General features: G+C 43.7%; 98 protein-coding genes, 6 tRNA genes, 3 rRNA genes and 1 pseudogene (1 of these 108 running past the window's edge). 60 read left to right on the forward strand and 48 right to left on the reverse strand.

From position 1 onward, the window contains the following. Window positions 1-626, reverse strand: partial view of an exodeoxyribonuclease VII large subunit gene (xseA, locus tag ACRRS0_RS07180; protein ID WP_432453879.1) — the 5' end (the start) only. 754 nt of this gene lie to the left of the window's left edge; only the first 626 of its 1,380 coding nucleotides appear in the window; its start codon is at window positions 624-626; its stop codon lies beyond the left edge, outside the window. A gap of 85 nt (window positions 627-711) precedes the next feature. Here xseA and guaB point away from each other — a divergent pair, with 85 nt between their 5' ends. Next, window positions 712-2,172, forward strand: coding sequence for an IMP dehydrogenase (gene guaB, locus ACRRS0_RS07185; protein WP_432453878.1), 1,461 nt, complete (start codon window positions 712-714; stop codon window positions 2,170-2,172). Window positions 2,173-2,244: 72 nt separating this feature from the next. Beyond that, complete coding sequence (gene guaA / locus ACRRS0_RS07190; protein ID WP_432453877.1) at window positions 2,245-3,825, forward strand: glutamine-hydrolyzing GMP synthase; 1,581 nt, start codon at window positions 2,245-2,247, stop codon at window positions 3,823-3,825. 156 nt (window positions 3,826-3,981) lie between these two features. On the opposite strand, the gene ACRRS0_RS07195 is transcribed toward guaA, so the two are convergent. Continuing rightward, entirely contained in the window at window positions 3,982-4,344 is a 363-nt protein-coding gene (locus ACRRS0_RS07195) for an MmyB family transcriptional regulator (RefSeq protein ID WP_432453876.1), read from the reverse strand. Between the two features lie 552 nt (window positions 4,345-4,896). On the opposite strand from ACRRS0_RS07195, the gene ACRRS0_RS07200 reads away from it, so the two are divergent. Genes ACRRS0_RS07200 through rlmM form a run of 3 tightly spaced genes read left to right on the forward strand, consistent with a single transcriptional unit; the run spans window position 4,897 to window position 7,252 of the window. Next, window positions 4,897-5,820 carry a transcriptional regulator GcvA gene (locus ACRRS0_RS07200; protein WP_432453875.1) on the forward strand — a complete coding sequence of 308 codons (924 nt, stop codon included), beginning with the start codon at window positions 4,897-4,899 and terminating at the stop codon, window positions 5,818-5,820. A gap of 12 nt (window positions 5,821-5,832) precedes the next feature. Then, window positions 5,833-6,198, forward strand: a complete 366-nt coding sequence (locus ACRRS0_RS07205) for a DUF423 domain-containing protein (RefSeq protein WP_432453874.1) — start codon at window positions 5,833-5,835, stop codon at window positions 6,196-6,198. Beyond that, window positions 6,188-7,252 (forward strand): 23S rRNA (cytidine(2498)-2'-O)-methyltransferase RlmM, encoded by a 1,065-nt coding sequence (gene rlmM, locus ACRRS0_RS07210; RefSeq protein WP_432453873.1) that lies wholly within the window; start codon window positions 6,188-6,190, stop codon window positions 7,250-7,252. The genes ACRRS0_RS07205 and rlmM overlap by 11 nt, the downstream gene beginning before the upstream one ends. A 93-nt stretch (window positions 7,253-7,345) precedes the next feature. On the opposite strand, the gene ACRRS0_RS07215 is transcribed toward rlmM, so the two are convergent. The 6 genes from ACRRS0_RS07215 to queF all read right to left on the reverse strand — a co-directional run bounded on the left by ACRRS0_RS07215 (window position 7,346) and on the right by queF (window position 15,676). After that, window positions 7,346-8,353, reverse strand: a complete 1,008-nt coding sequence (locus tag ACRRS0_RS07215; protein WP_432453872.1) for an isocitrate dehydrogenase — start codon at window positions 8,351-8,353, stop codon at window positions 7,346-7,348. A 299-nt stretch (window positions 8,354-8,652) separates the two neighbouring features. Further along, window positions 8,653-9,435, reverse strand: coding sequence for a flap endonuclease Xni (gene xni, locus ACRRS0_RS07220; RefSeq protein ID WP_432453871.1), 783 nt, complete (start codon window positions 9,433-9,435; stop codon window positions 8,653-8,655). Next, window positions 9,432-10,820, reverse strand: coding sequence for a nucleotide 5'-monophosphate nucleosidase PpnN (gene ppnN / locus ACRRS0_RS07225; protein ID WP_432453870.1), 1,389 nt, complete (start codon window positions 10,818-10,820; stop codon window positions 9,432-9,434). Before ppnN ends, xni begins: the two co-directional genes overlap by 4 nt. Before the next feature lie 95 nt (window positions 10,821-10,915). Continuing rightward, window positions 10,916-12,508: a GGDEF domain-containing protein gene (locus ACRRS0_RS07230; protein WP_432453869.1), complete on the reverse strand. Its 1,593-nt coding sequence runs from the start codon at window positions 12,506-12,508 to the stop codon at window positions 10,916-10,918. 113 nt (window positions 12,509-12,621) lie between these two features. Continuing rightward, on the reverse strand, window positions 12,622-14,805 hold the full coding sequence (locus tag ACRRS0_RS07235) for a tetratricopeptide repeat protein (protein WP_432453868.1): 2,184 nt from the start codon (window positions 14,803-14,805) through the stop codon (window positions 12,622-12,624). A gap of 4 nt (window positions 14,806-14,809) precedes the next feature. After that, complete coding sequence (gene queF / locus ACRRS0_RS07240) at window positions 14,810-15,676, reverse strand: NADPH-dependent 7-cyano-7-deazaguanine reductase QueF (RefSeq protein ID WP_432453867.1); 867 nt, start codon at window positions 15,674-15,676, stop codon at window positions 14,810-14,812. Between the two features lie 60 nt (window positions 15,677-15,736). Here queF and syd point away from each other — a divergent pair, with 60 nt between their 5' ends. Continuing rightward, the gene (gene syd, locus ACRRS0_RS07245) at window positions 15,737-16,279 is read left to right on the forward strand and encodes a SecY-interacting protein (RefSeq protein ID WP_432453866.1); all 543 of its coding nucleotides are present in this window, start codon (window positions 15,737-15,739) and stop codon (window positions 16,277-16,279) included. Here syd and ACRRS0_RS07250 read toward each other — a convergent pair. The 3 genes from ACRRS0_RS07250 to ACRRS0_RS07260 are packed head-to-tail and all read right to left on the reverse strand — an operon-like array spanning window position 16,276 to window position 18,396. After that, window positions 16,276-17,049, reverse strand: coding sequence for a Zn-ribbon-containing protein (locus ACRRS0_RS07250; protein WP_432453865.1), 774 nt, complete (start codon window positions 17,047-17,049; stop codon window positions 16,276-16,278). The genes syd and ACRRS0_RS07250 overlap by 4 nt on opposite strands. Before the next feature lies 1 nt (window position 17,050). Then, window positions 17,051-17,341 (reverse strand): hypothetical protein, encoded by a 291-nt coding sequence (locus tag ACRRS0_RS07255; protein WP_432453864.1) that lies wholly within the window; start codon window positions 17,339-17,341, stop codon window positions 17,051-17,053. Between the two features lie 11 nt (window positions 17,342-17,352). Beyond that, window positions 17,353-18,396 carry a DUF3549 family protein gene (locus ACRRS0_RS07260; protein WP_432453863.1) on the reverse strand — a complete coding sequence of 348 codons (1,044 nt, stop codon included), beginning with the start codon at window positions 18,394-18,396 and terminating at the stop codon, window positions 17,353-17,355. Between the two features lie 160 nt (window positions 18,397-18,556). On the opposite strand from ACRRS0_RS07260, the gene ACRRS0_RS07265 reads away from it, so the two are divergent. From ACRRS0_RS07265 to ACRRS0_RS07280, 4 genes are all read left to right on the forward strand, one after another. Beyond that, entirely contained in the window at window positions 18,557-18,874 is a 318-nt protein-coding gene (locus tag ACRRS0_RS07265; RefSeq protein WP_432453862.1) for a YqcC family protein, read from the forward strand. Beyond that, window positions 18,867-19,628, forward strand: a complete 762-nt coding sequence (gene truC / locus ACRRS0_RS07270; RefSeq protein WP_432453861.1) for a tRNA pseudouridine(65) synthase TruC — start codon at window positions 18,867-18,869, stop codon at window positions 19,626-19,628. The genes ACRRS0_RS07265 and truC overlap by 8 nt, the downstream gene beginning before the upstream one ends. Before the next feature lie 406 nt (window positions 19,629-20,034). Beyond that, window positions 20,035-21,312 (forward strand): maltoporin, encoded by a 1,278-nt coding sequence (locus tag ACRRS0_RS07275; protein WP_432453860.1) that lies wholly within the window; start codon window positions 20,035-20,037, stop codon window positions 21,310-21,312. Window positions 21,313-21,418: 106 nt separating this feature from the next. After that, window positions 21,419-22,399, forward strand: a complete 981-nt coding sequence (locus ACRRS0_RS07280; protein WP_432453859.1) for a MalM family protein — start codon at window positions 21,419-21,421, stop codon at window positions 22,397-22,399. Window positions 22,400-22,533: 134 nt separating this feature from the next. Here the strand turns inward: ACRRS0_RS07280 and lamB are convergent, their stop codons facing one another. Next, a complete protein-coding gene (gene lamB, locus ACRRS0_RS07285; RefSeq protein WP_432453858.1) occupies window positions 22,534-23,814 on the reverse strand; it encodes a maltoporin LamB in 1,281 nt (426 codons plus the stop codon). Window positions 23,815-24,351: 537 nt separating this feature from the next. Here lamB and ptsG point away from each other — a divergent pair. Next, on the forward strand, window positions 24,352-25,782 hold the full coding sequence (ptsG, locus tag ACRRS0_RS07290) for a PTS glucose transporter subunit IIBC (RefSeq protein WP_432453857.1): 1,431 nt from the start codon (window positions 24,352-24,354) through the stop codon (window positions 25,780-25,782). A 498-nt stretch (window positions 25,783-26,280) separates the two neighbouring features. On the opposite strand, the gene ACRRS0_RS07295 is transcribed toward ptsG, so the two are convergent. The 4 genes from ACRRS0_RS07295 to map form a co-directional block, all read right to left on the reverse strand. Next, entirely contained in the window at window positions 26,281-26,658 is a 378-nt protein-coding gene (locus tag ACRRS0_RS07295) for a DUF3461 family protein (RefSeq protein ID WP_432453856.1), read from the reverse strand. A 192-nt stretch (window positions 26,659-26,850) separates the two neighbouring features. Further along, complete coding sequence (gene dapD, locus ACRRS0_RS07300) at window positions 26,851-27,888, reverse strand: 2,3,4,5-tetrahydropyridine-2,6-dicarboxylate N-succinyltransferase (protein ID WP_432453855.1); 1,038 nt, start codon at window positions 27,886-27,888, stop codon at window positions 26,851-26,853. Window positions 27,889-27,924: 36 nt separating this feature from the next. Further along, the gene (gene glnD, locus ACRRS0_RS07305) at window positions 27,925-30,534 is read right to left on the reverse strand and encodes a bifunctional uridylyltransferase/uridylyl-removing protein GlnD (RefSeq protein ID WP_432453854.1); all 2,610 of its coding nucleotides are present in this window, start codon (window positions 30,532-30,534) and stop codon (window positions 27,925-27,927) included. 32 nt (window positions 30,535-30,566) lie between these two features. Continuing rightward, window positions 30,567-31,361 (reverse strand): type I methionyl aminopeptidase, encoded by a 795-nt coding sequence (gene map, locus ACRRS0_RS07310; protein WP_432453853.1) that lies wholly within the window; start codon window positions 31,359-31,361, stop codon window positions 30,567-30,569. 305 nt (window positions 31,362-31,666) lie between these two features. Between map and rpsB the strand changes: the two genes are divergently transcribed. From rpsB to tilS, 18 genes are all read left to right on the forward strand, one after another. After that, the gene (rpsB, locus tag ACRRS0_RS07315) at window positions 31,667-32,401 is read left to right on the forward strand and encodes a 30S ribosomal protein S2 (protein ID WP_432453852.1); all 735 of its coding nucleotides are present in this window, start codon (window positions 31,667-31,669) and stop codon (window positions 32,399-32,401) included. A gap of 97 nt (window positions 32,402-32,498) precedes the next feature. After that, window positions 32,499-33,347: a translation elongation factor Ts gene (gene tsf, locus ACRRS0_RS07320; protein ID WP_432453851.1), complete on the forward strand. Its 849-nt coding sequence runs from the start codon at window positions 32,499-32,501 to the stop codon at window positions 33,345-33,347. 76 nt (window positions 33,348-33,423) lie between these two features. Next, window positions 33,424-34,173, forward strand: coding sequence for a UMP kinase (pyrH, locus tag ACRRS0_RS07325; RefSeq protein ID WP_432453850.1), 750 nt, complete (start codon window positions 33,424-33,426; stop codon window positions 34,171-34,173). Between the two features lie 11 nt (window positions 34,174-34,184). After that, on the forward strand, window positions 34,185-34,742 hold the full coding sequence (frr, locus tag ACRRS0_RS07330; protein ID WP_432453849.1) for a ribosome recycling factor: 558 nt from the start codon (window positions 34,185-34,187) through the stop codon (window positions 34,740-34,742). 68 nt (window positions 34,743-34,810) lie between these two features. Continuing rightward, window positions 34,811-35,602, forward strand: a complete 792-nt coding sequence (gene uppS, locus ACRRS0_RS07335; protein WP_432453848.1) for a polyprenyl diphosphate synthase — start codon at window positions 34,811-34,813, stop codon at window positions 35,600-35,602. After that, window positions 35,595-36,437 (forward strand): phosphatidate cytidylyltransferase, encoded by an 843-nt coding sequence (locus ACRRS0_RS07340; RefSeq protein ID WP_432453847.1) that lies wholly within the window; start codon window positions 35,595-35,597, stop codon window positions 36,435-36,437. The genes uppS and ACRRS0_RS07340 overlap by 8 nt, the downstream gene beginning before the upstream one ends. Window positions 36,438-36,443: 6 nt before the next feature. Continuing rightward, complete coding sequence (ispC, locus tag ACRRS0_RS07345; RefSeq protein WP_432453846.1) at window positions 36,444-37,646, forward strand: 1-deoxy-D-xylulose-5-phosphate reductoisomerase; 1,203 nt, start codon at window positions 36,444-36,446, stop codon at window positions 37,644-37,646. Next, complete coding sequence (rseP, locus tag ACRRS0_RS07350) at window positions 37,643-38,995, forward strand: sigma E protease regulator RseP (protein WP_432453845.1); 1,353 nt, start codon at window positions 37,643-37,645, stop codon at window positions 38,993-38,995. Before ispC ends, rseP begins: the two co-directional genes overlap by 4 nt. 28 nt (window positions 38,996-39,023) lie before the next feature. Next, a complete protein-coding gene (gene bamA, locus ACRRS0_RS07355) occupies window positions 39,024-41,453 on the forward strand; it encodes an outer membrane protein assembly factor BamA (protein ID WP_432453844.1) in 2,430 nt (809 codons plus the stop codon). Window positions 41,454-41,474: 21 nt separating this feature from the next. Further along, complete coding sequence (locus ACRRS0_RS07360) at window positions 41,475-41,984, forward strand: OmpH family outer membrane protein (protein WP_432453843.1); 510 nt, start codon at window positions 41,475-41,477, stop codon at window positions 41,982-41,984. Between the two features lie 2 nt (window positions 41,985-41,986). Continuing rightward, window positions 41,987-43,012, forward strand: a complete 1,026-nt coding sequence (gene lpxD / locus ACRRS0_RS07365; RefSeq protein WP_432453842.1) for a UDP-3-O-(3-hydroxymyristoyl)glucosamine N-acyltransferase — start codon at window positions 41,987-41,989, stop codon at window positions 43,010-43,012. A 17-nt stretch (window positions 43,013-43,029) separates the two neighbouring features. Further along, entirely contained in the window at window positions 43,030-43,485 is a 456-nt protein-coding gene (fabZ, locus tag ACRRS0_RS07370) for a 3-hydroxyacyl-ACP dehydratase FabZ (RefSeq protein ID WP_432453841.1), read from the forward strand. A gap of 12 nt (window positions 43,486-43,497) precedes the next feature. After that, window positions 43,498-44,286: an acyl-ACP--UDP-N-acetylglucosamine O-acyltransferase gene (gene lpxA, locus ACRRS0_RS07375; protein WP_432453840.1), complete on the forward strand. Its 789-nt coding sequence runs from the start codon at window positions 43,498-43,500 to the stop codon at window positions 44,284-44,286. Between the two features lie 474 nt (window positions 44,287-44,760). After that, window positions 44,761-45,906 (forward strand): lipid-A-disaccharide synthase, encoded by a 1,146-nt coding sequence (lpxB, locus tag ACRRS0_RS07380; RefSeq protein WP_432453839.1) that lies wholly within the window; start codon window positions 44,761-44,763, stop codon window positions 45,904-45,906. Window positions 45,907-45,936: 30 nt separating this feature from the next. Further along, window positions 45,937-46,533 carry a ribonuclease HII gene (gene rnhB / locus ACRRS0_RS07385; protein WP_432453838.1) on the forward strand — a complete coding sequence of 199 codons (597 nt, stop codon included), beginning with the start codon at window positions 45,937-45,939 and terminating at the stop codon, window positions 46,531-46,533. 60 nt (window positions 46,534-46,593) lie between these two features. Next, the gene (gene dnaE / locus ACRRS0_RS07390; RefSeq protein ID WP_432456193.1) at window positions 46,594-50,019 is read left to right on the forward strand and encodes a DNA polymerase III subunit alpha; all 3,426 of its coding nucleotides are present in this window, start codon (window positions 46,594-46,596) and stop codon (window positions 50,017-50,019) included. Window positions 50,020-50,031: 12 nt separating this feature from the next. Next, a complete protein-coding gene (accA, locus tag ACRRS0_RS07395) occupies window positions 50,032-50,985 on the forward strand; it encodes an acetyl-CoA carboxylase carboxyl transferase subunit alpha (RefSeq protein ID WP_432453837.1) in 954 nt (317 codons plus the stop codon). Window positions 50,986-51,041: 56 nt separating this feature from the next. Then, on the forward strand, window positions 51,042-52,364 hold the full coding sequence (gene tilS, locus ACRRS0_RS07400) for a tRNA lysidine(34) synthetase TilS (protein WP_432453836.1): 1,323 nt from the start codon (window positions 51,042-51,044) through the stop codon (window positions 52,362-52,364). Window positions 52,365-52,553: 189 nt separating this feature from the next. Here tilS and ACRRS0_RS07405 read toward each other — a convergent pair whose 3' ends face one another. The 6 genes from ACRRS0_RS07405 to rcsF form a co-directional block, all read right to left on the reverse strand. Next, window positions 52,554-53,459 carry a GGDEF domain-containing protein gene (locus ACRRS0_RS07405; protein ID WP_432453835.1) on the reverse strand — a complete coding sequence of 302 codons (906 nt, stop codon included), beginning with the start codon at window positions 53,457-53,459 and terminating at the stop codon, window positions 52,554-52,556. A 65-nt stretch (window positions 53,460-53,524) separates the two neighbouring features. Further along, window positions 53,525-54,670, reverse strand: a complete 1,146-nt coding sequence (locus tag ACRRS0_RS07410; RefSeq protein WP_432453834.1) for a patatin-like phospholipase family protein — start codon at window positions 54,668-54,670, stop codon at window positions 53,525-53,527. A 106-nt stretch (window positions 54,671-54,776) separates the two neighbouring features. Next, window positions 54,777-56,477 carry a proline--tRNA ligase gene (locus ACRRS0_RS07415; protein ID WP_432453833.1) on the reverse strand — a complete coding sequence of 567 codons (1,701 nt, stop codon included), beginning with the start codon at window positions 56,475-56,477 and terminating at the stop codon, window positions 54,777-54,779. A 62-nt stretch (window positions 56,478-56,539) separates the two neighbouring features. Next, on the reverse strand, window positions 56,540-57,160 hold the full coding sequence (locus ACRRS0_RS07420) for an acyltransferase (RefSeq protein WP_432453832.1): 621 nt from the start codon (window positions 57,158-57,160) through the stop codon (window positions 56,540-56,542). After that, the gene (tsaA, locus tag ACRRS0_RS07425) at window positions 57,150-57,920 is read right to left on the reverse strand and encodes a tRNA (N6-threonylcarbamoyladenosine(37)-N6)-methyltransferase TrmO (RefSeq protein WP_432453831.1); all 771 of its coding nucleotides are present in this window, start codon (window positions 57,918-57,920) and stop codon (window positions 57,150-57,152) included. Before tsaA ends, ACRRS0_RS07420 begins: the two co-directional genes overlap by 11 nt. Beyond that, window positions 57,875-58,240, reverse strand: a complete 366-nt coding sequence (rcsF, locus tag ACRRS0_RS07430) for an Rcs stress response system protein RcsF (protein ID WP_432453830.1) — start codon at window positions 58,238-58,240, stop codon at window positions 57,875-57,877. The genes tsaA and rcsF overlap by 46 nt, the downstream gene beginning before the upstream one ends. A gap of 166 nt (window positions 58,241-58,406) precedes the next feature. Here rcsF and ACRRS0_RS07435 point away from each other — a divergent pair, with 166 nt between their 5' ends. From ACRRS0_RS07435 to rrf, 6 genes are all read left to right on the forward strand, one after another. Next, window positions 58,407-61,700 carry an ATP-binding protein gene (locus ACRRS0_RS07435; protein ID WP_432453829.1) on the forward strand — a complete coding sequence of 1,098 codons (3,294 nt, stop codon included), beginning with the start codon at window positions 58,407-58,409 and terminating at the stop codon, window positions 61,698-61,700. Window positions 61,701-61,840: 140 nt separating this feature from the next. Beyond that, complete coding sequence (gmhB, locus tag ACRRS0_RS07440; protein WP_432453828.1) at window positions 61,841-62,401, forward strand: D-glycero-beta-D-manno-heptose 1,7-bisphosphate 7-phosphatase; 561 nt, start codon at window positions 61,841-61,843, stop codon at window positions 62,399-62,401. 501 nt (window positions 62,402-62,902) lie between these two features. Beyond that, window positions 62,903-64,445 (forward strand): 16S ribosomal RNA (locus ACRRS0_RS07445). A gap of 105 nt (window positions 64,446-64,550) precedes the next feature. Further along, window positions 64,551-64,626 (forward strand) — tRNA-Glu (locus tag ACRRS0_RS07450). Window positions 64,627-64,868: 242 nt separating this feature from the next. After that, window positions 64,869-67,756: ribosomal RNA gene (locus tag ACRRS0_RS07455) — 23S ribosomal RNA — on the forward strand. Between the two features lie 110 nt (window positions 67,757-67,866). After that, window positions 67,867-67,982, forward strand: a 5S ribosomal RNA gene (rrf, locus tag ACRRS0_RS07460). The 16S, 23S and 5S rRNA genes sit together here with 1 tRNA gene alongside, the layout of an rRNA operon. 626 nt (window positions 67,983-68,608) lie before the next feature. Here rrf and ACRRS0_RS07465 read toward each other — a convergent pair. The 12 genes and pseudogenes from ACRRS0_RS07465 to ACRRS0_RS07520 all read right to left on the reverse strand — a co-directional run bounded on the left by ACRRS0_RS07465 (window position 68,609) and on the right by ACRRS0_RS07520 (window position 79,254). Continuing rightward, window positions 68,609-69,625, reverse strand: a pseudogene (locus ACRRS0_RS07465) (IS630 family transposase). A 223-nt stretch (window positions 69,626-69,848) separates the two neighbouring features. Continuing rightward, window positions 69,849-70,091, reverse strand: a complete 243-nt coding sequence (locus tag ACRRS0_RS07470; protein WP_432453827.1) for a hypothetical protein — start codon at window positions 70,089-70,091, stop codon at window positions 69,849-69,851. A gap of 115 nt (window positions 70,092-70,206) precedes the next feature. Next, the gene (galU, locus tag ACRRS0_RS07475) at window positions 70,207-71,103 is read right to left on the reverse strand and encodes a UTP--glucose-1-phosphate uridylyltransferase GalU (RefSeq protein ID WP_432453826.1); all 897 of its coding nucleotides are present in this window, start codon (window positions 71,101-71,103) and stop codon (window positions 70,207-70,209) included. A gap of 211 nt (window positions 71,104-71,314) precedes the next feature. Continuing rightward, window positions 71,315-71,584, reverse strand: a complete 270-nt coding sequence (locus ACRRS0_RS07480; RefSeq protein WP_432453825.1) for a ComEA family DNA-binding protein — start codon at window positions 71,582-71,584, stop codon at window positions 71,315-71,317. Between the two features lie 131 nt (window positions 71,585-71,715). Continuing rightward, entirely contained in the window at window positions 71,716-72,015 is a 300-nt protein-coding gene (locus tag ACRRS0_RS07485; protein WP_432453824.1) for a YciI family protein, read from the reverse strand. Between the two features lie 2 nt (window positions 72,016-72,017). Further along, window positions 72,018-72,581 (reverse strand): septation protein A, encoded by a 564-nt coding sequence (locus ACRRS0_RS07490; protein WP_432453823.1) that lies wholly within the window; start codon window positions 72,579-72,581, stop codon window positions 72,018-72,020. 71 nt (window positions 72,582-72,652) lie between these two features. Then, a complete protein-coding gene (gene trpA / locus ACRRS0_RS07495) occupies window positions 72,653-73,459 on the reverse strand; it encodes a tryptophan synthase subunit alpha (protein ID WP_432453822.1) in 807 nt (268 codons plus the stop codon). After that, the gene (gene trpB, locus ACRRS0_RS07500) at window positions 73,459-74,649 is read right to left on the reverse strand and encodes a tryptophan synthase subunit beta (protein WP_432453821.1); all 1,191 of its coding nucleotides are present in this window, start codon (window positions 74,647-74,649) and stop codon (window positions 73,459-73,461) included. The genes trpA and trpB overlap by 1 nt, the downstream gene beginning before the upstream one ends. 52 nt (window positions 74,650-74,701) lie before the next feature. After that, window positions 74,702-76,081, reverse strand: coding sequence for a bifunctional indole-3-glycerol-phosphate synthase TrpC/phosphoribosylanthranilate isomerase TrpF (trpCF, locus tag ACRRS0_RS07505; protein WP_432453820.1), 1,380 nt, complete (start codon window positions 76,079-76,081; stop codon window positions 74,702-74,704). Next, window positions 76,078-77,082 carry an anthranilate phosphoribosyltransferase gene (gene trpD, locus ACRRS0_RS07510; protein ID WP_432453819.1) on the reverse strand — a complete coding sequence of 335 codons (1,005 nt, stop codon included), beginning with the start codon at window positions 77,080-77,082 and terminating at the stop codon, window positions 76,078-76,080. The genes trpCF and trpD overlap by 4 nt, the downstream gene beginning before the upstream one ends. Then, on the reverse strand, window positions 77,082-77,681 hold the full coding sequence (locus ACRRS0_RS07515; RefSeq protein ID WP_432453818.1) for an aminodeoxychorismate/anthranilate synthase component II: 600 nt from the start codon (window positions 77,679-77,681) through the stop codon (window positions 77,082-77,084). Before ACRRS0_RS07515 ends, trpD begins: the two co-directional genes overlap by 1 nt. Then, window positions 77,671-79,254, reverse strand: a complete 1,584-nt coding sequence (locus ACRRS0_RS07520) for an anthranilate synthase component 1 (RefSeq protein ID WP_432453817.1) — start codon at window positions 79,252-79,254, stop codon at window positions 77,671-77,673. Before ACRRS0_RS07520 ends, ACRRS0_RS07515 begins: the two co-directional genes overlap by 11 nt. A 239-nt stretch (window positions 79,255-79,493) precedes the next feature. Between ACRRS0_RS07520 and rnm the strand changes: the two genes are divergently transcribed. From rnm to rluB, 5 genes are all read left to right on the forward strand, one after another. Then, complete coding sequence (rnm, locus tag ACRRS0_RS07525) at window positions 79,494-80,318, forward strand: RNase RNM (protein WP_432453816.1); 825 nt, start codon at window positions 79,494-79,496, stop codon at window positions 80,316-80,318. 187 nt (window positions 80,319-80,505) lie between these two features. Then, window positions 80,506-81,126, forward strand: coding sequence for an L-threonylcarbamoyladenylate synthase (locus tag ACRRS0_RS07530; protein WP_432453815.1), 621 nt, complete (start codon window positions 80,506-80,508; stop codon window positions 81,124-81,126). Then, entirely contained in the window at window positions 81,126-81,935 is an 810-nt protein-coding gene (locus ACRRS0_RS07535; RefSeq protein WP_432453814.1) for a segregation and condensation protein A, read from the forward strand. The genes ACRRS0_RS07530 and ACRRS0_RS07535 overlap by 1 nt, the downstream gene beginning before the upstream one ends. A gap of 2 nt (window positions 81,936-81,937) precedes the next feature. Then, window positions 81,938-82,492, forward strand: coding sequence for an SMC-Scp complex subunit ScpB (gene scpB / locus ACRRS0_RS07540; protein ID WP_432453813.1), 555 nt, complete (start codon window positions 81,938-81,940; stop codon window positions 82,490-82,492). Between the two features lie 26 nt (window positions 82,493-82,518). Next, complete coding sequence (rluB, locus tag ACRRS0_RS07545; RefSeq protein WP_432453812.1) at window positions 82,519-83,379, forward strand: 23S rRNA pseudouridine(2605) synthase RluB; 861 nt, start codon at window positions 82,519-82,521, stop codon at window positions 83,377-83,379. 60 nt (window positions 83,380-83,439) lie between these two features. Here the strand turns inward: rluB and ACRRS0_RS07550 are convergent, their stop codons facing one another. The 3 genes from ACRRS0_RS07550 to ACRRS0_RS07560 all read right to left on the reverse strand — a co-directional run bounded on the left by ACRRS0_RS07550 (window position 83,440) and on the right by ACRRS0_RS07560 (window position 85,702). After that, a complete protein-coding gene (locus tag ACRRS0_RS07550; protein WP_432453811.1) occupies window positions 83,440-84,036 on the reverse strand; it encodes a Yip1 family protein in 597 nt (198 codons plus the stop codon). 414 nt (window positions 84,037-84,450) lie between these two features. Then, window positions 84,451-85,197, reverse strand: coding sequence for a UDP-2,3-diacylglucosamine diphosphatase (gene lpxH / locus ACRRS0_RS07555; protein ID WP_432453810.1), 747 nt, complete (start codon window positions 85,195-85,197; stop codon window positions 84,451-84,453). A gap of 7 nt (window positions 85,198-85,204) precedes the next feature. Next, the gene (locus ACRRS0_RS07560) at window positions 85,205-85,702 is read right to left on the reverse strand and encodes a peptidylprolyl isomerase (RefSeq protein ID WP_432453809.1); all 498 of its coding nucleotides are present in this window, start codon (window positions 85,700-85,702) and stop codon (window positions 85,205-85,207) included. A 152-nt stretch (window positions 85,703-85,854) separates the two neighbouring features. Between ACRRS0_RS07560 and cysS the strand changes: the two genes are divergently transcribed. After that, entirely contained in the window at window positions 85,855-87,234 is a 1,380-nt protein-coding gene (gene cysS / locus ACRRS0_RS07565) for a cysteine--tRNA ligase (RefSeq protein ID WP_432453808.1), read from the forward strand. Window positions 87,235-87,285: 51 nt separating this feature from the next. On the opposite strand, the gene ACRRS0_RS07570 is transcribed toward cysS, so the two are convergent. The 3 genes from ACRRS0_RS07570 to ACRRS0_RS07580 form a co-directional block, all read right to left on the reverse strand. After that, a complete protein-coding gene (locus ACRRS0_RS07570; protein ID WP_432453807.1) occupies window positions 87,286-88,014 on the reverse strand; it encodes a substrate-binding periplasmic protein in 729 nt (242 codons plus the stop codon). 98 nt (window positions 88,015-88,112) lie between these two features. After that, on the reverse strand, window positions 88,113-88,970 hold the full coding sequence (gene folD / locus ACRRS0_RS07575) for a bifunctional methylenetetrahydrofolate dehydrogenase/methenyltetrahydrofolate cyclohydrolase FolD (protein ID WP_432453806.1): 858 nt from the start codon (window positions 88,968-88,970) through the stop codon (window positions 88,113-88,115). Between the two features lie 260 nt (window positions 88,971-89,230). Then, a complete protein-coding gene (locus tag ACRRS0_RS07580; protein WP_432453805.1) occupies window positions 89,231-90,895 on the reverse strand; it encodes a putative transporter in 1,665 nt (554 codons plus the stop codon). Window positions 90,896-91,325: 430 nt separating this feature from the next. Here ACRRS0_RS07580 and ACRRS0_RS07585 point away from each other — a divergent pair. From ACRRS0_RS07585 to clpX, 9 genes are all read left to right on the forward strand, one after another. Continuing rightward, window positions 91,326-91,402, forward strand: a tRNA-Pro gene (locus ACRRS0_RS07585). A gap of 46 nt (window positions 91,403-91,448) precedes the next feature. Next, window positions 91,449-91,525 (forward strand) — tRNA-Arg (locus ACRRS0_RS07590). A gap of 33 nt (window positions 91,526-91,558) precedes the next feature. Beyond that, window positions 91,559-91,634 (forward strand) — tRNA-His (locus ACRRS0_RS07595). Between the two features lie 43 nt (window positions 91,635-91,677). Continuing rightward, window positions 91,678-91,762, forward strand: a tRNA-Leu gene (locus ACRRS0_RS07600). Window positions 91,763-91,806: 44 nt separating this feature from the next. Next, a tRNA-Pro gene (locus tag ACRRS0_RS07605) sits at window positions 91,807-91,883 on the forward strand. A gap of 407 nt (window positions 91,884-92,290) precedes the next feature. Further along, complete coding sequence (locus ACRRS0_RS07610; RefSeq protein ID WP_432461103.1) at window positions 92,291-92,932, forward strand: thiopurine S-methyltransferase; 642 nt, start codon at window positions 92,291-92,293, stop codon at window positions 92,930-92,932. Between the two features lie 386 nt (window positions 92,933-93,318). Continuing rightward, window positions 93,319-94,620, forward strand: a complete 1,302-nt coding sequence (tig, locus tag ACRRS0_RS07615) for a trigger factor (protein WP_432453803.1) — start codon at window positions 93,319-93,321, stop codon at window positions 94,618-94,620. An 89-nt stretch (window positions 94,621-94,709) separates the two neighbouring features. Further along, on the forward strand, window positions 94,710-95,333 hold the full coding sequence (clpP, locus tag ACRRS0_RS07620) for an ATP-dependent Clp endopeptidase proteolytic subunit ClpP (protein ID WP_432453802.1): 624 nt from the start codon (window positions 94,710-94,712) through the stop codon (window positions 95,331-95,333). A gap of 114 nt (window positions 95,334-95,447) precedes the next feature. Next, window positions 95,448-96,725, forward strand: coding sequence for an ATP-dependent protease ATP-binding subunit ClpX (gene clpX / locus ACRRS0_RS07625; protein WP_432453801.1), 1,278 nt, complete (start codon window positions 95,448-95,450; stop codon window positions 96,723-96,725). A gap of 56 nt (window positions 96,726-96,781) precedes the next feature. Here the strand turns inward: clpX and ACRRS0_RS07630 are convergent, their stop codons facing one another. From ACRRS0_RS07630 to ACRRS0_RS07660, 7 genes are read right to left on the reverse strand one after another with little or no spacing between them, the layout of a single operon-like run. Then, window positions 96,782-97,405 (reverse strand): DUF938 domain-containing protein, encoded by a 624-nt coding sequence (locus ACRRS0_RS07630; protein ID WP_432453800.1) that lies wholly within the window; start codon window positions 97,403-97,405, stop codon window positions 96,782-96,784. Beyond that, window positions 97,395-97,760 (reverse strand): Na+/H+ antiporter subunit G, encoded by a 366-nt coding sequence (locus ACRRS0_RS07635; protein WP_432453799.1) that lies wholly within the window; start codon window positions 97,758-97,760, stop codon window positions 97,395-97,397. The genes ACRRS0_RS07630 and ACRRS0_RS07635 overlap by 11 nt, the downstream gene beginning before the upstream one ends. 9 nt (window positions 97,761-97,769) lie before the next feature. Continuing rightward, window positions 97,770-98,039: a K+/H+ antiporter subunit F gene (locus ACRRS0_RS07640; protein ID WP_432453798.1), complete on the reverse strand. Its 270-nt coding sequence runs from the start codon at window positions 98,037-98,039 to the stop codon at window positions 97,770-97,772. Continuing rightward, window positions 98,033-98,533, reverse strand: a complete 501-nt coding sequence (locus tag ACRRS0_RS07645) for a Na+/H+ antiporter subunit E (RefSeq protein WP_432453797.1) — start codon at window positions 98,531-98,533, stop codon at window positions 98,033-98,035. Before ACRRS0_RS07645 ends, ACRRS0_RS07640 begins: the two co-directional genes overlap by 7 nt. Continuing rightward, window positions 98,533-100,044 (reverse strand): monovalent cation/H+ antiporter subunit D, encoded by a 1,512-nt coding sequence (locus ACRRS0_RS07650; protein ID WP_432453796.1) that lies wholly within the window; start codon window positions 100,042-100,044, stop codon window positions 98,533-98,535. The genes ACRRS0_RS07645 and ACRRS0_RS07650 overlap by 1 nt, the downstream gene beginning before the upstream one ends. Then, window positions 100,044-100,397, reverse strand: coding sequence for a Na+/H+ antiporter subunit C (locus ACRRS0_RS07655; RefSeq protein WP_432453795.1), 354 nt, complete (start codon window positions 100,395-100,397; stop codon window positions 100,044-100,046). Before ACRRS0_RS07655 ends, ACRRS0_RS07650 begins: the two co-directional genes overlap by 1 nt. Next, window positions 100,397-103,192 carry a monovalent cation/H+ antiporter subunit A gene (locus ACRRS0_RS07660; protein ID WP_432453794.1) on the reverse strand — a complete coding sequence of 932 codons (2,796 nt, stop codon included), beginning with the start codon at window positions 103,190-103,192 and terminating at the stop codon, window positions 100,397-100,399. The genes ACRRS0_RS07655 and ACRRS0_RS07660 overlap by 1 nt, the downstream gene beginning before the upstream one ends. Before the next feature lie 200 nt (window positions 103,193-103,392). On the opposite strand from ACRRS0_RS07660, the gene ACRRS0_RS07665 reads away from it, so the two are divergent. Then, window positions 103,393-103,806 carry a DUF5329 family protein gene (locus ACRRS0_RS07665; protein ID WP_432453792.1) on the forward strand — a complete coding sequence of 138 codons (414 nt, stop codon included), beginning with the start codon at window positions 103,393-103,395 and terminating at the stop codon, window positions 103,804-103,806. 503 nt (window positions 103,807-104,309) lie between these two features. Beyond that, the gene (locus ACRRS0_RS07670) at window positions 104,310-105,140 is read left to right on the forward strand and encodes a substrate-binding periplasmic protein (protein WP_432453791.1); all 831 of its coding nucleotides are present in this window, start codon (window positions 104,310-104,312) and stop codon (window positions 105,138-105,140) included. Window positions 105,141-105,201: 61 nt separating this feature from the next. Here ACRRS0_RS07670 and ACRRS0_RS07675 read toward each other — a convergent pair whose 3' ends face one another. Beyond that, complete coding sequence (locus ACRRS0_RS07675; RefSeq protein WP_432453790.1) at window positions 105,202-105,552, reverse strand: HopJ type III effector protein; 351 nt, start codon at window positions 105,550-105,552, stop codon at window positions 105,202-105,204. Between the two features lie 719 nt (window positions 105,553-106,271). On the opposite strand from ACRRS0_RS07675, the gene ACRRS0_RS07680 reads away from it, so the two are divergent. The 8 genes from ACRRS0_RS07680 (at window position 106,272) to ACRRS0_RS07715 (ending at window position 115,136) form a co-directional block, all read left to right on the forward strand. Further along, entirely contained in the window at window positions 106,272-107,348 is a 1,077-nt protein-coding gene (locus ACRRS0_RS07680) for a zinc-binding dehydrogenase (RefSeq protein ID WP_432453789.1), read from the forward strand. Window positions 107,349-107,387: 39 nt separating this feature from the next. Continuing rightward, the gene (locus tag ACRRS0_RS07685) at window positions 107,388-108,773 is read left to right on the forward strand and encodes an MFS transporter (RefSeq protein WP_432453788.1); all 1,386 of its coding nucleotides are present in this window, start codon (window positions 107,388-107,390) and stop codon (window positions 108,771-108,773) included. 18 nt (window positions 108,774-108,791) lie between these two features. Next, window positions 108,792-109,835, forward strand: a complete 1,044-nt coding sequence (locus tag ACRRS0_RS07690; RefSeq protein WP_432453787.1) for an NAD(P)-dependent alcohol dehydrogenase — start codon at window positions 108,792-108,794, stop codon at window positions 109,833-109,835. 54 nt (window positions 109,836-109,889) lie between these two features. Further along, a complete protein-coding gene (locus ACRRS0_RS07695; RefSeq protein WP_432453786.1) occupies window positions 109,890-110,735 on the forward strand; it encodes a ketose-bisphosphate aldolase in 846 nt (281 codons plus the stop codon). Continuing rightward, window positions 110,732-111,685, forward strand: coding sequence for a carbohydrate kinase family protein (locus ACRRS0_RS07700; RefSeq protein ID WP_432453784.1), 954 nt, complete (start codon window positions 110,732-110,734; stop codon window positions 111,683-111,685). The genes ACRRS0_RS07695 and ACRRS0_RS07700 overlap by 4 nt, the downstream gene beginning before the upstream one ends. Beyond that, the gene (gene ydjG / locus ACRRS0_RS07705) at window positions 111,685-112,674 is read left to right on the forward strand and encodes an NADH-dependent methylglyoxal reductase (protein ID WP_432453783.1); all 990 of its coding nucleotides are present in this window, start codon (window positions 111,685-111,687) and stop codon (window positions 112,672-112,674) included. The genes ACRRS0_RS07700 and ydjG overlap by 1 nt, the downstream gene beginning before the upstream one ends. A gap of 138 nt (window positions 112,675-112,812) precedes the next feature. Then, a complete protein-coding gene (locus tag ACRRS0_RS07710; RefSeq protein WP_432453782.1) occupies window positions 112,813-113,571 on the forward strand; it encodes a DeoR/GlpR family DNA-binding transcription regulator in 759 nt (252 codons plus the stop codon). Window positions 113,572-113,780: 209 nt separating this feature from the next. Then, window positions 113,781-115,136 (forward strand): MFS transporter, encoded by a 1,356-nt coding sequence (locus ACRRS0_RS07715; protein ID WP_432453781.1) that lies wholly within the window; start codon window positions 113,781-113,783, stop codon window positions 115,134-115,136. The last annotated feature ends 207 nt before the right edge of the window (window positions 115,137-115,343 follow it).

Below are 115,343 nucleotides of genomic sequence, written 5' to 3' on the forward strand. Positions count from 1 at the left end.
TTCGCTCGTTCGATCATGGCGCAAATTTGAATGGCTGCTTGTTCGCCTTGCACTGCTGCTGGGTAGACGATGACTTTGATGGCTGGTGCTCGTCGAGCCAGTACCGACAAAATGTCCTGTAAGGCGGCCCCTGATGCGGAACTTACCACTCCAACCGTTGACGGATACTCCGGTAGTGCTTGTTTAGCTGCTTCGGCAAATAAGCCTTGGGCGGCGAGCTTATACTTTAATTGCTCAAATGCTTGCTGGATGGCGCCATCCCCGGCGGGATGAATGGCTTCAATGATTAACTGGTAATCCCCTCGAGGCTCATACATGGTGATGTTGGCTTTCACTAGCACCTGCATTCCAGACTCGGGCTTAAAAAGTACTTTGCGATTGGTATTTTTAAACATGGCACAACGGACCTGCGACCGTGAGTCCTTCAGGTTGAAGTACCAATGCCCTGAAAATGGCGCTGAAAAGTTAGATATTTCACCTTCCAACCAAACTGTCCCCAAACAACGCTCTAGTAAACGTCTAACTTCCTGGTTTAATTGACTTACGCTGAAGACATTTTGGGTGATTTGATTCGCTTGCATCAGCGCTCTCGTGGGTAAATTGAAAATAATGTAAGAAAATAACATTTTTCAATTTACCTTGACTAGCTTTATACCTATAATCCGTCCGCAATATTTTCCCGTTTATTAACTGATTTAGGCGAATGTTGCTATGCTGAGAATTTCCAAAGAAGCCTTAACCTTCGATGATGTACTACTACTTCCTGCACACTCTGAAGTACTCCCTAACACTGCCAGTTTGGCCACTCGTCTAACTAAAGATATCAATTTAAATATTCCGATGGTTTCTGCGGCCATGGATACTGTTACTGAGGCGAGTTTTGCGATCGCTTTAGCTCAGGAAGGTGGCATTGGCTTCATTCATAAAAATATGAGTATCGAACAACAAGCCAATGAAGTGCGTCGCGTGAAAAAATTCGAAGCTGGGATTGTGCTTGAGCCGATTACGGTGACGCCAGACTTAACTTTGGGGCAGATTGCGAAGTTACGCCAAACTCACGGTTTTGCTGGCTTCCCCGTGGTGACAGAAGCTAATGACTTAGTTGGTATTGTCACAGGACGTGATTTACGTTTCGAAACCGATTTTTCTAAAACAGTTTCGCAGGTGATGACCCCGAAAGAACGTTTGGTAACCACTACCGATACTTCCCGTGAAGTGGTTGAAAAGCTAATGCACGAACACCGTATTGAGAAAATGTTGGTGGTTGACGATGCCTTTAAACTCACAGGTTTAATCACCGTAAAAGATTTTAAAAAAGCAGAGCGTAAGCCGAACGCTTGTAAAGACAGCTTTGGCCGCTTGCGTGTTGGTGCTGCTGTTGGCGCTGGTGCTGGCAACGAAGAGCGGGTTGATGCGCTGGTAGAAGCAGGGGTCGATGTCTTATTGATCGATTCATCTCACGGGCATTCGCAAGGAGTGCTTGATCGCATTAAGGCCACTCATGATAAATACCCTGACTTACAGATTGTTGGTGGTAACGTTGCCACTGCCGCTGGTGCGATAGCCCTCGCGGATGCTGGTGTTAGTGCAGTAAAGGTGGGGATTGGCCCAGGTTCAATTTGTACAACACGTATTGTTACTGGTGTGGGTGTCCCACAAATTACCGCGGTAGCTGATGCGGTGGAAGCGCTTAAAGGTCGTGATATTCCGGTGATCGCCGATGGTGGTATTCGTTTCTCTGGTGATATTGCGAAAGCCCTGGTCGCCGGTGCATCTTGTGTGATGGTGGGTAGTATGTTTGCTGGCACCGAAGAAGCGCCTGGAGAAATTGAACTTTATCAGGGGCGTTCGTTTAAATCTTACCGCGGTATGGGCTCTTTAGGTGCAATGTCTCAGGGTTCATCAGACCGTTATTTCCAAACCGATAATGCGGCAGATAAATTGGTGCCCGAAGGGATTGAAGGTCGGGTGGCTTACAAAGGTCCAGTGAAAGCGATTATTCACCAGCAAATGGGTGGTTTGCGCTCTTGTATGGGGCTGACTGGCTGCGCCACTATCACCGAACTGAATACCAAAGCCGAATTTGTTCGGGTGACCAGTGCCGGAATGGGCGAAAGTCATGTCCATGATGTGACCATTACTAAAGAAGCACCAAACTACCGTATGGGGTAGATTTTTATAGCATAACTACTCTCTAAGCACCTGTAGGTGCTTAGTTTTATCAGCCTAATGAAGTAAGTGATTATGAGCAGAGATATCCACGAACATCGTATTCTAATTTTAGATTTTGGATCGCAATATACCCAATTGATCGCCCGCCGTATTCGTGAAATAGGGGTTTACTGTGAACTTTGGGGCTGGGATGTAGAAGAAGCCGACATTAGAGAATTTGCACCTAACGGTATCATCTTAGCGGGTGGGCCAGAGAGTGTCACAGAACATGATTCGCCTCGAGCCCCCGAGTATGTGTTTAGCGCTGGCGTTCCTGTATTAGGGATTTGTTATGGCATGCAAACAATGTCTGAGCAGCTTGGCGGGAAGGTGATTCAAGGTGAAGGTGAGCGGGAGTTTGGTTATGCTCAGGTTGAGGTTATTAGCCCATCACCTTTATTTAAAGCGATTGAAGACACGGTTGCCGATAATGGTAATGCCTTGTTAGATGTTTGGATGAGCCATGGCGATAAAGTTTCGGCTATTCCTGCAGGATTCACCACGATTGCGAAAACACCGAGCTGTGAATTTGCCGCGATGATGAATCAAGACAAGCAATTTTATGGCGTTCAGTTTCACCCTGAGGTGACTCACACTCGCCAAGGTTTACGGATGTTAGAACATTTTGTGAAAGATATCTGTGGCTGTGATGCTTTGTGGACTTCTGAATCGATCATTGAAAATGCGGTCGCAAAAATTAAGCAGCAAGTGGGTGATGATGAAGTTATTCTTGCGCTAAGTGGTGGCGTTGATTCCTCGGTTGTTGCCATGCTTATTCAGCGAGCCATTGGCGATAAACTTACTTGTGTGTTCGTGGATAACGGTTTATTGCGTTTGCACGAAGGCCAACAAGTAATGGACATGTTTGGCAATCACTTTGGTTTGAACATTATTCATGTGCAGGCACAAGATCGTTTCTTAGATGCGATGGCGGGTGAAAGTGACCCAGAGAAGAAGCGCAAAATTATCGGCCATGTTTTTATTGATGTTTTTGATGAAGAGTCGAAGAAACTAAAAAATGCCAAGTGGCTTGCCCAAGGTACGATTTACCCGGATGTGATCGAGTCTGCGGGTGCTAAAACCGGTAAGGCACATGTGATTAAATCTCACCATAACGTCGGTGGCTTACCCGATGATATGGAAATGGGCTTGGTTGAACCTTTGAAAGAGCTATTTAAAGACGAAGTGCGCAAAATTGGTCTGGAGCTAGGCTTACCCTACGACATGTTATACCGCCACCCATTTCCTGGGCCTGGTTTAGGGGTACGGGTACTCGGTGAGGTGAAGAAAGAGTACTGTGATCTATTGCGCCGTGCCGATGCTATTTTCATCGAAGAATTGCATAAACATGATTTATACAATAAGGTAAGCCAGGCTTTCACGGTATTCTTACCTGTGCGTTCAGTCGGTGTGATGGGCGATGGACGTAAGTACGATTGGGTTGTATCGCTGCGTGCTGTTGAGACTATCGATTTTATGACAGCACATTGGGCTCATTTACCCTATGACTTCCTTGGTCATGTGAGCAACCGAATTATCAATGAAGTCGATGGTATTTCTCGTGTGGTCTATGACATTTCGGGTAAACCGCCTGCGACGATTGAGTGGGAGTAGACTAAGTTATAAACAGTTAACCAGGTCTTTATAAATCAATGAAATGCCAGTCAGTAATACTGACTGGCATTTTTTATGGTGATTCTTACTCTTCAATCGTCGGCTTGGTAGCCTCTGCGAATTGCCTAGCGATAATTAGTGGAACTCTGTTTCAGCTTATTCACTTTTCGCATCAACCACCAAGCGAAAATGGCGGTTTATCAGAGAAGTGTGTTCAAACGTGGCTGTCTCGCCGTTTATCTTGAGCTTTCGAGTACCATCACATAGTGCATGAACATCATGTTGTTTCCAACACTGATTAAAGTCGGCTGACACGTTTTTCAATTCATCCTCTAAGGCTTTGATATCGCTATCGTGACTTGTATTAGCATGGTCACGACGACACTGGATAATATGTGGGGGTGCTTCCTCTTCCCTATGGAGAAAAATTTCCCGCAGAGCAGGGTTAGTAAAAAGCATTGGTAATAGATTACGTCTCTCGGAAGGGCGACTCGAAACTAAACAGATGGTTGGCTGCATCGTTATAAGCAAACACAACACACCGTTTTGCGTTTGATTTGAATATAATCATGTTGATTGGCTGGGGCATGTCTTGATGGTATGTTGCAGTGACAAGCTGAGCATGTGTACTTATCATTATCAACATAATGGGTTATTTTAATTGGCTTGTTTAAGTCCTTCTTATTTTCCGTGACCCAGCTCTAAGATTATTTTTTTTAATGCTTATTTCGTTTGTTTGTTGTTCGCGCTTTACTTTGTTGAGTCATATTTAGGGCATAAAAAAAGCCACTGCAATAGCAGTGGCTAAAAATTCTTTTTGACAGACAGGGTCAAAATTAGAAACAGGGAGTCAGCAAAAGGCTGACAAATGCAAACACAACATAGCAATCAAAGTAACTACAAATCCGGTATTTACTTAAAGGGGCCTGACGTAACACCCTGTATTATGGCGCTATGTCAGGCCCCTTCACTTGATTGCGTGTGCATAGTAGTCTGCAACTAGCCGTACAACAACAGATAATTTATAATGCAGAAAGATTAGAAAAACTTATCCGTTAATGGGGTGTAAATATGGCGCGTCGTTTGCCGCCTTTAAATGCTTTAAAAGCATTTGAGGCCGCCGCAAGGCACCTAAGCTTTACTCGTGCAGCTGAAGAACTATTTGTGACTCAAGCCGCTGTGAGTCACCAAATTAAAGCTTTGGAAGAATTTCTCGGCCTCAAATTGTTTCGTCGTAAAAATAGAGCCTTATTATTAACAGAAGAAGGACAAGGTTACTTCTTAGATATTAAAGATATTTTTATTTCGCTTACTGAAGCGACAGATCGCTTGTTGGCGCGAGGTGCCAAAGGGACGATCACAGTCAGCCTCCAGCCGAGTTTCGCGATCCAGTGGTTGGTACCGCGTCTATCTCAATTTAGTGAGATGCATCCAGACATTGATGTACGGATCAAGGCTGTTGATCTTTATGAGGGGTCCTTGAGTGAAGACGTTGATGTGGCGATTTATTATGGTCGAGGCAATTGGGCAGGCTTGCGAGCCGATAAGTTGCATACTGAGTATTTAGTGCCAGTGTGTTCACCAAGTTTATTAGTGGGAGATAAGGCGCTCACTAAACCAGAGGACTTACAATTTCATACCTTGTTACATGATACCGCTCGTCACGATTGGAAAGCCTGGTTTAAGTTAGTCGGCCTAAGACAAATGAATGTGAATCATGGGCCGATATTTTCTCACTCAACTATGGTGTTGCAAGCTGCGGTATACGGTCAAGGCGTGGCCTTGGGGCATAGTGTGTTGGCAAAGCCTGAAATAGAAGCTGGGCGTTTAGTATGTCCTTTTGAACAAGTTTTGTTGAGTAAGAATGCCTACTATATGGTGTGTAAGCCTAGTCAGGCAGAACAAGGGAAATTAGTTGCTTTTCGTGAGTGGATGATTTCGTTAGTGGAACATGAGCAGCAAGAATTCGTTAATGAAGGCTTGGTGGAAATTTAAGAAAGGTTAGTCATGAAGCAATTCACTTGGCCATTTAGGGCCTTGGTCGCTGTGTCTGGTGCTTTTTGCGTGATTATGGGTGCAGGAGCCGCCCATGGTTTTAGTCGTTTTTTGGGCGCAGAGCAGCTGCAATGGATAAATACTGGCGTGTTTTATCAATTAGTTCACCTCGCGGCTGCATTGGCTGTGGTTCAGCGCCATCGATTAACGGCTCTGTTGTGGGTTGTCGGTGGTTGGTTGTTCGCGGGTAGCTTATACTGTTTAGCTTTTTTCGGTTCTAAGGTATTTGGGCCAATTACGCCTCTAGGTGGACTGATATTGATTATTGGTTGGTTATCTTTGGTTTGGTCTAGTAAGAATATGAGTTATGACAAATAGTATCATTTTATATTGTCGCACTGGTTTCGAGAGTGATTGTGCAGCAGAAATCCAGTTTCATGCGGAACAATTGGAATATTTTGGTTATGCCAAGGCTGCTGCAGAGTCTGGTTTTGTTGAGTTTAGCTGTTATCAAAATGAGCACACCATAAGCCTCTACCAAGCGATTGATTTTCGAAATTTGATTTTTGCACGTCACTGGTTTTTGGCTTTACTGGAACTGGAATTAGATGAGCGTAATCGGGTTGCATCGATATTGGCGATTGATCAGAAGTTACCACTTTGTGGCAGCTTGCGTTTGGAATATCCTGATACCAATGAAGGAAAATCTTTATCCGCATTTTGTAAGAAATTTACACGTCCCTTAGAGCATGCGCTGATAAAACACCAGTGGTTAAGTAAAACGCAGAACTTAAAGTTGCCTGCGATGCAATTGTTCTTTACGAGTGGAACCCATTGTTGGTTGGGTTATTCAGATACCCGTAACGGTAATCCGCAAGCGAATGGTATCTTACGACTCAAGTTTCCCAACCAAGCACCCAGTCGTTCGACCTTGAAGTTAGATGAAGCGTTTATGGTTTTGCTGAATGATCAAGAACGAGAACAATATTTAGAAAATGGTCAGCATGCGGTTGATTTAGGCGCCTGCCCCGGTGGATGGACCTATCAATTGGTGAGACGAAATATGTTCGTCGCAGCCGTTGATAATGGGCCAATGGCGCAGTCTTTGATGGAGACGGGTCAGGTACAGCACTTTCGTGAAGATGGTTTTAAGTTTCAGCCGGAACGCAACAATACTAGTTGGTTAGTCTGCGATATGGTTGAGAGACCAGCCAAGGTGGCTAGGTTGATGTTGAAATGGCTCGCTAATGGTTGGTGCCGTTATGCAATGTTTAATTTAAAATTGCCAATGAAGCAACGTTTTGCTGAAGTAAATCAAGATCTGAATATGTTACGTGAAGGTTTAGCCGAATTAGGATTTGAGTCTGAGGTGAGGGCTAAGCAGTTATATCATGATAGAGAAGAGATCACGGTATTTGCTCGAATTATTTGAGCTGAATTGGGACTCGTCAGAAATGTAAATATAAGCTATCTAATTGCGGTATAAAGGCAGTCTATGCTGCCTTTCATCGGTGCTCTGTGTCGCTTATAGGCGCTCTAAGATAGCTTGAGTGAATTCCTTCGTGCCTGCAATACCACCCAAGTCTCGAGTGGTTCTATCGCCGCTGGCAATCACATCTTTTACTGCGCTTAAAATGGCCGTGGCCTGCGTTTCCATACCCAAGTATTCGAGCATCTGAATACTCGCTAAAATAACCGAGGTGGGGTTGGCAATGTCTTGGTCAGCAATATCTGGGGCGCTACCGTGAACGGCTTCAAAAATTGCGGCTTGTTCACCGATATTTGCGCCTGGAGCCATGCCCAGGCCGCCAACCAAACCTGCACAAAGGTCTGAAAGGATATCGCCAAATAGATTGGTTGTGACCATCACGTCGAAGCGCTCTGGGTACATCACTAAGTTCATACAAGCGGCATCAACAATCATCTCTTCCGATTCGATATCCGGATACTGCCGAGAAATTTCTCGAGCAACCTCTAGAAATAAGCCTGAGGTGGATTTCATGATGTTGGCTTTATGGATGGTGGTTACTTTCTTACGGCCTTCTCGGCGAGCTAGTTCATAAGCAAATTTTACGATGCGCTCGGCACCTTCGCGAGTCACTATACTCATGGCTTCGGCGCTGTTGCCATCTTCGCTACGTTTTTGACCCAGGCCTGAGTACATCCCTTCGGTATTTTCACGTACGGTAATAATATCTATGTTTTCGTAACGTGCTTTAGTCCCAACAAATGAACGTACTGGGCGAATATTCGCATATAGGTCGAAGTGCTTACGCATAGAGACATTAATTGAAGTGAAGCCGGTTCCGACTGGCGTGGTTAATGGGCCTTTTAGGGCAATACCATTTTGTTCAATCAGTTGTAATGATTTTTCGGGTAATAGGCTGCCATCACTTTCTAATGCGGCGAGGCCCGCATTGGCATAATCATACTCGAAACCACAACCTGCTTTGTCCATTATTGCGATGGCGCTTTCGATAATACTTGGTCCAATACCATCTCCAGGTATGACGGTGATTCGTCTTGTTGACATATATCTTCCTAATTCGTAGGTATTTTTATTATCTAAATAAGGGGAGGAGGTAACACTCCGTGTTATTACCCGAGCGAATGGGTTCGGGCAACAATGAGTTTACAATTTTTTAACTGAATACTCAAAAATATTTAGTTTCCAACACTGATTATAGGTCAGATTTCGCCCCAAATAACAACATTTTGAATGCTGAAGAGATCTTATCTCGGTAGGTTTTGATTGGTTTTAATACAGTTTAGCGCAGACTATTCTCTACAATTTACGCTGGTCTTGATTAGCAGGAAAATAATTATCGACGATCAACAGGCCTTGGGGTTATAACGTAATAGTTTCAATGAAAAACCAAGTTTTAAATCGGTTCTTAAGCTGAGCAATTTATGCGCGAGTTGTAGCTCATTAGCGTGCGCTTGAACTTTTGAGGCAAGCTTGTTATTGGTGCTGTTATCATCGAGAATCGCTTGGGTATCAGGATAATTTTTAAGTAGCGTTTGCGCACTTTTCTTACCAATACCGGGTACGCCTGCCACATTCACTCCATTGATGCCAACCAAGGCCCAATAATCGTTTAGTTGTTTGATCGCGATCCCAAACTTCTCTTCGACTTGCTCGATTGAAATATACTCCCGTCGAAAATAGTCATATAAACCGACACCAGCTGAGAGTAATGAGTAGTAGCCTTGATCAGTGGAAATAATGGTTACCGGGTAGTTAGCTGCAATTGCTTTACTGGCGAGCGTGGCACAAATGTCATCGGCCTCTTCGTTAGCCGCAAAGATTGAATCGATCCCCATATCTAATAGTTGGTCTTTTAATGTCTCCAATTGTTCAGCTAATAGCTCGGGCATTGGAGAGCGGTTTTGTTTGTATTGTGGATAAAGCTGCTCTCGCCAAGCCGAACGTTCGCCATCGAATACAGCGACAATATGGGAAGGCTGAAGGCTTGACACTATTCGTTTACAGGCGCTCGAGAGCGCCTGCTGAGTTGATTGACTTAACGAGTCGCGAGGGCTACGTTGCTGCTGAACCGCATAAATTCTACGGATTAAATTTAAAGCATCTATCACGACGAAGTGTTGACTCATTGAGGCAGTTCTCTGTCTTGTTTAATTTGATTTTTAGCGATTTTATAGCATGGCTCATAGTTGCTACCAGGTAATTTCATCCGCTGCTGTTTTACAAAATCTTGCAGTAGCTTATCTAGCATGTTCATTATTTCAGGATCACCATCGATAATGAATGGCCCATGCTCTTCGATTTGTTTTATACCTTCATCTTTTACATTACCACTCACGATGGCGGAGAACGCTCGTCGTAAATTTGCAGCTAATTCTTGGGGGGCTTGATCGTAGTGCAAATTTAACTTTTCTACGTTTTGATGAATAGGAAGAAAAGGATGTTGAAAGCTACTTTCTATTTTTAGGCTCCAGTTGAAGGAATAGGCATCACCAATAGCACGTCGATAGTCTTGGATCTTGGACATCGATGATTTGACGACTTGCGCGGCACTTGCAGGGTCGTCGATAATAATTTGATAGTGTTTCTGTGCTTCGATACCGAGAGTTTTGCCGATGAATTTGTCAATGCTTCTAAAATAAGCTTCACTAGATCTAGGTCCGGTGAGGACGATTGGTAAGGGCTGACGAGCATTTTCCGGATGCATCATAATGCCAAGTATATACAGTAATTCTTCAGCGGTTCCCGCACCACCGGGGAAGATAACGATGGCGTGGCCCATTCGAACAAATGCTTCTAAGCGTTTCTCTATATCGGGTAGAATGACAAGCTCATTAACAATGGGGTTTGGTGGTTCGGCTGCGATGATGCTGGGCTCCGTTAAACCAATGTAACGACCGTTGTTTACTCGTTGTTTGGCATGTCCGACAGTGGCACCTTTCATTGGACCTTCCATTGCTCCAGGGCCACAGCCAGTGCAGATGTTTAATTCTCGCAATCCCAATTGGCTTCCCATCTCTCGAGTATATTGATACTCGTTTTCGTTGATCGAATGTCCGCCCCAGCAAACGACTAAGTTTGGTTCAATTCCAGGGTGAATCACTCGAGCATTACGTAGCATGGAAAAAACTAAATGGGTGATATGTGGTGATTGATTAAAATCTAAATAAGAGAGTTTTTGGATTTCATTAGAAACATACAAAATATCACGTAAAACGCTAAATAGGTGTTCTTGAATACCGCGGATAATTTCGCCATCCACAAATGCTTCTTCTGGTGCATTGATTAACTCGAGTTTTACGCCACGTTCCCTACTAAGGACTTTAATGTCAAAGTTTCGATAGCGTTCTAAAATCTCACGGCTGCTGTCGGTTTTACTTCCCGAATTGAGTACTGCAAGGCTGCAGTTTCGGTATAGGAGATAAATATCTTTAGAGGCACTTAAAGCAAGTTGGTCGACTTCTAGTTGTGATAACAAGTTCATGCTACCAACAGGATTTATATGGGTAATCATCAACACCTCACGTCTATTTCAGGTTACTTTACCATAACAGTATAACGTGAGGAGTTGTGTTAGCTGATACTTATTTCGTATTACTTCATAAATAACTAGTTGATTAAGTTGACTTTGTCACGACCACTGCTTTTTGACTCGTATAAAGCTTGGTCTGCACGCTCGAATGCATCAAGCGGTTTATCGCTATCTTTAAAAAGGGTTGCACCAATAGAAACTGTAATTGAAACCTGTTTTTCTTTAAATCGAAAGGGCAGGGTCTTAATCTGTTCGCGAATATTGTCAAGTGGCACCATCACTGCGTCAGGTGAGATATTCGGCATCAATAAAACGAATTCTTCACCGCCAAAACGAGCTAAAAAGTCGGTATCTCGAAGGCTATTCTGCAACGCTCTGGCGATCACTTTGAGTGCTTTATCACCAGCCATATGGCCAAACTGATCATTAATTGATTTAAAGTGGTCAATATCAATAATAGCCATGCCCAAATTATAACCATAACGCTTCCAGCGTTTGTACTCGAGCTCTAAACGTTCGTCTAAGGCTGCTCGGTTGTATACTTGAGTGAGACTATCGATGAACAATTTATGTTTGTGAGCATTGAGTCGCTTTTTATACTCTTGAGTTTCTTCTCGAACCAAACGAAGCTTTAATTCAACTTCACCAAGTTCGTTCAATAACTCAGTCGTTCGTTGCTCTAGTTGTTCTTTTTCTTTGAATACGTCGGTAATCTGAATTAAGCGATTTTGGATTGAATGCTTTAAACTATCTAAGTTACTGCTAGAGCGTACTTCCGCACCGAGCTCTAGTATACGGTCTTTTAATACGCTGTTATTTTGCTGCTGATTTTGATGGATTGACTTAGATTGACTTAGCGAGTCGACAAACTGATCGTGGGCACCGCCTAAACTTTCGTTTAAAGAGTATAAAAACTCTTGAGCGGCTTTACGTTCTTCACGACTGCCTTCGATGATGAGTTGAATCACATTGATACACAAGCTAGGCAAGTCGCTAGGTTCTATACCTACTAATAAGTCAGAACGTATCTGTGCCAGTTTGTTACCAACTTCACCGCTATAATCTAGTTCGGTGATCAAACGTTGTAAATCATCACAAATGCGAGTGTGTAAACGACTATCTAAAATACTTTCTTTCGGCTTTACAGCGGTAACATTTTCATTACTGGTGTGAGCTCCGCCTATTGAAGGTTTATTGAGTAGCGCTTGATAATAATAATTGAGTAACTGTTCGATACGAGCCTGATTATCGCTGTGAGAATAAGCTGGGCTCTGCTCTAAAAAATCAGTAAGTTTGCGGCGTAATTGAGGAGGTAAACCATTAATTCGTTTAAGTGATTCCCCCGACGTTTTGATAATTCGTTGGTTGTGAGCGAGGACCGTTTTTAAGGTCTTACTATGTTGTTTAAATAGGCCATCTAATTCGTTTTGATATTGCGAAATAGCTGACAAGTCGTCATTACTCTCAACATCCTTGATTAGTTGCTGTAGTTTATTATCAAGTTGTTCATCTAAGCCATAACAAATTTTAGAAAGGCTTGAAATTAGTTGGCTTATTGATTTCTTTTCCATTCTAACCTTTGCCTCTTGGCCTAAAACATTCTGGGTGGAGTTTTCTATATTGTTTCTCACCAACGCGAGGCGTTTCTTAATCGTGATGATATCGCTCATCGTTTAAACCAACACATCCTAGTATGCCTAATAACTGCGATTAGCATAACACGAGATCTACGACAACTATAGTTGTTGGGTCTGCAAATGTTAAGGCAAATAGTCATCTATACCTACCAATTGATTATGCTCTTATCAGTGGATGAATTCACTTTTACTAAGCCCTTGCTTATTGCCTGTTTTACATCTTGTCTTATATCACTACAGAAAAATGCAGCATGTGAACCTTTCATTGCTGTTAACTCTACCCATTGGTTCTGTTGCGTGTGAGCAGATAGTTGTTGAGCCCCTTCTAAAGCGAGCCATAAAACTTCGGTCATTCCGCTATCGTCAATTGCATCTTCGGCTTTAGTTAAAAATGGGGCAATACAAGTGCCAATCGAAATTATCAACTTAAGCTTTTGCTTTATAGCATATCTTTCTGCTTCATCAACCACCATTCTGCAAATTTGTTCTGCGGATAGTTGCTTCAAAGAGAGGCAAATAAGTAGCTGATGATCGTTGATATGTCCTAACTGATAATCTTTATCAAACTGAGTTATCAGCGCTTCAATCACATTTTTGTTGAATTCCCTACGAAGTTTAAACCCTAAGCTGTGTTGGCCAACGGTGCTGAGATGCTCAATAGATATTAGCAACAGAACTTGCGGTGATTGCGTTGATGAGAGATGTTGCTTGCGTAAATATTGTAAGGGGCTATCGCTGTTGGCTAGTTGTTGCCAACCCGTAATGGGATGCTGGTTCAGCTGTTGGTTTAGATGCCTCACTAAGGCTTTTCTTGATAACAGTTTCTGCCTAGTGATTAAGAATAAAAATAATATCATCACTGCAAAAACGCAGACTAAGACTAAGACCAGTTGCTGAAAGCTACTTTGTTGCTGTATTAAGGCTTTTTCTTTGGTCAGGTCGGATAACTGTTGGGCTTGTTCAATATACTGATAGTGTTGCTTAAATTGTTCACGTTTTAGCTCGTTACTTATCTGTTGATATTGTTGGTTTAAGCTGTGGTAAATTTTAAATTCTTCTAAGGCGAGGGCGTAATTGCCATTTTGCTCGTAGGCTTCGGTGAGTAACTTGTATACTTTGCTATGGCTATTCGATAAGCCAATGGTGTTGGCTAAAGCTTCGGCTTTTTCTAGTTGTAAAATAGCTAAGCCACTCTCATGGTTGTTGATATGTAATTCGCCTAACAGTAGTAAGCTATGTAACAATTTACTGGGTTGATTTAATCGAGTAAATAATTGTCTAGCGATTTGTAGATGAACTAAAGCTGGCGTGTAGTCTGTGAATTCCATATAGGTGCTGCCTAGGCGCAGTTCAATGTCGGCCAATAGCGGTAAGTTATGATTGGCCTTTGCTATTTCTTTTGCATTTAGATAGTGCACCAGAGCTGCGTCATTGTCCTTGGCGAGCTTGGTCATATCCGCTAGTTTAGTTATTTCTTCAGCCTGTAGATCGAGATTATTGAGACTTGCTGCATCATCGATGGCATCCTGTTGAAACTGCTGAGCGATAACCAGCTCACCTTGCTCCAAATAGACCTGTGCCATATTGGCTTTGAGTTTGCTGTTGAGTAGCAAGGCTTCATTATTGTGGATGTCTTGATCATCTAACTCCGCCTCTGTTAGGTGATTGAGCGCTAATTCAGGCTGTTTATTTAACAAGTAATAATCTGCCAGTAAGGCTTCAGACCACGCCCTGAGTATCGGTGATTTACTGGTATAAGCCTCTTCCTTCGCTTTTAATAGATGGTTTTTGGCTTCGTTATTTTTACCTTGGTTTTGGTAGTAAAGCGCTTGCACTTTTTGTAGTTGAAAGCGCATGTTAGATAAGGGGAAGATCTTTAGTTTTTCGATACCAGCTTGTGCTAAAGCGATATAATCTTGTGCCTGTATTGCCCATTTGGGGTCACTACTCATGGCCAGTGCTGCAATAATATAGGCTTGAGTTAAATGGGTTGGCTGTTGTTTTGCTAAGCGAATGGCGTGATGAATATAGACCTGAGCTTGTTGTGGATTATTGGTGCGGTAGGCACATAAAGCGGCAATTTGATAGCGGAGTATGTCGATTGTACCTGTTGTTACCGTTTGCTCAGTGGTCGTCTCCTGTTGGTTCAGTGTTTTCGCTAAATGTTCTAGGCAATTCCTAGGGTTGGCTATCAGCTGTTGGCGTAACGGTTCTAATGTTTTAGGAACATTGATAAAGCCATTTTCATAGGCCCAGCTATTGGCAGAAAACGGCCCGCAGAGTAATACAAGGGCAAACCATAAATACGATTTTAGCGAGAAATTGGGCATTATATTATTGGCGAATTAAGCGCCAATTTCCTAGTTTTGTGCTTGCTAGGGGATCATCGCTGCGCATTGGATTAATATCTAAGCCGCCACGCCGCGTATATCTGGCATAGACTGTGAGCGTCTTGGGCTGGCAATAATGTTTTAGGTCGGTGAAAATTCTTTCAACACATTGCTCATGAAATTCATTATGTTGGCGGAATGAGACTAGATATTTTAATAAGGCTTGCTGATTGATTTTAGGCCCTTGGTAATCGATATATAAACTTGCCCAATCTGGTTGATTGGTTACCAAACAGTTAGACTTGAGCAAGTGGCTGTTAAGTGATTCATGTACGATAAGATTAGGATCTGCGGCACCTTCAAGTAAAGAAGGATCGAGTTGATAACTTAAAATTTTAATATCATCTTGCAGGTCGATATTTAGGCCCGGTATCGGGCGAGTGTCGAAGGTGCTATCAATGTTGCTCAGTGTTACTTCTACCTCACCTTCGGCGCATTGCGCTAGATCGCGTCTTAGTACTTTTTCAACGGCAGAAAAGTTGGCAAAGTGGCTCTGGTTAAAGCTATTGAGATATAACTTGAATGATTTTGATTCGATCAAACATCGAGAGCTAGCCATTATTTTCACTTCAGCGACGGCTACGGTTGGAAGTCCGTTCTCATTTAGCCACGAGAGTTCGTAGAGGTTCCATAAGTCATATCCCGAAAAGGGCAGTGTTTGCGCTTCTACAATATTTAATTGTTGACGATTTAATTGGCGTGGTACGCCTTGTAACAGTTGCGGTGAATAATGACTAATGTAGTCGGTCGGTTTACCGAGACTTAATCGCTCTTTTAGCTGTTCAGTGGTGTTTACAGGCTGTTTTGTCATGGTTTTATTCGATCGAATTGGTTAGGCTTAGTTTATCTTAAATCGAAACGAAACACATCAATGAGCAGTACGATATCCTCACCACTGGCCTCTATTTATGCGAAGTTTGAACAGCAATGGCAAAATTCGAGCTACCCTAAACTCGATTATGATGAACAATGGCTTTCACCATGTATTCTAAGCTCTCCTCAACAACAGCAAGTCGATTGGCACCCGGTTGTTCGGAAAATAGTTGCAGATTTTAGTGGTATCGAAACGGCTTTAGAATTGACACTACATCCAAGTATTAAATCTTTTTATGGCGATTATTATGCCTCAAGCCTGGTAGTTAATTTTCAAAATAATCGCATTGAATTAGTTCAACCGTGGAATGAGCAAGATTTCGAGCTATTGTTGGAAAATATGATAGGTCATTTACTCATGCAGCGTCGTTTAAAGCAGCCTCCAACGGTATTTATTGCGACAACTGATGACGAAATGCAAATCGTGAGTATTGATAATAATAGCGGTGAAGTGTTACTTGAGCAGTTAGGTAAGGGGGTTGAGCGCGTGCTGGCGAGCACGCTTGATGAGTTTTTAGAGCAATTGAGCTTAGCGGACTAAGATTTAAAATCCCAAGAGATATTCGATACCAAGCGGCAGCGTTCGCATTTAAAGTCTAAAATATCGTGTAGGTTTTCTGTTAATCGCCATGGCTGGTTGCAGCTGGGACAGTGACGTTGGCTTTCGGCTAATAAGCTGTCGCCGCCGACGCGATATAAATATAAGTAGGTCGGGGTCTTCGTTAAGTATTCTAGGCGCTTGCATAAATCTGAGCCGCGTTGAAATAAGCGGCTATGGGTACTACTTATTTCTTGTATAGCACTGAACTCCAATATACTGCCATTCATTTGCAATTGGTCGCAAGCAGACCAGTCTTCTTGCCATTTTATCAACTGTCGATGGTCACCATTTGCAACGGCAGGAAAGTGATAAAGGGGCATCGGTGTAAAGTGTTCTCCACAACGCAGCGGAGAACAGGTTTGTAAATAATTGGTATAGAGAATTTGCCACGAGGGGCTAAGGCAATTATCACTGTCATCGGCATTAATGTCGCGGCCTAATATTTTTACTTTGGGGCTGAGTAAACTTGCTTCGCTTAGGGCCTGTTTGGCGTGTTTGACCTGCTGACTCTGATAGTTTTCTTGTAGACTATCGACTTCTGGACAAAGCACTCGGACACTAAATACGGCATCTTTTAAGACTATTGGAAATTCTCGACCAATGATCTGACCGTTATAGCGCCAGCAATCAAGTAGTTGGTTAATTGCTTTTTCTGCTTGGCTAATGGTGGTATCAGCAAAGCATTCTAGCTCTATGATTGCGAGATACATCTTAGGATTTTGACTCAAGTTGATTAATACGAGTGACTAACAGCGCAAGCTGCGATTCTAAATGCGTGATACGCTGCTCCAATGATTGTCGCTCGCTTTTGTTAGTCGTTACGGGCTGCTCTATGGTGAGTTGCTTGATGATAGTCGGATCTCGTTTATAGGCATTCAATGCGGCGATAACGACTGGCATGGGTTGGCGAACACTGAGCCGAGCTTTAATCAGCGCTAAGCTGGGTTGCTTATTCTCGTCAATCAGGGATTTGATAGCTAATAGAACGATATTTTGTGACATCTTGATGGACCTTAGTGGCTGGTAGTAGGTTGGTAACTTCGCACTAACTGTTGAATCGCTGCTTGTAAATTGGTGCTGTTGTTGGGATCCCTCAATTGGGCGAGAACGAAGCTGCGTAACGAAGGAATAAACACCAGATCAGCAAAGATTTGCTGAAATAATTGGTCATCTTGTTGTGTTGCGAGAGCCTCAAGAAATATTCTGAGCTGGTGTGGTTGTTCTAAAACACGCCATAAGCGACCAGCAATGGCAATAAAGCTATGGATTGAATGGGCAGCTCCGAGCTGAGCGTTGAGGGCTTTGTTCACTATGCTGGGAACGGTACAACCCGCTAAGGCTCGAAGGTAAAGGCTCGCTAAATTCTCATCTCTTGTCAAAATTAGAGTGTGCTGTTGTGCAATCACGTGACTGAGTTGTTGATCGATACTGGCGTGTTCCAGTAACTCTAGAGTTTTGTTTGCGACTTCCATTGGTAAGTGAGGGAAAGCCTTTGCCAGCAGTTTACTATTATCATCTCTATCGAGCCGAGCAACAATATCGGCGAGTCCCTGTAGAGCTAGCTGCGGCCATTTATCCCAAGCGGAGCCTTGTAAGTAGTCTCGTACTGACGGGTAATGTTTGGAAGGTGGCAGTGCGCAATGCTTTTTATAGAGCGCATTAAAATAAGCCAATTTTTCTTCAGTCGGCTTAAAAATGTACTGGTTATTTGCTAAAGCTTGTTGTTGCTGTTGATTGGGTTGTTGGTCAAGCTGTTGCCCCAAGGCTTCAATCACCAATTGAATAAACTGGTCACGTGCCCCGAGTTGTATGAAACCTTGTTCATCAACCGGGAATTGTAAAAACCAAATATAGGGGGTATTGGCTTGCTGCTTTTGCCAAAAACATAAAGCAAATCGAGCTTGTTGTTGAATTGGCGCGGGGTAGGGTAAGTCATTAGTTTCAACTTTTTGGAAATCTTGATTATCAATCTGCTGAATTTGTCTGCCCATTTCATAGACGCGTAGCTCACTGCCGGAAAGCAACAGGATGTCACTTAGTGTGTTTGTATTATTCATAACTTAAGATTAGTTTTTGTTTTGAGTTGACGCTGTTGGCCTCAGTATCCACATTTATCTTCTTGAGAGCAATTATTGGGGAAGCTTTAGCTTATGCAGCGTTAAGCTGCCGTTCACCAGTAAGCAATGTTATAATCGCGGCTTTTAAGATTAACATTGTATGCGTTTTAGGATCAGAGAGCAGTTATTCGCCATTGAGCGCTGCTTAAAGAAAAATCAATGTTGGCAAGATTTACCGCCTCATCCCGATTTATTACAAAGCACCCAACCATTTTGTGTAGATACACTGAACTTAGAGCAGTGGCTACAGTTTATTTTGCTGCCTCGGCTGCATACTTTATTGGATGAAGGTCGCCCGCTGCCTCGCCGCATCGCTATCACGCCCTATGCCGAAGAGGTATTGAAACACTCTCCAAAGGACAATCGTGATTTGTTGTTGCTTTTGAGCCTATTTGATCAGAGTTTTAACGATGACTGAAAACCTAGATTTAAACGCAGAGCTGGTTGAAGCGATCCCTTGTGAATTGACCGTGTTATATCAAGATGAGCACTATGTTGCGATATATAAACCAGCAGGCTTATTGGTTCATCGTAGTTGGATAGCTAAAGAAGCCACTCAATTTGCGCTGCAAATTTTACGCGATCAATTGGGTCATTATGTTTACCCGGTACACCGACTCGACCGTCCTACCTGTGGAGTTTTGGTGATGGCAACCTCTTCGGAGGCTGCAAAAAAATTGGCAGAGCAGTTCGCCAGTCACCGAGTATATAAAGAGTACTTAGCGGTGGTTAGAGGTTATGTGGAAGGCGAGCATCAGTTGGATTACCCATTAAAAGAAAAGCACGACAAGATGGTCGATGGAAGGGCCCAACAGGATAAACCAGCTCAGTCGGCCTTTACCTGTTATCGTGGTTTAGCTCAGGTCGAGTTACCTTACCCGAGTGGAAAATTTGCAACATCACGATATAGTTTGTTGAGTTTGAAACCTAGAACAGGAAGAAAGCACCAACTGCGTCGGCATATGCATCACCTGAGTCACCATATTATTGGTGACACCACCTATGGTGATGGGCGACATAATCGACTGTTTAAAAGCTTAGGGCACCCAGGGCTTTGGTTGATTTCTAAGCAAATTGGTTTTGTGCATCCTTATTCTGCTAAAGATATTCTGATAGAGAGTCCCCTTCCTGAGCGCTGGATTAAGCTATTTAAGCTGATGTCTTGGAATTAGTTCCATTATTATGTGTGATGCATATCACAAAACGGAAAGCTTTTTTGAACCATGAAAGGGTTTTCATTGTCGCGTAATAAAATTACCACCTTTAGGGTTTTACTTTAACTTTTAGTTATAAATTTGGTTATTTGACTACTGAAAGGGTTTTCAATGTGCTTGAAAACATTTTCAAGTGTTTTGTCGCTGACAGTCTTCAACGTGATCTAACGCAAGATTTATCGCTAAATACCTTGTTTTCAAGCCATTTTCATAAAAATTAAACTGTGATCCAGTTCAAGGTTGCGAGGGATCCTGCTCCCTATAATCCTCCTCAGTTAGCGGTTATAAGCACACTTACAAATGCGCCGTTAGCGCTTACCGTTCAAGGTAAGGGATGAGTATACAAAAGGAAAAGGATTAGATTATGAAACTGAAAACACTTGCTGTAGCAGTCGCTGCCGCAACAATTTCTTCAAGCGCCTTCGCAGTTGATTTTCACGGTTATATGCGCTCAGGTATTGGCCTTGGTGCCGATGGAGGCCAAAGCTGTTCTGTTAGCAAAACTTACGTTGGTCGTTTAGGTAATGAATGTGACACCTACGCAGAATTAATTCTAGGCCAAGAGCTATATAGTAAAGGCGGAGTTAAATTTGATTTTGGTAGCAATCTTGCTTATACATCTAACCAAAATAATGACTGGGAAGGGACGAAGACAGGTACTGGTAATAATGAGGATGGTGATACAGATATCGCCATTCGTGAAATGAACGTTGTTGCAAAAGGCGTTCTACCTTTCGCTCCTGACGCTTCTGTCTGGGCGGGTAAACGTTTCTATAAACGTAACGATATTCATATTCTTGACTTTTATTACTGGGATGTTTCAGGTCCAGGTGCAGGGATTGAAGATATCCCAGTGGGCCCTGGTAATCTGAGTTTTGCCTGGACTCGCAGTGATCGTCAAGAAGGCTTTGTAACTAAGGCAAGTCATGATAGCAACGGTGATTATGTAGAAGGTACAGGTTCTGCTCGTAACCAAAACTTGTTTGATGTTCGCTATACAGGCTTGTCGATCGGTGGTTCGAATACCCTTGACTTTGGTGTAACTTACGCTTATGTCAATACGACTGAAGCGCAAGACGCAGAAAATAAGGGTGAAAAATCAGGTGTAATGTTAACCTCGCAGTTGACCACTGGTATTGCTGGCGGCTTTAACAAATTTGTGGTTCAGTATGGTACAGAAGGTTACGCACATGCCCTTCGTTACACTGGTGGTGGTAACTGGTATGGTTCTGAGAACAGTGGTCATGGTGGTAAGGCATATCGTGTAATTGATCATGGTGTGGTTACCTTTGGTAAGTCTGTAGATTTGGCTTACGCGGCTGTTTATGCTTCTTATGATCGCGATGATTTTGCCAGCAGCCATAATTACTGGAATGCAGTTGTGCGCCCAAGTTATAAATGGAGCGATTATCACAAAACTATTCTAGAGTATGGTTACTATGATGCCGATGATGATTCATGGGGTAAATCTAAAAACAGTAAGTTGACTTTAGCGCAAGCGATCTCCGCGGGTCCTGGTTTCTGGGCTCGTCCTGAAATCCGCTTATTTGGTTCTTATGTGAAAGACCATGAAAATGATAGCTTAGCTAAAGGTAAAAACAACGAGTTTGAATACGGTGTACAAGTGGAAGCTTGGTGGTAAGGCTTAGCCGATACACTATAGTTCAAACAAACTGATATTTTATCTAGCCAGACCCTCAAAAACATATTATTTTGAGGGTCTTTTTGTTTATTTACGGGAGTCTCTTGTGCGACATAATTGGTTTTGGATAGTAGTGGCCGCATTGGTCTTGAGTGCATGTTCCTCTAATAATGGACTTAAAGGATTGAATGTAAGTGGTGGTAGTGGTGACTATTACTATAGTCCTCAAGTTTCAAATCAACTTTTGGATTCTGCTGCTTTATGTTGCAATTCCTTAGCGGATATTGATTATAAAACTGTAGACTTTAATTATTTAGCTGATGAAGTGCTTGGGAAAGGGAGTCCTGCGTTTAATTTCGATAGTGGGAAAAGTTTTTTTCTAGCTTATAAAATTCCAAACAGTAGCACAGACTTTCCAATTACGGTGTCGAGTTATATTCGTGAATCGTTATTTGCCCCAAAAGTCGTACTATTAAATAGTAATTTTGAAGTCACACGCGTGGTTCCTGGAAAGAATTTTATTTATAAACCAGCAAGAGGCTTTAGCCGCGACCGCTTGACCTCTAGTTTTTCGATCCGCCGAGCGGCTCTCCCGCAAGAAAAGGAAGAATACTTACTTATTTATACGACGGATGCCTTAAAAACGGGCAAAACTCAGATCACGCATCCAGCCAAGGTGGAGGCAGAAGCAAGAGGCAATGATATCCCTCAGATCCCTGATCCGATGCTTCCCAATGTAGCAACAGGTGTGGTTGAGGTTCAGTTTAATGTCGCAGAAAATTCGCTTAACTGGTTATCTGGACCTTTATTTAGTAGTTCCAGCTCAAATGCAACTCCCGCAGTGGCTGTTCAAGCGAATCAGGAAGCGGTTGTTAGTCAGTCTGCAGTTGGTGAGCCAGTTATTCGTGACCATCGCAGTAAGCGCCATTCTGGAATGTTGGCCGAAACCGAACTATTTTATAATCAGTTGATCCAAAAAATGGTGACTGACGGTCATATTGAAAAGGCCTTACAATTGGTTGAAGAAGCCGAATATGCTGGCTCTCAGACGGCTCGTGATACTTTTATTAAAGCAGTTAAAAATTAATAATATTCATTTATGTGGATATCGTGAGTGAGCCTAGCTCGGTTTATCGCAAAGAAACTTTTAATCTCGCTTATTGCTAAAGGCCACCGATATATGGTGGCCTTTATTTTGAGTGAGTAAAATTCCTGTTTAGCTTACCACCAGGCTTCCGCTTGTAGACCAAAAGTTAATTCATCTTTAGAGCTTGTGTCACGGGAGATCCGTTGATCAGACTTAGCGTAAGTGGCAAATGCACGTAACGCTGGGCGGGCAAATACACTTGGGCCTGCTTGCCATTGCTGCGCGAGTGTTACCTTCGCGAGTTTATTGTCTTGTTCACCGTTGGCTTTTGCCACATCTTGGAATTCAACGACGTCGTAACCCACGTCGAGGATAGTCGATAAGTGATTATTCCAGTTGTATTGTGGGCGAACACCAACCGTGAATAATGAAGATCCCTGTTGGTCGTCCTTATCGTAGTTCTCGTAGTTAACCACGTAAGTAAGGGCCAGATTCTGCTCAGAAAAGCTGAGCATACCGTGGTTCAGTATCCGGTAATAGCTGGCTTGGTTTGAGCTGGTTTCTTTATAGTTGAATCCGCTAAGTTGACCAAAAGCTCCAATTTTCGCCATTGCGTCCGTCGCATAGGTGATAGAGAGTTGATTAAAGCCACCAAAGAAGTTTTCTTGAGTATGTTCTGCAAGAATGAAGAGTCCACTGTTTTCAAAATTATGGTTGGGCTGTTGACCTGCGAAGTCTTGACCTTGTTGGTCGCTGTATGCACCGTAAATTGTAGCAATACCTAAGTAACCATCTCGATTGGTTTGAATACCATCTAAACGTAAATCAATATTGTTACCTGAGTAATTTTCTAATCCTTCATCATTTACAATGGGTTGTTGTTTGTTGGTGAAATAAGCTTCTTCTGTATTGCGGATCCATGCGGCAGAAAGTTTTGCAAAACCAAGGTCTATATTTTCTATCCCTCCACCAGCTCCGGCATTTGCTAAGTAGTAGTAATCGATTTGATGCACGTCTCGACGTTGGTAATAACGTTTTCCGGCCCAGATGTTTGCACCAGCCAATGATTCGATCATATTTTCACCGGCAACATACATTTCGCGAGTCGCGGGGGCTTCAGCTTCCCAATCTTTTTCTTGGGCAACTGAATAAGCGAAGAGAGTATTCACCGACATCTTTTGGTTACCTTCTTCCCAAGCATTGGCTTTTAAACCTATTTCTGCATAGGTTTCGCATTCGTTGCCTAAGCGGTGTTTGTAGGGCGAGCCATCGGCTTGAAAGCACATTTGATCGCCTCCGGAACCAGTTGCACCAATGCCTGATCGCATATAACCGTGAAACTCCGGATTAATCGCAAAGGTTTGAGAGGATATTGTTGCAGCTGCCAAAGCAAGAGATAGTGTTTTTAACTTCATTGAGTGGACCTTGTATTTTAAATAGTTAATGACGACATTCCAGCATCCTGTGCTGAATTTTTGATCCATTGTAAAATAATATGTCGAAATACATTGTCTCAGCAGTTTGTAAATTTGTCTTGAGATCTTGCTCGCACAAATAATATGAAAATCCTTTCAGTGCTGATAAATTCAAATTTTTTTGGTCATTTAATTTTTATTTTTGATTTAAAATAGATTTTTATATTAAATTTTGAGGTTTTTACTGGCGAGCTGTAGTGCCTTAGAACTCATTGATAATCGTACTTTGTTACCAAAAAAAGCTAATTTATCAACAAGGTATAAAGTCGTTACAAACTGTTACAAAATGAGGGCTTTAACTTGTTCTAAATCGCATTTTTTTGAAACGTATGCCCCTACACTTACGCCCAGAAATCGCGATAAACAATTTAGCGGTGACTTTGAAGTAAATATTTAATCTGGTAATAAGTTGGTCGTATCGTCAATTTATTACCAAGGCTATATTTTGTACAACAAACAGCCCTTTAGGAGCTTACTATGTTTAAAAATTTGTTTGCGCAAGCGCAAAAGGTAGGTAAAGCATTGATGCTACCCGTATCAGTGTTACCGGTTGCGGGTATTTTGCTAGGGGTTGGCGCAGCTGACTTTAGCTGGATGCCTCACATCATATCGCAACTCATGATGAATGCAGGTGATGCTGTATTCGGTAATATGGCGTTGCTATTCGCTGTGGGTGTTGCTCTTGGTTTTACCAATAACGATGGTGTTGCTGCGTTAGCATCTATTGTTGGCTTTTACATTATGTCCAAAACACTAACTGTTATGGCAGTGGTTATGGGCGTTGATTCTATTAATACAGGTGTGCTCGGCGGTATCCTATCAGGTGGCGTCGCAGCTTGGGCCTTTAACCGTTTCTTCCGACTCCAGCTTCCAGCGTATTTAGGCTTCTTTGCTGGTAAACGTAGTGTGCCGATTATCACTGGTTTCCTAACCATATTTTTAGGTGTTGCGCTTGCGTTTATTTGGCCTCCTATTGGAAATGGCATTGCGGTATTCTCTCATTGGGCGGCAGAACAAAATCCAACATTAGCCTTTGGCATTTACGGCATCGTTGAGCGTTCACTCATTCCATTCGGTCTTCACCATGTTTGGAACGTTCCATTTTTCTTCGAAGCGGGAACTTGTACGACAGCTTCCGGTGAGATTGCTCACGGTGTATTGACTTGTTACCTACAGGCCGATGAAGCGTCACGTGTCGCTGGTAACGGTTTTGGTCAGTTAGCGGGTGGCTACTTGTTCAAAATGTACGGTTTACCTGCAGCGGCTATTGCGATTTGGCATGCTGCTAAACCAGAAAACCGCGCTAAAGTTGGTGGTATTATGGTGTCTGCGGCATTGACATCATTTCTAACTGGTATCACCGAACCAATTGAGTTTGCATTCCTATTTGTTGCGCCATTGTTATATGCGATTCACGCGCTGTTAGCTGGTTTTGCTTTTGTTATTACTAATAGCTTAGGCATGGTTCATGGTACTTCTTTCTCACATGGTTTAATTGATTTCATCGTGTTATCAAGTAACGCTCAGAAACTTTGGTTATTCCCTGTTGTGGGTATCTGCTATGCAGCTCTTTACTATGTTGTATTCCGTGTTGTGATCGCTAAATTTGACCTGAAAACTCCGGGTCGTGAAGACGAAGACAGCGCTGAGATTGGCGTTATATCTGAAGATAAAATGTCTCAAAGTTTAGTGGATGCTTTTGGCGGTAAAGACAACATCGTTAGCTTAGATGCATGTATTACTCGCTTACGTATTCAAGTAAAATCGGTTGAGTCGGTTAATCAGCCGGCACTGAAATCCTTAGGTGCTGCTGGTGTGGTGATCGCGGGCCAAGGTGTTCAAGCCATTTTTGGTACTAAATCTGATAACCTAAAAACTGACATGGAAAGTTATTTAAAAACGGTATAAGTTTTTAAATATCTAGAAAAGGAGGCTTAGGCCTCCTTTTTATTTGATAATAAAAAGTACGTTTTGTTGGTGGTACGACCCTAACTTAAAAGACTAGGCTTCATTCTGTGTTCGTCGGCTATGAATACCAGCGATCGCTATTAGATATCATCGGTTTATTCTTTAGTACTAGAGAAGTGAATTTAAGCTTGGTTGTAGACATGACGAATGGTGCAGCTCTGCTAATACCAATCTGATTCATGATATGAGCAACTAATTGTGCTGATAACGAGGCATGAAGTGCAGCCATGAGTAGCGCTAATTGTAAGATGCATAACCTAGTTTGCGGTGATTTGGGCAGTAACAACGAACAGATAATGAGTTAGATTGGTATTAGTCGATAAACTCGTTAATATTTTTATTTCAGCCTAATATGCAAAACGCCCGATGGAAGTGCATCGAGCGTTTATATTGAAATAAGTGCCAAGCGATAATATTAGGGGAGTTAATATTTATTGCTTAAAGTCTTTCTAACTTAGCTTCAATTTCAGCAATTTTGCTACTCACTACTTTTTCCAGATGTCGCAGCTCTGCCAGCACTTGCTGTTTGGTATCTTTTTCCTGTTGATCTCGGCGTGTGATTTTGTCTAATTCTTCAACAATAAAGCGCAGGTTGGTGTTGATTTCAGAGACATCTTTATAGGTACCACGTCCACCATCCACTAATACGGTTTTCTTTTGGCGAGGGTATTTAAACTTAACACTGCGTGTTAAAAAATCACCTTTTTCTTTATGGAAGTATATTTTTAGTGTGTCAGACATCGCTTCTTGGCGAAGGCTGTAACGCTCTATATCTGCTGGGTTGGTGATGCCAATACTTTTTAGATTGTCGTACATAGATTTTCCTTCATAACAAATCGCTAAACTGAAGACTGGAACAGCTGCCACCGCAACATACTGCAGAGCCTGTTATTAGCAGCATAGCGCATTAGAGATCAGAAGGAATCTGAAATAAGTGGTTTTTTGAATTTGATGATGAAATATTTAGATGCAACCAAATGGCTGAGCGCCACTTGGTTGCATGATGGCTTAGTTATGGGCGTGCAGCGCTTCATTTAGAGCAATTGCTGTTTTATTGGTTAGGCACTCGATGGCACCACTGATACTATTACGGCGGAATAATAGGTCTGATTTACCTGCTAATTCACGGGCCTTAACGGTTCCAAGTGATTGTTTGTTTTCATCGATTAAGATGACTTTGGTTCCTGCTGTAATATATAGGCCTGATTCGATGGTACAGCGGTCACCCAAGGGGATACCTGTTCCGGCATTCGCACCAATTAGTGATTCTTCTCCTACCGCAATCACCATGTTACCGCCGCCAGAGAGGGTACCCATAGTTGAGCAACCACCACCAAGGTCGGAGCCTTTGCCAACAAATACACCCGCAGATATCCGCCCTTCAATCATGCTGGTGCCGGCGGTTCCCGCATTAAAGTTGCAGAAACCCTCATGCATGACGGTTGTGCCTTCACCAAGATAGGCACCCAAGCGTACCCGAGAGGTCGCTGCGATACGTACCCCATTCGGCACAACGTAATCGGCCATTTTAGGGAACTTATCCACTGAACTAACTTGCAGTAATTCGCCTTTGGCTCGTGCTTCCAATTGGCGAGCCGGTAGCTCGCTTAAGTCGATAGCGCCTTGATTAGTCCATGCAACATTTGGCAATACAGCAAAGATACCACTTAAGTCAGTCCCATGTGGTTTGACTAAACGATGCGACAGCAAATGCAGTTTTAGATAGGCTTCTGGAGTGGACTCGGCTGCACTATCTTCCTCGAGTAAACACAATACACGAGATTGCTGGCTACTGGCTAAAGCTTCTAAGGCACTCACTTGTGCGTTTAGGCCCAAGGATTTAGCATTGTTCAGTAGGCTAGTCATTGCTGCGTCATCAAGCTCTATTACTTGTTTTCCCGAGGTATAATTGAGCCCCTTGGTCAATTCACATACTTCTGCTTTGCTTGGGTGTAATACAGGGCTTGGGTAAAAAACTTCTAGCCATTGGCCATTTGCGTTTTTACTGCCAACGCCAATGGCGTAACTAAAAAAGTCTTTAGACATGATTGTCTCCATTTATTGTTTGAGTCTGCATAAATATTATTGTTTGAGTGCTTGTTCCAGAATAGATTTAAGCTGTTGCTTTTGTTCTGGACTAAGTTTTTCCCGTTCAGCATTACTAATACTAAAGAAATCTTCGGCTTTTTCACCAATAGTGGTGATTTTAGCTGCATGAATGGTGTAATTAAACGATTGAAAGACTGCACTGATCCGAGCCACTAGGCCAGGCTTATCCAAAGCAATGATTTCAATTAAAGTCCGGTTCCCTTTTGTGGGTAAAAATTCAACTCGAGGCGCAATAGAAAACTGTTGCACTTGTCTGGGGACACGACGTTGCTTTAGATCGATGGGCACCGCAACGTGTAATTTGGTTGCGAGTGTTTGTTGTAACAATATACCACGTTCAACTGATAACGGTTGGCCTTCTCGGTCCAGCACCATAAAGGTATCTAATACAAATCCGTCGCGACTCGACATGATTTGAGCGTCGTGAATATTGAGGTTTTTTTGATCGAGTTCAGCAGCTACCGATGCAAATAAGTGAGGGATGTCGGGGCAGTGGATAAAAATCTCAGTACCGCCACGGGTCGCTCTGCGGCTCACTAAAACCAATGGTTGCTCGTCACTGTGGCCCCACAAATGGTCACTATGCCAAGTAATTTGCTGCGGTGTATGCCGTAAAAAGTAGTCGGCCCTAAAACGCTGCCATAGAATACGAGTTTGTTCTTCGGAATAGCCTTTTAAGGCAAGCAGTTCGATCGCTTTCTGTTGCTTATCACGGATTACGCCACGAATATCGACAGGATTTTCTAAACCACGACGCAAGGCTTTTTGAGTGGCACTGTAAAGTTCATGTAATAGCGTTCGTTTCCAACTATTCCAAGTATCATCGTTAGTGGCACAAATATCTGCAACTGTTAAGCACAATAACATATCTAAATGACGTTGATCGCGAACGGTTTTGGCAAATGTAGCGATCACTTCGGGATCATAAATATCACGTCGTTGTGCGGTCACAGACATCAGTAGATGGTGTTTGACTAACCAAGCAACGGTTCTTGCTGAGGGCTTACTAAAACCATGCGCTAAACAAAATTCTTCTGCATCAACGGCACCTAAGATGGAATGATCACCTTTACGGCCTTTCGCAATGTCATGGAATATTGCAGCCAGAACCAATAAGTCGGGGCGCTCTAGTCGAGGGTAAATTTCGCAACACAGCGGATGGACCGTTTTAGTCTCTGTGTCATTGAAGGAATGGATCTTGGTAATCAGGCGATGGGTATGCTCGTCGACGGTAAAAGCATGAAATAAATCGAATTGCATCTGTCCAACAATTCGACTCCAGGCCGGGAAATAGGTCGAAAGCACACCGTAGCGATGCATCAAACTTAACGGTAAACCAGTGACGTTGGGATGTTTGATTAGTTGTTTAAAATAATATCGACACTCAGCATCATCTTGAAGCCAATGGGTTAAACGGCGTCTGGCCTCGCGGAGCTGGCGAAGGGTCGCTGAGTAAATCCCCGTGATCTTGGGGTTTTCAGCGATGTGCAAGAACATCATGATGATTTGTTCGGGTTGTTGAAGAAACAACTGGGCATCGTTACTGTCGATGAGATTGCCACGTAGCATAAAGTGTTGGTCGACGACCCGCACATCCATGGCGGTATTACCCAAGATTGCTTCATCAAATAGTTGAAGTAGCATTTCATTGAGCTCAGATATTCGTCGTATTGTTTGGAAAAAATGCTTCATGAGCCGCTCTACAGGAGCGTTGTGTTGGCCGCTATAACCCAGTGACTTTGCGACAGCTAGTTGCCGATCAAACAGTAGTCGGTCATCACTCTTGGGTAAGTGAATATGTAAAGCAAAACGGACTCGCCACAGAAAATCACGACAGTCCTGTAACTCTCTACATTCTGCTTGAGTTAAGAAGTTTTGTTTGGTGAGCTCTTCTAAATCGCTACTGCCAAAGTGCCGGCCGGCAACCCAACAAATGGTTTGAATGTCACGTAAACCGCCAGGATTGGCTTTAATATCGGGTTCTAAAGAATAAGCATTGCCTTTGTATTGGCGATGTCGAGTCAGCTGTTCTTGTTTCTTCGCTTGGAAAAAAGAATCACTTGGCCAGAAACTATCGGCGCATACAGCTAAACAAAGTTTTTGATAAAGTGCTCTGTCACCAAACAACAATCTGGATTCTTGTAAGTTGGTGGCGATGGTGATGTCTTTTAAGCCTAGCTCTAGGCATTCATCTAGCGTACGGACACTTTGTCCAACATCGAGCCGAATATCCCAAAGAAAGGTAATAAAGGCGCTAATTTTGTCTGCAATCTGACTTGCCGCAGCTTGTTGGCTAAGGATTAATATATCAATATCAGAACGCGGGTGAAGTTCTCCGCGGCCATATCCGCCTACGGCAAGCAAAGAGATTGCCGACTCATCGGCCAAGCCGAAGTGCTGCCACAATTGGGTGAGTAATGAGTCCATCTTTCGCGAACGTAACAGAACCAATTCGACAACATGTACGCCTTGGTCAAATTGGTCTGTTAGGTATTCTTGTAATTGGTCAAGATACGACTTACAGCTGTTTAACGATATCTCATCTGGCTTGGGTAAGGGCGGGGATACTAACGTCGTTTCCATGACTTAACCTGTGTGACTAAAATGAATTAACACTAATACTTAATGATGCGAGGAAAGTCTTCTTCGTCTCTTAAAGTCAGCACTTCGACGCCATCATTAGTCACCAGCAGGGTATGCTCCCATTGGGCTGAATTTTTGCCGTCGCTGGTTCTTGCTGTCCAGCCATCTTCTTCATCAACCCAGTTGCCTTTCTTACCTTGGTTGATCATCGGTTCAATCGTGAAACACATCCCCGGTTTTAGCACGGTACGGTCATTATTGCGGTAGTGCATAATCTGTGGCTCTTCATGAAAGCCCTCACCGATGCCGTGGCCACAAAAATTATCCACGATGCCATAACGATAATTGCCTTTTTTCAAATATTTCTGAATTGCGTTACCGATGTCGCAAACTTTATTACCTGGCTTCACCACTCTTATCGCTTGATAAAGGGCTTGTTGGGTGACGCGGCAGAGTAATTTATCGGCTGGGCTGGTTTCTCCCACCAAAAACATTTGAGAGGTATCTCCGTGATAGCCGTCTTTGATCACGGTGATGTCCAGATTCACCACATCGCCATCTTGCAAAATATGCGACGCAGAAGGGATCCCGTGGCAAACCACTTCGTTGACCGAGCTACAAATTGACTTTGGAAAGCCGTGGTAGTTTAAGGGGGCGGGTATGGCGCCCTGTTCATTGACGATATAATCGTGACAACGCTGGTCCAGTTCTTCAGTGCTGACGCCAACCCTGACGTAGGGCGCTATCATGGTGAGTACATCGGCCGCTAAACGACCAGCGACGCGCATTTTTTCAATTTGTTCTGGGGTTTTTATTACTATGCTCATGAGTTTAATAGTTGAGTATTTACCTAGGTTATGGCGTTAGTTTACCGTAAGGGCACGAGGAGTTGTAGTAGCTGAGGAAAATAGCGAAAACTTCGCCTTTTTCTTTATCCATAAGGCGAATTATGGTATAAAGCGCGCCGTAAGTAATTACTCAGATTTACGAATTTGAGCGGATGCTAACATTAATTGAATATTTATATTTTAAACACACACACACATCGACACGTTTTCCGGGGTGCTGAACAGTAATGTTTGGTCGGTAAAATGGGATGTGTGGAGGCCTAACCCCATTTGAGGAAATTATAATGGCAAACGTTTCAATGCGCGATATGCTTCAAGCAGGCGTACACTTCGGTCACCAAACTCGTTACTGGAATCCAAAAATGAAGCCTTTCATTTTTGGTGCGCGTAACAAAGTTCATATCATTAACTTAGAAAAAACTGTACCTATGTTTAATGATGCAATGTCTGTTCTTAAGAAAGTTGCATCTAAGAAAGGTAAAGTTCTTTTTGTTGGTACCAAGCGTGCTGCAGGCGAAGTGATCAAAACTGAAGCGCTTCGTTCAGATCAATTCTACGTTAACCACCGTTGGTTAGGTGGTATGTTGACTAACTGGAAAACAGTACGTCAATCAATCAAACGTCTTAAAGATCTTGAAGCTCAAAGCCAAGACGGCACTTTCGAGAAGCTCACCAAGAAAGAGGCGCTTATGCGTACTCGCGAAATGGAAAAGCTTGAGAAAAGTCTTGGTGGTATCAAAAACATGGGCGGATTACCTGACGTATTGTTTGTGATTGATGCTGAACACGAGCATATTGCGATTCGTGAAGCAAACAACCTAGGTATTCCAGTAATCTCTGTGGTTGATACTAACTCTGCTCCAGACGGTGTTGATTACATCATTCCTGGTAATGACGATGCTATCCGTGCAATTAAATTGTACCTAGGCGCAGCTGCGGATACGGTTCTTCAAGGTCGTCAAGAAGATATCGTAGTACAAGCTGAAGAAGATGGTTTCGTTGAGGAAGCTGCTGAGTAATTAATGCTGAAGCATTAATACTGAGTGAGCTTGAAGATTAGCAGGGGGCAAACTTGCCCCCTGAGTTTTATCCGATAAATAATCGAGGATCAAACAAATGGCAATTACTGCTGCCCAAGTAAAAGAACTGCGCGACCGTACTGGCGCAGGCATGATGGATTGTAAAAAAGCGTTGACTGAAACTGATGGCGACATCGAGTTAGCGATTGATAATATGCGTAAAAGCGGTGCCGCTAAAGCTGCTAAAAAAGCGGGTAACATTGCTGCTGATGGCGCAATCATTATTAAACAAGGTGCCGGTTTTGCGGCCTTGTTAGAAGTTAACTGTCAAACTGACTTCGTAGCCAAAGATGCTAACTTTACAGCGTTTGCTGAGAAGGTAGCTGAAGCTGCAGCTGCAGAAAAAACTGACATCGAGACTTTGAAAGCTAGTTTTGAAGAAGAACGCGTTCAGTTAGTGGCTAAAATCGGTGAAAATATTTCAATTCGCCGTGTTGAATACTTAGATGGTGCTCCAATTGCTTCATATCGTCACGGTGAGCGTATTGGTGTTGCTGTTACTGGTGAAGCGGATGCCGAAACGCTTAAGCACGTAGCGATGCACGTAGCTGCTTCTAAACCTGAGTATCTTTCTGCTGATGACGTCCCAGCTGACGTTGTTGAAAAAGAGAAAAAACTGCAAATCGAAATTGCCATGAACGAAGGCAAGCCTGCAGATATCGCTGAGAAAATGGTAACCGGCCGTATGAAGAAATTCACCGGCGAAATCTCTCTAACCGGTCAAGCATTTATTATGGAACCAAAGAAAACTGTTGGTGCCATTTTGAAAGAAAAAGGCGCGACTGTTGCTGGTTTCATTCGTCTAGAAGTTGGCGAAGGCATCGAGAAAAAAGAAGAAGATTTTGCGGCTGAAGTTGCGGCACAAATCGCAGCAGCTAAAAAGTAATTTTAGTTGTCGCTCAGGTTGCGGTATCATGCCGCAACCTTCTTGTATTCTTTATCAATGAGAGAACATCATCACTATGAGTACCAATCCTAAACCTGCATATCGTCGTATTCTTTTAAAACTTTCAGGTGAAGCCTTAATGGGTGAAGAGGGTTTTGGCATTGATCCTAAAGTATTAGACCGGATGGCTCTTGAAATTAAAGAGCTGGTGGAACTAGGGGTTCAAGTCGGGCTGGTTATTGGTGGTGGCAACTTGTTTAGAGGTGAAGGCCTCGCCAAAGCAGGAATGAATCGGGTTGTTGGCGATCACATGGGGATGTTAGCCACCGTGATGAACGGGCTAGCGATGCGTGACGCTCTTCATCGAAATTTTGTGAATGCTCGCCTTATGTCAGCAATTGAGTTGAATGGCGTGTGTGATTCATATAATTGGGCCGATGCTATTGGTAACCTTAAAGCGGGGAAGGTGGTTATTTTTTCTGCGGGTACTGGTAATCCTTTCTTCACCACCGATTCTGCGGCTTGTTTACGTGGCATTGAAATTGAAGCTGAAGCCGTGCTAAAGGGAACCAAGGTGGATGGGGTATTTACTGCCGATCCAGTTAAAGATCCGAGTGCAAGCTTGTACCGAGAATTAGACTACAACGAAGTCTTAGAAAAAGAATTAAAAGTGATGGACTTGGCCGCCTTCACGTTGGCTCGTGACCACAATCTACCGATTCGTGTTTTTAATATGAATACTCCAGGTAGTTTGAAAAACGTTGTTATGGGCGCTGATGAAGGGACCACCATTCATCGTATATCAAAGAACGCTGAAACAGAGTAGGGATAGTTATCGTGATTAACGCAATTAAAGAAGATGCTCAAGTTCGTATGAGCAAAAGTATTGAATCGCTTAAAACTCAGATGTCGAAAGTTAGAACTGGACGGGCTCATACTAGTCTTTTAGATGGCATTATGGTTCCTTATTACGGTGTTGATACGCCTCTAAAACAAGTGGGTAATGTGTCAACCGAAGATTCGCGAACCTTAACCGTAACGGTATTCGATGCGAGTTTGATTAGTGCGGTAGAAAAAGCGATTATGAGTTCAGATCTCGGCTTAAATCCGTCTTCCGCGGGTACCTTGATTCGCATTCCGTTGCCAATGTTGACCGAAGAACGTCGTCGTGATTTGATTAAAATTGTTCGCGCGGAAGCAGAGCAGGCTCGGGTAGCAGTGCGTAATATTCGTCGTGACGCAAATGGTGACATTAAAGACTTGCTGAAAGAGAAAGAAATCGGCGAAGATGATGATCGTAGAGCGCAGGACGACATTCAAAAAATTACTGATGCAGCGGTAAAATTAGTCGACGAGGCTTTAGCTGCAAAAGAAGCTGAATTGCTGGAAGTTTAAGCATTTTGGGATTGGAAATTAGCCGTGTCTTGGAACACGGTTTTTTTTTGTAAGTACGAGTAGTGATAATGACGGTATCCGAAGAACAGCAATTACCAATTAAAGACGCCATGCCGAAACATGTGGCCATCATTATGGATGGCAATGGGCGCTGGGCGAAACAACGCGGTAAAATGCGAATGTTTGGCCATCAGGCTGGGGTTAAGTCGGTAAGGCGTGCTGTTAGTTTAGCTTCACAATTAAAAATTCAAACGTTGACCTTGTTCGCTTTTAGTAGCGAAAACTGGCGCCGTCCCGAAGAAGAAGTGTCAAGTTTGATGAATTTGTTTTTAACTGTTTTGCAACGTGAAGTTAAAAAACTTAAAAACAATAATGTACAACTACGAATAATTGGCGATACTTCTCGCTTTAGTCAGAAACTACAACAGCGTATTGCTCAAGCGCAGAGTGATACTGCGGATAACGATGGTCTAGTGCTGAATATTGCTGCCAACTACGGTGGGCGATGGGATATATTACATGCCAGTCAGTTGTTGGCCAGGCAAGTACAAGAAGGTTCGTTGGATATCGAGGATATGACCGAGCAACGCTTTTCTGAAGTGATGGGGCTAGAAACCGCAGGCGATGTCGACTTGTTGATTAGAACTGGTGGGGATCACCGTATCAGCAACTTTTTGTTGTGGCAGGTAGCCTACGCTGAATTGTATTTTTGTGATGTTTTATGGCCAGACTTTGATGAGCGAGCATTTAGCGATGCTGTTGCCGCCTTCGTGAGTCGCGAGCGTCGATTTGGTTGCACTGGTGAACAGTTACAGGCGCAGCTTAAGAATAATCAGTTTAATGAGGGTCATTTTGCTTAAGCAACGAATCATCACCGCATTGGTATTGGCACCGCTAGTGCTTGCCGCTATTTTTAAATTGCCGCTTTTCGGTTTAGGCTTAGTATTTGCCTTGGTCATCTTACTTGCCGCGCGTGAATGGTCGCGGGTTGTTTCCGATAAAAACAATCAACGCCTTAGCTTCTTTTTGATTTTTTGCTTGGTATTTGGACTTAGTCTCTGGCAGATACCGTTAAGCTTGGTCGCTCACTCCATATGGTTTAGTGGATTGCTGGCGGTCGCCGTTATCGCTTGGTCCGCTAGCGTTTATTTATTGGCTTCATTTCCATATCGAGCAAAATTTTGGCATAACAATCATTTCTTTAAAGTCATGGTTGGCTTGATTGTACTCGTTCCGTTCTTCTGGTCTTTACTGTTTTTACGCTCTATCGACGAGGATAATCCACTGGTGGGTGGTGCTTGGGTCGTGTATGTGTTTTCGTTGGTATGGGCGGCTGATAGCGGCGCCTATTTTGTAGGTAAGCGTTTTGGTAAACGAAAACTGGCTAAAAATGTGAGCCCTAAGAAGACCATCGAGGGTTTGCTTGGCGGTTTACTGTTTGCAAGTGTTGTCACTATTGCAGCTTTGGTCTTTTTAGATATTCCCGAAGGTAAAACATTGGTGTTAGTTATCGCCAGTGCATGTACGGTGTTAGCTTCTGTTGTTGGGGATTTGGTTGAGAGTATGTTTAAACGTCAAGCAGGGATTAAGGATAGTGGCACCTTGTTACCTGGGCATGGTGGTTTGCTCGACCGGATCGATAGTTTAACGGCTGCAATGCCGGTATTTGCATTTTTCTTCCTACATTGGATGTAAGCGCTAATGACTAAAACCTTGGTTATTTTGGGTGTGACTGGTTCTATTGGTGCGAGTACCTTGAAAGTTGTGCGAGAAAATCCTAACGCTTACCAGCTGTTTGGAGTAAGTGGGGGCTGGAATGTTGCTGCAATGCTGGCTATTTGTGTTGAGTTTCAGCCTAAATTTGCAGTTATGGCTGACGCCGAAAGTAACCAGCAGCTCCGTATCGCTTTAAGAGATCTAGCGCTTGATACCGAAGTGCTTAGTGATGCTGACTCAATCGTTCAGTTAGCGGCAGAACCTGAAGTTGATATGGTGATGGCGGCCATCGTTGGTGCTGCTGGTTTGTTACCGACTCTGGCAGCAGTTCAGGCAGGTAAAACAGTCTTATTGGCGAACAAAGAAGCCTTGGTGATGAGTGGTGCCATTTTTATGGATGCTGCGCGTACTAGTGGTGCGAAAGTATTACCCGTTGATAGTGAACATAATGCCATCTATCAATGTATGCCTGAAGCGGTTCAGCAATCTCTGGGATACTGTGATTTAAAACAACAGGGTATCAATAAAATTTTGTTGACTGGTTCTGGTGGTCCATTTCTACGTTCTGATGTTGCTATGCTTTCTAGCGTTACACCAAGGCAAGCCTGCGCACATCCCAATTGGAGTATGGGCCAAAAAATTTCGGTTGATTCTGCAACGATGATGAATAAAGGTTTGGAGTATATTGAAGCGAAACGATTATTTAATACCCAACCAAAACAAATTGATGTGATTATTCATCCCCAATCGATTATTCACTCGATGGTGCAGTACTGCGATGGTTCGGTATTGGCGCAAATGGGCCAGCCGGATATGGCGACTCCAATTGCGCATGTGATGGCTTACCCACAGCGCCAAGTTTCGGGCGTAGCGCCTTTAGATTTTTTTAGCCTTGGAGAGTTAACCTTTACCCCTCCCGACTTTTCCCGTTATCCTTGTTTGAAGTTGGCGATCGATGCTTGTTATGACAGTCAAACAGCAACCACTTGTTTGAATGCCGCCAACGAGCAAGCCGTGAGTGCCTTTTTAGCGAAACGAATAAAATTCACACAGATCGCTGACGTTGTAAGCGTTTGTTTAGATGATTTATCGTATATGGGTCAAGACTCGGAACTTTCGGTGTTACTTGAGGTCGACCAATGGGCACGAATGCACGCTGGTAAAGTGATAAAAAGGATCTGTGGATGAACGATGTGATTTGGAATGCCTCCTTTTTTGTTATTACTTTGGGCATTTTGGTTACCGTACATGAATTTGGTCACTTTTGGGTGGCTAGACGTTGTGGGGTAAAAGTTGAACGATTTTCGATCGGTTTTGGAAAGGCTCTTTGGCGGAAAACGGGTACGGATGGCACCGAGTATGTGGTTGCGCTCATTCCTTTAGGTGGCTATGTTAAAATGCTTGATGAACGTGTCGCGCCAGTCGCAGCAGAGTTTCGTTCGCAAGCTTTCAATAATAAGAGTTTAACTCAGCGTAGTGCAATCGTTGCTGCTGGACCTGTTGCTAACTTCGCTCTGGCAATTTTGGCTTTTTGGTTGATGTTTGTGATTGGTGTTCCTGCGGTTAAACCAATTTTGGGCGATATCGAAGCCAATAGTGTGGCGAGTCAAGCGGGTTTACGTGCGGGTCAGGAGATCATTGCTATTGCTGATCAGCGCACCCTAGATTGGGAGAGTGTCAACCTTGCTTTAGTGAGCCACCTCGGTAGTGACTCATTAGCCTTTAAAGTGAGACAAGCAGACTCCAGCCGAGAATCTACGATAATTTTGGATACTCAGGATTGGCACTTAGATAGTCAGCAACAGAGCCCCATCCTGAGTTTAGGCCTACGGCCATATAGTCCTGAAGTTTCTTTACTGGTGGCTCAGGTGGTGAATGGTAAGCCTGCAGACCTAGCGGGGATTCAAGTGGGTGACCGCTTAGTGGCTGTTGATGGCCAAAGATTAAGCCAGTGGCAAGAGTTTGTTAAATATGTTCAGGCTAGGCCTTCACAAACAATACAATTAGAGTTGGCTAGGAATGGACAAAAGCAACTGATTAGTATTTCTCCGGAGGGTCGAGAGTATCAAGGTGTTGTCACCGGATATGTCGGTTTAGCACCAGAAGTGGCGAACTACCCAGAAGAATATCGTATTGATTTACATTATGGTTTTTTTGAATCAATTGGTAAATCCTTGGAACGAACTTGGCATTTAAGTAAATTGACTATCGTAATGATTGGTAAATTAGTGACAGGGGTTGTTTCATTAGATAACCTTAGCGGCCCAATCTCTATTGCTAAGGGTGCGGGAGCAACGGCTGATTATGGTTTAGTTTATTTTTTAGGGTTTATAGCCTTGGTCAGTATCAATTTGGGCATTATTAATCTATTTCCATTGCCGGTACTTGATGGTGGTCATTTGGTATTTTTTGCGATTGAAGCGGTGACAGGTAAACCGGTTTCAGAGCGTGTACAAGAGATAGGTTTTAGGATCGGTGCAGCATTAGTCATGGCGCTTATGGGGCTGGCTATTTTTAACGATGTTATGCGCTTATAACAAATTTAATAGGACGTTTTCTTTTCTTATGTTCAAAAAGCAGTTAGTTGTTGGACTCATTCTGGCTTGTATTACTGGTTCATCTTTTGCTGAAAGTGAATCTGCGTTTACGGTTGCAGACATTCGTATTGAAGGATTACAACGGGTTTCGTTGGGGGCCGCGTTATTACAGATTCCGCTACGCATTGGTGATGACGTTGATAGTGGGCAAATCAGCGATAGCATTAAGCGTTTATATGGCAGTGGTAATTTCGAAGATGTTAAAGTCTTTCGCGATGACCAGACCCTGATTTTTAAAGTCTTAGAAAGACCGACTGTGAGTAATATTGAATACTCAGGTAACAAAGATATTAAAACTGAGCAGTTGGAAGAGTCGTTGCGCTCTTCTGGGATCAAAGTGGGTGAACCATTAGATAAGACCAATTTACGCAATATTGAAAAGAGCCTCGAAGACTTTTATTACAGTGTTGGTAAATACAGCGCTCGGGTAACGGCCATTGTCACGCCGCTTCCACGCAACAGGGTTGATTTGAAATTTAACTTTCAGGAAGGCCTTTCAGCTGAAATTCAACAAATCAATATTATTGGCAATAAGAAATTTTCTTCAGGAGAGTTACTGAAGCGCATTAGTCTGACCGACCGAGCCCCTTGGTGGAATATTCTAGCCGATAAAAAATACCAAAAACAGAAATTGGCTGGTGATTTAGAAACGATCAATAGCTTCTATTATGACCGGGGTTATATCAGGTTTAAGGTGGACTCGACCCAAGTTGCGTTAACGCCAGATAAAAAAGGTATCTATATCACCATCAACGTTGATGAGGGCGAGATCTATAAGGTCGAAAAAGTCGAGCTTTCTGGTAACCTTTTGGATAAAGGTGACGAGATGAATGGCTTAGTGACAATTAAGCCTGACGATACATACAGTGGGGCCGAAGTGACTAAAACGGAAGACTTGTTGTCTAAGTTTTTAGGTCGTTATGGTTATGCTTATCCACAGGTGAATGTCTTTCCTGTGATAAATGATGAAGATAAAACGGTAGTCCTTAATATTAATGTTGACCCTGGGAATCGTATTTATGTACGCCGGGTTAACTTTAGTGGCAATACCATTACCAAAGATGAAGTTCTACGTCGTGAGATGCGACAATTTGAGGGCACTTGGTTATCCAGTCGTTTGGTCGAACAGTCGCGCTCGCGTTTAAGTCGTCTTGGTTTTTTTGAAACGGTAGAAGTTGAGACGGTAAAAGTTCCAGGAACCAATGATAAAGTCGATGTTAATTTCTCAGTGAAAGAGCAGCCGTCGGGCTCGTTTAACGCGGGGATCGGTTTTGGTACAGAATCCGGTCTGAGTTTATCTGCTGGGGTACAGCAAGATAACTTTTTGGGAACGGGTAACAAAGCAGGGGTTAATGTTAGTACCAATAAGTATTCGAAAAATTTCGATGTGAATTTCACCGACCCCTATTTTACCAAAGACGGGGTTAGTTTTGGTGGTCGTTTCTACTACACCGATTTTGAGGCCTCAGAAGCAGGGATCGTCGATTATAATAACGAAACAATTGGCTTGCGAGGCACATTAGGTTTTCCGGTGAATGAAGATAACCGTTTAAGTTTAAGCCTTGGACTGGAGCAAAATAAAATTTCGCAATTGAACGCTTATGCTCAGGTTCAACAGTTCTGGAATATTTATTCCAATCACCGTAATGATGATGGCTCGTTAACTTTCCTGAGTCTTGATACAACACTGGGTTGGACGCGAAATACCTTGAATAATGGTTCGATGCCCACTTCTGGTTCGTCTCAATCCTTTAATACTAAAATAACGGTGCCGAGCTCAGATGTTCAGTATTTCAAAATGAGTTTTGATACCCGTCACTTTTTCCCGATTACCGATAATCATGATTGGACCTTCTCTCTGCGAGGCAAAGTTGGCTATGGTAACGGTTATGGGCAAGTTGACGGCAATGACCAAATATTACCATTTTTTGAAAACTTCTATGCCGGTGGTTATTCAAGCCTTAGAGGTTTCCGTTCTAATTCTGTCGGTCCCCGAGCGCTATATGTAGTTGGTGCTGGTGGTAGCAATCAAATCGCAGCTTCCGAAGATTCGGTGGGTGGTAATGCGATTGCCGTCGGTAGCGCGGAAATAATTTTCCCGACGCCGTTTTTAGATGAAGCCTATATTCGTCAAGTGCGCAGCTCTGCTTTTGTCGATGTTGGTACGGTATGGGATACTGAATTTGATTATGATAAGTACAGTCAAATGCAGTGTACAAGCTATTGTGAGCGCTTTGGTGATTACTCGTCACTCGATAGGATCCGAGCGTCTGTTGGGGTATCGATTCAATGGCTCTCGCCGATGGGCCCCTTGGTATTCTCATTAGCTAAACCAATTAAGAGTTATGAGGGCGATCGCTCAGAAACGTTCTCGTTTAATATTGGCCAAACTTTTTAATTTTGATTTAGGAGTCATCTTTTGAAAAAACTAATTACTGCTGTTGCCTTAGCTGCAACGATCAGCATCCCTAGCTTTAGCGTGCTTGCTGATACCAAGATTGCTGTGATCAATATCGCAGAGGTGTTTAAGCAGTTACCACAGCGAGATGCATTACAGAAAAGCTTGAAAGACGAATTTGAAGTGCGAGTACAAGCGGTTCGTTCTTTAGAAGCCGAAATGCAGCGTTTGTATGATAAGCGTGAGAAAGATGGTGAATTGTTGGGTCAGCAAGAGGTGACCAAAATAACCCGTCAATTAGAAACCATGCAGGCTGAGTATAAAATTAAGCGTAAAAACTTAGAAGAAGATCAGCGTCGTCGCGGTGCCGAAGAGCAGCAAAAACTGATGGTTAAAGTTCAAGATGCGGTTGTTGCCGTTTCTAAATCTAAAGGTTATGACTTGGTATTGCCGTTAGATGCGACAGCCTATTCAGTTGATGCATTAGATATTACCAAACAAGTTATTCAACAAGTGAGTAAGAGCAAGTAACTATGTCTTTGAGCCTTGGCCAAATTGCTGAGCAGCTTGGCTTATCTATAAAAGGGAACGCAGAGCAAATTATTACTCGTATTGCGCCTTTTGAAATAGCCAGTGAGCAAGAAATTAGTTTTTTAACTAATGCGAAATACAAGCCTTTGTTGGCCAGTTGTAAGGCTGGTGCCTTAATCTTGAGTCCGAGCGATGCAGCGGATTTCACTGGCAATGTATTACTGAGTGATGATCCTTATGTGAGCTACGCTTTACTCGCTCAGCTATTTGATAACACCCCTCGCTGTGCAACCGGTGTTGCTGATAGTGCCGTGATTGGTGAAGACGTTCAGTTGGGTAAAGACGTTAGTATTGGCCCGAATGCGGTCATCGAAAGTGGTGTTATTCTTGGTGATGGTGTACAAGTTGGTGCCGGTTGTTTTATTGGCTGTTCTGCAAAAATCGGAGCCAATACTAAGTTGTGGCCAAATAGTTGTATTTACCACCGCGTTGAATTAGGCCGTGATTGTCTGATCCAAAGTAACACCGTGATCGGTAGCGATGGCTTTGGTTATGCCAATAAGCAAGGTCAATGGCTTAAGATCCCTCAAGCCGGTAGCGTTGTGATTGGCGATAAAGTTGAGATCGGCGCTTCCGTATCGATCGACCGAGGCGCTTTAGACAACACGATTATCGAAGACAACGTCATCATCGATAACCAAGTGCATATTGCACATAATGTGACGATTGGTTGTGGTACCGCCATTGCGGGGACCACTGGTATTGCCGGAAGTACTCATATTGGCCGTTATTGTATTATTGGTGGTGGTGTTGGTATTAATGGCCATATTAGTATTTGTGATCATGTTACGGTTACAGGTTATTCGATGGTGACTAAATCGATTAGTGAGCCAGGTATGTTCTCTTCTGGCATGCCAATCCAAGCAAATCGACAATGGCGGAAGTCGATGGCTCGTTTAACTCAAATAGACGAGATGCATAAACGTATTGTGAGCTTAGAGCGTAAATTAGACGCACAGCAAGATTAAAAACTTAGGAATAGATTGTGACCAGTAAATTAAATCGCTTAGAAATTCAAGATATTATGGAATTATTACCGCATCGGTATCCATTCCTGTTAGTTGATCGAGTCCTTGATTTCGAAGCCGGAAAAACCTTACGTGCGGTTAAAAATGTGACTTATAATGAACCGTTTTTTACTGGACATTTTCCTAGTCAACCAGTGTTTCCCGGTGTTTTAATATTAGAAGCTTTAGCCCAATGTACTGGGATTCTGGCCTTTAAATCAACCACAAAACCTGCAGAAAACGAGCTTTACTATTTTGCAGGTATTGATGGTGCGCGTTTTAAAAGACCTGTCGGGCCAGGGGATGTATTACATTTGGAAGTTGAATTGTTACGTGACCGTCGAGGCGTGGGTAAGTTTAATTGTGTCGCTAAAGTCGACGATGAAGTGGTCTGTAGTGCCGAAATTATGTGTGCTCGCCGCGCTTTCAAATAGGTAGAACAAGTTATGATAGACAGTACTGCAGTCATCCATCCTAGCGCGATCATTGAGGGTGATGTAAACATTGGGGCAAATACCCAAGTGGGCGCTTTTACCATTATTCGTGGTGATGTGGAAATTGGTGAAAACTGTCAGATTGCCTCGCATGTTGTGATTAAAGGGCACACTAAAATTGGCAAAAATAACCGTATTTTTCAGTTTGCCTCGGTAGGAGAAGATTGCCAAGATCTGAAATATGCGGGTGAAGATACTTATCTTGAAATTGGCGATAATAATACCATCCGTGAAAGTGTTACGATCCACCGTGGTACAGCCCAAGATAAAAGTATCACTAAAATCGGTAACAATTGCTTATTTATGATTAACGCTCATGTTGCTCATGATTGTGTGGTTGGTAACGGTTGTATTTTTGCGAATAACGCGACCTTGGCTGGCCATGTCACGATTGGCGATAATGTTATTTTTGGGGGGCAGGCTGCGATCCATCAGTTTGGCAAAGTTGGTTCTTACGCATTTGTGGGTGGCTGCGCTGCGGTAAATAAAGACATTCCTCCTTACGTGATGGCTGTGGGTAACTACGCGCGACCAGTTGCGGTGAATACCGAAGGCTTATTACGTCGCGGTTTTAGTAAGGATGCCATTAAGGCTATTCGCCAAGCGTATAAGGTGTTGTACCGTAGTGGTAATACGCTAGAGCAAGCTTTGACCCAGATAGAGCTTTCCGCTGAGCAATTTCCTGAGGTGAAATTACTAGCTGATTTCCTTAAAGAAAACGGTCGTGGCATCGTTCGCTAATGAGGTCTATTTAAACCGATCATTATGGGGTTTGATTTGCCAAAGCCCATAATGATGACGTCCTACGAGTATCGCTCAAAAGCAAATTTGAGCATCAAAGCATCCTCCCGCACGGCATTTTAAATTCTATTCTCCATTTCTTATATATAAGACCCGGCATTGGCCTTATTCGCCTATTTGTTGCACCGGTTTGCGGATCTTCAGAGAGAAGGGTTTTTAGCTGCTAATTAAACAAAAGGCTGCGACACGGTTTTAATGAAAGGAGTGGGGTCTGCTCAGAAGTGAAGCAAGTAAGCGCCTATCGATGACGATGTGCCGAGGGGCTGCTCGGAATATGCTCAGGCATTTTTATTTGCTTGTGGTATTATGCTGGCGGCTGTTTAGATGGCTTAATTTGCTTACTGTTCTAAACTATTTATTTTGCTCGCCAATGAGCCCAATATGTGAATGTTCGAGTCTTAAAAATATAACGTAATGATAAATAAAGATAATTTACACATTGCCATTGTTGTTGGCGAAGTTTCCGGTGATATTTTAGGGGCCGGTTTAATTGCAGCGCTGAAGCAGTATTATCCTAATGCTCGCTTTTCAGGTATTGCAGGGCCATTGATGCAAGCACAAGGTTGTGAGCCATTATTCGATATGGAAGAGCTCTCGGTGATGGGCCTAGTGGAAGTATTAGGACGTTTGCCGCGGATCTTAAAAATACGTAAGCAACTCATTTCGCATTATTTAGCAACACCTCCCGATGTATATATTGGAATTGATGCACCTGATTTTAATTTGGGTGTTGAACTGAAATTACATAAACAAGGGATAAAGACCGTTCATTACGTGAGTCCTTCGGTTTGGGCATGGAAGCAGAAACGAGTCTTTAAAATTAAGCAAGGCTGCAATAAGATTTTGGTATTTTTACCCTTTGAAAAAGATTTTTATCAGCGTTTTGATGTTCCCTGTGAGTTCATCGGTCATACCTTGGCCGACCAAATACCATTGGACAATCCTCAGTTGCCGGCAACTCAGCAATTGGGTTTAGACCCGCATCGTCAAGTTTTGGCCATTTTGCCGGGAAGCCGCAATGCCGAAATTGCACTACTCAGCCCGGTTTTTTTAGATGTAGCAAAACGCTTGTCGGCAGAGCTCCCCGGCTTGCAGCTTGTCGCCCCGATGGTCAACCAGAGAAGGCGTCAACAGTTTGAGTTATTGATCGCGGAACATGCCCCCGACTTAGATATTTTGTTGCTGGATGGTCAAGCGCGGATGGCGATGACAGCCGCAGATGCGATTTTGTTAGCCTCCGGGACGGCAACATTGGAAGCGATGTTGGTGAAGCGTCCAATGGTGGTGGCTTACCGATTTAAAGCGCTAACTTATCGAATCGCCAAGTTAATTGTAAAAGCTAAATTTGCCGCTTTACCTAATCTATTAGCGGATAACATGATTGTTCAAGAGTTCGTGCAAGATGATTGTACCAGTGACAATATTGTTGCGGAACTCAGTCGTTTGTTAAGTGGGGATAATCGTCAATTATTGGCCAAGTTTACTCAGTTACATCAAATTATTCGGTGCGGTGCCGATCAAAAAGCAGCTAAAGCCGTGATTGATGTGATCAATAGCTAAACTCTGGCGTTGCCCTTCATTGGAGTATTCATGACACAATTTGTATATCCTTCAGGCTTTACAGTTTTTGCTGGCGTTGACGAAGTGGGTCGAGGCCCTTTAGTGGGCGATGTGGTGACCGCAGCGGTTATCTTAGATAAGCAAAGACCGATTATGGGCTTGAATGACTCGAAAAAACTTTCCGAGAAGAAAAGAACGCAGTTAGCCGAGCTGATCCGCCAAGATGCAATATGTTGGGCTATTGGCCGTGCATCACCAGCAGAAATTGATCAACTAAATATTCTTCACGCGACTATGCTCGCGATGAGTCGGGCAGTTGCAGCCCTCTCGGTTCAGCCTGAATTTGCATTAATCGATGGGAATCGAGAGCCACAGCTGAACATACCATGTCAGGCGATTGTCAAAGGGGATGGTTTAGTCGCTGAAATTAGCGCCGCTTCTATTATCGCTAAGGTGGTTCGGGACGAAGAGATGAATCAGTTAGATTTAAGGTACCCACAGTATCAATTTGCTAAACATAAAGGCTATCCAACGGCAGTACATTTGGCAAAATTAAAAGAATATGGCCCAATTGAAGAGCACCGTCGTAGTTTCAAACCCGTTAAAAACGTATTAGGAGATCTTTAGTTGTCAGATAGCGTTAAATCACCAGCTTTTGTGCATCTGCGGGTTCACTCCGATTTTTCTATGCTTGACGGCCTGAAAAAAGTGAAACCGATTGTTGCGAAAGCGGCAGAAATGGATATGCCAGCGATTGCGTTGACCGATCAGACAAACTTTTGTGGTTTAGTGAAGTTTTATGGCGAAGCGCATAACCAAGGTATTAAGCCAATAATCGGTTGTGATTTTTTTGTTAGATCCGATGACTTTGCTGATGATTTATTTCGCTTGGTATTACTCGCTAAAGATAACCAAGGCTATCAAAATATCACGATGCTGATTTCTCGAGCATATTTGCGCGGTCAGTTTCAAGGGAAGCCAGTGATTGATAAAGCCTGGCTTGTCGAATATGCCCCTGGTGTTATTGTTCTTTCTGGTGGGCGTCAAGGGGATGTGGGTAAAGCTTTGCTAAAGGGGAATCAGCCGCTGGTAGAAAGTTGTATCAACTTCTACCAACAAGTATTCCCTGATAATTTCTTTCTTGAATTGATCCGCACGGGTCGCTCAGACGAAGAAAATTATTTACATATGGCGGTTGAACTAGCCAGTCAACGTCAGTTGCCAGTTGTCGCAACCAATGAAGTGGTTTTTTTAGAAGAAGAGCAATTCCAACCTCATGAAGTGAGGGTTGCTATCCATGATGGCTTTGCCATCGATGATAGCCGTCGACCTAAAAAATATAGCTCTCAGCAATACTTGCGTAGTGGACAAGATATGTTGGCATTGTTTGCTGATATTCCCGAGGCTCTGCAAAATTCGGTAGAAATCGCTAAACGTTGTAACGTGACAATACGTTTAGGGGAGTATTTCTTACCTGATTTCCCGACTGGCGGTCTTCCCATCGATGAATATTTTTGTCAGGTGTCGCGGGATGGTTTGGAAGAGCGGCTTGAGTTTTTATTTCCTGATCCCGAAGTACGTAAACAGCGTCGCCCCGAGTATGACGAACGTTTACAGATTGAACTTGACGTAATTAATCAAATGGGATTTCCCGGTTACTTTCTTATCGTAATGGAGTTTATCCAATGGAGTAAGGATAACAATATTCCGGTGGGGCCGGGGCGGGGTTCTGGTGCCGGTTCTTTGGTGGCTTATGCACAAAAAATCACTGATTTAGATCCCTTAGAATATGATCTATTATTCGAACGTTTTTTGAATCCCGAACGGGTTTCAATGCCTGACTTCGATGTTGATTTCTGTATGGACCGACGCGACGAGGTGATCGACCACGTTGCTGAATTATACGGTCGTGATGCGGTATCACAGATTATCACTTTCGGTACCATGGCTGCTAAGGCGGTGGTTCGCGATGTAGGGAGGGTGCTTGGCCACCCTTATGGTTTTGTGGATCGAATTTCTAAACTTATTCCACCTGATCCAGGAATGACCTTGGCCAAAGCGTTCGAAGCGGAACCTCGGCTACCAGAACTGTATGATAGTGACGAAGAAGTTCGTGAACTCATCGACATGGCTAGGGTTCTTGAAGGCGTCACGCGAAACGCTGGTAAACACGCCGGGGGGGTGGTGATCTCACCCACCACAATTACCGACTTCGCTCCGCTTTATTGTGATGCGGAAGGTAAGAATCCCGTAACCCAATTTGATAAGAACGATGTTGAATATGCTGGTTTAGTTAAGTTTGACTTTCTGGGCTTAAGAACTTTAACCATTATCCAGTGGGCTCTGGATATGTTGAATCCAGTGTTGCAGGCAAAGGGTGAACCGCCCATTGATATTGCAGCGATTTCCACCACCGATCCGAAGTCGTTTAAGGTCTTGCAAGCTTGCCAAACCACCGCTGTGTTCCAGCTGGAATCTCGCGGGATGAAAGATTTGATCAAGCGGCTCAAACCCGATTGTTTCGAAGATATGATTGCACTGGTGGCTTTATTTCGTCCGGGACCGCTGCAGTCGGGCATGGTGGACAACTTCATCGAGCGGAAACATGGCCGCGAAGTGGTGTCTTATCCCGATGAAACTTGGCAGCACGAAAGCTTGAAGCCGATCCTCGAACCGACCTATGGCATCATCTTATATCAAGAACAAGTGATGCAGATTGCTCAGGTTCTGGCTGGTTATACGCTTGGCGGCGCAGATATGTTGCGTCGTGCGATGGGTAAGAAAAAACCCGAGGAAATGGCAAAGCAGCGCGCGGTATTTGAAGATGGCGCTATCAAAAATAATGTCGACGGCGAGTTGGCCATGAAGATTTTTGATTTGGTAGAAAAATTTGCTGGTTATGGCTTCAATAAGTCTCACTCGGCAGCTTATGCTTTAGTTTCCTACCAAACGCTATGGATGAAGACCCATTATCCAGCTTATTTCATGGCTGCGGTGATGTCGGCGGATATGGATAATACCGACAAAATTGTTACCTTAGTGGACGAGTGTAGCAATATGGGCTTGCAGTTAGTGCCGCCCGATGTAAATACAGGCTTATTTAAGTTTTCGGTCAATGAGCAAGAACAAATTGTTTACGGGATCGGCGCGATTAAAGGGGTTGGGGAAGGTCCAATTGAGGCTATTTTGGCCGCTCGGCAAGACCGACCATTTATTGATTTGTTCGATTTCTGCAGCCGACTGGACCTGAAAAAAATTAATCGTCGAGTCATTGAAAAGCTCATTATGGCTGGAGCCTTGGATAAACTTGGCCCACACCGCGCTGCGCTGATGGCGACCTTACCCTCGGCAATGAAGGCCGCTGCCCAGCAAGCCCAAGACACGGCTCGAGGCCAAGAAGATTTGTTTGGGGTGTTGACGGTTGAAGATGATGTTCGGCCTAGCTTTGTGGAACAGCCCAAATGGAGCGAAAAAGTTTGGTTGGAGGGAGAAAAAGAAACCCTTGGTTTGTATCTTACTGGCCATCCGGTGAATCGTTATATTAAAGAGTTTCGACATTATACCTCTGGCCGCTTAGTGGATATTCGTCCAACGTCTCGAGATACCACTTCTACGGTGGCTGGTTTGGTATTATCCACGCGAGTGATGATGACCAAGCGGGGCTCGAAGATGGGACTGATTCAGCTGGATGATAAAAGTGCCCGCTTAGATATTATGTTCTTTAGCGAAGCTTTTGAAACCTATCAAGAATTACTCGAGAAAGATCGCATGTTGGTGATTCAGGGACAGGTCAGCGTTGATGATTTCTCCGGAGGCATTAAAATGACAGCTAGAGAAGTCATGGATCTGTCGACGGCTCGTGAGCGTTGGATGAAGAACTTACATTTAAGCTTGTCTTGTGAGCAGCTTAGTGAAGTTTTTTGGCAACGTTTTTACACAATTTTAGAGCCTTATCGCGCGGGGACTTGTCCGGTCACGATAAGTTATGAGGGCGATCGCGCCAGCGGCATGTTAAGCTTAGGCACCGACTGGCGGATTACGCCGAGTGAAGATTTAATAGAGGCGTTGACCCAACTATTGGGACAACAGCAAGTCACCCTAGAATTTAATTAAGAATAAGATTATATGAATCCCAATTTTCTAGAGTTTGAGCAGCCGATTGCCGAGCTGCAAGCACAAATCGAAGAGTTACGTATTGTGAATGAAGATTCTGTAGATGTTGATCTACAAGATGAAATTTCTCGTTTACAGGAAAAACAAAACGATTTAACAAAAAAAATATTTTCAGATTTAGGTGCTTGGCAAGTTGCGCAGTTAGCGCGTCATCCCAATCGTCCTTATATGCTTGATTATATTGAGCATATATTCACTGATTTTGATGAATTGGCCGGTGATCGCGCTTATGCCAACGACGAAGCTATTATTGGCGGGATGGCGCGTTTGGATGGTCAACCGGTGATGGTGATTGGTCAGCAAAAAGGTCGCGAAACCAAAGAGAAAATTCGACGAAATTTTGGTATGCCAAAGCCTGAAGGCTATCGTAAAGCCCTTCGTTTAATGGAAATGGCTGAGCGCTTTAAAATGCCCATTATCACCTTTATTGATACTCCAGGGGCTTACCCGGGTGTAGGAGCTGAAGAGCGTGGGCAAAGTGAAGCGATTGCCAAAAACTTATTGGTGATGTCTGGCCTTAAGGTCCCCACGATTTGTACCGTGATTGGTGAAGGCGGTTCCGGTGGTGCTTTAGCGATTGGCGTCGGTGATCGAGTCAATATGTTGCAATACAGTACTTATTCGGTTATTTCTCCAGAAGGCTGCGCGTCTATTTTATGGAAGAGTGCCGATAAGGCTCCGGTTGCTGCCGATGCAATGGGCATTACTTCAGAACGACTTAAAGAGCTGGATCTAATTGATGACATCGTTGTGGAACCATTGGGCGGAGCACATCGTGATGTGGCAATGATGGCGCATAACCTGAAAATCAAGCTATTGAGTGATTTGGAAACGTTAACGGCTTTAGACGTTGAAACCTTGCTTGAGCAACGTTACCAGCGTTTGATGTCCTACGGTTACTGTTAACTGTTTATTGGCATTGAGCCTTAAAGGCTTCAATGCCCGTTTTTCTAGGATTAGCAGTGTCACTTTTTCGCAACTTTGAGCGGTCTTTTACTAAACTGGATATTCCATTTACCAAGGTAGTGGTCGCTTATAGTGGTGGATTAGACTCTAGTGTATTGCTTAAACTTAGCCAGCAACTTTTCACTAAACACCCTCATATAGCACTTGTTGCGGTTCATGTGAATCACGGTTTACAACAACAGGCGAAGCAATGGCATCGACATTGCCAAGAACAAGCTGAACTGTTCGGTGTGCCTTTTGTCGCGGAGTCTGTCGAGCTTCAAATAAAACCCCGAGAAAGTATTGAAGCTGCTGCGCGAACTGCTCGTTATGCGGCATTAGCAAAACATGTTGATAGTGAGAGCTTGTTATTAACCGCACATCATGCGGATGATCAGTTTGAAACTTTGATGCTTGCCTTAAAAAGGGGGAGTGGCTTAAGCGGTTTAGCGGCAATGCCAGATTGTCGCCGTTTTGCTCAAGGACATCTATTTCGGCCTCTATTGGTTTCAACTCGCGCTGATTTACAGTGTTATGCTCAAGAATCAGACTTATCTTGGATTGAAGATCCGAGCAATCAATCGATGCAATTTGACCGTAATTTTTTACGCCATCAAGTCTTACCCGAGCTCACTCAGCGTTGGCCTCAACTACTCCAGACAGTGCAGCGAAGTGTTACCCATCTACAGGAATCTAAACACCTAATTGACGAACTTGCCGCAAGTGATATGCGAAATTGTGCGCTTGCAGACTCGATAGATTGTGCTCAATTATTACTATTATCTGAGGCGCGTTGTAAGAATGTGTTGCGATTTTGGCTGAATACCCAGAGCTGGTCTTATCCGAGTCAGGCTCAGCTGCAACAAGTAGTCGCGCAATGTCAGGCTAAAGCTGATGCTAAGGTGACGATCTCGTTGCCGCAGGGTCAGATCCGCCGATTTAAAGGGCGGCTTTATTTAGTCGATAAAGCTAGTCTATTTGAACAGTCAGAAGTAGATGTCTGGGATATGAATGCGCAACCCTGTTTGGAGTTACAAAATGGAAGTCGTTTAAGTTGGCACAAAGGTGGCCGTTTATTGCCGCCTGGTTCAGCGCAACGAGTTTCTATTCGTTTTCGTGATGAGTTAAGCATCGATCGTTTTAATTCTGCAGAGCGTCATGGTCATCGAAGTATTAAAAAATTATTGCAAGAAGCACATTTAAAACCTTGGTTGCGTAATCGCATCCCTTTTGTATTTTATGATGAGCACTTGGTCGCAATTGCCGATCTCTACACGAGTAAAGCATTTCTAGCTGAGCGTTCTGAAGGGATAAGGCTAAAATGGCAGGCGAGTCATTAAGCTACAGTATTTGTCTTTGCTTGATTGAGATAAGTTACATGGGCATTTCTGAGCGAAGCGAAGGGCCCAAGCATTTCTTTTAAATATTACTTGTCATTCATTTCGGCCCAAGACTGTTTTAGTGATAAATAATCGCAATGATGAGGCTTCAAGCGCTAGCTGCCTTGCTAGATCCGATCCCCTAAGCTATTAATTTTTTTGTGTGTCAGACTTATCTGCATAGAGCTGAGTATCGGCCTGTTGGATTAATTGCTTACTATCTAATCCAGATGTCCAAGAACTCACACCGATACTGGCCGAAACATTATATTGGGCTAATAAAGGAGTATTTTGTAGCTCTTGATTCAAACGATTGATCACCATTCGCGCCGACTGTTCGGTCGCGGGTCTGAGTAGCATGGCAAATTCATCGCCGCCGATCCGAAAAGCTTGGTCACCGCTACGGATGACTGATTGTAACACCTGCGCAAAGCTGATGAGTACTTGGTCTCCCACTGGATGTCCAAGTGTATCGTTAATTTCTTTGAACTTATTTAGGTCTAGTAGCATTAATACGAGACCTGCATCTTGTTGCTGGTTTTGCCTCGTTTGCTGTTTAATTGAGGTATTCAATGATTCGTCGAAATGGGCTCGATTACCAATACCTGTTAAATAGTCATTTCTGACTCGCTCTTGTAAGCGATTAATTTGTAAGGCATGTTTTAATGGCAATTGAAGCAACTGGACTAGTTGGCGGAGTTTTGATATCTCGCCTTGTTGAAAGGGAGTGTCACGAGTAAAGGTCGCAATGGCTAAGCTATTTTGTTTATGGTTTAGGCTAAAGCTACGATAATAGCGTTGTCCTTCAAACAGGCTCACTTGCTGTTGGATATCGTCACTCACTAGACGCAAAGCAGAAAAATTCACAAAGCGAGTTGCCATAGCGGCAAAGTTTTGCAGTAGCTCCTCTAGCTGCAAGCTTTCTTGTAGGGACTCTATAATACTCAGTTTTTGTATAGGATTTAGCTTCGCGTCATTAGGAAAATGCGATACTTTTCCATGACTTACTACTTCATTTTGCGCTAATTGTAGAGAATCCATAGTGACTTTACTCATCGTTAAATCTTTAAATCGGCGTCAATAACGCTGCTCTATTAGATATAAAGCAAATCTTGGGCCAATTAATCCTGAATAAAAGTCAAAATCTTGTCAATCTGTGCTGATGCGTCTTTATAGCCATGGTTGAGTAAGCAAGTGGTGTAGGCTTGTTCAAACATCAAAAAGCTGGTAATTGAAGAGGGTTTAGCTTGTTTAATCCCAAGAGTGGCTAGCATTAGCTTGACGCTTAAAGGGAGGTGCTGGTAATAGTTGTGGGCGAGTTGGTCAAAATCAATGCTTGGTTTAATGCTGAGGCTTGTAATCGGTCGTAAGTTTAATTGCTGTTGTTGTTGTTCGCTGAGAAGTTCGATGGTGCGATTAATTCGTTCGAGCCGCTCTAGATCTGAGTTTAAGGTGTCGGAAAAGATTGAATCCAACAAATGACCTGCAATTGCAGCGCTATTCGGCGCTAGGGGAGTCAGCATTGATGATGATCGACGTTGTTGCTCTAAGTGGATGGTGACTATTTTATCTGCGCCTAAGTGGATGGCTGGGCTGAGGGGGCAAAGCTGATGAATCGAACCATCGCCGTAGTAATCTTGTCCTACTTTTGCAGCAGGGAAGATTAAGGGAATAGCGGCAGATGCTAGCAAGTGGGTTGTGTGGATTTGGGTCTTATGACCTAATCTTCGTGCTCGCTGCCAGTTTTGCTGAGCCTCTTCAGCTTGAAAGAATGATAGTGAGTTACCGTCTTGATAATTTGAAGCGGTAACCGCTAAGGCATGTAAATGTTTACTTGCGATATTTTGGTCTATTCGCTTGTAGTTGAGATAGTTATTGAGTAATTGTTGTAAGGGTTCGTTGTTTAACAGTGAAAATCCATGTTGACGGCCATAATCGGCATGTAAGCTTTTACAAAGCAGAGACGACAATTGTTTGGCAATCGTGAGGCCGTCAGTTTTGAATACTTGTTTACAATGAAAGTTTCGCCAAATATATTCGAGTTTTTTAACGCCAAGTCGAAAGCAAGATGCATAAACCGCTAGCGCGGTTGCATTAATCGCACCCGCTGAAGTACCACAAATAATTTGAAAAGGACTGGCGTGATTACGAGGATATTGTTCGGCAATAGCCTTGAGTACCCCGACTTGATAGGCAGCTCTAGCCCCTCCTCCTGTGAGTACTAAAGCGACTTTTTTATTGGTGTGGTTATTAGCTTTTGGATCCATAATTATATGTTAGCACAGCCATTTATAAACGTTTGTTTGGAGCATCAGGACAAACGACAATAAAAAAGCTGGCTATAGCCAGCTTCTAAAGTTTGCAGGTTGCGGATTAAAATTGTTCAAAAACTTGCTCAATGGTTACTTCAACCTTTTCACCACTGCGTCGGTTTTTGTATTCAATTACACCTTTATCCAAACTACGATCACCAATTACAATTACATGTGGAATTCCAATTAACTCAATGTCGGCAAACATCACGCCTGGGCGTTCTTTGCGATCATCAAATAATACTTCGATTCCGCGCTGTTTGGCTTCTTCATAAAGCTTGTTGGCGACTTCTTGAACCCGATGAGATTTATGCATGTTCATGGGAACGATCGCAAGGGTAAACGGCGCGATGGCTTCCGGCCAAGTAATGCCGTATTTATCATTGTTTTGCTCGATTGCTGCGGCAACGATACGCGATATGCCAATGCCGTAACAGCCCATGGTAAGGACTTGATTTTTTCCTTGCTCGTTGAGAACAGCAGCATTCATCGATTTGGCATAAGCTTCGCCTAGTTGGAAAATATGGCCAACTTCAATCCCTCGTTTAATCGAAAGTGTACCAGAACCGCAAGGGCTGGGGTCACCTTCAATGACATTGCGTAAATCAGCAACCTCTCCAAGGGCGACATCGCGATCCCAGTTAATACCAAAGAAGTGCTTATCATCGATGTTTGCTCCCGCGCCAAAGTCACTGCAGTGTGCGGCACTTCTATCGACAATTACTGGGATTGCTAAATTGACTGGACCGAGGGAGCCTGGACCTGCACCAATGACTGCTCGAATCTCTTCTTCACTGGCAAACTCTAAAGGCGCTGCAACTAGCTCAAGTTTTTCGGCTTTAATTTCGTTAAGCTCGTGATCGCCTCGAAGAATTAGCGCGATAAGTTGGTGCTCTGATGTTTCACTTGCTTTAACAATCAGGGTCTTCACTGTTTGTTCAATTTTAAGCTCAAATTGCTCTACTAATTCAGCGATGGTTTTTGCATTAGGGGTCGCAACTTCGCGCATCTCTTGACTTGGCATCGCACGCTCACCTTTAGGAGGAAGCGCTTCGGCTTTTTCAATATTGGCGGCGTAATCACTGCCATCAGAGAACACAATTGCATCCTCGCCTGACTCTGCAAGTACGTGAAATTCGTGTGAATGACTACCACCAATGCTACCCGTATCGGCTAATACGGGGCGATACTCTAAGCCTAGGCGTTCAAAAATACGACAATAGCTTGCATGCATCTCATCATAAGTCTCTTGTAAGGACTCTTCAGACAAATGGAAAGAGTAGGCATCTTTCATCAAGAATTCACGCGAGCGCATCACACCAAAACGAGGACGGACTTCATCACGGAATTTGGTTTGAATTTGATAAAGATTTAGCGGCAGTTGCTTGTAGCTATTAATCTCTTTTCGGACTAGTTCTGTGACCACTTCTTCGTGGGTTGGGCCTAATACAAAATCGCGTGAATGGCGGTCTTTAAAACGTAATAACTCGGGACCAAATTTGTCCCAGCGACCGGTTTCATGCCATAAATCACTTGGTTGAACAACTGGCATACGGATCTCAACAGAACCACTGGCGTTCATTTCTTCACGAACAATTTGTTCAACTTTAGAAAGCACTCGCAAGCCATTAGGGAGCCAAGTGTAAAGACCTGAGGCCAGCTTTCTAACCATGCCTGCACGTAGCATCAATTGATGAGATACAATCTCAGCATCACTTGGCGTTTCTTTCTGGGTAGCCAGAAGATATTTGCTAGAACGCATATCTGTCCTTTCATTTTATTAGTAGTAAATTGCGGCGATTGTAGCAGGCTAACTATTGTCTGTCAGGCCTTGTCACGTCGGTCACCGATGATTTTTGCAGGGTTTCCGGCAACAATCGCCCATTTGGGAATATCTTTGGTGATCACCGAGCCCATACCAATGACCGCATGGTCTGCAATCGTGACACCATCAATGATACAACAATTAGCACCAACCCAAACATCTTGGCCGATACGAATGCCTTTCGAGGTATTGTTTTGTTGCCAAACAGGGGTGTCAGGATGCATGCCATGATTAAAGGCGTATATTTTAACGCCATTGGCGATTCGGCTGTGGTTGCCAATGGTTACGCCCTTCTTCCCGCCATCAATTGAGCAGCCATGATTAATGGCAACATCTTCTCCGATTTGAATAGGCCCATGCAAAAAGCATTGAGCGGCCACGAAAGTGCGTGCGCCAAGTTCAATGTTTCGACCCGGTTCTGCAAATAGTTGGGCGTCGGGGGCGATGAAGCAATGTTCTCCAAAAGCAACGGTTTCCAGAGCACTTAGTTGTTGTTGTAGTTGCTGTTGCCAAGGTGTTGCCCACTCTAGGTGTTTCGCTTTGAGTTTAAAATATAACCAGGGCATCCATGCCAAACGTTGCTTATGTTGGCTCTGATAGTCGGGTGGCTTAACAGGCATGCTGCACCGACAGAATAAGTAACTGCTGCGCTTCTGAAGGTAAACCGAATACCTGCCAGCGAAGGTTAAATTGGTAGAGTCTCACGCCATAAACTTTGTCATCCAGTTTAAGGCGTTTATAAGCGGGTCGCGGATCTTGCGCTAAGACTTGCTCGATGACTAAAGATTGTTCGGTGTTTATATTAAGCTGCAGCGCTTGTTGTTTCGCGGTGTCTGTCCAGCCAACAGATAATTCTGATCTGGGTTGGTTTTGTGCATAGCCTGCTTTTGCGTCGATAACACTGTCACTATAGGGAAGGTAGGGTTTAACATCATATATTGGGGTGCCGTGAACCAAATCCCCACCTTTAAAATGTAACACTGGGGCGCTTGTATTGCGTTCTACATGGCTTAGTTCCATCAGTGAGAGTCCAAGATGATTCGGTCTAAAACTTGAGCGAGAAGCCAATACGCCGACTTTTTTATTACCGCCTAAACGTGGGGGACGAACTTTGGCTTTCCAACCAGCTGAAATGTTTTGATGGAAAGCAAACATTAACCAAAAGTGACTAAACTGCTCAATTTCATCGAGCATGTCGAGATCATTGAAAGGTGCTGTAAATATCAGTTGAGTCGAGGTTGCAGTGACTAAACCGGGTTGTCGAGGGACTGAAAATTTCTCAGCGTAGGGCGACTGAATATAGCCTAAAGGCTCAATGGTCAGGCTCATAAATTCTAAATCTTGTAAGCTTTTCCGAAACAACTCAGCATCGCTAGGCATGCTGGAGGCTCATTAATGGGATAACACTGCTGAATGACGACAGCATTTGCGCCTAGTGCGGCCGCTTGTTCACGTAAATCATTACGCGCATCGACCATTTGAGGTGGCGCTTGATTGACTTTTTCTTGGCAACTCACACCTTCTATAATACCCAAGTATTCTGAATTTAAAGGGTCAATATGTTCTTCTGCGTAGATAGTAACATTGGCCGCGGGCAGATAGTTATCGAAATTTTGTTTGTCGATATTGCTGTTGAAAGAGTAATTACCGCTACAAGCTGTAGCCGTTATGGCCAGTGCGGCAAGAAATAATTGGCGCATAATCTTCCTAATAGTTATTTAACTTGAACTGAGTCATCGCTTGAGAGATTAGAGATGTACTTATTGATAATTTGAGGCTTATTATACCATCACTTTGTTGCACTTGCTGATGCTAATTATTTGTGATGAATAACTTGAAGGGTCTGGCGTTTACCGAGGAAGGGGAATGTATAAACCTAATCTGCGTTTTCCGATTAAATCGAGCATAGCGTGGCGCAATAGTTTGCTACTGCTGACCATACTTGTCAGTTTAGCGGGTTGTCTCTGGTTTAGCCAAAGCCAAAATTGGCAACTTTCACCTAGATGGGTCATTTTAGTTGACCTTGGTATTCTTCTATCATCGTTTTTCATTAGTTTTTTATGTCGCTATTACTATCGCCGCAGCGATAGCTACTTCATGCTGGTATTTAGTCTCGGTTTCTTTACCTTGAGCGCTATAGAACTTTGTTTTTTTCTGGTTCGTTACCAACTGTTCTTTTCGTTTTCTGTTGTTAGCCATAGTCATTTAGTGATTTGGGCGGGGTTGATTTCCCGAGGGTGTTTAGCTTTTATTTTATTGACCTCGGGGATGTTAGTGCATCGGCTCTATCGGTTAGCGAACGGCGGTAAAATGAGTCCTTCAGTATTGATTATCGCCAGTGTTAGTTTTGCTTTACTTAGTATTGCCTTTCTATATGTCGTCTCTTTGCCTTTTATGCAAAGTTCATTAAGTTATTTGCAGTTACCCGCAGAGTTTGCAGTGAGCTGTGCTTTTGTTTTGCTGATTGTGTCTTATGGTGTAAGGCTACGCTGGTTAAGTGAACCGCTTGAATATGGTATCTTGATCTTCACCTGTATTCAGTTCGTTTTGTATTTCTGGGCTGCACCATCGCAACTTGCAGCTGATAATTTTATGCAACTTGTTATCGCTTTGAGTAAACTTTTTAGTTACTTGGTCGTGATTGCTGCCGTTTTTTTACAGGCTAAATCTGCTACACCGCTGAATGGCGGGACTCGGAGTTTGCGCCGAGAATCTCGCTTGATCCGATTATTTGAACGTTCTCGGAACCGACAATATCCTTGGTTTGTACGGGTTAAAAATTCGCTTAGTAGTTATGTCTCTTTGCTGAGTGCTTGTTTAGTGGTGATGGGCGTGGCTAGCACCTCACTTATATTTTATTTTGCCTTTGTGTCAAGTTTAGAAAATGAACGAAAACAGCAGCTAAGTTTACATAGTTCTATTCAAGTGGAGCACTTGGATCGTCGTATCAAACTCGCTTATGACGAAATAAGTTTATTTTCAAGGCGAGATGTTTTAGTTGGTTTTTTCCAGCAACAATTTATTGAAGGGAATTTTATAAATATAGAGCCCTTATTTTGGAAACCTTGGTTACGTAGCAACATTAATAAGTTATTTTCGAGGGTGCCAGCTTTGCGAGCGGTGCATTTAGTTGTTGTAGCACAAGGTCAACAATTTGATTACCTATCGGTGGCTAAAGGAAAGACACCTGACTCACCTAAATCCTTGCTATTGCTTGCCGCACAGCAGCCTAGCGTGGTGCATGCTCAAGCTATCCGCGAAAATAATGATGATGTCTGGTCTTTGGCTAAGGCTGTGACGAAGAGCGATGGAAAAGTTGTTGCTATCTGGGTGTTTCAATATCAACAAAGTAGTGTGTTTAGTTTGGTATTACAAGAGCCTCCAAGCTATTTAGCCGATCATGGTTTGAGTGATTCAAATGGTGATGATTTGTTAGTTTTCGACGTTAACGGAGAGCGATTATGGCGTAAAGAACAAGTTATTGCTGTGAATGATGAATTTCAAGCTGCAGAGTATCAAAGGGTTAAGCAGCTACTGGCTTCTCCGGTGAAAAATGTCGCGGAACAAGTTATCAAATATGGCTCGTACCTTCTGAGCATCCAGCGATTAGCGTATATGCCTAACAATTCGCAAGAATATTTAGATTTGGTGCTGGTGGCTGATTACCAACGCACAATCGTTGGGTCAAAATTGGCAGCCAAGCAGGCTTTGATCGTGGCCTTAATCGTTATGGGTTTTATGGTGTTATTTGGCTGGTTTTTTGCACATACCATTGTGTCGCCGTTGCGTTATATCACGCATGCGATGTTGTTGTATGGTAAACGGAATCTTCGAGTCGTTTTACCAGAGCAATCTAATGATGAAGTTGGGGTGCTTGCGAGTACTATTAGTCAAATGATGGCAGGGATTGATAAACGAGCAGAACGGTTAAATAGCCAGTTGCAATCTTCTCGGAAAAATCAACAGCAACTCAAGCTTACACAACAAAAAGCTAAAGTCTCTACGCGAGTCAAAAGTGATTTTTTGGCGATGATGAGCCATGAAGTTCGCACACCTATGGACTGTATCGTCAATATGACTGAGTCATTGAGTTCATCGCCACTCAGTTCAGAACAGATGGAATATGTCAATACGATACGTTTGTCGAGTAAAGCCTTATTAGCCGTGGTAAATGATATTTTTGATTATTCAAAAGTTGAAATGGAGACTATGGCGCTGCGTTTAAATACCTTTAATCTGAAGTTAACCTTATCAGATGTTGTTCAGATGTTTTCCTTGCAAGCAAAGGAGAAACACATTCAACTGCGTTTAGATTACCCTGCTTCATTACCTAGCTCATTTTTAGGCGATCAAGGGAAGATCCAGCAAATTTTCATTAATTTAGTCAGTAATGCCCTGCGGCATACTGAAGTTGGACATATTACGCTTAGTGTTCATCTTACCGAGCAGTCTACGTTAGGAGAAATGGTTGAAATCTCGGTGAGTGATAGTGGCGTCGGCATTTCTGAGGAAGCACAAGAAGATATGTTTCGCTCTTTTGCCAAGAGCGAAAATCTAAATCATCATTGTTTTGCAGACATAGGTTTAGGCTTGATGATATGCCAGAGACTTACGAGCCTAATGAATGGCGATGTAAAAATTCGCTCACGTCTTGGCTTAGGAACTGAAGTTTCGATTCATTTACCGCTCTCTAGTGTTGATAGCTATGATCAGCATTCTGTGAAGCGAACGATTGTATTGGAACGTCTATATGGGCAAGTTTTACTGATTGAAAGTGACATTGTTAAGCAGCGTATTGTTAGTCATGTTTTGAATAGTTTTGGGCTTAAAGTGATTCTCGCGAATAACGGACATGAAGCGATCGAAATGTTTAAAGGTTGGGGGACACAATTATCCTTGATCCTTATTAATTGCCAGATAGCGGATAAATCTGCCTTTCATGCAAGCTCGGTGATTCGAAACTTAGAGAGTAATACCCAACGGATCCCAATAGTTGGTTTGACCACTGATCTAAATGATGAAATGAAACAAGTTAGTATTGAATCAGGAATTGATGAAATGCTAATTCAGCCCTGTGAACGCGAAGTACTATATGGCTGCCTATCTCAATGGCTTGGTACGAATGCATCCGCGGGTAGGGTTATTCAGTCGAAAACCTAGCCAACTATTGCGTGATGTAAGCCGTTTATTGATCTTAGTCTAGCCAATTAAATAAGTAATTATCTGAACAATTGAAATAACCCATTCGCCTTTTAGTGTTGTAGAATCGGTAGTCTAGTTATTAAGATAAAGTGTATTCAATGAAACAAGCTGCAGTTTTCCTCGACCGAGATGGTGTTATCAATCATGACCATGGCTATGTATCTAAGGTTGACGATTTTGAGTTTATTGAGGGTGCAATTGAAGCGATGCAACAGCTCAAAAAAGCCGGGTGGTTATTGGTGGTGGTGACTAATCAAGCAGGTATTGCGCGAGGCTATTTCTCTGAGCAACAGTTTTTAAGCCTAACAGAATGGATGGATTGGTCCCTAGCTGATAGAGGCGTTGATTTGGATGGGATCTATTTTTGTCCTCATCATAAAGATTATGGTAGTGAGGATTACCGAATTGATTGCAATTGTCGCAAGCCAAAGCCGGGAATGTTACTTGAGGCTGCTAAAGAGTTAGGTATTGATTTGACTAATTCCTGGATGGTTGGTGATAAAGGCTCTGATTTGTTAGCCGCTAAAAACGCCGGAGTAAGCAACCGTATACTGGTGAAAGGACAATATCCGCTTAAAGCTGAAGAACTTCGGTTAGCGAGCAGCCAAGTATCATCATTGAAAGAAGCGGTGAGTATCATTCTGCAAGATGAACGCTAACAAGCATTAGGGTTACCGTGAAGGTTCCTCGTGATAATACTTAACTTGCTTGTTTTATCGACATTTTTTAGCCGGATACGCTTGCATTGTTCGATATCTGAGCAGTTAAACAAAAAACTGTGATTTTCTTCAAAAAAGGCTTGCACCGTAAGCGCGGATCCCTATAATGCGACTCCACTGACACGGCGGGCAGCACGCAATAGCGCAGCAGCAAGCGGTCAGGGTTGGTAAGGCCTGAGGCTTTATTAGCGGCGGTTAAACGCTTCAAACTTTCCTTAGAAAAGTTCTTCGGAAAAGATTGAAAAAAGCGGTTGACAGTCACCGAGGATGGCGTAGAATGCGCACCTCGCTTCGCAAGAAGCAACGCTCTTTAACAATTTATCAAGCAATCTGTGTGAGCACTCACAGAGCACTAAGCGAAAAAAATTAGCTTAAGTGGACTGGAGTGACACACTGTTTTAACAGTAATAATTTCAGTATTTACTTTGAGCGAAAAAACTTTGATTGAAGAGTTTGATCATGGCTCAGATTGAACGCTGGCGGCAGGCTTAACACATGCAAGTCGAGCGGTAACATTTCTAGCTTGCTAGAAGATGACGAGCGGCGGACGGGTGAGTAATGCTTGGGAATATGCCTTTACGTGGGGGACAACAGTTGGAAACGACTGCTAATACCGCATAATGTCTTCGGACCAAAGGAGGGGACTCTTCGGAGCCTTTCGCGTAGAGATTAGCCCAAGTGGGATTAGCTAGTTGGTGGGGTAATGGCTCACCAAGGCGACGATCCCTAGCTGGTTTGAGAGGATGATCAGCCACACTGGGACTGAGACACGGCCCAGACTCCTACGGGAGGCAGCAGTGGGGAATATTGCACAATGGGCGAAAGCCTGATGCAGCCATGCCGCGTGTGTGAAGAAGGCCTTCGGGTTGTAAAGCACTTTCAGTTGTGAGGAAGGCAATATGCTTAATACGTATATTGTTTGACGTTAGCGACAGAAGAAGGACCGGCTAACTCCGTGCCAGCAGCCGCGGTAATACGGAGGGTCCGAGCGTTAATCGGAATTACTGGGCGTAAAGCGTACGCAGGCGGCTTTTTAAGCCAGATGTGAAATCCCCGGGCTCAACCTGGGAATGGCATTTGGAACTGGGAAGCTAGAGTTTTGTAGAGGGTGGTAGAATTTCAGGTGTAGCGGTGAAATGCGTAGAGATCTGAAGGAATACCAGTGGCGAAGGCGGCCACCTGGACAAAAACTGACGCTCATGTACGAAAGCGTGGGGAGCAAACAGGATTAGATACCCTGGTAGTCCACGCCGTAAACGATGTCTACTAGTTGTCTGTGGGTTTAACCCGTGGGTAACGCAGCTAACGCATTAAGTAGACCGCCTGGGGAGTACGGCCGCAAGGTTAAAACTCAAATGAATTGACGGGGGCCCGCACAAGCGGTGGAGCATGTGGTTTAATTCGATGCAACGCGAAGAACCTTACCTGCCCTTGACATACTAAGAACTTTCCAGAGATGGATTGGTGCCTTCGGGAGCTTAGATACAGGTGCTGCATGGCTGTCGTCAGCTCGTGTCGTGAGATGTTGGGTTAAGTCCCGCAACGAGCGCAACCCTTATCCTTATTTGCCAGCACGTGATGGTGGGAACTCTAGGGAGACTGCCGGTGATAAACCGGAGGAAGGTGGGGACGACGTCAAGTCATCATGGCCCTTACGGGCAGGGCTACACACGTGCTACAATGGCATGTACAGAGGGATGCGACCTCGCGAGAGCAAGCGGACCCCAGAAAGCATGTCGTAGTCCGGATCGGAGTCTGCAACTCGACTCCGTGAAGTCGGAATCGCTAGTAATCGTGGATCAGAATGCCACGGTGAATACGTTCCCGGGCCTTGTACACACCGCCCGTCACACCATGGGAGTGGGCTGCAAAAGAAGTGGGTAGTTTAACCTTCGGGAGGACGCTCACCACTTTGTGGTTCATGACTGGGGTGAAGTCGTAACAAGGTAGCCCTAGGGGAACCTGGGGCTGGATCACCTCCTTATTATGAACGTTTATGTTTTGTGACGTGTTCACACAGATTGCTTGATAGAAGATAAAGAGAGAAGTTCTAGTGTGGTTTAGAACCAACGAGAACAGCTAACGCAGTGTCCCGTTCGTCTAGAGGCCTAGGACACCGCCCTTTCACGGCGGTAACACGAGTTCAAATCTCGTACGGGATACCATTTCTCTCTTGGTTTAAGAAAATAAAGCTAAGCATTATGTTGATACAGTGCTTAGCTTTGGTTTCTAAGAAGCCGAATGCTCTTTAACAATTTGGAAAAGCTGATAAAAAATATCTCAAAAATACGAGTGAAATAACAAGTGTTTTTGGTATTCAAAAAAATAAGGTGATCGTACTCGAGTGGCAGGATTTATACAGCCTGACCATTCAAGTGATTTAAGCGACAACATTTAGGTGTTGTATGGTTAAGTGACTAAGCGTATACGGTGGATGCCTTGGCAGTCAGAGGCGATGAAGGACGTGTTAATCTGCGATAAGCCATGTTGAGTCGATAAAAGACGTAATAGACATGGATTTCCGAATGGGGAAACCCACTGCATTTTATGCAGTATCGTAACGTGAATACATAGCGTTGCGAGGCGAACCCGGGGAACTGAAACATCTAAGTACCCGGAGGAAAAGAAATCAACCGAGATTCTGGTAGTAGCGGCGAGCGAACCCGGATTAGCCCTTAAGCTTCTTATAATTTAGTGGAACAAGCTGGAAAGTTTGGCCGTAGCGGGTGATAGCCCCGTACACGAAAGGTGATTTGAAGTGAAAACGAGTAGGACGGCACACGTGATATGTTGTCTGAATATGGGGGGACCATCCTCCAAGGCTAAATACTCCTGACTGACCGATAGTGAACCAGTACCGTGAGGGAAAGGCGAAAAGAACCCCTGTGAGGGGAGTGAAATAGAACCTGAAACCGTATACGTACAAGCAGTGGGAGCCTCTTTGTGGGGTGACTGCGTACCTTTTGTATAATGGGTCAACGACTTAATTTCAGTAGCAAGGTTAAGCGAATAGCGGAGCCGTAGGGAAACCGAGTGTTAACTGCGCGCATAGTTGCTGGGATTAGACCCGAAACCCGGTGATCTAGCCATGGGCAGGTTGAAGATTGGGTAACACCAATTGGAGGACCGAACCGACTAATGTTGAAAAATTAGCGGATGACTTGTGGCTGGGGGTGAAAGGCCAATCAAACCGGGAGATAGCTGGTTCTCCTCGAAAGCTATTTAGGTAGCGCCTCGGACGAATACTAGTGGGGGTAGAGCACTGTTAAGGCTAGGGGGTCATCCCGACTTACCAACCCTTTGCAAACTCCGAATACCACTAAGTACTATCCGGGAGACACACGGCGGGTGCTAACGTCCGTCGTGAAAAGGGAAACAACCCAGACCGTCAGCTAAGGTCCCAAAGTCATAGCTAAGTGGGAAACGATGTGGGAAGGCTTAGACAGCCAGGATGTTGGCTTAGAAGCAGCCATCATTTAAAGAAAGCGTAATAGCTCACTGGTCGAGTCGGCCTGCGCGGAAGATGTAACGGGGCTAAGCTATGCACCGAAGCTACGGGTACTTGCTTTGCAAGTGCGGTAGAGGAGCGTTCTGTAAGCCGTTGAAGGTGATTCGTAAGGATTGCTGGAGGTATCAGAAGTGCGAATGTTGACATGAGTAACGATAAAGGGGGTGAAAAGCCCCCTCGCCGAAAGACCAAGGTTTCCTGTTCAATGTTAATCAGAGCAGGGTGAGTCGGCCCCTAAGGCGAGACTGAAAAGTGTAGTCGATGGGAAACAGGTTAATATTCCTGTACTTCGTATAATTGCGATGGGAGGACGGAGAAGGCTAGGCCAGCGCGGCGATTGGTAGTCCGCGTTTAAGGTTGTAGGCTGGACACTTAGGAAAATCCGGGTGTCTAAGGCTGAGGATTGATGACGAGTCACTAAGGTGATGAAGTGGTTGATGCCCTGCTTCCAGGAAAAGTCTCTAAGCTTCAGATTATACGAAACCGTACCCCAAACCGACACAGGTGGTTGGGTAGAGAATACCAAGGCGCTTGAGAGAACTCGGGTGAAGGAACTAGGCAAAATGGTACCGTAACTTCGGGAGAAGGTACGCTGCTGTTGGTGATGGGACTTGCTCCCTAAGCTGACGGCAGTCGCAGATACCAGTTGGCTGCAACTGTTTATTAAAAACACAGCACTGTGCTAAATCGAAAGATGACGTATACGGTGTGACGCCTGCCCGGTGCCGGAAGGTTAATTGATGTGGTTAGCGCAAGCGAAGCTATTGATCGAAGCCCCGGTAAACGGCGGCCGTAACTATAACGGTCCTAAGGTAGCGAAATTCCTTGTCGGGTAAGTTCCGACCTGCACGAATGGCGTAATGATGGCCAAGCTGTCTCCACCCGAGACTCAGTGAAATTGAAATTGCCGTGAAGATGCGGTGTACCCGCGGCTAGACGGAAAGACCCCGTGAACCTTTACTACAGCTTGACACTGAACATTGACCCTACATGTGTAGGATAGGTGGGAGGCTTTGAAGCGTTGTCGCTAGATGATGTGGAGCCGACCTTGAAATACCACCCTTGTAGTGTTGATGTTCTAACGTTGTCCCGTTATCCGGGATGCGGACAGTGTCTGGTGGGTAGTTTGACTGGGGCGGTCTCCTCCCAAAGAGTAACGGAGGAGCACGAAGGTTGGCTAAGTACGGTCGGACATCGTACGGTTAGTGCAATGGCATAAGCCAGCTTAACTGCGAGACAGACACGTCGAGCAGGTACGAAAGTAGGTCATAGTGATCCGGTGGTTCTGTATGGAAGGGCCATCGCTCAACGGATAAAAGGTACTCCGGGGATAACAGGCTGATACCGCCCAAGAGTTCATATCGACGGCGGTGTTTGGCACCTCGATGTCGGCTCATCACATCCTGGGGCTGAAGTCGGTCCCAAGGGTATGGCTGTTCGCCATTTAAAGTGGTACGCGAGCTGGGTTTAGAACGTCGTGAGACAGTTCGGTCCCTATCTGCCGTGGGCGTTTGAGAATTGAAGGGAGCTGCTCCTAGTACGAGAGGACCGGAGTGGACGAACCGCTGGTGTTTGGGTTGTTATGCCAATAGCATTGCCCAGTAGCTACGTTCGGAACTGATAACCGCTGAAAGCATCTAAGCGGGAAGCAGGCCTTGAGATTAATTCTCACTAGGACTTTAAGTCCTCTGAAGGGCCGTTGGAGACTACAACGTTGATAGGCAAGGTGTGTAAGTGCTGTGAGGCATTGAGCTAACTTGTACTAATTACCCGTGAGGCTTAACCATACAACACCTAAAGGGTGTTGCTTATAGATACTTTATTTTAGAACCAAGAGTGCTTGTTATGCTCGTGGGATATATCAGTTTTTTCGAATGTTAAAGACAACAAGTTTTTGCCTGGTGGCAATAGCGTTGTGGAACCACCTGAACCCATGCCGAACTCAGAAGTGAAACGCAACTGCGCCGATGATAGTGTGGGGTCTCCCCATGTGAAAGTAGGTCACTGCCAGGCGCCTATTTTAAAAACCCAGCTATGTGCTGGGTTTTTTTATGTCTGAAATTGCCATGTAAAAGTAGGCTGGATATCGCCAGACACCGATTTAGAGAAAGCCTATCCTTACGGATAGGCTTTTTTTATGTCTGGGATTTAGCAAGGGCAGCCAAGGCGAACCGATGTTCATGAACAAGCCATGTGAAAGTCGGCTGGATATTGCCAGACACCGATTGAGAGAAAGCCTACCCTCACGGATAGGCTTTTTTTATGTCTGAAATTTAGCAAGGGCAGCCAAGGCGAACCGATGTTCATGAACAAACCATGTGAAAGTAGGCTGGATATTGCCAGACACCGATTGAGAGAAAGCCTATCCTTACGGATAGGCTTTTTTTATGTCTGAGATTTAGCAAGGGCAGCCAAGATGAACTGGTGTTCATGATGATGCGGGCTGCGAAAATTGAAGTCTGATCCTGCGATAAATCAGATAAATGCAGTTTTCACTATATGAAAAAGCCTTTCAGGGTATGAAAGGCTTTTTTGCTTTCTAGACTTCGACTCTTGCGGACTCTTGCGTAGGAAGTTCGGGAAGAATTTGGACGCTCACATCATCTTTCACCAAGACGAGAGCATTTATACCAATTGCATTAATTAATTGAACACTTTGGCCATTCCCTCTGACACAAATGAGTGACTCTCTCTGTATCCTTCCTAAAGGTATTCCATGCGCGTGAAACTTGTTCCACAATTTGCTTATAATTGTTGAACATGCGATTAGACAAACAGCGTTGACGCAGCCATTGCCAAACTTGCTCTATCGGATTTAATTCTGGTGAGTACGGCGGCAACTTGATTAAAATGAGATTTGAAAAGGCAAAGGCCGTATCGCTTGTGTGCTAACCCGCACCGTTTACGATAACCACTGCATGTCTACCGGCTGGTGTTGCCTCTGAAATTTGCTGTCAGTGTTTTTCCATCACCTCTTTATTCACCCAAGGGCGAACCAATGCTTCCGTCTTTCCATTCCCCGGGCATTCCGCTCCAAAAATGTAACCGTAGTCGAACTGTTGCTGTTTAACCGCTCTGGGCCGACTCCCTTTTGCAGCCTAAATTTTAGTTGTCTGATTTTGTTGACCAAATCTCGCTTCGTCTTGAAACCAAACATCGACATATGCTCAAGCGCTTGATGTCCGGGGATGTGAAGGATCGTTTCCAGAAGGAAGTTTTTTAAAAGCTTCTTGAGCCTCTTGCGATTGCTTTGGGTGCTTGGAACGGCTGGTTATCCAACTAAATCTAAGTGCATGGTGGAGTCGGTAAATATTTCTATATTGGTCAGGAATACCAAACTGGAGGCTAATGTATAAGCGAATATCTTCAGCAATGAGTCGTCCTCCACCCTTCTTGATAGCGTTGTCTTCAATGAATGAATCGTTTGAGAGTGTCGAGCTGAGGAGCTGATAGTTTGTTAGGCCTTCCAGGACAACTTTTAGAGTGGAGTTCTTCTATAAAATATTTGCTGACCTGCCTTTGGCTACTCCAAGCACTTCCGCTATCTGTGTGCGCTTGTAGCCACGCTTAAAGGGGTAGATAGTCATGAAGCGAATTTTTAATCTAGGATCTGAGGTTTTTTTAAAGAGTCGTTTCAGTTCATCAGGTGTATGCAAGCGGATAAGTACTTGAATGAGCGATAAGCTATTAGATCGGATAGTTAGTGCAATTGTTATTAGATCAGCAGCCTCGAGTTCTTACATATGAGGGTGAATATCTAGAGTTTAGAATTTACATTAAAACCCTTAGAGATTATTCGGGTAATTGTTAACTGCTTATTGAGGCAACAGACATAAAAAAACGAGCTTAAAGCTCGTTCTTTATTTCACTGCTTAATAATTACTGAGCAGTTGAAGTGCTAGTAGAGGTAGAAGTACCACCAGTTACACTATCATTGCTTTGGTTTGATGCGATACCAACTACAGCGGTAGTAGCTACAACACCACCAACAACTGCGCCAGTTACACCAGCAGCACCGCCAGCAGCGCCACCGGCACCAGCTGCACCAGCTGCTGCTTCAGCAGCAAATACATTACCAGACATTGCCAAAGCGGCAGCTGCGACTAAAACTAATTTTTTCATGAAATTTCCCTGTATAAATTGTATAACTATGTCATTGTATGACTTAGTTAAGATGCTTTCCACATCTACTTACATATTTATCACTGATTACGATTATTTTCCAGTGAATCTGCGTTTATAATTTTAGTTCCTTTAGGTAGTTTTGAAAGCGATCTTTGAGTTCGGGGTGACGTAGCGCAAACTCTACGATGGCTTTTAAGTAACCAAACTTGCTACCGCAGTCGTGGCTTTTGCCCAGCATATAATAAGCTTGGGTTGTTTCTTTTTCCATCAAGCTTGCAATTGCATCGGTGAGTTGGATTTCATCTCCGGCGCCAGGTGGCGTTTTGGCCAACTCTTTCCATATCTGCGCAGATAAAACATAACGTCCAACGACAGCAAGGTTTGATGGCGCATCAGCGATGTTTGGTTTTTCAATGGTGGCTACCATATCAGCCGATTCACCGGGTTTGATATTATTGCCATTAATATCGACAATCCCAAATTTGCTGACATCTTCGTTAGCAACCGCTTCAACCATGATTTGACTAGAGCCCGTTTGGTTGTATTTGTTCACCATGTCAGCGAGGTTTTCAGTTTTTAAGTTCGATGTAGAGTCATCTAGAATTACGTCAGGTAACAATACCGCAAAAGGATTATCTCCAATCAGCGGATGTGCACACAGTATCGCGTGCCCGAGGCCCTTAGCAACACCTTGGCGGACATGCATGATGGTGACATCTTTTGGACAAATAGAGCGAACTTCTTCTAATAATTGTCGTTTCACCCTTTTTTCTAAGGTAGCTTCTAATTCAAAACTGGTATCAAAATGATTCTCAATAGAGTTTTTACTAGAATGAGTGACTAAAATTATTTCTTTAATGCCTGCCGCTATTGCTTCTTGGACTACATATTGGATCAATGGCTTATCGACGATGGGCAGCATTTCTTTGGGGATGGCTTTAGTGGCGGGCAACATTCTGGTGCCTAAACCGGCTACCGGTAGTACCGCTTTTTTGACTGATGTAGTCATACTCAGTTCCTTGAATAGGGAGGAATAATGCAGCGCACTTTAGCACGGAGAAATGACAATTAAAATTGAGTTTGTTAAGAAATGGGGAGGCTTTACACGAATTAATAAAATTTCTTTGAGAACATTAACTTAAAGATGAAGTTCGCCCTTGAATAGCTGTTTGATAGCGGGGTCAAGGGCGAGTGTTGTATCGAAAGGCTAAATCATTAATTTACTCGACATATAGATTATCTTTATTATCCAAGTAAATTTTTTCTCCGATCCCTGGTACTAAGACAATTTGTTCAATGTTCTTAAAGTTGCCATGGGTTTGACGATATTCAATGATAGCTAATGATTTACTTTTACCTACGCCTTTGAGTGTCACTAGTTGTTCGGAGTTGGCGGTATTTAGGTTTAATACTTGGTTTGTTTCTTGGGCATAAACGTAGTTCATACTAGCAAGACAGAATATTAGAATTAGTCTTTGGATCAATCTCATGGTTTGCTCCTTTTGTGCTTAAACCATGGTTAACCTTAGAATAAATAGTTAAATAACAAATCACTCAATTGGGTTATTTAGATATGTACTACTAGTAGAAAGCTAGGCAGTAGACTTTGCCTAGGGATCTTTTAAGGAAGTGCTTTCTTGAAGGGTTTCACGATGACCTTAGCGTATACGCCGGCTTCGACATATGGATCGGCATTTGCCCAAGCGACGGCTTGCTCCAAGTTTTGAAATTCGGCGATAACTGTTGAACCGGTGAATCCAGCTTCAGCAGGATCCTCTGCATCAATCGCTGGGTTTGGGCCTGCGACCAGCAGTCGTCCTTCATTTACCAGTGCTTGCAGTCGTGCTAAGTGGGCGGGTCTGGCTTGTTTGCGTTGTTCTAGGCTATTTTCTACGTCTTCAGCAAAAATTACATACCACATGCTTAATTATCCTCTTTTTCCGATAGCGATTGCTGCTGTTCTTTAGGGAGATGTTTATACAGATAAGCAACAGTTGCAACGGTGAATACCAAGGTTAGCCCAAGTAATCCAAATACTTTAAAGTTCACCCAGAAGTCTTCTGAAAAGTTAAAAGCGATGTAGAGGTTAAGCGTGCCACAGCTCATAAAAAAAAGAGCCCAAGCAACATTCACTTTACCCCATATGGATTCAGGAAGCGTCATCTCCTTACCAAGCATTTTTTTGATTAAGGGACTTTTGAAAACAAACTGACTGACTAATAAGACTAAACCGAATAGCCAATTGATCACTGTGGGTTTCCACTTAATAAAGTCATCATCGCGTAGAATTAGCGTGAGACCACCAAAAACCAAGATCAAGACAAAGGAGATTAAATGCATCTTCTCAATTTTTTTATTTTTTATGTAAGAGGCTGCTAAGAGAAGCGCTGTGGAAATGATTAACGCGAAGGTTGCTGCATAAATATCTTGCATTTTGTATACAGCGAAAAAAATGATCAATGGAATGAATTCGAAAAATTGTTTCATAATTCCTCAGGGCTAGCGGTAAATAAAAAGCCGCTAATTATAGCGGCTTTTGATAGTAGCAAGTTCTTCGCCTAAACGGTAGCGGCTTTCATTTGCGAGGCAAAGTCTTTGAGCGCGGTTAGCATTTGAGTCGGTTGCTCTAGATGATTCTCGATAAGTTTCACTACTGCCGATCCAGAAATTGCTCCAGCAGCGCCAGCTGCAATTGTTTCGGTTACTTGTTGAGGCGTTGAAATACCAAAACCAAGCAGTGCCGGTGGTGCCTGGTACTGTTTTAATTTGTCGAGTAGTTTACCCACAGGCGTACCGGCTTTGGTTTCGGTGCCAGTCACGCCTGCTCGACTAACCAGATAGGTGTAGCCTTGGCTATATTCGGCAACTTTTTTCAAGATCGTATCATCTGCGTTGGGCGGTGCGATAAAAATGCTTTGTAAGCCATGTTTATTGGCGGCTGCTCTAAAAGGCGCCGACTCGCGGATCGGTACATCGGCAACTAGTACCGAATCTACGCCTGCTTGGGCCAACTTTTGATAGAAATTATCAATCCCAGTTGAATAGACGAGGTTTGCATAGAGCAGTAAACCGATTGGTACCTCGGGATGTTTGGCCCTAATTCGGCAGAGCATAGCTACGCAATCGGGGGGGGTTATGCCCGCTTGTAAAGCTCTTACGTTGGCACCTTGAATGGTTGGGCCATCGGCGACGGGATCGGAAAACGGGATCCCGAGTTCTAAGGCATCAGCACCTCCTTCGATTAAGGCGTCGATGATTGCGAGTGATTGCTCCATGGCAGGGTCACCTAAAGTTACAAATGGGACAAAGGCACCTTGCTTATCGGCTGCTAGGCGTTGAAATAGGTTTTGGTAACGTTGTGTCATTATAAGCCTCCTCTTTTAGCGAAGATATCTGCGACAGTATAGATATCTTTGTCACCACGACCCGACAGATTGACCACCAAGATTTGTTGTTTGCTCTTATCTTGCTGCGCTAGCTTGAGAGCATATGCTAAAGCATGAGCCGACTCTAAGGCTGGGATGATGCCCTCGCTTTCAGCCAAGGTTTGGAAGGCTGCTAGGGCCTCTTCATCGGTGGCTGACTCATAGCTGGCTCGGCCGATTGAATTAAGGTGGGCATGCTGTGGCCCTACTGATGGGAAATCTAACCCCGCTGAAATGGAGTAAGACTCTTCAATCTGACCGTTAGGATCTTGCATTAGCAAAGAGTGCATGCCAAAGAACATACCTTTACGACCGTGCTTCAGTGGTGCGCCGTGTTGGTCGGTATCAATTCCTTTACCCGCAGGCTCTACGCCGATCAGCTGTACACCTTTTTCTTCGATGAAATCAGCAAAAATGCCAATGGCATTCGAGCCGCCTCCGACACAGGCGATGACTGCATCTGGCAAACGGCCTTCGGCTTTTAGAATTTGTTGTTTGGCTTCTTCGCCGATCATTTTCTGGAATTCCCGTACAATGGTAGGGAAAGGATGTGGGCCAGCAGCCGTGCCAAGTAAGTAGTGTGCGGTGTCATAGCTTGCTGCCCAGTCTCGTAATGCTTCATTGCAAGCATCTTTGAGGGTGGATGAGCCGCTATGTACCGGAATGACTTCCGCGCCCATTAATTTCATTCTGAATACATTGGGTTCTTGACGCTCACAGTCTTTTGCGCCCATATATACTCGACACTTGAGTCCCAGTAGGGCACAGGCTAGCGCAGTGGCGACACCATGCTGGCCAGCGCCCGTTTCGGCGATAATTTCATGTTTCCCCATACGTTTGGCAAGCAGTGCTTGGCCCAGTACCTGATTGGTCTTGTGGGCACCACCGTGCAATAAATCTTCACGTTTGAGGTAGATCTTGGTGTTGGTTCCCTTGGTCAGGTTACGACATAGGGTGAGTGGGGTCGGTCTACCCGCATATTCACTCAACAGGTGGTTAAACTCAGCGATAAACTCAGGATCTTGCTGAGCATCGATAAAGGCTTGCTCGAGTTGATCGAGCGCCGGTACTAGAATTTGTGGGACAAATTGCCCGCCAAATTCTCCAAAATAGGCATCTAATTTACTCATTGTTAGCTCTTATTCGTCATTAAAGGGTTGAATGATTACCTAAGGGGTTCCCTTAGTAGTCTCTAATTAGTTGAAACGCTCTGGCGATTTTGTGGGCATCTTTTATGCCAGGGCTTTGTTCTACCCCAGAATTTAGATCTAAGCCCGCAGCACCGAGTGTGAGCGCTTGCTGTATGTTGTCTGGCGATATACCTCCAGCTAACATCGCACCTTGACTGTGCTCACCTAATAGTTGCCAATCGAAGGTTTGCCCTGTGCCGCCAAATTGGTCGGCGATTTTGCTATCAAACAGGATCTTATCGGCATTTTTAGGGGCTTCGGGAAGTTGTGTCGCAACGGCGAGGGCTTTCCATACTAAGCTGTGATTCAATAGGGATTTTAGCTGGTGAATGTACTGTTCGTCCTCGCTGCCATGGAGTTGTACAGCATGCAGTTGTAGTTGGTTGGCAATGGCCGCAACGTCCTCGAGGGGATGATTGACAAACACACCCACAAAATTGAGTGGGGCGGCTTGAATTAATTGCCGAGCTTGGGCTAGGCTGATATGCCGCGGTGATTTTTCGGCGAAAATTAAACCACCGTAAACGGCACCAGCTTGATGTGCGGCGATCACGTCTTGTTCACGGCTTAAACCGCAAATCTTGTTTTCACCGAGGATCAGTTTACGGCAAGCCATATCGACATCGTCTTGGCTCATAAGTGAACTACCGACTAAAAAGCCGTTGGCGTATTTGGCTAGTTCTCTTACTTGCTGGTGTTTATAGATCCCTGATTCTGAAATGATGATCCGGTCTTCTGGAATTTGTTTGGCTAACTCAGGAGTCCGTTCTAAAGTGATCGATAGATCGCGCAAGTTACGGTTATTAATGCCGATGACTTTAGCATTTAAAGCAATTGCTCGTTCTAGTTCTTGTTGATTACTCACCTCGGTCAATACACCCAATTTAAGCTTATGCGCGACGTCTGCCAGTAAGCTGTATTCATTATCGTCAAGCACCGACAGCATCAGTAAAATGGCATCGGCTTGGTGATAGCGGGCTAAGTAAATTTGGTATTCATCTATAAAGAAGTCTTTGCATAATACTGGCTGTGAAACCTGTTCGCGCACTTGAGTGACGTATTCAAACTCACCTTGAAAGTACTTGCTATCGGTTAATACCGAGATAGCTGCCGCATAGTTTTTGTAAACACCAGCAATAAAATCTAAATCAAACTCAGGTCGGATCAATCCCTTCGAAGGGGATGCTTTTTTGCATTCCAGAATAAACTTGGCAGGCGTTCCTGATAGCGCCTGATAAAAGCTCCGGTCACTGGGCTCCACTTGGTTGATAAAGCTGTTTAAGGGTTGACGTTGCATACGCTCGGCTAACCAGATTTCTTTATCTGCCACAATTTCATCTAAGATGGTCGCTTGATTTTGATTATGACTCACTGACTCATCTCCGCTAATTTGTGGGCTAACGCTAAGGGGCGGCCTGAAGCCATTTCTTCAATGGCCATATTTACGCCCTGACCGACATTGTCGGCTTTGCCGGCGAGCTTTAATAACAGAGCTACATTTACGGCAACCGCTGCTTGCTGCGCCTCTGTGGCCTTACCTTGTAATAAAGCTAAGGTGATGGTTTTGTTTTGTTCTGGGGTTCCGCCTTCAAGGGCTTCTATCGCAGCTTGTTTTACTCCGAAGTCGCTGGGGTCGAGGGTATATTCTCGGATGCTTTCACCATTTACTTCGGCAATTTGAGTGGGACCATGAATGGCCACTTCATCTAGACCTGCGCCGTGTACTACCATGGCTTTTTTCATACCCAGTTGTTGTAAGGTATGAGCAATTGGCGAAATTAAGGCTGGATCATAAACCCCCATCACTTCCATGGTTGGGTGAGCCGGATTAATTAGGGGGCCGAGTACATTAAAAATGGTTCGGGTCTTCAGGGTTTGTCGTACCGGCATCGCATGGCGGACACCAGCATGGTATTGCGGTGCAAATAAGAAACACAGACCTAATTCGTCTAAGCAGCGTCGAGCGGTTGCAGGTGTCATTTGAATATTAATGCCTAAAGCAGCCAGTAAATCTGATGAGCCCGATTTACTGGAGACGCTGCGGTTGCCGTGTTTGGCAACTTTAACTCCAAGACTTGCCGCCACAAATGCCGAAGTAGTCGAGATATTAATGGTGTTGTAGCCATCGCCACCAGTACCAACAATGTCAGCAAAGGGGTAGTCGGGCGTTGGGAACGGCGCTGCGTTTGCCAATAGCGCGCGCGCCGCACCAGCAATTTCCTCTGGGGTCTCGCCTTTAATTTTTAAGGCCGTTAGCAGTGAAGACAACACAATCGGCTCGACTTCACCTTGAATCACTTGGCTAAATACCTGTTGCGCTTGCTCGCTGCTGAGGCTTTGCCCTTGATAAAGTTGCTCTAAGATTGCCTGCATTATGCTTGCTCCTTTGCTTGTGTGGCCCAATCAAGGCTACGAGCTAATAAACTTGCGCCTTCGCTGGTTAATATGGACTCTGGGTGAAATTGAAAACCAATGACTTTATCTTGTTGATTGATAATGGCCATCGGCATTTGTTGGTAGTGGGCGTTTACTGTCAAGCCTGTCGGCATTTTGGTGGCAACTAAGGAGTGATAACGCGCCACCGGAAGCGGATTGGTTAAACCTTCAAACATTAGCTGATTATCATGTTCAATCAATGATGATTTTCCATGCACAATTTCTTCTGCTTTACCGACCTCGCCGCCGTAACTTTCAACCAGCGCTTGATGACCTAAGCAGATCCCAATAATTGGCACTTGCCCTTTGCATAAGTCAATGAGCTCTAACATGCAGCCGGCTTGCTGTGGATTGCCCGGTCCCGGTGATAGTACTAACACAGGAAGATCTGGACAGGCATCAATGTGCTGTTTGATCTCGGAAGCGCTTAAATGATTACGATATATATGAACATCTAAGCCTTGACTGCGAAACTGGTCAACTAGGTTGTAAGTAAAAGAGTCAAAATTATCGAGTAAAAATACACTATGAGTCATGGCTGACATCCTTTAAGGTTGAGCCGTGGGCGCGAGCGATGGCATTTAATACGGCAGCGGCTTTATTACGGGTTTCGTCGGCTTCCGCTTGAGGATCTGAATCATAGACAATACCAGCTCCCGCCTGCACATGAGCGACTTGGTTTTTGACAAAGGCCGATCGGATCACAATACAAGTATCCATATCGCCCTTCCCCGTGAGGTAGCCAACTGCACCGCCATAACTACCACGGCGCTGTTGCTCGATTTGTCTAATTAGCTCTGATGCGCGAATTTTAGGCGCTCCAACCAGAGTTCCCATATTCATGCACGCTTGGTAAGCATGTAGTGCGTCCAAATCTTTGCGCAAGGTGCCGATAACTCGCGAAACCAAGTGCATCACATGGCTATAGCGATCGACTTTGAGCAGGTCTGCAACGTGACGAGTACCCGGCTCACTAATGCGGGCGACATCATTGCGGGCTAAATCTACCAGCATGATATGTTCGGCGGTCTCTTTCTTATCTAAACGGAGTTCTAACTCCAAGCGTCCATCTAAATCTCGATTGATAGAACCGTCGGGGTTAAAGCCACGTTTGCGGGTCCCTGCTATCGGATAAATCTCGACATCCCGGCTATTGGAACAATACTTAATCGCGCTCTCTGGAGAAGCACCAAACAATACAAATTCACTATCTTGTAGATAGAACATATAAGGGCTGGGGTTGGTTAATTTTAATTCTCGGTAAGCGGCGAGACTATCGGGACAGGCCAGTTGAAAGCTGCGCGAGGGAACGACCTGAAAAATATCACCCTGACGAATATAGTCTTTTAAGGTTTCAACATGTTCGCAATAATGGGCGTCGCTAATGTCGGTGCTTATTTTAGCTTGATAATTAGTTGGTACCGTTGACTCTTGCTGGTGGTTCTCCGTTTCACATAATTCAGCCAAGTGGCTTAAACGCTGAGTGATTCGTGAGCTCTCGTGGTCATTGAATAGTGAACCGATAATATGGGTCACTTGCTGTTGATGGTCGATTAATAGCAAGCTTTCGGCGAGATAGAATTGAAAGTCAGGGCAGGCATTGGTGCTATCGGCAACTGTTGGCAGTTGTTCAAAGCTGGCAATGAAGTCGTAAGCAAATACTCCACCGATAAATAAGCCTTCATTGAAGTCTGTTTGCGAGCCATAAAGTGTGACTAATAAACGTAACGCATCAACTGGAGAGCTGGCTTTTAAGCGAGAGTCTTCGTCTAAATTGGCTGTCGGAAGGGGATAGTCTACGACGAGTTGTTTTGAGGTTTGCTGGGTAATTAGCGATGGTTCTAAATTCGCGGTAACGTCGGCTAAGACCGACTCGCCATTGGGTGATATAGCAACAAATGTCACTTCTCGTCCATGGCAGCTAATTTTAACTGCTGCATCGGCCAATATGAGACTTTTGAGGTTTTCCTTACTGTCTATTTCCGCCGATTCAAGCAATACATTTTGTTGGCTTTCTTTACACAATTCTTGATAAAGACTAAGTGGATCATGCACATAGCTGGCATCGATCTGGATATTCTTTAGTTGTACCCTAGGTGGGGTAGCCATAGTTCGTTACTCCTAGTGAAGCCGTAGCGCAAATATAAAAAAAGCCCGCTTTAAGCGGGCTTTGTTGTTCTGTTCAATGTATTGGAAATACAACAACTCACACCCGTCTAATTCGGAGTGCGCCACCACCAAGATTTGTTGGTTAGAAGAAAAGTTGTCATGTTTATCCTTAGTCATTCTGATAAGATTAGTTAACTTTAAATGACCTTACTAAGTCAAGAAAAAATTTAGGAAATTAAATGAGATTTGATTTGCATAGTCACACAACAGCTTCTGATGGCGGTTTAACGCCAGAGGAGTTGGTGATGCGCGCCGAGAACATGCAAGTCGAAATGCTAGCGATCACCGATCACGATACGACTGATGGCATTGCTGCTGCCCAAGCTCAGGCCAAACATTTAGAGCTGATCGCTGGAACCGAAATTTCCACTGCTTGGCATGCTTTCGATATTCATATTGTTGGCTTGAATATCGATATTACGAATCCTGTTCTACAACAGCAGTTGCTGGTGCAGCGGGAAAAGCGTGAAATTAGAGCAATTGAAATGGGGAAACGCCTCGCAAAGGCGGGGATTGAGCAAGTATATGAGCAAGCTAAAGTGCTGTCTGGTAAGGCACCAATTACTCGATCTCATTTTGCTCGAGTGTTAGTGGAGCGGGGACTGGCGAGTAATTTTAATAAGGTCTTCGACAAATATCTACGTCGTGGAAATATCGGTTATGTACCGAATAATTGGATGAGTATTGCAGAGGCGGTCCAACTTATCCATCAAGCCGGTGGCGTCGCGGTATTGGCGCATCCAACCCATTATGATTTGTCGAATAAGTGGATCCGAAAACTGATCGCTGAGTTTGCCGATGTGGAGGGGGACGGTATAGAAGTGGCGATGCCACAGATGTCGAAAGATCAAATGGCATGGTTGGCTGACTTAGCTGAACAACATCACTTAAGTTCTTCTCAAGGCTCTGATTTTCATCATCCTTCTACTTGGCGTGAGTTGGCTCGGGGGTTACACTTACCAGAGAAGTGTCAACCGATTTGGTTACGTTGGCAAACAAAGTAATTCCCACTCCGGCCATTCAGTAAAAGTAAAATGTGCGAAAACAATGACGTGAACGAAGTACTCACTGTAATCACTCGTTACTTAAAGCGTTTATTTTTAGTTGTTTACAGCTTTAGCCTGCACTCTGTGGCTGGAAGGAATATAATAGCGATGATTCTTCAAGACGCTCGAGAGCGCAGGAATAGTTATGAGTCAATTTTTCTATGTTCACCCGGATAACCCACAACAGCGTTTAATGAACCAAGCTGCAGGGTTGATCAAAAGTGGGGGGGTTGTGATTTACCCCACCGATTCAGGATATGCCATTGGTTGCCATATTGGTGATAAAGCGGCATTAGAACGAATATGTAGGATCCGTCAACTGGATAAAAATCATCATTTTACCTTGATGTGTCGTGACCTATCTGAATTATCTGAATATGCTCGTGTCGGGAATCTTGCCTATCGTTTATTACGCAATAATACACCGGGAGCCTACACCTTTATTTTTAAAGGAACCAAGGAGGTACCAAGGCGTTTGCTTAATCCTAAGCGCAAAACCATCGGTATTCGGGTTCCTAACGATAAGATCGCACTTGCAATGCTAGAAGCCTTAGGCGAACCCTTGATGTCCTGTAGTCTTATTTTACCTGGGAACGATTACACCGAATCCGATCCTGAACAAATTCGCGATACGCTTGAACACCATGTCGATCTTATTATTAATGGTGGATATTTGGGTGAGCAGCCGACCACAGTGATTGATTTGTCGGAAGATAGTATGGAAATCATCCGCAGAGGTTCGGGCGATACCGCCCCTTTTGAGTAATGTTAGATAAGGCCTCTCCAACTCAGCAATTAACTTTAGCAAGCGTGAACGGTGAGCCTTGGTTAAATATTCCCAATGATTTATTTATACCTCCAGATGCAATGGAGGTTATTTTAGAGAATTTCGAAGGACCCCTCGACTTACTATTATACCTGATCCGTAAGCAGAAATTAGATATCGAACGTCTTCCTGTGCTCGCGATTACGCAGCAATACATGGAATATATGGAAGCAATGCGGCAGCTAAAACTTGAGCTTGCAGCGGAATACTTGGTGATGGCGGCCTTACTGACGGAAATTAAGTCTCGCTGCTTATTGCCAGTGCAAGAACATGAACAAGCTGAAGATGATCCGAGAGCTGAATTGATCCGGCGTTTACAAGAATATGAGTTGTATAAAAATGCGAGTGACAGGCTGGATGAGTTACCACGTGAGCAGCGCGATATTTTTTTAGCCTCGGTTGCTAAGCCTGCAGAGTTGCCTGTTAAGTTAATTTATCCTGAAGTGGCTATGGATGAGCTCATTGAAGCGATGCGTCGCATTGTACAGCGAGTTAGTAATTTTGAGCATCATGAAATTAAAAGAGAAAAACTATCTACTCGGCAGCGAATGAGTGATATTTTGGCGCGCTTGCAACAGCATCAATTTGTTGAATTTACCCAGCTATTTAGCCAGAGTGAAGGTCGTAGCGGCTTGGTCGTTAGCTTCTTAGCGATTTTAGAACTCATTAAGGAAGGCTACATCAAGTGTGTGCAGAGTCAGCCCTTAATGCCGATTCAAGTTATTTTGGTGAATGAGATGCGTGATTAACTATGTCTGCAAAACCAAATCTCGTCAAACTGGTGGAAGCGGCATTATTTGTTGCCGCTCGACCATTGAGTGTTAAAGAACTACAAGCCAGTGTGTTAGCTGATGTGGGACTTGCTCGTGCTCAAGTGAATATGATTTTGGAAGAATTGAGCTTGCGTTATCAAGATTCGGGAATTGAGCTGATAGAAACTGCTAGTGGTTACCAGTTTCGTGCGCGCCAAGAATTTGCTCCTCAATTAGCTAATTTATGGGCGGAGAAAGCGCCTAAATTTAGCCGAGCACTGTTAGAAACCTTGACGTTGATTGCTTATCGGCAGCCCTTGACTCGTGGTGAGATTGAGGCCATACGCGGGGTTGCGGTGAGTAGCCATATTATTAGCGTGCTCAAAGATAGAGGCTGGATCCGAGTGGTTGGTCACAAAGAAGTTCCGGGCAGACCTAGTCTACTGGCCACTACAACCGCCTTTCTTGATTATTTTGGTTTGAAAGATTTGACTGATTTGCCAGAATTAGATCAATCTTTACTTGAAAAACTGCCGCAAGACTTTCAGACTTAGCGCACTTTACCATCCGGATAAGAAATATGAGTGAAAAACTTCAAAAAGTCCTGGCTCGCAGCGGTCTGGGCTCACGTCGTGAGATGGAAGCTGTTATTGATGCAGGCAGAGTGAGTGTTAACGGGGTTAAGGCGAAGTTAGGCGATCGCATTGAAGAAGGCGCAGAGGTTCGAGTTGATGGCCACTCAGTGCAGATTCAAAAGGTTGAAGATACCATTTGTCGTGTGCTTGCCTACCACAAGTCGGAAGGCGAAATCTGTTCCAGAAATGATCCCGAGGGGCGTGAAACGGTGTTTGAACGTTTGCCGCGGCTACAAAATGGCCGTTGGATTGCGGTGGGACGTTTGGATATTAATACCTCTGGTTTGTTGTTGTTTACGACCGATGGAGAGTTGGCGAATCGTTTAATGCATCCGAGTTTCGAAGTTGAGCGAGAATATGCGGTACGGGTATTTGGCGATGTTGATGATGCGATGATCCATCGCTTGCGCAGTGGTGTTGAGCTGGAAGATGGTAAGGCGACTTTTACCACGGTAAGGCGCCAAGGCGGTGAGGGGATTAACCAATGGTACTCGGTCACCCTAAGCGAAGGTCGTAACCGTGAAGTGCGACGGATGTGGGAGTCTCAAGGTGTACAAGTGAGTCGCCTGATCCGAGTTCGCTATGGTTTATTGCCGTTACCGAAAGGACTACCACGCAGTGGCTGGCAAGAAATGCCATTAGAACAAGTGAACTATTTACGTCAATTGGTTCAACTAAATAAAGAAGATAATACCGTGATTAAAGTTGCTGATCGCGTCCGCAGTACTCAACGTATCAGAAAGTCGGTTCGTAAACATCGCACCAGAACCCAAGGTCAAGCGGCTAAACGTAGACGTTTGAAGTAGTAAAAAGCCCGCTCACTGAGCGGGCTTTTTTGTTCTGTAGTTTATCAATGAGTTGTGATTCTAATTTGCAAAAACGGGCCCTGCGCCAGTGGACCACAGAATGACCGTTGCGATGAGAACCGATACTAGAACGACTAAGCCAACCGTGACCAAGCTACTCGCATAGATAAATCCGCGCTCTTCTGGGATATGCATAATAATCGGAACCCCAGTGTAAAGCAGGTAGATCGAATAAGTGAGGCCAACTAAGCCTGCCACCATCACAAACCATGGCTCAGGGTACAGGCCGGCGAAACCCACCATGAAAATAGGAGTAGCGACATAGGCCGATAACTCTAAGGTTTGCTGGTAAGTGGTGTCGGCATTAAAAGTCTTTGCCATCCATTGTGCAGCTAAAGCTAAGCACAGGACACTCGTCACGAGGGCTGCATACATCGCCAGGGACATAAAGATGGCACTTTCGCTGGTTAGAGAAAAACTATTTGTGCCAACTTTCCAACCAATATGCACCGTGGAAAAGTAGCCACAGATTGCTGGAATGAGGGCCATCAATAGCAAATGAGATAAACTGGCTCCAATTCCTTCATGGTGTTTGTCGATGTCTCGCCATTCTTCTTTGGTATGTGAAGCCAAGCCCCATACATGACTAAATAACATATGTTCACCCTCAGTGGTTAACAAGTTTGCAACATTTACTATTAAGTTATGCGCGAAGTCTGTGAAGTCGTCAAGTCATATTATCTCTTTCTGTATAAATATTGTTCTTTAGTTTTTTTGTGCGCTAGGCTTCAAATCACTTAATGCAGGGGGGATGACATCATCAATCAGACAGACGTTTGTTATTCGATTTGTCTAACCGCATTTGAATTCACGAGAATGACCTAAAAATTTATACAGACGAGTGAAAGATTAGATTTGAAGCGTTGCTTGAGAAAGACGCTGTTTATGCGTGGTTCACGCACTGCATCGTAGTGATAACAAGGGTTTAGCTTAAACTAAAATTGACCGTGAAAGATTAAGTTTCGCGCGATACTTAATCTTTGTGGGTAGGCGTGGCATTGCGGCAAGATATTAGTCTAGTTTCAGTTGCTGATGCTGTTGCGCTGAACTCAGATCCAAGCCATGTGAGTCGATTCGTAATACACTCATCTGCTGGTACCAATCGCCTAATACAACGCGATACATGGTTGAGGTGGTGCCCAACTTGATTTGATGGATGTCTGGGCGGTGGGTATGCCCATGGATCATATAATCAATCTGACGCTGTTTAAAACGTTGCTCCACTTCTCCTTGGTTTACATCCATGATACCGAGTGATTTACTTTTGTTGGCTTGTTTACTTTTGCTACGAATTTTATTGGCAAGAATTTGCCGAATAAATAGCGGAAGTAACAAAAATAGACGTCTTAGCCAGCGCTTTTGGGTGATCGCTCGATATTCTTGGTAGCCCTGATCGTCGGTACACAAAGTATCACCATGCAGGATCAGCACCTTTTTACCATATAAGTCGATGACTTCTTCTTCTTCAAGTAGGATCATTCGACAACGTCGCGCATAATCCTTGCCAACCATAAAATCTCGGTTGCCATGAATAAAGTAAGTCGGAACGCCTTGTTCTGCCAAAGCAAGCAGTGCTTGCTCTACTTGCAGAGCAACCGGTGTTTGATCGTCGTCGCCAATCCAAAACTCGAATAAATCGCCAAGAATATATAAGGCGTCTGCTTGAGGGGCTTGTTGTTCAATAAACTCAATAAAGGCCCGAATAATATCGGGCCGCTGTTCACTGAGATGTAAATCAGAGATGAAATAGGTGAGCACTTAGCGCTTATTCCGCAACGCTGACCGAAGTGATGAGCACTTCTTCTAAGGGGACATCGGCATGCACATAACCAAAGTTGCCAGTGTCTACGCCTTTGATTTTATTTACAACATCCATTCCTTCTATCACTTCAGCAAATACGCAGTAACCCCAACCTTCGCTGGTTTCGCTTTTAAAGTCGAGGAAGGCATTGTCATTTACGTTGATAAAAAACTGTGCTGATGCCGAATGAGGCTCCATGGTTCGAGCCATCGCGAGGGTGCCAGTTTTGTTGGATAAACCATTGTTCGCTTCATTTTTAATCGGCGCTTTAGTGGTTTTTTCTTCCATACCTGAAGCGAAGCCACCGCCTTGCACCATAAAGCCATCGATGACGCGGTGAAAAATAGTGTCGTTATAAAAACCTTCTTTAGCATAGGCCAAAAAGTTTGCCGTGGTTTTAGGGGCTTCACTTTCGAATAGCTTAATGACTATGTCGCCAAAATTAGTGTGTAAAGTAACCATTATTTTACCTTTTTATCGTTAGTGCCCCGATTCTAAACCTTCGTTGGCTTAGTGACTAGTCGTCGCGCTTAATTCGGCTGTTTTTCCTAGGCGGCAATGATAGAATGTGACTCTTTATCGACAGTTAGTAAATGGAACAGGAAATAATATAGATGTTACAGATATACAATACCTTGACGCGTAAAAAACAGGCCTTCAAACCTTTGATTGAAGGGAAGGTTGGTATGTATGTTTGTGGCGTTACCATTTACGATTATTGTCACATTGGACACGCGCGTACTTTTGTGGCTTTCGATACAGTGGCTCGTTATTTACGCTGGTCTGGTTTCGAGCTTAATTTCGTTCGTAATATTACTGACGTTGATGACAAAATCATTAATCGCGCAGCGGAAAATGGCGAAAGTTGTGAAGCCCTAACGGAACGTTTTACGACCGCCATGCATGCCGATTTTGACGCACTAAATATGCTGCGTCCCGATGTAGAACCTCGGGTAACTACGCATATGCCTGAGATTATCGATGTTATTGAAAAGTTAATTGCCAATGGTCATGCCTATGTGGCAGAGAGTGGCGATGTACTGTTTGAAGTGAATAGCTTTGCAGATTATGGCAAGTTGAGCCTACAAAATTTGGATATGTTACAAGCCGGCGCACGGGTGGAAGTGGGAGAAGATAAGCGTAACCCGCTTGATTTTGTGTTATGGAAGAGCGCTAAGCCTGGTGAGCCGATGTGGGATTCTCCGTGGGGGAAAGGCCGCCCCGGTTGGCATATCGAGTGTTCGGCGATGAACATGAAGCATCTCGGCGAAGTCTTTGATATTCATGGCGGCGGCTCCGATTTGGCCTTTCCTCATCATGAAAATGAAATCGCTCAGTCCTGCTGTGCTCACGGTACCCACTATGTGAATTACTGGATGCATTCAGGGATGGTGCAGGTCAACAAAGAGAAAATGTCTAAATCTTTGGGGAATTTCTTTACTATTAAAGATGTACTTGAAGTTTACGACCCAGAAACCGTGCGTTATTTCTTATTGTCTGGACACTATCGAAGTCAGCTCAATTATTCGGAAGATAACTTAAAGCAGTCGCGTTCCGCATTAGAGCGTTTATATACGGCGCTACGTCATGTAGAGCTAAAGCCAATTGATGATGCACTTGCAGAGGCTTACCGTAGTCAGTTTAAAGCGGCTATGGATGATGACTTTAATACGCCAGAAGCGCTTCCGGTATTATTTGAATTGGCTAAAGATGTGAACCGTTTAAAAGACAGCGATAGTGAGTTGGCTGGACAGTATGCGAGTTTGCTACTCGAGTTAAGTGGCGTGTTGGGTATTCTAGGCCAGGACGTAGAGAGTTTTTTACAGGGTGAGCATGATAGCGAAGTTGCTGAAATCGAGGCATTAATTGTCGCGCGTAATCAGGCTCGTAATCATAAGGACTGGGCGGCTGCAGATGTCGCTCGCGCTCGTCTCACAGAGATGGGAATTGTACTTGAAGATGGTGCTTCTGGGACGACGTGGCGAAGAGCTTAGTTGTAGAACAGTTTATTGATTATCATTAAAAAGGCGGCTTGACCGCCTTTTTTATAACTTATATTTTTTCAATAACTGTTGGTATTGGGGGCTTGCTGTCACTCGAGTTAAAGCGTGCTGAAAGCGTTCTAAGTAGCTCGGATCTGTGCCGAGACTGAAGGCATAACAGCCTTCGAGCGTACCGAGTTGAAAGATCGATTCAAATAACTCCTCATCATAACCCAATGCTTTGGCTGTTTGTGCGATGACTTCTGGCTCCGAGGCGATTACATCCACGCGCCGACGAATGAGCAGACGTAGCGATTTCTCAAAGTCGGCAGTAAATATAATTTGTTCTGGCGTGATCCCCTGACTGAGTAATAGTTGCTCGCCTACGCTGGCTTTCATCGCGCCAAATAATAAGGGTGGGGGCGGCGCTAGGTGAGTGATTTTAATTGACCGAGATCTTAAGGCGACCAGTTCGATTTTTGAGCGGGTAATTGGACATGCCCAATGAAACAGAGTTTCACGTCTAGGACTACGCATGGTTAAGAATAAAGCCATATTGGGTCGATGCTGAAGCAAATAATAGGCTTTTTCCCAAGTTTGTAGCTTGATAGCTTGAGGCGCTTGTCCCATTTCTTGCCATACGAGTTTTATTAGCTCAACTGAAAGCCCAGTTAAATGGGCATTCTCTACATAATTGTATGGGCGCAGATTTTCCGTTACGAAGGAGATGGGCTCTGCGCGGCAGTGAAGAGAGAGAGCCAAGCTAAGTGCAACTAAATAACGGGCTAACATAAACTATCTCAAAGATTACTCTTTATAAAACTAGCTTAAGTATGTCGTTACCGTCTAAAAAAAGGCGAATACTGAGAGTTAGTACTCGCCTTTAACGACTACAGATCGTGAAATTGTTCACAAGCCTCAAGAGTATTCTCAATTAAAGTTGCAACGGTCATTGGCCCAACACCTCCAGGTACAGGAGTAATGAATGCTGCGTGTTGGCGAGCCACTTCGTATTCTACGTCACCAGCAAGTTTGCCGTTGTTTAAGCGATTAATGCCTACATCGATCACCATTGCACCGGGTTTAATCCATTCTCCAGGAATAAACTGTGGCTTACCTACCGCCACGATGACTAAGTCAGCCCGACGAACATGGGCTTCTAAGTCTTTGGTAAAGCGGTGGCAAGTGGTGGTGGTACAGCCTGCTAATAGTAGCTCAAGAGTCATTGGCCGTCCGACGATATTAGAAGCCCCAACAACAACCGCTTCTAAGCCATAGGGACTAACGCCTGTGGACTCAATCAACGTTATAATGCCTTTCGGAGTACAAGGGCGTAGTGCTGGAATTCGTTGCGCCAATCGACCAATGTTGTATGGGTGGAAGCCATCAACATCTTTATCGGGGCGGATCCGCTCAATTACTTTTGTTTCCTCGATACCTTCTGGTAATGGTAACTGAACTAAAATGCCATCAATGAGAGGGTCTTCGTTGAGCGCGTCGATTTCAGCGAGCAAGGTTTGCTCGTCCGTATTATCGTCGAGGTCGATCGATTTTGATATAAAGCCAACCGCTTCACATACCCGACGTTTACTGCCGACGTAAACTTGCGAAGCAGGATTGTCGCCCACCAAAATAACCGCTAAACCTGGCGGGCGTTTTCCTTCACTGATCCGTTGCTTTACTCGCTCCGCAACCCGATCTTGAACTTGTAAGGCAATTTTTTTTCCATCAATTATTTGTGCAGACATCGATTCTTCTTTAACTAGTGATTGACGATTCTAGATGGCGCTATTTTGGCATGTTAGATAGATAAATGTCAGTGTTTTTTAAGCTAAACGTGGGGCGAGGCTCAATGCCGGAGGCTTTTGTAATTGAATTGGCAACTTAGCCAGTGTGAAAGCTGGCCAAGTTGCGCTATGGAAGGCTTAGGCTGCAACCCAGAGTAATGTTATTGAATTGGCAACTTAGTAGCCAGTGTGAAAGCTGGCTAAGTTGCGCTATGGAAGGCTTAGGCTGCAACCCAGAGTAATACGGCGATGATTTGGGGCGATAAGATCCGTAAACACATCACTAAGGGGTAGACAGTGGCATAGGCTAAGGCTGAGGCGCCTGAAGTACTATGAATTGAGTTCGCAAAAGCGAGTGCTGGTGGATCGGTCATAGAGCCAGCCATTAAGCCACATAAGCTTAAATAATTGAGCTTTACCAGATAGCGCCCAATCAGGCCAATGGTTAGTAGCGGAATTAAAGTGATAAAGGCACCATAAAACATCCAAGTGAGGCCGTCACCATCGAGTAGGGTTTCAATGAAGTTAGCGCCAGAGTTAATACCAACTACGGCTAAAAATAATACAATGCCAATTTCTCTTAGAGCTAAATTTGCACTGGGAGGCATGAACCAATATAGGCGCCCAATACTGCCGATCCGCGCTAGAATTATTGCCACAATGAGCGGACCACCAGCTAGACCTAGTTTTAATGGTGCGGGGAGGCTAGGGATTGCTAATGGCAATGATCCTAGCAACACCCCTAAGCCGATGCCAATGAAAATGGGTAACATTTGTACTTGCTGTAGTTTACTGCGCAGATTTCCTAAACTCGTGGCGACCTTATCGACATCTTCTGAAGGGCCGACAATATTAAGAATATCGCCAAATTGTAAGATAGAATCTTTGTTGGCCACCAGTTCGACACCTGCGCGATGCAGGCGCGAAACCACCACATTAAAATTATTCTTAAAGTCGAGTTCACTAAGCTTTTTACCCAGAAGGCGTTCTTCTGTCACCACGACTCGTTCACTGCGTAACAATGTGCCCTTGGTCGATAATGACTCGTTAATTTCTTCACCGATAATGATTGTTGCTTGTTCTAATTGTGTTCGATTTGGTCCGACGAGATGTAAGTAGTCACCTTTATGCATCAACATATCAGGGCTAGGGACTTTCAATTCGCCATTACTTTTTACCCGGGAACAGATGAGTTCGTCGCCGATTAATTTATTGAGTTGGGAGAAAGCCAAACCATCAAGGTTTGGATTTTGGATGATGACGTTGATGTCTTGTAAGCTTTTCTTCTTCTTGCCTTTGGCGTTATCAAAACGTTCCGCTTCGTTATCTACATTAATTCGAAATACCAAGCGGATGATCGACATCGATAACAGGATCCCCAAAATGCCAAAGGGATAAGCCATTGCATAACCTAAACCGAGCTGAGTGGTTTGCTGGTCGTTCATCCCCAATTCTTGCAAAATTTGCTGACCAGCCGCTAGCGATGGCGTATTGGTGACGGCACCACTATAAATGCCTAGAAAAACATTGAGTGGTAAGTTGAAAATAAAGTGCAGGGATACCGCGGTTATCCCTCCAATGAGCACAATTCCTGCTGCGAGCAAATTGAGTTTTAAGCCGCTTGCTTTTAATGAAGCAAAGAAGCCGGGGCCAACTTGGATACCAATAGTGTAAACAAAAAGAATTAGACCAAATTCTTTAATAAAGTGCAGCGCATGGGGGTCTAAGTGCCAACCAAACTGATTGACGAAATGGCCGACAAATAGCCCACCGAATAAAACACCGCCGATGCCCAAGCCTATACCGCGTATTTTTAGGCCTCCAAACCAGAGACCAATCACGGCAACTGCTGATAAAAGCAAGATGGATAATGCTACTTCGCTCATGTGATTCCTTTCATGCAGTCGTGATAAAATTGTTAACATAACGATAAAAGGCTACAACTTTAATTTGTCACTTCTTTTGACTTGGATTAATAAATCACTATGACATGAAACACTTAGCTTAAAAGTGTCTTTCGCTTCACAGTTTGTAAAGGCGGAGAAGTAATCTTTGTGCCTACCTGTGAAGAAATAGCCTATTTAAGCAGCGGTATATTGCCGAATAGCAACCATTTTGGTTATGCTATAACCAAACGGTAAATATCTCCAAAAAACTGTTTGACGCTGACCATTCAAGTGGGTAGTATTCGCCTCCGTTGAAGGCACAAACAGTGTTGGAATCGAATCGATGATTAGCGCAGCTTGGTAGCGTATCGTCGCGAAGCTCGTTAAGAGTGGGGCCAGAGGATTAGATTCTCTATAATATCAAGGTAATCGGTGATTAGCGCAGCTTGGTAGCGCATCTGGTTTGGGACCAGAGGGTCGGGAGTTCGAATCTCTCATCACCGACCAAATTTTAAAACCTAGTTAGATGACTCGGTTTATTGACGCTAAAGATGCGCCCTTAGCTCATCTGGATAGAGCAACGGCCTTCTAAGCCGTAGGTAGTAGGTTCGAGTCCTACAGGGTGCGCCAATATAGATGCTTTAATTAGCATAAAAGTTTGTGGTGGGTATAGCTCAGTTGGTAGAGCCCCGGATTGTGATTCCGGTTGTCGTGGGTTCAAACCCCATTACTCACCCCATTTATTCGACAACATTACCACAGTGGTGTTGCGAAATAGTTTTGCGGAAGTGGCGGAATTGGTAGACGCGCTAGATTTAGGTTCTAGTATCGCAAGGTGTGAGAGTTCAAGTCTCTCCTTCCGCACCATTATTGGTGTCAGCGTGGGTAACGCTTAAAATTTACCAGAAATTCGGTGATTAGCGCAGCTTGGTAGCGCATCTGGTTTGGGACCAGAGGGTCGGGAGTTCGAATCTCTCATCACCGACCACTACATAAAGCCTCGTCGTAATGACGAGGCTTTTTTGTTTTTGAATTCAGGACCTCCAATTTAATCGCTATTTCATAGCAATCATCAGTGTTTAAAAAGTGTTGTATTGAACGACTGGTTACCGAGCCTACTGGTAAATTGAAGATGACGCTGTTGTTTTAAGTATATATTGGTGAAGGACTTGGAATAGCAGAAAGTGTAATGACATAATTAAAGCTTGCTAGTTGGATGACATTAGCCCAACCTGATTCAGAGTCTCGTCTGTCAAAATCAGTATTAGCATGTGAGCTCTTTGCAGTTAAACCAATAATATATAAGGGCTTACATGACTCGTTTCTTTTATTCTATGTTATGCGTGCGAGTGGGAACTGAGACCACACTTGTTTAGTTCAGACAACCATTTATGGTTGAAACTCTGGAAAAACAAAAACATTCAATTCCATCAATGGCAGGTCAATTCTTTCTTGACTAGGTTTTGGCCCGATTATCCTGAACCTGAGTTGTTGCGAGTCTTTGTACCTTGTTGCGGAAAAAGTTTAGACATGTTGTGGCTAGCTCAGCGTGGTCATCAGGTGGTGGGGGTAGAATTGAGTCCTATCGCGGTTAAAGCTTTCTTCAAACAACATCAATTGCGCCCCGAGATTAAAAATATCGGCGACTTTAGCCTTTGGCAGTGTAACAATATTAGTATTTTTTGCGGCGACTTCTTTAAGCTGACAAAAGCCTTGTTAGGGGAAGTCCATATGGTATTTGATAAGGCTGCGTTAACCGCTTTATCTTCGCCTATACGAAAGCGCTATGCATCGTATATGACAACACTAATCCCTCATCAAGCGGATATATTTTTGCTCACTATTGAAGATTTTTCCAGTCGGCTTGAGCGGGAACAGGCTGCTGATATCGACCAAGAACTGCCACTTATTTTTAAAGACTATTCGATTCGTTTGCAACATGTAGAAGATGAAACTGGAAAAGATGTACCTGCCAATGGTCTTGCTCAGGCTAAGCTTTATCGATTAAAACATCCGCTCTTTAGTATCGACCCCTGATATCGTTCTTTTTAAGTCATTATTATGGGTGAATTTTGCTATGGCCAGCTTGTGAGCATGGAACCTTATGCGTTTACTTTGGGAATATCCGCCCGATTTTTTAGTATCTTTAGGTTTGTTTTCAGCATCACTCGTCGAAATTAGATGGATGCTTTTCATTGCATAAATTGGCTTAAGAGGTGCGCGGCTGCAAATATTTAGTGGATATCAAGGATAATATAGCGATCAGTCTCGACCTAAGCCTAAACCACCGCTATAATGCGGCGTTTTGAAATTATGGGTCCTTATTATTGAGGACAACGGCCTCGCCACTGCGGGCCGCTATCAACCCATTGTTTACGTAAGTAAATTGTCAGCAGGGTGCTGACTATAGCCGAGGTAATAAAATGCAGGTTTCAGTAGAAACAACTCAGGGCTTGGAGCGTCGTGTTACGATTTCGATTGACGCTGCACAAATCGAACAACAAATTGAGCAAGCGCTTCAAGAAGAATCACGTCGCGCACGTATCGATGGTTTCCGCCCTGGTAAAGTGCCAGTGAGTGTCATCAAAAAACGCTACGGTGCAGCCGTACGTCAAGATGTAACTGGTCAAGCAATGCAGCGTTCATTCTACGAAGCTATCATTCAAGAGAAACTAAACCCAGCTGGAGCGCCAGCTCTTCAACCTGGTGAGACGACTGATGGTGAGTTTAGCTTCACTGCTACTTTTGAAATTTTCCCAGAAGTTGAAGTTAAAGGCTTAGACGCAATCGAAGTTGAGAAGAAAGTTGCACAAGTTAACGATAAAGACGTTGATGCAATGATCGATACTTTGCGTAAGCAACAAGCTGCTTGGAAAGAAACCAAGGGCATGATTAAAAATGAGTTTCGTGTAAACCTAGACTTTTTAGGTAAGATCGACGGTGAAGAGTTCGAAGGCGGCAAAGCAGAAGCTTTTGATCTTGAAATGGGCGCAGGCCGTATGATTCCTGGTTTTGAAGATGGTGTTTTAGGTAAGAAAGTTGGTGACGAGTTTGTTATCGAAGTTAACTTCCCTGAAGATTACCATGCAGAACAACTGAAAGGAAAAGCTGCAACTTTCGATATTAAAGTAAATAAAGTTGAAAAACCTGAACTTGCGGAAGTCAACGAAGAATTTGTTAAGTTGTTCGGGATCGAGTCTGGTGAACTGGATGCGTTAAAAGCTGAGATCCGTAAGAACATGGAGCGCGAGCTAGAGCAAACGCTTAAAACGGGTGTGAAAGAGCAAGTTATTTCTGGTTTGTTAGAGCAAAACCCAATTGAAGTTCCTGCTGCACTGGTTTCTCAAGAAGTAGAGCAATTACGTAAGCAAGCCATGCAACGTTTTGGTGAAAATGCACAAAATGCGCCAGAGCTTCCGGATGAGTTGTTCACAGAGCAAGCACAACGCCGAGTGAGTACTGGTCTGTTATTAGGTGAGTTAATTAAGGTTAACGAACTGAAAGCTGATGATGAAAAAGTGAAAGCACATATCGCTTCTTTTGCCTCTGCGTACGAAGATCCAACAGAGGTTTTAGAGTACTATGCTAAGAACGAAGAGTTAATGAACAACATTCGTAATGTAGTATTAGAAGAGCAAGCGATTGAATTTGTACTTGAACAAGCTAAAGTAACTGAAAATGAAGTCGCTTTTGATGAAATCATGAACAAACAAGGTGCAAACTAAGTTCTAATTTGACTTAAGCACCTTTATCTCGCATATAATGGCTCGTATGTACTACATACGAGCCATTTTTTTAAAGGAAGAGCGCATCAATGTCTAAAGAAGTTAATCAGTCTGCATTCGACCCCATGGCAGCTTTGGTGCCAATGGTTATTGAGCAAACCTCTAAAGGGGAGCGTTCTTATGATATCTATTCTCGCTTATTAAAAGATCGCGTGATCTTTTTAACTGGCCAAGTAGAAGATCACATGGCCAATTTAGTGGTTGCACAGTTGTTGTTCCTCGAGTCAGAAAGTCCAGAAAAAGATATTTTCATTTATATTAATTCACCTGGTGGTTCTATTAGTGCAGGTATGGCCATCTACGATACCATGCAGTTTATTAAGCCTAACATTAGTACCGTGTGTATGGGGATGGCAGCCAGCATGGGAGCATTTTTGTTGGCTGGAGGGGCCAAGGGTAAGCGTTATTGTTTGCCGAATGCTAAGGTGATGATCCACCAACCTCTTGGTGGTTATCAAGGTCAGGCCTCGGATATTGAAATTCATGCAAATGAGATCATCAAAACAAAACGTCGTATGAATGAGTTGTTGGCCGAGCATACTGGGCAAAGTTTTGATACTATCGCTGCAGACACCGATCGCGATAACTATATGACAGCAGAACAAGCCAAAGAATATGGTATCGTCGACGATATCTTTGCGCGTCGTGAATAGGCTATAGTCAATTCTCGGTCTGTTTAGATAAGAACATAGTGAAAATAGCATTCTCAGCAGTTTGATTTACACTGTAATTAAGGGCTGAACTGCTAAATAGTTTGAGGTTAGCGAATGACAGATAAGCGCAAAGGTGATGGAGATAGTAGTAAACTACTGTATTGCTCCTTCTGCGGTAAAAGCCAGCATGAAGTGAGAAAGCTGATTGCCGGGCCTTCCGTTTATATTTGTGACGAATGTGTTGAATTATGTAATGACATTATTCGAGAAGAAATAAAAGAGATATCGCCGAAGAAAGAGGGTGATTCACTACCGGTTCCTAAGGAAATTAGAGCTCATCTTGACGACTATGTAATTGGTCAAGACCATGCGAAAAAAGTACTGGCGGTGGCGGTATATAATCACTACAAACGTTTACGTAATGGTGATGTCGCAGACGGTATTGAGCTTGGTAAAAGCAACATCTTGCTGATTGGTCCAACTGGTAGTGGTAAAACATTATTAGCGGAAACTTTGGCTCGTTTGTTGGATGTACCATTTACGATGGCTGACGCAACCACCTTAACCGAAGCCGGTTATGTTGGGGAAGATGTTGAAAATATTATCCAAAAATTGCTGCAAAAATGTGATTACGACGTTGAAAAAGCGCAACGTGGGATAGTGTACATTGATGAAATTGATAAGATTTCACGTAAGTCGGATAACCCATCAATTACTCGTGATGTATCTGGTGAAGGTGTACAACAAGCCTTGCTTAAGTTGATCGAAGGCACTGTTGCTTCGGTTCCTCCGCAAGGTGGCCGAAAACATCCACAACAAGAGTTTTTGCAGGTAGACACCTCTAAGATTTTGTTTATTTGTGGTGGTGCGTTTGCTGGCTTAGATAAGGTGATTGAACAACGTGCTTCAACGGGTACCGGAATTGGTTTTGGAGCTGAAGTTAAAGGCGAAGCCGATAAACGCTCATTAAGTGAAACCTTCTCTAAAGTTGAGCCTGAAGATTTAGTCAAGTATGGTCTTATCCCCGAGTTTATTGGTCGTTTACCTGTGGTAGCTACCTTGACAGAGCTCGATCAAGAGGCTTTGATTCAGATCTTAAGCGAACCGAAGAATGCACTGACTAAACAGTATGGTGCTTTGTTTAAGTTGGAAGATGTTGAGCTGGAGTTTCGCGAAGACGCGTTACGAGCTATCGCTAATAAAGCGATGGAACGTAAAACAGGGGCTCGTGGCCTGCGCTCCATTGTTGAAGCCGTATTGCTGAATACTATGTATGATTTACCTTCGATTGATAATATCTCTAAGGTAGTGATTGATCAAACGGTGATCCAAGGTGAAAGCGATCCGATTTTGATCTACAGCAATGAAGATAAAGCAGCTAGCGCCGATTAATTCTGTGAGTCAACTTAAAATCTAAAAGCCAATCTTATGATTGGCTTTTTTTATGCCTAAATTGGTTGGTGATTAGTTTTTTTTTGCCAAATGAGTAGTAGGTTATGGCTAGGCATTTCAATTTTTTGTCGCAAAGTCATCGCAACGGTACTTGCCCACTGTTGCAGTTGCTCTAAGTCTCTCAAGCCTCCATAGCCCGCTTGTAGTAATTGGCGATCAAATGCTCGGTTGCTTTCGCTAGAATACTCTGCTGCTTGTTTAAAAGGACCATAATGAAAAAAGTGGCCCTGTTCGGGGAGGTATTGCCCGATGGCCAGATACATAGTTTTAACTACACGTTCTGTCATAATATGCGCAGTATTGGCTGTGTATACCGCATCCACGTCGCAGGGCCAAGAGTCTTCACCAACTTGATAACTTAGTGGCTTGGGTTGTTGAGTGAGTTGCATATGTTGCCGCCAGTAGTTAATGGCAGCAAGGTTAGGTTGTAGATCCGAGCACTGCCATATCAGGTGAGGACAGGCCGCAGCAAAGTGGGCTGCATGTTGGCCAGTACCAGACCCAATCTCTAGTATTGAATTATGGTGCTTGAGCCATGGTAATAGTTGCGCCAATATGGCTTGTTTGTTGTTCTCTGCCGCTTGGCTAAAAAAAGTCGCTGGATGTTGTTTACGGTTCATTGGGATGCTTATGTAAATAGGCTTGTTTGGCTAAGTTCTGCTTTTGAGTATTGTTTTTCATCGCAACTTTGTAATGCAAACCTGTTTTCGCGAGCATATGCGCGGCTACGGGGGCGGTGATTAATAAGAACATAGAAATTAACAGTTCTTTAAAACTCGGGTAGCTCTGCTCAATCCAAAAGAATAATAACGAAGCGAGTAGAATACAGCCGACACCTAGTGTACTTGCTTTGGTGGGGGCATGTAAGCGAGTAAAAAAATCAGGAAATTTGGCTAAACCAATTGAGCCGATTAACATAACGATCGCGCCCAATAGCACCAGTAAACTAATAATCATTTCTAGAAATATAGTCATATTTATGTCCTATTCGATAATATCGCCGCGCAGCAGATATTTGCAAAATGCTGAAGTACTCACGAAACCGAGGAGTGCGATGAGTAATGCTCCCTCATAATAGCTGGCAGAGCCTTGATATAGGCCGAGTAACACAATCAGCGCAATACTATTGATATACATGGTATCCACAGCGATGATCCGATCAGGTGTGGATGGGCCAATAATCAGGCGCCACGCATTGAGTGCTAAGGCACAGCAAATTAAGCCACTAGCAATTAAGATGGCGTAGGCTAACATTCAAAAATCTCCTTCAACGGGGCTTCATAACGTTGTTTAATTAATTTAATTAGCTGCTGCTCGTCTTCCAGATGCAATACGTGTACGTAGAGCCACTGCCTATCCTCGGATAACTCTAGACTCACTGTGCCAGGGGTTAGCGAAACACTGTTTGCTAAAATAGTGAGTGGTAAAGGTTCACGTAGTGAGAGAGGGATTGCGACAAAAGCAGGCTGCAATTGATGGTTACTTTGAACAATACGTTTTGCAACATCATAATTTGAGACGATGATGTCACCAATCAAACGCAGTATATAAAGCAATACTTTAAATGGTTTTTTGGAGACGGGCTCCTTTTCACTTAAAGGCGCAACGACCCAAGGAATCACAATCGCGAATACTGCTCCGAGTACCATGTGCCCACGACTAAAATCATGTAAAATTTGCCACACCAGCCATAGCAAAACACTGTGATAGGGGGTGGGGAACCAAAGGAATTGATGCTTGTTATTCATTATTTGGCGACCTCATTGAGTTGTTCAAGGCTTAAACCTGCATTGAGTTGCTCGGCAGCAAGTTTGGTATAATCCGTCACCGCGCTCCCAAAAATGACCATCAAGGGAAGTAGTCCGACTAACAAGGCAATGGCGAGGTATTGTAAAGGCTGGCCTGGTAAAGCGGTCGAGTTCTCGCCATTGGTTCGCCAAAATAGCGAGGTGCCGGCTCGTGATAAGGCGATTAGCGTAACTAGTCCGGCGATCAACATCAGCGGCCATACCCACAGCATTTGGTTTGTGCTACTTGCTGCTTGTAATATCAATGCTTTTCCGACAAACCCAGAGAGCGGCGGCATGCCAATCAGGGCTATGGCTAACAGGACAAAGATAAGGCCTAGCTTAGCAGATTGAGGCATTGCGCGAGCGCTCACAAAGCGATCTTCGGCTTTGCCTCGTTGTTGTTGAATCAGTCCTGCTAGTAGAAACATTGCGGCCCCTGCGAGGGTACTATGAAGTAAGTAGTAAATTCCTGCGGTGCTCGCTTGTACACTGTTTAAGGCGATAGTGACTAATAAAGTTCCGACAGATAGGATCACCAGGTTACTGCTTAGCACACGTAAGCTTTGGCTGGCTAATACGGCTATCGCTCCAATCGCAATGGTGCTTAAGGCGATCGGCCATAACCAAGGTAAGGCAATGTTGGCCAATTCGCCGGCTTGATTGCCAAACATCACACCGTGGATACGCCAAATACTGTAGATCCCCACTTTAGTCATAATGGCAAATAGTGCTGCCACTGGCGCGCTGGTGTTGGCATAAGCCTTCGGCAACCAAAAGTGCAGCGGTAGCATCGCCGCTTTTAGGCCAAATACAGCTAATAGTAACAGTGCGCCTGCTTTAGTTATGAGTAGTTGATTGGCGGATAATTGGGATAGTTTGTCTGCCATATCTGCAAGATTAAGCGTACCTAAGGTGCCATATAGGGTGCCTAAAGCAAATAAAAATAAAGACGAGCCAATTAAGTTTAAAAATACATAGTGAATGTTTGCCTGAGTACGCTGTTTGCCACCACCGTGAATCATTAGCGAATAGGATGCGATCAATAATATTTCAAAAAACACGAATAAGTTGAAGGCATCTCCGGTGAGAAAAGCACCGTTGATCCCCATCAGCTGAAACATGATTAGTGCATGAAAAAAAGCGCCGTTTCTATCTTCACCGGCACTGGCATAAAGTACCACCGCAAGGCCTAACACGGCACTTAGGCTGACTAACAATACCGAGAAGGCATCGGCGACTAATACAATCCCAAAGGGGGCAGACCAATCACCCAAGGCATAAACCTGAATGCCTTGGGTTTGTATTTTGCTTAACAAACAAATTGCGACTACGACCAGTAACAGGTTTGCAGCGATGGAAATCAAACGTTGTTTAGCTAAGGAGTTATTTAGGCCCGGAAATAGCAATATCACGCCAATCGTGAAGGGCAGTAATACCGGGAAAATAACGAGGTGATCAAATAGGCTCATTACGCTTTTTCCTCTGGGGCGAGTGGATCTACAGGTTCGGTTCCATCGACATGGTCATTGCCTAAATCGGCGCGTCCCCGCATGGCTAAAATGACCGCAAATGCGGTCATCGCAAAACCGATCACAATTGCGGTTAAGACCAAGGCTTGTGGCAGTGGGTCAGCATAGTGAGTACTCCCATTTAATACTGCTGGTGCGCCAATGGTTAAGCCGCCGCTGGCGAAGAGGAATAGGTTGACGGCGTAAGAGAGCAGGGTTAAGCCAATTACCAGAGTGAATGTGTGGCCGCGTAACATTAAGAAGATACCACAAGCGCTAATAAAGCCGACACAAACGGCATAGATAGTTTCCATTATCGTTCTCCTACCGTAAGTCGTTCTTTGGTGGTGTGTTTGCCAAGGTTAGCCAAAATCATCAGTGTGGCACCAATCACGGTGAGATAAACACCGAGGTCAAAAATCATCGCGCTGGTGAGTTCAAATTTGCCTATCCAAGGTAATGATACATAGTCAAACCAAGAGGTTAAGAAAGGGCGACCAAATAACCAGCTACCAAAGCCAGTGAGAGCGGCGATACTTAAACCGGCAGCAATCAGGAGATGGTAGTTTAAACTGACCCGTTTACTGATCCAATTTACACCGTGTGCAAGATATTGCTGAATGAGGGCTATTGAAGTAATTAAACCTGCGATGAACCCACCACCGGGTAGGTTGTGTCCACGCATAAAAATATAAGCGGAAATCAGTAAAAACAGCGGTAGCAAACTTTGTGATACCACCGAGAGCAGCAGCGGGTAGCGGTCACTGGCCCAAGCACGACCTTGGTAGTCTTTGCTACGCATCGAGAGTCGCATTCGCGCGATGAGTTTATAGATCCCTAAGGCCGCAATGCCTAATACGGTAATTTCACCGAAGGTATCAAAGCCGCGGAAATCGACCAAAATAACGTTCACCACGTTGGTTCCGCCTCCTCCTATTTTTGCATTATCAAGGAAGAATTGAGAGATGCTATCCAGAGGGTGGGTCATTAGAGCAAAGCAAATACTACCAATCACACAACCGAGTAATGAGGCCAGTATTAGGTCGCGAACAAAGTGACTCGGACGGTTTTTGCTGGTAGGGGTTTGTTGTGGGAAAAAATATAAACCTAGCAGAAGTAAAATAACGGTGACGATCTCTACCGACAATTGAGTGAGGGCTAAGTCGGGAGCGGAGAAATAAGCGAAGGTAATTGACACCACCAAACCGACCAAAGACAACATTAATAGGGCAATTAAGCGTAAGTGACTCCATATCACCGTGGCCAAAGAGCCAGCTATTAGTAGCACGGCGGCAATAATGAATGAGCCATTTAGCGGGTATTCAGCTTGTCCACCGCGAGTGGTCTCTAATTCAAGCAGCGGTGGGCCGATGAGTAACAGGGCAAAAAAGCATAAACAAAAAGCATACCGTTGTAACGAGCCGGACTCCAATACTCGGTTAAGCCGTTGTGCCCAATGAACGCAAGACTGAATCATGCCTTCAAATACGGCTTTAGCATCGATTTCTGGAAATAGTCCGTCAAAGCGAAACAAAGGCTTGCGGTTCAGATAAATCGATACGCCGCCAACAATTGCTAAGCCACTCATCAATAATGGCAGATTGAAGCCATGCCAAATCGCTAAGCTAAACGTAGGCAGCGGATGCTGCAAGACTGCAAACGAGGCACTGTTGAGTAGTTTTTCGATGGTGTAACCGGGGAAAATCCCAACTAATAGGCATAGCGCCACTAATACTTCTACTGGCACTCGCATATAGCGTGGCGGTTCGTGAGGTGTTTTACTTAACCCTTTCGGCTCACCATTAAAAAATACGTCATGAATGAAGCGTAATGAATAGGCGACAGCGAAGGCTCCGCCAATTGTCGCAAGCACCGGAATTAACCAAGAAAGCGAGCCCAAAATACTTTGATCGAGGGTCTCGGTAAAAAACATTTCTTTGGATAAAAAACCGTTGAGTAAAGGTACTCCAGCCATTGAAGCTGATGCAACCATCGCTAGGGTGGCGGTAATCGGCATATATTTCCATAAGCCATTGAGTTTTCGCATGTCTCGGGAGCCGGATTCATGGTCAATAATGCCGGCGGCCATAAACAACGACGCTTTAAAAATAGCATGGTTGATAATATGAAATACAGCTGCAATTGCCGCCAGTTCAGTGTTGAGTCCCAGCAATAATACAATCAAACCGAGGTGGCTAATGGTCGAGTAGGCGAGTAAACCTTTTAAATCGTGTTTAAATAATGCGGTATATGCCCCCAGTAACAGGGTGAATAGCCCCGTTAGTGATACCACTGCAAACCATACTTCGGTGCCAGCTAACACCGGATAAAAACGTGCTAATAAGAAGATACCAGCTTTAACCATGGTTGCTGAATGCAAATAAGCACTCACAGGTGTTGGCGCGGCCATGGCGTGAGGTAACCAAAAATGAAAGGGGAATTGTGCCGACTTGGTAAATGCACCGAGTAAAAATAATAGTAAAATGGTTAGGTAATAAGGGTGTTGTTGTACTAGTTCGGCGCTGTTTAAAACCACTTCTAGCTCGTAGCTACCTACGACTTGGCCAAGTAAGATAATGCCTGCTAATAGGGCTAATCCGCCCGCGCCAGTCACGGTCAACGCCATACGAGCGCCTTTTCGAGCATCACTATTATGCGACCAAAAACCAATCAGTAGGAATGAACTAATGCTGGTTAGCTCCCAAAAAAACCATAGCTGCAGCATATTATTGGACATCACAATACCGAGCATGGCGCTCATGAACATGATCAAATAGCTATAAAAGCGGCCAATGCTATCTTTTTCTGACAAGTAATAACGTGCGTATAGGATGACCAATAAGCCAATCCCCAGAATCAATAGGCTAAATAACACCGCGAGGCCGTCTAGACGAAAGGACAGTGACAAACCAAGCTGAGGGATCCAAGCAATGCTCTGGGTGAATAAATGTTCCGCGTATACTGCGGGTAAATCGAGTAAAATCAGGGTTAAGGCTAAAGCGGGTAATAGCGCGGTGGCAAGTGCACAAGCACTTCGGTTAAGTCTTGCGCTGAGTAGGGGAACAAAAATTCCCAAGATGGGCAAAAACGGTACCCAGAAATAGTGCATTAGCTGGTGGCTCCATTGGCTAGGTGTTAGATATTTATGACAAAATCATAGACACTATTGATTAGAATATCCACGCTTAGTTGTGTAGGGGGCAGATATACTCAAGGGTTTTAGTGAAAGTTGATGTTTTAATCATCACTCGGTCATGAGTCATATGAAAAAAGACGAAACCAGTGACAGGCATAGCGTAGGGAGGGGGAGTGAAGCAACATTTCCATCGCATATGGTACATCAGTATTGTTATTGTCAGCGGTTTGATTTTGTCTGTCAGAGCATCTGAATTGAAAGCTTGGGACTATCAACGTGCGCGTATCGAAGGCTTATTTGAGGCAATGGATCGAACCCATTTAGTGTTCATTCGTAATGGTACGGTGCATGACTCGCAACAAGCTGTCGCTCATTTAAGAATGAAACTAGATCGTGCTCAAAATAGTTGGTTTGCTCCAAATAAAGAGCAATGGACCGCGGAAATGTTTATCGACAAATTGGCTAGCAGGTCTTCATTCAGTGGTCAGCACTATTTGATTCGATTTGTCGACGGGCAACAAGTGGAAGCTGGCATTTGGCTATATCAACAACTTGCGATTTATGACGATCACAACAAAAGTAATTAAATTCAAGTTCTTACATGTAGTCGCTCAGACCAGGTCTGAGCGACTACATGTTATCTCTTCTTTGACGCAGCGAATTCAAAATGGCTACTGCATCGCTACATATTTGTTGTAGCACTGCTGCACTCTCATACACAATATCGACTGTGGTTATACCAATCTAACTCATTAACTGTTCATTCTTGTTGGCCTAAATCATCGCTAACTGCGTGTTGTATCTTGTCACTAGAACCTCTCGCTATTGCAGGTTATCGGCAGATTTATTCTGCGCCATAAGTTGATCGTATAATTAATTAGATTGGTATTCGTTCGCATTCACCTGGGATGCTTTAATGAGTCGGTACGATTTGCGAACGTTCAATGTCATCAGTCTTTCATTTGAAAGTTTTCTATTCTTTTCATCTGGTTATATTATGTTGAGTTCATTAATAACTATTTGCTCAGTGCTTAACTTAGATCCAAACTTTGTTTAAATCTCAAAATATTTTCTTAAAGCAAGGCGTGCCATGCAGATTGCTCATTTATTAAAACTTTATCTGTTTTTCGGTTTGATGTTTGGCACCCTTGTCTCTCCCACATCGGCGAGTCAGGATTTCTCTTCTTGCTCTCAGTTGGTGGTCACTGGAAATGCCGAATATCCCCCGATCTTATGGCGATCTCATGATCGAAAATTGCATGGCATCGCTATCGAGCTATTAGAGTTGGCGCTAATTGATACCGGGATCAAAGTTGTCGCTCGTGATCGAGGTGTATGGGGGCGAGCATTGAAAGAAGCTGAACATGGTAGTGTCGATATGATTGCGGGAGCTTTTAAAACCAATGCGCGTGTAAAATATTTGGATTACATTGAACCCCAATTTACCGATGTATTAAGTATGGTGTGGGTGAAGAAAGGTCACGATTTTCCTTTTCATCGTTGGCAAGATTTATTGGGTAAGCGTGGTGGTACCTTAGCTAATAATAGCTTTGGTCAAGCTTTCGACCAATATGCAAAATCTCATCTAAGCCTTTATGCTAGCGGCAGCGCAGAGCGTTCCTTTGAGATGTTAATGGCTGAACGGTTTGATTATTTCTTGTACGAGTTATACCAAGGTTTAGCCCTGTTGGAGTTGGCTGGGTTAAAGCAACAGGTGAGCGCGTTGCCAAGCCCGATCTCGGTAGAACCTCTGTATTTTGCTTTTTCTAAAAAATCCGCATGCAATACTCCGCGTTTAAAGCTACATTTGCAGCAGCATCTGAGTCAGCTGAGTGAGTTTAAGATCTTCGAACGTTTGTTTGATAAACATCTGCAATTGTGGCTCTCAGAACAATCGCAAAACAAACTGGCACTTTATTGAGCTTAAGCTCGGTTACCTTATGCTTACAGAGGGCTGTATGCATAAGGCTATTCTTGCGCCGTTATTTCTCACTCAGCGCAGCTTGCGAAAACACGATCCCAGACCAACCATTGGTCATAAATTGACGAATGTTTTGGTGATCGTTGCCATCGGGTGTATTCAGTACATCTTGATAGTACTCACCAAAAAGTGCCAAGCTTTGTTGCTCATCTAAACCTTGCTGTTTGGCAAAGGCAAAAATCTTACATGAACCAGAGTTTTCCCCGGCCGCATTATGTTGTTGACCATTGCTAAAAGCGCTTGGCGTAAAATCGTAAAGCGTGTCTATCAGCGTCATGCTGTCTGCAAAACGAATACTGTGTGGTGCTTGCGTGAGTTTGCTTATAAATTGGCCGAGTACTGGCTTCGTCATCTGTTATAACTTCCTATGATTGCTTGATTTAGGCTTTAGAGGGTCAAATGGTATTCACCTTAGAGGCTATCGTCACTAGGGTCAATGGGAAGACGTATTATGGATTACTGTCCTCTAGAATGATTTTTTTGCGCCCTGTTTAAAGGGGCGATAGTGTCATGCAGTTTTTTACTTAAGAGCGCGATGACAGCTTTGAAAGTTGTCACCAAAGATTGATTTAAGCTAAAAGTAACAGCGAAAATGCACGTCTTCGCGCGTCGCTAACGCCTTCGTTACCACTTCAAGCTCTTTTCCTTTGTTTCCAAGAATTTGCTATGCAACGAGTATCCAACACAAGCTCCATTGAGCCCGGGCTGACTCGATAACGAGTGAATGGTTCGCCGTGTTAGGACATTTTATGAAACTTCACTAACAAATAAACAATACACCGTTTAGTTGTTAGTGAAGTTGAAAGTGGCAGTGAACAGCTGATTTTCCTTTGTATAACCGCATCTTATGTCCGTTTCTTCGGTTCGCGGGTGTGTTGTCACTTCATTATTTTATCTCTAGAAAGTTGAAACACTGGTTCAATTCTTTTGTTCGGACATTATTTTGTGATCAAATCTGTGTTTTTGACACAAAATCTTTGTTTCAAAGGTGTTTGTGTTGACACAAAACGCGCCATATAGAAAGATTGCGCAAACGAAATAAAGATAAATCAACTAGAGAGAGGGTATTAAATGAAAGCATTAGCTCGTTTTGGTAAAAAATTTGGTGGTTATAAGATGATTGACGCACCAGTTCCAGTGTGTGGTCCTGATGATCTAATTGTTGAAATCAAAGCTGCAGCAATTTGCGGTGCTGATATGAAACATTACAAAGTTGATAGCGGTTCTGATGAGTTTAACTCAGTTCGTGGCCATGAATTTGCCGGTAAAATTGTTGAAGTTGGCAATAATGTTCAAGGTTGGGCGGTCGGTCAGCGTGTGGTATCCGATAACAGCGGACATGTATGTGGTGTTTGTCCTGCTTGTGAACAAGGTGATTTTCTGTGTTGTACAGAAAAAGTGAACTTGGGATTGGATAATAATAAATGGGGAGGAGGATTCTCAAAGTATTGTCTCGTCCCCGGAGAGATCCTCAACATTCATCGTCATGCGTTGTGGGAAATTCCTGAAGGGGTTGAATACGAAGAAGCATGTGTTCTTGATCCCATCTGTAATGCTTACAAGTCGATTGCTCAGCAGTCTAAGTTTTTGCCTGGGCAGGACATTGTGGTCATTGGAACTGGGCCATTAGGTTTATTTTCGGTTCAGATGGCTCGCATTATGGGGGCCGTTAATATCGTTGTTGTGGGACTTGAAGAAGACGCCGCCGTTCGCTTTGGGGTCGCGAAACAACTGGGTGCCACCGCTGTAGTAAATGCGTCGAGAGAGAATGTTGTCGAGCGCTGCCAGACCATATGTGGAAAAGATAATCTTGGTTTAGTGATTGAGTGCTCAGGTGCCAATATCGCCTTAAAACAATCCATTGAGATGCTACGGCCAAATGGTGAAGTGGTACGAGTCGGGATGGGTTTTGCGCCTTTAGATTTTTCCATTAATGACATTACGGCCTGGAATAAAAGCATCATTGGTCATATGGCTTATGACTCCACATCCTGGAGAAATGCTATCCGTTTGCTGGCTTCGGGGGCTATCCAAGTTAAACCAATGATTACTCATCGTATTGGCCTATCTGAGTGGGAAAAAGGGTTTGATGCGATGGTCGATAAAACCGCGATTAAAGTCATTATGACCTACGACTTTGATGAGTGACATAAGGCTAGTTTCTTTTAAATAGGAAGGAATAAACAAATGGAAAAAACGCTACCTCCCCATTGTGGGGCGAGATTAGACCGTCTACCGGATAGTCAATGGCATTTTAATATGTTTGCTATGGTCTCATTTGGATTACTTGTTTGTTGGAGCAATGCTGTTGGTGGGCTGATATTAGCGCATTTAAGGGAACTGGGTTGGACCGATAATAATTCTAGCGCAGTATTTTCTTCTATTACGACGGCAGGCATGTTCGCTGGCGCATTAATCGGCGGAATTATTGGTGACAGAATAGGAAGAAAGAAAAGCTTTTTGCTTTTTGAGGCGATTCATATTGTTTCCATGATCGTCGGTGCATGCGCATATAGCATGGATTTTCTTATCGCCTGTCGTTTTGTAATGGGTTTTGGCCTTGGTTCATTATTGGTCATGTTGTTTGCCGGATATACAGAGTATATGCCTGGTCGTAATCGAGGAACTTGGTCAAGCAGGGCCTCTTTTATAGGTAATTGGTCTTATCCGATTTGTTCGCTGATCGCCATGGGATTAACCCCATTACTGTCTGCTGAACTGAACTGGCGAGTACAATTATTAATCCCCGCTCTACTATCTATCGTTGCAACTTGGATTGCCTATAAAAAATTTCCAGAGTCTCCTCGTTGGCTAGAGTCCAAAGGTCGTTACGCTGAAGCAGAAGCAATCATGACGGATATTGAAGAAAAAGTGACGCTTCAAACTGGAAAACCTTTAGCTGAGCCAGAGATAAATACAGCGGTACAAAGCAAATCAAAAGAGTTGCCTTATTCAGCTTTATTAAAAGGTGTTTTATTGAAAAGGGTGATCTTAGGTTCCTTTGTACTTATCGCAATGAATGTTGTTCAGTATACGCTTATTAATTGGTTACCAACCATTTTCATGGAACAAGGTATTAATTTAAAAGACTCTATTGTTTTAAATACCATGAGTATGTTTGGCGCTCCATTCGGAATTTTTATTGCGATGCTAGTCATGGATAAAATTTCAAGAAAAACGATGGGCGTTGGTTTGTTATTAATCATCGCAGCCCTTGGATACGCATATTCTCTGCAAACAAGTATGTTCATGATTACATTGTTTGGATTCTTTTTAATCACCTTTGTATATATGTACGTTTGTTACGCGTCAGCGGTATATGTTCCCGAGATTTGGCCTACGGAAGCAAAATTACGGGGCTCAGGACTAACAAATTCAGTTGGTCGTATTAGCGGAATTATTGCGCCCTATGCAGTTGCAACGTTACTCACAAATTATGGTGTCTCGAGTGTATTTATTTTACTAGGGTCCGTATCTGTGCTGGTTGCCATCGTCATTTCTATTATGGGCGTCGAAACTAAAGGGGAATCTGTCGAAAATATAGGTATGGATGCTGTTACCAGCGAATCATAAATTTTGTGAGAGTTAAATATGAAAAATAAAAAAGCAGTATTAAAAACCCCAGGCGTTATGGAATTTATTCAAGCGGAAATTCCGGTGCCTAAAGATGATGAAGTTTTAATTAAGGTCGAATACGTTGGAATTTGTGGCTCTGATGTACATGGTTTTGAATCAGGCCCATTTATCCCACCCAAAGATCCGAATCAGGAGATAGGTCTCGGTCATGAATGTGCAGGAACAGTGGCCGCAGTCGGTCATAAAGTGACTAAATTTCAAATTGGCGACCGAGTAAATATTGAGCCTGGTGTGCCATGTGGTAAGTGTCGTTTTTGTCTAGAAGGCAAATATAACATTTGCCCTGATGTTGACTTTATGGCGACGCAGCCCAACTACCGTGGCGCGCTTGCAAACTATCTTTGTCATCCAGAAAGCTTCACTTACAAGTTACCAGATAATATGGACACCATGGAAGGCGCATTAGTTGAACCTGCGGCGGTAGGCATTCATGCCGCTATGTTGGCTGATGTTAAGCCGGGTAAAAAAATTGTTATTTTGGGCGCAGGTTGTATTGGTTTGATGACATTGCAAGCTTGTTTATGTATGGGCGCATCTGAAATTGTCGTGGTCGATGTTTTAGAAAAGCGTTTAGTCATGGCGCATGAACTCGGTGCTGCCGCAATCATTAATGGTGCAACAGAAGATACTGTCGAACGTGCTCAAGCTTTATTGGGTGAACTTGGCGCCGATATTGTTTTTGAAACTGCGGGGTCGCAAATCACAGTTAAACAAGCACCTCAACTGGTTATGCGTGGTGGCAAAATCATGATCGTCGGTACTGTTCCGGGTGACTCTGCGATTAACTTTTTAAAAATTAATCGGGAAGTCAGTATTCAAACGGTATTCCGCTATGCCAATCGCTATCCCGTCACGATTGAAGCCATCTCATCTGGAAAATTTAATGTTAAATCAATGGTGACACATATCTATGAATATGCAGATGTTCAAAGAGCTTTTGAAGAGTCGGTGAATAATAAAAAAGAAATCATTAAGGGGGTTATTAAGCTAATTGCTTGAGTCGGTGTGTCAATAAATAAAATCAATGGTGTAAATAAGAAGGGTTAATTAATTATGTTGTCAAGTGTTAAGTATTGGGAAGAAAAGGCACAGCGTGAGCATTACGCAATTCCTCATTTCAATGTTTGGAATGCTGAAATGTTGATGGGGGTCATGGATGCTGCTGAAGAGGCCAAATCGCCGGTAATTATCTCTTTTGGTACCGGATTTGTGGGGAATACTTCATTCGAGGATTTTGCTCATACGATGGTCTCTATGGCTGAGAAGGCCACCGTTCCGGTGATTACTCATTGGGACCACGGGCGCAGTATGGAGATTATTCATAATGCTTGGACGCATGGCATGAACTCACTGATGCGAGATGCATCAGCATATGATTTCGAAGAAAACATTCGTCTAACTAAAGAGGCGGTCGACTTTTTTCACCCACTAGGTGTCCCGATTGAAGCGGAGCTAGGGCATGTCGGCAGTGAGACGGTATACGAGGAGGCGCTTGCTAACTATCACTATACCGATCCATCACAGGCTGCTGAATTTGTTGAGCGTACTGCATGCGACTCGTTGGCCGTTGCCATTGGTAATCAGCATGGCGTATATACTTCCGAGCCAAAATTAAACTTTGATGTTATACAAAAAGTTCGTGATGCAGTGTCGGTTCCAATTATTCTGCATGGTGCCTCCGGAATTAGTGATGACGATATTAGCACTGCGATTTCTCTAGGGATCTCAAAAATTAATATTCATACAGAATTGTGTGAGGCGGCAATGGTTGCGGTGAAGAAAAATTGCAATCAACCATTTTTACATTTAGAGCGTGAAGTTCGTAAAGCGATTATGGGGCGTGCCTTAGAAAAAATTACATTGTTTGGTTCAGATGGAAAAGCGGAAGCCCTTGTATGAGTAATATTGATGTTATCTGTGTTGGTGCAGCTATTGTTGATATTCCTCTGCAGCCAGTGGATAAGAATATGTTCGATATTGATTCGTATCCTTTAGAACGAATTTCAATGACTATTGGTGGCGATGCAATCAATGAAGCAACGATTATTTCTCGTCTTGGGCATAAAACTGCATTAATAAGTCGAGTAGGTAATGATGCACCAGGAAATTTTATTCTTGAAGCATGTAATCGGGAAAGAATAGATATTGAAGATCTTGTCGTGGATGGGGATATTGATACTTCAATTAATGTCGGTTTGGTGACAAAGGATGGGGAGCGTACTTTTGTTACCAATCGAAATGGTAGTTTGTGGAAGCTTAATCTTAAGGATATAGATTTTTCACGTTTTAAACAGGCCAAATTATTATCTCTTGCAAGTATTTTTAATAGCCCATTACTAAATGGACACGCTTTGGTACAGATTTTCTCTGCAGCAAAAGCGGAAGGGTTAACTATTTGCGCCGATATGATTAAACCAAGGCTTAATGAGACGTTGGCGGATATCCGTGAGGCTCTGGCTTATGTTGATTACCTTTTCCCAAACTTTGAAGAAGCAAAATTACTAACTGGAGAAAGTGAGTTAGAGGGAATCGCGGATACATTTTTAGCGTGTGGTGTAAAAACGGTTGTGATTAAGACCGGAAAGCAAGGATGTTATATAAAAAATGCTGCTCAGACATTGCTTGTGCCTGCCGTTCAGGGGATTACAGCGATTGATACCATCGGCGCGGGAGACAACTTTGCATCAGGTTTTATATCTGGGATTTTGGAAGGTATGCCGCTAGCTGAGTGTGCTCGTTTCGCGAATGCAACCGCTGCGATATCGGTTCTGTACGTTGGCGCCACGACGGGTGTTACCCATAGAAAAATTGTTGAAGAATTGCTCAAAGAGTGCGAGGAGTATGCGTAATGATGAAAATGACCCCGTTGGGGAACAGCGGATTGAAGATCTCTAAAATGGGTCTTGGAACTTGGGCGATAGGCGGTGGCCCTGCATGGAATGGTGACCTCGATTATCAGGTATGTATTGATACCATTGTCGAAGCCCATAAATGCGGTATTAACCTTGTCGATACAGCACCTGGTTATAATTTTGGCAATAGCGAAGTGATTGTTGGTAAAGCATTGGCTCAGCTCAATCGAGAGGATGTTGTGATTGAGACTAAATGCGGCATCGTCTGGGAACGTAAGGGCAGTTTATTTAATAAAGTTGGTGAGCGTCAGCTTTATAAAAATCTATCGCCAGAGTCAATTCGCGAGGAAATTGAGACCAGTCTGAAGCGTCTGAATGTTGATTATGTTGATATTTATATGACGCATTGGCAGTCGGTTCCACCTTTCTTTACTCCTGTATCTGAAACAATGGAAGAGTTAAATAAACTTAAAAAAGAGGGGAAAATCAAAGCCATTGGTGCAGCCAATGTCGACATCGAGCATATTGAAACTTATCTCAAATATGGTGAGCTTGATATTGTTCAAGCCAAATATAGTCTGTTAGATAGAGAGGTTGAAGAAAAACTGCTTCCTTTATGTGAGCAACACGGAATTGTTTTACAGGTATATTCACCGCTGGAGCAAGGCCTGTTAACGGGGGATATTGAGCCCGACTATATTCCTACAGGCGCGCGAGCCAATAAGAAATGGTTTCAGAAAGAGAATATGGGCAAAGTGATCAATATGCTGAAGCAATGGCAGCCTTTATGCGAGAAATATCAGTGTTCTATTCCAACTCTCGCGTTAGCGTGGATATTGGCCCAAAGTAACAATATTTCGATTTTGACCGGTGCAACTTCACCAGAGCAGGTCAAAGAAAATGTGAAGGCAATGTCTATTCAACTGACTAAAGAAGATAGCTTATTGATTCGGAAAATGGCTGAAGCGCTGGATGACGGGCAGTAATCGTTGATAACACGAATACCTCTGTTTTTTTGGTAAACACGCATGTTTTTCTGTGATTCAAATACAATATTTTGCAAATAAATATAGTGAATGGCATACTTATTTGTATGTTTTATGGGAAGAAACAGAGGTAATCCAGTGTCAGCAAAAGATCGAATTCAGTCTATTAAACAAATGGTCACTAACGATAAAAAAGTTACCGTGGTGAATTTGAGTACTATTTTTAAGGTGACCGAAGAAACAATCCGTCGTGACCTTGAAAAGCTTGAAATGCAAGGTTTTATTACGCGTACTTATGGTGGTGCAGTTTTAAATGCGAACGGCATTATTGATAATGTTCATTTTTATAAAAGAACCAAGTCGCTCCATGAAGAAAAGCAGACTATTGCATTAAAGGCACAATCCTGCTTAGAAAATGTAACCACACTGGCGGCTGACTCAAGTACCACTGTGATGGAGTTTTTAAAACTTTTAAGAGATAGAAGTGACATCACAATCATGACTAATTCAGCGGAAGCTATTCATGAATTAGCGACCGCTGAGGTAAACCTTGTTTCCACTGGTGGTGAGTTAAATAAAACGTCGCTTTCTATGCAGGGTGTCATGACCAAAGAAGCTATTAGCAAACATCATGTCGATATTATGGTGATGAGTTGTAAAGGGCTTGATATGCAAAGTGGTGCGCTCGATTCTACGGCCGCGGAAGCAGATGTTAAAAAAGCAATGATCAAACAGGCATCTGAAGTTGTACTTTTGGTCGATCACTCTAAGTTTGAACGTAAGGCCTTTGTTAAATTGGTGAACTTTGACAATATAAATTATATTGTGACTGATAAATCTCCTGGGAATAAATGGATTGAGTTTTGCGACAAAAATAATATAAAGCTAATATTTTAATGTGATTGTTTAGGCGCCCCATCCTTAATGACTACATTGTTATATGTCTTAGTATGATTAGTTTATTAAAGCCGCGATTTGATTTCCATTTGTAAATAGAATAATGGTAATTTGGTTTGGCAATTTTATTAATAATAAAGTTGCCAGTAATCATGCTTGCTATTGGCTATAAATAATATATTCGTCAATAGCGTACAGAGGTATGTAATATGAATAATGTTGGCCATATAGGGGCGCGGCTAGACCGTATCCCTTTCTCAGTTTTTCATTACGAGATATTTGGTATTATTAGTATGAGCTTGTTATTTACCGGCTTTTTAAGTTATTCGGGAAATATCGTTTTGGCTGAGCTGGTGAGTAATGGCTGGTCGAATAATTACCTGAATGCCGCCTTCACCTCGGCCTTAATGGCGGGCTACTTTATCGGCTCTGTCGCCGGAGGGTTTATTGGCGATAAGCTTGGAAGGCGCAAAGCTTTTCGTATGAACTTACTCATCGTTGGTATATCAGCAATGGCGGCATCATTTTCTCCAGATATGTACTGGTTGATTATTTTCCGCTGTTTGATGGGGATCGGTATGGGTGCCCTGATCATGGTTGGTTATGCGTCTTTTGTTGAGTTCATCCCCGCTAACGTAAGGGGAAAGTGGTCTGCTAGGCTTTCTTTCGTAGGGAATTGGTCACCTGTGATATCGGCGTTGATTGGCGCAGTTGTGATTTCATATTTTAGTTGGCGGTTGATGTTTTTGTTGGGTGGGGTATTGATGTTGATCGCTTGGTATTTATCCGCGAAATATTTTATCGAATCGCCACGATGGTTGGAAGGAAAAGGCAGGGGAGAGCAAGCTGAAAATAACTTACGGAATATTGAGTTACGGACAGAGATTAAAGAGAATATAAAACTTAGCCATTGTGAACGGGATAACTATTATTTAGAAAACGTTAGAGGAAGTGATTCATTTTGGAGCCTTTTCAAAGGAAGTATGTTAAGGCGAACATTAGTTGCCATTACCGTTCTGGTTGCGATGAATATATCTTTATATACGATCACGGTTTGGATCCCAACCATTTTTGTTAATTCTGGCATTGAAGTGACAAAATCAATTGTGATGACTTCGATGATTATGTTGGGCGCTCCTGCAGGTGTGTTTTTCGCTACTTTAACAATTGACAAATACCCTCGAAAACTTTTTGGCTCTAGTTTACTCATTATTATTGCGGTTATGGGATATTATTATTCGCTTCAAACGAGTGAATTAAAAATTATTGTATGCGGACTTGTGATGGTTTTTTTCCTTTATATGTATGTATGCTTTTCTTCGGCAGTTTATATTCCAGAGTTATGGCCAACGCATATGCGATTACGTGGATCTGGGCTTGTGAATGCTGTTGGCCGATTTGTTGCTGTTATTGCGCCTTATGGGGTGGCGATGCTGTTGACCGATTATGGCTCAAAAACGGTTTTTGTTGTATTAGGTGCTATTTTAATTTTATGCGCTTTTTTGTTGCTTGTTTTTGGTATCGAAACCAGAACGGTTTCGTTAGAAAAAATTTCTCAGTTATAGCTTGATTGGATAGACTTTCATCGTCCTCGTTGAGCGTGAAGTAAAATGACTGGTGACAACTAGCAGGGTCGTAAAGAGTCACTGAGTTTTATTTTTCAGTTCATTGACTATGAATCTGAAAGTAAAAACACTAAAGGTTGCCGGAGGCAGCCTTTTTTGGATACCGTTGTTTGATTTATTCAAACCTAGAATATATGTGTTTGTTAA

The organism is Agarivorans sp. QJM3NY_29 (assembly GCF_050870835.2).
In the GTDB taxonomy this organism is placed as follows: Bacteria; Pseudomonadota; Gammaproteobacteria; order Enterobacterales; family Celerinatantimonadaceae; genus Agarivorans.

What these genes read in the sequence shown, in the direction of transcription:
- guaB (WP_432453878.1), top strand. Translation starts at nt 712, where the DNA reads ATGCTGAGAATTTCCAAAGAAGCCTTAACCTTCGATGATGTACTACTA.
- guaA (WP_432453877.1), top strand. Translation starts at nt 2,245, where the DNA reads ATGAGCAGAGATATCCACGAACATCGTATTCTAATTTTAGATTTTGGA.
- ACRRS0_RS07195 (WP_432453876.1), bottom strand. Translation starts at nt 4,344, where the DNA reads ATGCAGCCAACCATCTGTTTAGTTTCGAGTCGCCCTTCCGAGAGACGT.
- ACRRS0_RS07200 (WP_432453875.1), top strand. Translation starts at nt 4,897, where the DNA reads ATGGCGCGTCGTTTGCCGCCTTTAAATGCTTTAAAAGCATTTGAGGCC.
- ACRRS0_RS07205 (WP_432453874.1), top strand. Translation starts at nt 5,833, where the DNA reads ATGAAGCAATTCACTTGGCCATTTAGGGCCTTGGTCGCTGTGTCTGGT.
- rlmM (WP_432453873.1), top strand. Translation starts at nt 6,188, where the DNA reads ATGACAAATAGTATCATTTTATATTGTCGCACTGGTTTCGAGAGTGAT.
- ACRRS0_RS07215 (WP_432453872.1), bottom strand. Translation starts at nt 8,353, where the DNA reads ATGTCAACAAGACGAATCACCGTCATACCTGGAGATGGTATTGGACCA.
- xni (WP_432453871.1), bottom strand. Translation starts at nt 9,435, where the DNA reads ATGAGTCAACACTTCGTCGTGATAGATGCTTTAAATTTAATCCGTAGA.
- ppnN (WP_432453870.1), bottom strand. Translation starts at nt 10,820, where the DNA reads ATGATTACCCATATAAATCCTGTTGGTAGCATGAACTTGTTATCACAA.
- ACRRS0_RS07230 (WP_432453869.1), bottom strand. Translation starts at nt 12,508, where the DNA reads ATGAGCGATATCATCACGATTAAGAAACGCCTCGCGTTGGTGAGAAAC.
- ACRRS0_RS07235 (WP_432453868.1), bottom strand. Translation starts at nt 14,805, where the DNA reads ATGCCCAATTTCTCGCTAAAATCGTATTTATGGTTTGCCCTTGTATTA.
- queF (WP_432453867.1), bottom strand. Translation starts at nt 15,676, where the DNA reads ATGACAAAACAGCCTGTAAACACCACTGAACAGCTAAAAGAGCGATTA.
- syd (WP_432453866.1), top strand. Translation starts at nt 15,737, where the DNA reads ATGAGCAGTACGATATCCTCACCACTGGCCTCTATTTATGCGAAGTTT.
- ACRRS0_RS07250 (WP_432453865.1), bottom strand. Translation starts at nt 17,049, where the DNA reads ATGTATCTCGCAATCATAGAGCTAGAATGCTTTGCTGATACCACCATT.
- ACRRS0_RS07255 (WP_432453864.1), bottom strand. Translation starts at nt 17,341, where the DNA reads ATGTCACAAAATATCGTTCTATTAGCTATCAAATCCCTGATTGACGAG.
- ACRRS0_RS07260 (WP_432453863.1), bottom strand. Translation starts at nt 18,396, where the DNA reads ATGAATAATACAAACACACTAAGTGACATCCTGTTGCTTTCCGGCAGT.
- ACRRS0_RS07265 (WP_432453862.1), top strand. Translation starts at nt 18,557, where the DNA reads ATGCGTTTTAGGATCAGAGAGCAGTTATTCGCCATTGAGCGCTGCTTA.
- truC (WP_432453861.1), top strand. Translation starts at nt 18,867, where the DNA reads ATGACTGAAAACCTAGATTTAAACGCAGAGCTGGTTGAAGCGATCCCT.
- ACRRS0_RS07275 (WP_432453860.1), top strand. Translation starts at nt 20,035, where the DNA reads ATGAAACTGAAAACACTTGCTGTAGCAGTCGCTGCCGCAACAATTTCT.
- lamB (WP_432453858.1), bottom strand. Translation starts at nt 23,814, where the DNA reads ATGAAGTTAAAAACACTATCTCTTGCTTTGGCAGCTGCAACAATATCC.
- ptsG (WP_432453857.1), top strand. Translation starts at nt 24,352, where the DNA reads ATGTTTAAAAATTTGTTTGCGCAAGCGCAAAAGGTAGGTAAAGCATTG.
- ACRRS0_RS07295 (WP_432453856.1), bottom strand. Translation starts at nt 26,658, where the DNA reads ATGTACGACAATCTAAAAAGTATTGGCATCACCAACCCAGCAGATATA.
- dapD (WP_432453855.1), bottom strand. Translation starts at nt 27,888, where the DNA reads ATGTCTAAAGACTTTTTTAGTTACGCCATTGGCGTTGGCAGTAAAAAC.
- glnD (WP_432453854.1), bottom strand. Translation starts at nt 30,534, where the DNA reads ATGGAAACGACGTTAGTATCCCCGCCCTTACCCAAGCCAGATGAGATA.
- map (WP_432453853.1), bottom strand. Translation starts at nt 31,361, where the DNA reads ATGAGCATAGTAATAAAAACCCCAGAACAAATTGAAAAAATGCGCGTC.
- rpsB (WP_432453852.1), top strand. Translation starts at nt 31,667, where the DNA reads ATGGCAAACGTTTCAATGCGCGATATGCTTCAAGCAGGCGTACACTTC.
- tsf (WP_432453851.1), top strand. Translation starts at nt 32,499, where the DNA reads ATGGCAATTACTGCTGCCCAAGTAAAAGAACTGCGCGACCGTACTGGC.
- pyrH (WP_432453850.1), top strand. Translation starts at nt 33,424, where the DNA reads ATGAGTACCAATCCTAAACCTGCATATCGTCGTATTCTTTTAAAACTT.
- uppS (WP_432453848.1), top strand. Translation starts at nt 34,811, where the DNA reads ATGACGGTATCCGAAGAACAGCAATTACCAATTAAAGACGCCATGCCG.
- ispC (WP_432453846.1), top strand. Translation starts at nt 36,444, where the DNA reads ATGACTAAAACCTTGGTTATTTTGGGTGTGACTGGTTCTATTGGTGCG.
- rseP (WP_432453845.1), top strand. Translation starts at nt 37,643, where the DNA reads ATGAACGATGTGATTTGGAATGCCTCCTTTTTTGTTATTACTTTGGGC.
- bamA (WP_432453844.1), top strand. Translation starts at nt 39,024, where the DNA reads ATGTTCAAAAAGCAGTTAGTTGTTGGACTCATTCTGGCTTGTATTACT.
- lpxD (WP_432453842.1), top strand. Translation starts at nt 41,987, where the DNA reads ATGTCTTTGAGCCTTGGCCAAATTGCTGAGCAGCTTGGCTTATCTATA.
- lpxA (WP_432453840.1), top strand. Translation starts at nt 43,498, where the DNA reads ATGATAGACAGTACTGCAGTCATCCATCCTAGCGCGATCATTGAGGGT.
- lpxB (WP_432453839.1), top strand. Translation starts at nt 44,761, where the DNA reads ATGATAAATAAAGATAATTTACACATTGCCATTGTTGTTGGCGAAGTT.
- rnhB (WP_432453838.1), top strand. Translation starts at nt 45,937, where the DNA reads ATGACACAATTTGTATATCCTTCAGGCTTTACAGTTTTTGCTGGCGTT.
- dnaE (WP_432456193.1), top strand. Translation starts at nt 46,594, where the DNA reads ATGCTTGACGGCCTGAAAAAAGTGAAACCGATTGTTGCGAAAGCGGCA.
- accA (WP_432453837.1), top strand. Translation starts at nt 50,032, where the DNA reads ATGAATCCCAATTTTCTAGAGTTTGAGCAGCCGATTGCCGAGCTGCAA.
- ACRRS0_RS07405 (WP_432453835.1), bottom strand. Translation starts at nt 53,459, where the DNA reads ATGAGTAAAGTCACTATGGATTCTCTACAATTAGCGCAAAATGAAGTA.
- ACRRS0_RS07410 (WP_432453834.1), bottom strand. Translation starts at nt 54,670, where the DNA reads ATGGATCCAAAAGCTAATAACCACACCAATAAAAAAGTCGCTTTAGTA.
- ACRRS0_RS07415 (WP_432453833.1), bottom strand. Translation starts at nt 56,477, where the DNA reads ATGCGTTCTAGCAAATATCTTCTGGCTACCCAGAAAGAAACGCCAAGT.
- ACRRS0_RS07420 (WP_432453832.1), bottom strand. Translation starts at nt 57,160, where the DNA reads ATGCCTGTTAAGCCACCCGACTATCAGAGCCAACATAAGCAACGTTTG.
- tsaA (WP_432453831.1), bottom strand. Translation starts at nt 57,920, where the DNA reads ATGCCTAGCGATGCTGAGTTGTTTCGGAAAAGCTTACAAGATTTAGAA.
- rcsF (WP_432453830.1), bottom strand. Translation starts at nt 58,240, where the DNA reads ATGCGCCAATTATTTCTTGCCGCACTGGCCATAACGGCTACAGCTTGT.
- ACRRS0_RS07435 (WP_432453829.1), top strand. Translation starts at nt 58,407, where the DNA reads ATGTATAAACCTAATCTGCGTTTTCCGATTAAATCGAGCATAGCGTGG.
- gmhB (WP_432453828.1), top strand. Translation starts at nt 61,841, where the DNA reads ATGAAACAAGCTGCAGTTTTCCTCGACCGAGATGGTGTTATCAATCAT.
- ACRRS0_RS07470 (WP_432453827.1), bottom strand. Translation starts at nt 70,091, where the DNA reads ATGAAAAAATTAGTTTTAGTCGCAGCTGCCGCTTTGGCAATGTCTGGT.
- galU (WP_432453826.1), bottom strand. Translation starts at nt 71,103, where the DNA reads ATGACTACATCAGTCAAAAAAGCGGTACTACCGGTAGCCGGTTTAGGC.
- ACRRS0_RS07480 (WP_432453825.1), bottom strand. Translation starts at nt 71,584, where the DNA reads ATGAGATTGATCCAAAGACTAATTCTAATATTCTGTCTTGCTAGTATG.
- ACRRS0_RS07485 (WP_432453824.1), bottom strand. Translation starts at nt 72,015, where the DNA reads ATGTGGTATGTAATTTTTGCTGAAGACGTAGAAAATAGCCTAGAACAA.
- ACRRS0_RS07490 (WP_432453823.1), bottom strand. Translation starts at nt 72,581, where the DNA reads ATGAAACAATTTTTCGAATTCATTCCATTGATCATTTTTTTCGCTGTA.
- trpA (WP_432453822.1), bottom strand. Translation starts at nt 73,459, where the DNA reads ATGACACAACGTTACCAAAACCTATTTCAACGCCTAGCAGCCGATAAG.
- trpB (WP_432453821.1), bottom strand. Translation starts at nt 74,649, where the DNA reads ATGAGTAAATTAGATGCCTATTTTGGAGAATTTGGCGGGCAATTTGTC.
- trpD (WP_432453819.1), bottom strand. Translation starts at nt 77,082, where the DNA reads ATGCAGGCAATCTTAGAGCAACTTTATCAAGGGCAAAGCCTCAGCAGC.
- ACRRS0_RS07515 (WP_432453818.1), bottom strand. Translation starts at nt 77,681, where the DNA reads ATGACTCATAGTGTATTTTTACTCGATAATTTTGACTCTTTTACTTAC.
- ACRRS0_RS07520 (WP_432453817.1), bottom strand. Translation starts at nt 79,254, where the DNA reads ATGGCTACCCCACCTAGGGTACAACTAAAGAATATCCAGATCGATGCC.
- rnm (WP_432453816.1), top strand. Translation starts at nt 79,494, where the DNA reads ATGAGATTTGATTTGCATAGTCACACAACAGCTTCTGATGGCGGTTTA.
- ACRRS0_RS07530 (WP_432453815.1), top strand. Translation starts at nt 80,506, where the DNA reads ATGAGTCAATTTTTCTATGTTCACCCGGATAACCCACAACAGCGTTTA.
- ACRRS0_RS07535 (WP_432453814.1), top strand. Translation starts at nt 81,126, where the DNA reads ATGTTAGATAAGGCCTCTCCAACTCAGCAATTAACTTTAGCAAGCGTG.
- scpB (WP_432453813.1), top strand. Translation starts at nt 81,938, where the DNA reads ATGTCTGCAAAACCAAATCTCGTCAAACTGGTGGAAGCGGCATTATTT.
- rluB (WP_432453812.1), top strand. Translation starts at nt 82,519, where the DNA reads ATGAGTGAAAAACTTCAAAAAGTCCTGGCTCGCAGCGGTCTGGGCTCA.
- ACRRS0_RS07550 (WP_432453811.1), bottom strand. Translation starts at nt 84,036, where the DNA reads ATGTTATTTAGTCATGTATGGGGCTTGGCTTCACATACCAAAGAAGAA.
- ACRRS0_RS07560 (WP_432453809.1), bottom strand. Translation starts at nt 85,702, where the DNA reads ATGGTTACTTTACACACTAATTTTGGCGACATAGTCATTAAGCTATTC.
- cysS (WP_432453808.1), top strand. Translation starts at nt 85,855, where the DNA reads ATGTTACAGATATACAATACCTTGACGCGTAAAAAACAGGCCTTCAAA.
- ACRRS0_RS07570 (WP_432453807.1), bottom strand. Translation starts at nt 88,014, where the DNA reads ATGTTAGCCCGTTATTTAGTTGCACTTAGCTTGGCTCTCTCTCTTCAC.
- folD (WP_432453806.1), bottom strand. Translation starts at nt 88,970, where the DNA reads ATGTCTGCACAAATAATTGATGGAAAAAAAATTGCCTTACAAGTTCAA.
- ACRRS0_RS07580 (WP_432453805.1), bottom strand. Translation starts at nt 90,895, where the DNA reads ATGAGCGAAGTAGCATTATCCATCTTGCTTTTATCAGCAGTTGCCGTG.
- tig (WP_432453803.1), top strand. Translation starts at nt 93,319, where the DNA reads ATGCAGGTTTCAGTAGAAACAACTCAGGGCTTGGAGCGTCGTGTTACG.
- clpP (WP_432453802.1), top strand. Translation starts at nt 94,710, where the DNA reads ATGTCTAAAGAAGTTAATCAGTCTGCATTCGACCCCATGGCAGCTTTG.
- clpX (WP_432453801.1), top strand. Translation starts at nt 95,448, where the DNA reads ATGACAGATAAGCGCAAAGGTGATGGAGATAGTAGTAAACTACTGTAT.
- ACRRS0_RS07630 (WP_432453800.1), bottom strand. Translation starts at nt 97,405, where the DNA reads ATGAACCGTAAACAACATCCAGCGACTTTTTTTAGCCAAGCGGCAGAG.
- ACRRS0_RS07635 (WP_432453799.1), bottom strand. Translation starts at nt 97,760, where the DNA reads ATGACTATATTTCTAGAAATGATTATTAGTTTACTGGTGCTATTGGGC.
- ACRRS0_RS07640 (WP_432453798.1), bottom strand. Translation starts at nt 98,039, where the DNA reads ATGTTAGCCTACGCCATCTTAATTGCTAGTGGCTTAATTTGCTGTGCC.
- ACRRS0_RS07645 (WP_432453797.1), bottom strand. Translation starts at nt 98,533, where the DNA reads ATGAATAACAAGCATCAATTCCTTTGGTTCCCCACCCCCTATCACAGT.
- ACRRS0_RS07650 (WP_432453796.1), bottom strand. Translation starts at nt 100,044, where the DNA reads ATGAGCCTATTTGATCACCTCGTTATTTTCCCGGTATTACTGCCCTTC.
- ACRRS0_RS07655 (WP_432453795.1), bottom strand. Translation starts at nt 100,397, where the DNA reads ATGGAAACTATCTATGCCGTTTGTGTCGGCTTTATTAGCGCTTGTGGT.
- ACRRS0_RS07660 (WP_432453794.1), bottom strand. Translation starts at nt 103,192, where the DNA reads ATGCACTATTTCTGGGTACCGTTTTTGCCCATCTTGGGAATTTTTGTT.
- ACRRS0_RS07670 (WP_432453791.1), top strand. Translation starts at nt 104,310, where the DNA reads ATGCAGATTGCTCATTTATTAAAACTTTATCTGTTTTTCGGTTTGATG.
- ACRRS0_RS07675 (WP_432453790.1), bottom strand. Translation starts at nt 105,552, where the DNA reads ATGACGAAGCCAGTACTCGGCCAATTTATAAGCAAACTCACGCAAGCA.
- ACRRS0_RS07680 (WP_432453789.1), top strand. Translation starts at nt 106,272, where the DNA reads ATGAAAGCATTAGCTCGTTTTGGTAAAAAATTTGGTGGTTATAAGATG.
- ACRRS0_RS07685 (WP_432453788.1), top strand. Translation starts at nt 107,388, where the DNA reads ATGGAAAAAACGCTACCTCCCCATTGTGGGGCGAGATTAGACCGTCTA.
- ACRRS0_RS07690 (WP_432453787.1), top strand. Translation starts at nt 108,792, where the DNA reads ATGAAAAATAAAAAAGCAGTATTAAAAACCCCAGGCGTTATGGAATTT.
- ACRRS0_RS07695 (WP_432453786.1), top strand. Translation starts at nt 109,890, where the DNA reads ATGTTGTCAAGTGTTAAGTATTGGGAAGAAAAGGCACAGCGTGAGCAT.
- ACRRS0_RS07700 (WP_432453784.1), top strand. Translation starts at nt 110,732, where the DNA reads ATGAGTAATATTGATGTTATCTGTGTTGGTGCAGCTATTGTTGATATT.
- ydjG (WP_432453783.1), top strand. Translation starts at nt 111,685, where the DNA reads ATGATGAAAATGACCCCGTTGGGGAACAGCGGATTGAAGATCTCTAAA.
- ACRRS0_RS07715 (WP_432453781.1), top strand. Translation starts at nt 113,781, where the DNA reads ATGAATAATGTTGGCCATATAGGGGCGCGGCTAGACCGTATCCCTTTC.